The 115,343-nt window shown below is 31.1% G+C and carries 108 protein-coding genes and 9 pseudogenes (1 of these 117 cut by a window edge); 3 read left to right on the top strand and 114 right to left on the bottom strand.

Annotated elements, in window-relative coordinates; translation table 11 throughout:
- Positions 1 to 2,026 precede the first annotated feature (2,026 nt).
- The 92 genes and pseudogenes from K8P03_RS10155 to K8P03_RS10610 all read right to left on the bottom strand — a co-directional run bounded on the left by K8P03_RS10155 (position 2,027) and on the right by K8P03_RS10610 (position 85,942).
- Positions 2,027 to 2,992: a DNA cytosine methyltransferase gene (locus tag K8P03_RS10155; RefSeq protein WP_223420553.1), complete on the bottom strand. Its 966-nt coding sequence runs from the start codon at positions 2,990 to 2,992 to the stop codon at positions 2,027 to 2,029.
- A complete protein-coding gene (locus K8P03_RS10160; RefSeq protein WP_223420554.1) occupies positions 2,985 to 4,706 on the bottom strand; it encodes a DNA topoisomerase 3 in 1,722 nt (573 codons plus the stop codon). Before K8P03_RS10160 ends, K8P03_RS10155 begins: the two co-directional genes overlap by 8 nt.
- 92 nt (positions 4,707 to 4,798) lie before the next feature.
- The gene (locus K8P03_RS10165; RefSeq protein WP_044727512.1) at positions 4,799 to 5,782 is read right to left on the bottom strand and encodes a nucleotidyl transferase AbiEii/AbiGii toxin family protein; all 984 of its coding nucleotides are present in this window, start codon (positions 5,780 to 5,782) and stop codon (positions 4,799 to 4,801) included.
- Entirely contained in the window at positions 5,775 to 6,386 is a 612-nt protein-coding gene (locus tag K8P03_RS10170; protein WP_016502696.1) for a DUF6088 family protein, read from the bottom strand. Before K8P03_RS10170 ends, K8P03_RS10165 begins: the two co-directional genes overlap by 8 nt.
- Before the next feature lie 74 nt (positions 6,387 to 6,460).
- Positions 6,461 to 7,324, bottom strand: a complete 864-nt coding sequence (locus tag K8P03_RS10175; protein WP_223420555.1) for a CD1107 family mobile element protein — start codon at positions 7,322 to 7,324, stop codon at positions 6,461 to 6,463.
- A gap of 14 nt (positions 7,325 to 7,338) precedes the next feature.
- On the bottom strand, positions 7,339 to 9,690 hold the full coding sequence (locus tag K8P03_RS10180; protein WP_223420556.1) for a leucine-rich repeat protein: 2,352 nt from the start codon (positions 9,688 to 9,690) through the stop codon (positions 7,339 to 7,341).
- On the bottom strand, positions 9,677 to 9,916 hold the full coding sequence (locus K8P03_RS10185; protein ID WP_223420557.1) for a hypothetical protein: 240 nt from the start codon (positions 9,914 to 9,916) through the stop codon (positions 9,677 to 9,679). The genes K8P03_RS10180 and K8P03_RS10185 overlap by 14 nt, the downstream gene beginning before the upstream one ends.
- A 14-nt stretch (positions 9,917 to 9,930) precedes the next feature.
- Positions 9,931 to 12,510, bottom strand: a complete 2,580-nt coding sequence (locus K8P03_RS10190) for a C40 family peptidase (RefSeq protein ID WP_223420558.1) — start codon at positions 12,508 to 12,510, stop codon at positions 9,931 to 9,933.
- Positions 12,511 to 12,517: 7 nt separating this feature from the next.
- The gene (locus K8P03_RS10195; protein WP_002842305.1) at positions 12,518 to 14,941 is read right to left on the bottom strand and encodes a VirB4-like conjugal transfer ATPase, CD1110 family; all 2,424 of its coding nucleotides are present in this window, start codon (positions 14,939 to 14,941) and stop codon (positions 12,518 to 12,520) included.
- Positions 14,832 to 15,242, bottom strand: coding sequence for a PrgI family protein (locus K8P03_RS10200; protein ID WP_008902108.1), 411 nt, complete (start codon positions 15,240 to 15,242; stop codon positions 14,832 to 14,834). Before K8P03_RS10200 ends, K8P03_RS10195 begins: the two co-directional genes overlap by 110 nt.
- A gap of 1 nt (position 15,243) precedes the next feature.
- Positions 15,244 to 15,534: a hypothetical protein gene (locus tag K8P03_RS10205; protein ID WP_002838520.1), complete on the bottom strand. Its 291-nt coding sequence runs from the start codon at positions 15,532 to 15,534 to the stop codon at positions 15,244 to 15,246.
- Between the two features lie 9 nt (positions 15,535 to 15,543).
- A complete protein-coding gene (locus K8P03_RS10210; protein ID WP_000466915.1) occupies positions 15,544 to 16,407 on the bottom strand; it encodes a VirB6/TrbL-like conjugal transfer protein, CD1112 family in 864 nt (287 codons plus the stop codon).
- Positions 16,408 to 16,417: 10 nt separating this feature from the next.
- Positions 16,418 to 16,498 carry a Maff2 family mobile element protein gene (locus tag K8P03_RS10215; RefSeq protein WP_115354505.1) on the bottom strand — a complete coding sequence of 27 codons (81 nt, stop codon included), beginning with the start codon at positions 16,496 to 16,498 and terminating at the stop codon, positions 16,418 to 16,420.
- A 6-nt stretch (positions 16,499 to 16,504) separates the two neighbouring features.
- Positions 16,505 to 18,151 carry a recombinase family protein gene (locus K8P03_RS10220; RefSeq protein WP_223420559.1) on the bottom strand — a complete coding sequence of 549 codons (1,647 nt, stop codon included), beginning with the start codon at positions 18,149 to 18,151 and terminating at the stop codon, positions 16,505 to 16,507.
- 3 nt (positions 18,152 to 18,154) lie between these two features.
- Positions 18,155 to 18,379, bottom strand: a complete 225-nt coding sequence (locus K8P03_RS10225) for a hypothetical protein (RefSeq protein WP_036757784.1) — start codon at positions 18,377 to 18,379, stop codon at positions 18,155 to 18,157.
- Between the two features lie 154 nt (positions 18,380 to 18,533).
- Complete coding sequence (locus K8P03_RS10230) at positions 18,534 to 19,277, bottom strand: phage replisome organizer N-terminal domain-containing protein (protein WP_070584762.1); 744 nt, start codon at positions 19,275 to 19,277, stop codon at positions 18,534 to 18,536.
- 65 nt (positions 19,278 to 19,342) lie between these two features.
- A complete protein-coding gene (locus K8P03_RS10235; RefSeq protein ID WP_036753996.1) occupies positions 19,343 to 20,374 on the bottom strand; it encodes a PDDEXK nuclease domain-containing protein in 1,032 nt (343 codons plus the stop codon).
- 179 nt (positions 20,375 to 20,553) lie between these two features.
- A complete protein-coding gene (locus K8P03_RS10240) occupies positions 20,554 to 21,081 on the bottom strand; it encodes a PcfB family protein (RefSeq protein ID WP_070584760.1) in 528 nt (175 codons plus the stop codon).
- A gap of 250 nt (positions 21,082 to 21,331) precedes the next feature.
- The gene (locus tag K8P03_RS10245; protein ID WP_004825300.1) at positions 21,332 to 21,703 is read right to left on the bottom strand and encodes a hypothetical protein; all 372 of its coding nucleotides are present in this window, start codon (positions 21,701 to 21,703) and stop codon (positions 21,332 to 21,334) included.
- Between the two features lie 76 nt (positions 21,704 to 21,779).
- Complete coding sequence (locus K8P03_RS10250; protein WP_039861666.1) at positions 21,780 to 23,258, bottom strand: WD40/YVTN/BNR-like repeat-containing protein; 1,479 nt, start codon at positions 23,256 to 23,258, stop codon at positions 21,780 to 21,782.
- Between the two features lie 100 nt (positions 23,259 to 23,358).
- Entirely contained in the window at positions 23,359 to 24,999 is a 1,641-nt protein-coding gene (gene mobQ, locus K8P03_RS10255; RefSeq protein WP_223420560.1) for a MobQ family relaxase, read from the bottom strand.
- Positions 25,000 to 25,312: 313 nt separating this feature from the next.
- Positions 25,313 to 25,627, bottom strand: a complete 315-nt coding sequence (locus K8P03_RS10260) for a DUF3847 domain-containing protein (protein ID WP_070654291.1) — start codon at positions 25,625 to 25,627, stop codon at positions 25,313 to 25,315.
- A 60-nt stretch (positions 25,628 to 25,687) separates the two neighbouring features.
- Positions 25,688 to 26,248: a restriction endonuclease subunit S gene (locus tag K8P03_RS10265; RefSeq protein WP_004825180.1), complete on the bottom strand. Its 561-nt coding sequence runs from the start codon at positions 26,246 to 26,248 to the stop codon at positions 25,688 to 25,690.
- On the bottom strand, positions 26,199 to 26,720 hold the full coding sequence (locus tag K8P03_RS10270; protein WP_004825311.1) for a restriction endonuclease subunit S: 522 nt from the start codon (positions 26,718 to 26,720) through the stop codon (positions 26,199 to 26,201). The genes K8P03_RS10265 and K8P03_RS10270 overlap by 50 nt, the downstream gene beginning before the upstream one ends.
- The gene (locus tag K8P03_RS10275) at positions 26,701 to 27,606 is read right to left on the bottom strand and encodes an HsdM family class I SAM-dependent methyltransferase (RefSeq protein ID WP_223420561.1); all 906 of its coding nucleotides are present in this window, start codon (positions 27,604 to 27,606) and stop codon (positions 26,701 to 26,703) included. Before K8P03_RS10275 ends, K8P03_RS10270 begins: the two co-directional genes overlap by 20 nt.
- Positions 27,607 to 27,807: 201 nt before the next feature.
- Positions 27,808 to 28,197 (bottom strand): hypothetical protein, encoded by a 390-nt coding sequence (locus K8P03_RS10280; RefSeq protein WP_001041172.1) that lies wholly within the window; start codon positions 28,195 to 28,197, stop codon positions 27,808 to 27,810.
- Positions 28,198 to 28,242: 45 nt separating this feature from the next.
- Positions 28,243 to 28,767: a phosphotransferase gene (locus K8P03_RS10285; protein WP_001176020.1), complete on the bottom strand. Its 525-nt coding sequence runs from the start codon at positions 28,765 to 28,767 to the stop codon at positions 28,243 to 28,245.
- 216 nt (positions 28,768 to 28,983) lie between these two features.
- Positions 28,984 to 29,715: a 23S rRNA (adenine(2058)-N(6))-methyltransferase Erm(A) gene (gene erm(A) / locus K8P03_RS10290; RefSeq protein WP_000810833.1), complete on the bottom strand. Its 732-nt coding sequence runs from the start codon at positions 29,713 to 29,715 to the stop codon at positions 28,984 to 28,986.
- Between the two features lie 57 nt (positions 29,716 to 29,772).
- On the bottom strand, positions 29,773 to 29,898 hold the full coding sequence (locus tag K8P03_RS11315; RefSeq protein ID WP_106384406.1) for an erythromycin resistance leader peptide: 126 nt from the start codon (positions 29,896 to 29,898) through the stop codon (positions 29,773 to 29,775).
- 403 nt (positions 29,899 to 30,301) lie between these two features.
- Complete coding sequence (locus K8P03_RS10300; protein WP_000700631.1) at positions 30,302 to 30,781, bottom strand: Csac_0668 family 2Fe-2S cluster-binding (seleno)protein; 480 nt, start codon at positions 30,779 to 30,781, stop codon at positions 30,302 to 30,304.
- 398 nt (positions 30,782 to 31,179) lie between these two features.
- Positions 31,180 to 32,129 (bottom strand): annotated as a pseudogene (locus tag K8P03_RS10305) (IS3 family transposase); the annotation flags it as partial.
- Between the two features lie 12 nt (positions 32,130 to 32,141).
- Complete coding sequence (locus K8P03_RS10310) at positions 32,142 to 33,170, bottom strand: N-6 DNA methylase (protein ID WP_223420562.1); 1,029 nt, start codon at positions 33,168 to 33,170, stop codon at positions 32,142 to 32,144.
- A 3-nt stretch (positions 33,171 to 33,173) separates the two neighbouring features.
- On the bottom strand, positions 33,174 to 33,392 hold the full coding sequence (locus tag K8P03_RS10315) for a helix-turn-helix domain-containing protein (protein WP_004825248.1): 219 nt from the start codon (positions 33,390 to 33,392) through the stop codon (positions 33,174 to 33,176).
- 117 nt (positions 33,393 to 33,509) lie between these two features.
- On the bottom strand, positions 33,510 to 33,668 hold the full coding sequence (locus K8P03_RS10320; protein ID WP_004825242.1) for a Maff2 family mobile element protein: 159 nt from the start codon (positions 33,666 to 33,668) through the stop codon (positions 33,510 to 33,512).
- Position 33,669: 1 nt separating this feature from the next.
- Entirely contained in the window at positions 33,670 to 33,981 is a 312-nt protein-coding gene (locus tag K8P03_RS10325; RefSeq protein WP_223420563.1) for a single-stranded DNA-binding protein, read from the bottom strand.
- Between the two features lie 188 nt (positions 33,982 to 34,169).
- On the bottom strand, positions 34,170 to 34,445 hold the full coding sequence (locus tag K8P03_RS10330) for a hypothetical protein (RefSeq protein WP_223420564.1): 276 nt from the start codon (positions 34,443 to 34,445) through the stop codon (positions 34,170 to 34,172).
- A gap of 18 nt (positions 34,446 to 34,463) precedes the next feature.
- Positions 34,464 to 35,702: pseudogene (locus K8P03_RS10335) on the bottom strand (VirD4-like conjugal transfer protein, CD1115 family); the annotation flags it as partial.
- A gap of 41 nt (positions 35,703 to 35,743) precedes the next feature.
- Positions 35,744 to 35,908, bottom strand: coding sequence for a transposon-encoded TnpW family protein (locus K8P03_RS10340; RefSeq protein ID WP_223417560.1), 165 nt, complete (start codon positions 35,906 to 35,908; stop codon positions 35,744 to 35,746).
- Positions 35,909 to 36,013: 105 nt separating this feature from the next.
- The gene (locus K8P03_RS10345) at positions 36,014 to 36,499 is read right to left on the bottom strand and encodes a GNAT family N-acetyltransferase (RefSeq protein WP_084230741.1); all 486 of its coding nucleotides are present in this window, start codon (positions 36,497 to 36,499) and stop codon (positions 36,014 to 36,016) included.
- Positions 36,500 to 36,620: 121 nt separating this feature from the next.
- Positions 36,621 to 38,261 (bottom strand): MobQ family relaxase, encoded by a 1,641-nt coding sequence (mobQ, locus tag K8P03_RS10350; RefSeq protein ID WP_223417562.1) that lies wholly within the window; start codon positions 38,259 to 38,261, stop codon positions 36,621 to 36,623.
- A 380-nt stretch (positions 38,262 to 38,641) separates the two neighbouring features.
- Entirely contained in the window at positions 38,642 to 39,037 is a 396-nt protein-coding gene (locus K8P03_RS10355) for a hypothetical protein (protein ID WP_223417563.1), read from the bottom strand.
- Between the two features lie 82 nt (positions 39,038 to 39,119).
- Positions 39,120 to 39,533, bottom strand: a complete 414-nt coding sequence (locus tag K8P03_RS10360; protein ID WP_223417564.1) for a sigma factor-like helix-turn-helix DNA-binding protein — start codon at positions 39,531 to 39,533, stop codon at positions 39,120 to 39,122.
- A 289-nt stretch (positions 39,534 to 39,822) separates the two neighbouring features.
- Positions 39,823 to 41,175, bottom strand: coding sequence for an MATE family efflux transporter (locus K8P03_RS10365; RefSeq protein WP_223417565.1), 1,353 nt, complete (start codon positions 41,173 to 41,175; stop codon positions 39,823 to 39,825).
- Between the two features lie 500 nt (positions 41,176 to 41,675).
- Positions 41,676 to 43,334 carry a recombinase family protein gene (locus tag K8P03_RS10370; RefSeq protein WP_000069113.1) on the bottom strand — a complete coding sequence of 553 codons (1,659 nt, stop codon included), beginning with the start codon at positions 43,332 to 43,334 and terminating at the stop codon, positions 41,676 to 41,678.
- Between the two features lie 54 nt (positions 43,335 to 43,388).
- Positions 43,389 to 43,955, bottom strand: a pseudogene (locus K8P03_RS10375) (type IV secretory system conjugative DNA transfer family protein); the annotation flags it as partial.
- Positions 43,948 to 44,682, bottom strand: coding sequence for a phage antirepressor Ant (locus tag K8P03_RS10380; RefSeq protein WP_017644371.1), 735 nt, complete (start codon positions 44,680 to 44,682; stop codon positions 43,948 to 43,950). The pseudogene K8P03_RS10375 and the gene K8P03_RS10380, both read right to left, overlap by 8 nt.
- Complete coding sequence (locus tag K8P03_RS10385) at positions 44,679 to 45,164, bottom strand: PcfB family protein (protein ID WP_000606600.1); 486 nt, start codon at positions 45,162 to 45,164, stop codon at positions 44,679 to 44,681. The genes K8P03_RS10380 and K8P03_RS10385 overlap by 4 nt, the downstream gene beginning before the upstream one ends.
- Positions 45,157 to 45,984, bottom strand: coding sequence for an ATP-binding protein (locus K8P03_RS10390; protein ID WP_223417571.1), 828 nt, complete (start codon positions 45,982 to 45,984; stop codon positions 45,157 to 45,159). The genes K8P03_RS10385 and K8P03_RS10390 overlap by 8 nt, the downstream gene beginning before the upstream one ends.
- Positions 45,981 to 46,754, bottom strand: coding sequence for a replication initiator protein A (locus K8P03_RS10395; RefSeq protein ID WP_223420565.1), 774 nt, complete (start codon positions 46,752 to 46,754; stop codon positions 45,981 to 45,983). Before K8P03_RS10395 ends, K8P03_RS10390 begins: the two co-directional genes overlap by 4 nt.
- Before the next feature lie 159 nt (positions 46,755 to 46,913).
- Positions 46,914 to 48,032 (bottom strand): N-6 DNA methylase, encoded by a 1,119-nt coding sequence (locus K8P03_RS10400; RefSeq protein WP_223420566.1) that lies wholly within the window; start codon positions 48,030 to 48,032, stop codon positions 46,914 to 46,916.
- Between the two features lie 2 nt (positions 48,033 to 48,034).
- A complete protein-coding gene (locus K8P03_RS10405) occupies positions 48,035 to 48,271 on the bottom strand; it encodes a helix-turn-helix domain-containing protein (RefSeq protein WP_060802421.1) in 237 nt (78 codons plus the stop codon).
- 216 nt (positions 48,272 to 48,487) lie between these two features.
- Positions 48,488 to 48,850 (bottom strand): helix-turn-helix transcriptional regulator, encoded by a 363-nt coding sequence (locus K8P03_RS10410; RefSeq protein WP_223420567.1) that lies wholly within the window; start codon positions 48,848 to 48,850, stop codon positions 48,488 to 48,490.
- A gap of 26 nt (positions 48,851 to 48,876) precedes the next feature.
- The gene (locus K8P03_RS10415; protein ID WP_223420568.1) at positions 48,877 to 49,041 is read right to left on the bottom strand and encodes a hypothetical protein; all 165 of its coding nucleotides are present in this window, start codon (positions 49,039 to 49,041) and stop codon (positions 48,877 to 48,879) included.
- 128 nt (positions 49,042 to 49,169) lie between these two features.
- Positions 49,170 to 49,757, bottom strand: coding sequence for a type IV toxin-antitoxin system AbiEi family antitoxin domain-containing protein (locus tag K8P03_RS10420; protein WP_060802422.1), 588 nt, complete (start codon positions 49,755 to 49,757; stop codon positions 49,170 to 49,172).
- 622 nt (positions 49,758 to 50,379) lie between these two features.
- Positions 50,380 to 50,985 (bottom strand): CPBP family intramembrane glutamic endopeptidase, encoded by a 606-nt coding sequence (locus tag K8P03_RS10425; RefSeq protein ID WP_223420569.1) that lies wholly within the window; start codon positions 50,983 to 50,985, stop codon positions 50,380 to 50,382.
- A gap of 470 nt (positions 50,986 to 51,455) precedes the next feature.
- Complete coding sequence (locus tag K8P03_RS10430) at positions 51,456 to 53,147, bottom strand: recombinase family protein (RefSeq protein WP_223420570.1); 1,692 nt, start codon at positions 53,145 to 53,147, stop codon at positions 51,456 to 51,458.
- Positions 53,148 to 53,244: 97 nt separating this feature from the next.
- Positions 53,245 to 53,406 (bottom strand): hypothetical protein, encoded by a 162-nt coding sequence (locus K8P03_RS10435; RefSeq protein WP_000368174.1) that lies wholly within the window; start codon positions 53,404 to 53,406, stop codon positions 53,245 to 53,247.
- Positions 53,407 to 54,088: 682 nt separating this feature from the next.
- A pseudogene (locus tag K8P03_RS10440) lies at positions 54,089 to 54,175 on the bottom strand (phage replisome organizer N-terminal domain-containing protein); the annotation flags it as partial.
- 71 nt (positions 54,176 to 54,246) lie between these two features.
- On the bottom strand, positions 54,247 to 55,179 hold the full coding sequence (locus K8P03_RS10445; RefSeq protein ID WP_002836989.1) for a helix-turn-helix domain-containing protein: 933 nt from the start codon (positions 55,177 to 55,179) through the stop codon (positions 54,247 to 54,249).
- On the bottom strand, positions 55,176 to 56,567 hold the full coding sequence (locus tag K8P03_RS10450; protein ID WP_002836952.1) for an ATP-binding cassette domain-containing protein: 1,392 nt from the start codon (positions 56,565 to 56,567) through the stop codon (positions 55,176 to 55,178). Before K8P03_RS10450 ends, K8P03_RS10445 begins: the two co-directional genes overlap by 4 nt.
- Positions 56,561 to 57,256 carry an energy-coupling factor transporter transmembrane component T gene (locus K8P03_RS10455; RefSeq protein ID WP_002837063.1) on the bottom strand — a complete coding sequence of 232 codons (696 nt, stop codon included), beginning with the start codon at positions 57,254 to 57,256 and terminating at the stop codon, positions 56,561 to 56,563. The genes K8P03_RS10450 and K8P03_RS10455 overlap by 7 nt, the downstream gene beginning before the upstream one ends.
- On the bottom strand, positions 57,256 to 57,837 hold the full coding sequence (locus K8P03_RS10460) for an MptD family putative ECF transporter S component (RefSeq protein ID WP_002840789.1): 582 nt from the start codon (positions 57,835 to 57,837) through the stop codon (positions 57,256 to 57,258). The genes K8P03_RS10455 and K8P03_RS10460 overlap by 1 nt, the downstream gene beginning before the upstream one ends.
- A gap of 10 nt (positions 57,838 to 57,847) precedes the next feature.
- The gene (locus K8P03_RS10465; protein ID WP_223420571.1) at positions 57,848 to 59,569 is read right to left on the bottom strand and encodes an ABC transporter ATP-binding protein; all 1,722 of its coding nucleotides are present in this window, start codon (positions 59,567 to 59,569) and stop codon (positions 57,848 to 57,850) included.
- On the bottom strand, positions 59,566 to 61,314 hold the full coding sequence (locus K8P03_RS10470) for an ABC transporter ATP-binding protein (protein ID WP_223420572.1): 1,749 nt from the start codon (positions 61,312 to 61,314) through the stop codon (positions 59,566 to 59,568). Before K8P03_RS10470 ends, K8P03_RS10465 begins: the two co-directional genes overlap by 4 nt.
- 380 nt (positions 61,315 to 61,694) lie before the next feature.
- Positions 61,695 to 62,429 (bottom strand): annotated as a pseudogene (locus K8P03_RS10475) (phage replisome organizer N-terminal domain-containing protein).
- Between the two features lie 84 nt (positions 62,430 to 62,513).
- Positions 62,514 to 63,125, bottom strand: coding sequence for a class I SAM-dependent methyltransferase (locus tag K8P03_RS10480; protein ID WP_002837070.1), 612 nt, complete (start codon positions 63,123 to 63,125; stop codon positions 62,514 to 62,516).
- A gap of 203 nt (positions 63,126 to 63,328) precedes the next feature.
- A complete protein-coding gene (locus tag K8P03_RS10485) occupies positions 63,329 to 63,856 on the bottom strand; it encodes a PcfB family protein (protein ID WP_223420573.1) in 528 nt (175 codons plus the stop codon).
- A gap of 182 nt (positions 63,857 to 64,038) precedes the next feature.
- Entirely contained in the window at positions 64,039 to 64,212 is a 174-nt protein-coding gene (locus K8P03_RS10490) for a hypothetical protein (RefSeq protein WP_019035175.1), read from the bottom strand.
- 73 nt (positions 64,213 to 64,285) lie between these two features.
- Positions 64,286 to 65,920: a MobQ family relaxase gene (gene mobQ / locus K8P03_RS10495; protein WP_223420574.1), complete on the bottom strand. Its 1,635-nt coding sequence runs from the start codon at positions 65,918 to 65,920 to the stop codon at positions 64,286 to 64,288.
- 334 nt (positions 65,921 to 66,254) lie between these two features.
- Complete coding sequence (locus K8P03_RS10500) at positions 66,255 to 66,545, bottom strand: DUF3847 domain-containing protein (RefSeq protein WP_106012201.1); 291 nt, start codon at positions 66,543 to 66,545, stop codon at positions 66,255 to 66,257.
- Between the two features lie 95 nt (positions 66,546 to 66,640).
- Complete coding sequence (locus tag K8P03_RS10505) at positions 66,641 to 67,396, bottom strand: hypothetical protein (protein ID WP_223420575.1); 756 nt, start codon at positions 67,394 to 67,396, stop codon at positions 66,641 to 66,643.
- Positions 67,386 to 68,090: an ABC transporter ATP-binding protein gene (locus tag K8P03_RS10510; protein WP_223420576.1), complete on the bottom strand. Its 705-nt coding sequence runs from the start codon at positions 68,088 to 68,090 to the stop codon at positions 67,386 to 67,388. The genes K8P03_RS10505 and K8P03_RS10510 overlap by 11 nt, the downstream gene beginning before the upstream one ends.
- Before the next feature lie 113 nt (positions 68,091 to 68,203).
- Positions 68,204 to 68,533 (bottom strand): zf-HC2 domain-containing protein, encoded by a 330-nt coding sequence (locus K8P03_RS10515; protein ID WP_223420577.1) that lies wholly within the window; start codon positions 68,531 to 68,533, stop codon positions 68,204 to 68,206.
- Positions 68,517 to 69,011 (bottom strand): RNA polymerase sigma factor, encoded by a 495-nt coding sequence (locus tag K8P03_RS10520; protein ID WP_223420715.1) that lies wholly within the window; start codon positions 69,009 to 69,011, stop codon positions 68,517 to 68,519. Before K8P03_RS10520 ends, K8P03_RS10515 begins: the two co-directional genes overlap by 17 nt.
- Positions 69,012 to 69,300: 289 nt before the next feature.
- Complete coding sequence (locus K8P03_RS10525) at positions 69,301 to 69,945, bottom strand: ABC-2 transporter permease (protein WP_223420578.1); 645 nt, start codon at positions 69,943 to 69,945, stop codon at positions 69,301 to 69,303.
- A 3-nt stretch (positions 69,946 to 69,948) separates the two neighbouring features.
- Positions 69,949 to 70,827 (bottom strand): ABC transporter ATP-binding protein, encoded by an 879-nt coding sequence (locus K8P03_RS10530; RefSeq protein WP_223420579.1) that lies wholly within the window; start codon positions 70,825 to 70,827, stop codon positions 69,949 to 69,951.
- Positions 70,824 to 71,204 (bottom strand): GntR family transcriptional regulator, encoded by a 381-nt coding sequence (locus tag K8P03_RS10535; protein ID WP_311564773.1) that lies wholly within the window; start codon positions 71,202 to 71,204, stop codon positions 70,824 to 70,826. Before K8P03_RS10535 ends, K8P03_RS10530 begins: the two co-directional genes overlap by 4 nt.
- Positions 71,205 to 71,389: 185 nt before the next feature.
- Positions 71,390 to 72,007: an SAP domain-containing protein gene (locus tag K8P03_RS10540; protein WP_223420580.1), complete on the bottom strand. Its 618-nt coding sequence runs from the start codon at positions 72,005 to 72,007 to the stop codon at positions 71,390 to 71,392.
- A gap of 226 nt (positions 72,008 to 72,233) precedes the next feature.
- Positions 72,234 to 72,497, bottom strand: coding sequence for a hypothetical protein (locus tag K8P03_RS10545; protein ID WP_007894970.1), 264 nt, complete (start codon positions 72,495 to 72,497; stop codon positions 72,234 to 72,236).
- Between the two features lie 37 nt (positions 72,498 to 72,534).
- A complete protein-coding gene (locus K8P03_RS10550; RefSeq protein ID WP_106012210.1) occupies positions 72,535 to 73,053 on the bottom strand; it encodes a ClbS/DfsB family four-helix bundle protein in 519 nt (172 codons plus the stop codon).
- Positions 73,054 to 73,208: 155 nt separating this feature from the next.
- Positions 73,209 to 73,532 (bottom strand): annotated as a pseudogene (locus K8P03_RS10555) (23S rRNA (uracil(1939)-C(5))-methyltransferase RlmD); the annotation flags it as partial.
- Positions 73,489 to 75,248 (bottom strand): annotated as a pseudogene (locus K8P03_RS10560) (recombinase family protein). The pseudogenes K8P03_RS10555 and K8P03_RS10560, both read right to left, overlap by 44 nt.
- Before the next feature lie 76 nt (positions 75,249 to 75,324).
- Entirely contained in the window at positions 75,325 to 75,462 is a 138-nt protein-coding gene (locus K8P03_RS10565) for a hypothetical protein (protein WP_223420523.1), read from the bottom strand.
- Between the two features lie 300 nt (positions 75,463 to 75,762).
- Entirely contained in the window at positions 75,763 to 77,115 is a 1,353-nt protein-coding gene (locus K8P03_RS10570; protein ID WP_072537650.1) for an MATE family efflux transporter, read from the bottom strand.
- A gap of 84 nt (positions 77,116 to 77,199) precedes the next feature.
- Positions 77,200 to 78,942, bottom strand: coding sequence for an ABC transporter ATP-binding protein (locus K8P03_RS10575; RefSeq protein ID WP_072537651.1), 1,743 nt, complete (start codon positions 78,940 to 78,942; stop codon positions 77,200 to 77,202).
- Between the two features lies 1 nt (position 78,943).
- Complete coding sequence (locus K8P03_RS10580) at positions 78,944 to 80,656, bottom strand: ABC transporter ATP-binding protein (protein WP_050198508.1); 1,713 nt, start codon at positions 80,654 to 80,656, stop codon at positions 78,944 to 78,946.
- Positions 80,657 to 80,659: 3 nt separating this feature from the next.
- The gene (locus K8P03_RS10585) at positions 80,660 to 82,075 is read right to left on the bottom strand and encodes an ABC transporter ATP-binding protein (RefSeq protein ID WP_072537652.1); all 1,416 of its coding nucleotides are present in this window, start codon (positions 82,073 to 82,075) and stop codon (positions 80,660 to 80,662) included.
- Between the two features lie 12 nt (positions 82,076 to 82,087).
- Positions 82,088 to 82,774 (bottom strand): energy-coupling factor transporter transmembrane component T family protein, encoded by a 687-nt coding sequence (locus tag K8P03_RS10590; protein WP_072537653.1) that lies wholly within the window; start codon positions 82,772 to 82,774, stop codon positions 82,088 to 82,090.
- On the bottom strand, positions 82,775 to 83,368 hold the full coding sequence (locus K8P03_RS10595) for an MptD family putative ECF transporter S component (protein ID WP_001006067.1): 594 nt from the start codon (positions 83,366 to 83,368) through the stop codon (positions 82,775 to 82,777).
- Between the two features lie 170 nt (positions 83,369 to 83,538).
- Positions 83,539 to 83,937, bottom strand: a complete 399-nt coding sequence (locus tag K8P03_RS10600) for a hypothetical protein (protein ID WP_223420581.1) — start codon at positions 83,935 to 83,937, stop codon at positions 83,539 to 83,541.
- A 60-nt stretch (positions 83,938 to 83,997) separates the two neighbouring features.
- Positions 83,998 to 84,150, bottom strand: a pseudogene (locus K8P03_RS10605) (TetR/AcrR family transcriptional regulator); the annotation flags it as partial.
- Positions 84,151 to 84,664: 514 nt separating this feature from the next.
- On the bottom strand, positions 84,665 to 85,942 hold the full coding sequence (locus K8P03_RS10610) for an IS110 family RNA-guided transposase (RefSeq protein WP_223417969.1): 1,278 nt from the start codon (positions 85,940 to 85,942) through the stop codon (positions 84,665 to 84,667).
- A 413-nt stretch (positions 85,943 to 86,355) separates the two neighbouring features.
- On the opposite strand from K8P03_RS10610, the gene K8P03_RS10615 reads away from it, so the two are divergent.
- Together K8P03_RS10615 and K8P03_RS10620 are read left to right on the top strand one after the other, a co-directional pair.
- A complete protein-coding gene (locus K8P03_RS10615; protein ID WP_223420543.1) occupies positions 86,356 to 86,712 on the top strand; it encodes a plasmid mobilization protein in 357 nt (118 codons plus the stop codon).
- Between the two features lies 1 nt (position 86,713).
- Entirely contained in the window at positions 86,714 to 88,045 is a 1,332-nt protein-coding gene (locus K8P03_RS10620) for a relaxase/mobilization nuclease domain-containing protein (protein WP_223420582.1), read from the top strand.
- Positions 88,046 to 88,066: 21 nt separating this feature from the next.
- Here K8P03_RS10620 and K8P03_RS10625 read toward each other — a convergent pair whose 3' ends face one another.
- The 13 genes and pseudogenes from K8P03_RS10625 to murB form a co-directional block, all read right to left on the bottom strand.
- Positions 88,067 to 90,640, bottom strand: a complete 2,574-nt coding sequence (locus K8P03_RS10625) for a DEAD/DEAH box helicase (RefSeq protein WP_223420583.1) — start codon at positions 90,638 to 90,640, stop codon at positions 88,067 to 88,069.
- Positions 90,637 to 91,551, bottom strand: coding sequence for a HamA C-terminal domain-containing protein (locus K8P03_RS10630; protein WP_072537657.1), 915 nt, complete (start codon positions 91,549 to 91,551; stop codon positions 90,637 to 90,639). Before K8P03_RS10630 ends, K8P03_RS10625 begins: the two co-directional genes overlap by 4 nt.
- A gap of 87 nt (positions 91,552 to 91,638) precedes the next feature.
- Entirely contained in the window at positions 91,639 to 91,860 is a 222-nt protein-coding gene (locus K8P03_RS10635) for a helix-turn-helix domain-containing protein (protein ID WP_070606340.1), read from the bottom strand.
- Positions 91,861 to 92,287: 427 nt separating this feature from the next.
- Positions 92,288 to 92,590 (bottom strand): annotated as a pseudogene (locus K8P03_RS10640) (nucleotidyl transferase AbiEii/AbiGii toxin family protein); the annotation flags it as partial.
- Between the two features lie 334 nt (positions 92,591 to 92,924).
- A complete protein-coding gene (locus K8P03_RS10645; RefSeq protein ID WP_072537659.1) occupies positions 92,925 to 93,512 on the bottom strand; it encodes a type IV toxin-antitoxin system AbiEi family antitoxin domain-containing protein in 588 nt (195 codons plus the stop codon).
- A 506-nt stretch (positions 93,513 to 94,018) separates the two neighbouring features.
- A complete protein-coding gene (rlmD, locus tag K8P03_RS10650) occupies positions 94,019 to 95,266 on the bottom strand; it encodes a 23S rRNA (uracil(1939)-C(5))-methyltransferase RlmD (protein ID WP_223420584.1) in 1,248 nt (415 codons plus the stop codon).
- Entirely contained in the window at positions 95,266 to 97,038 is a 1,773-nt protein-coding gene (gene pyk, locus K8P03_RS10655) for a pyruvate kinase (protein WP_223420585.1), read from the bottom strand. The genes rlmD and pyk overlap by 1 nt, the downstream gene beginning before the upstream one ends.
- Before the next feature lie 8 nt (positions 97,039 to 97,046).
- Positions 97,047 to 98,006 (bottom strand): 6-phosphofructokinase, encoded by a 960-nt coding sequence (gene pfkA / locus K8P03_RS10660; protein ID WP_223420586.1) that lies wholly within the window; start codon positions 98,004 to 98,006, stop codon positions 97,047 to 97,049.
- Between the two features lie 9 nt (positions 98,007 to 98,015).
- Complete coding sequence (locus tag K8P03_RS10665; protein ID WP_223420587.1) at positions 98,016 to 101,462, bottom strand: DNA polymerase III subunit alpha; 3,447 nt, start codon at positions 101,460 to 101,462, stop codon at positions 98,016 to 98,018.
- Positions 101,463 to 101,490: 28 nt separating this feature from the next.
- Positions 101,491 to 102,393, bottom strand: coding sequence for a DNA-binding protein WhiA (gene whiA / locus K8P03_RS10670; RefSeq protein ID WP_223420588.1), 903 nt, complete (start codon positions 102,391 to 102,393; stop codon positions 101,491 to 101,493).
- 1 nt (position 102,394) lies between these two features.
- Positions 102,395 to 103,111 carry a tyrosine-protein phosphatase gene (locus tag K8P03_RS10675; protein WP_223420589.1) on the bottom strand — a complete coding sequence of 239 codons (717 nt, stop codon included), beginning with the start codon at positions 103,109 to 103,111 and terminating at the stop codon, positions 102,395 to 102,397.
- 1 nt (position 103,112) lies between these two features.
- The gene (rapZ, locus tag K8P03_RS10680; RefSeq protein WP_223420590.1) at positions 103,113 to 103,961 is read right to left on the bottom strand and encodes an RNase adapter RapZ; all 849 of its coding nucleotides are present in this window, start codon (positions 103,959 to 103,961) and stop codon (positions 103,113 to 103,115) included.
- The gene (gene murB / locus K8P03_RS10685) at positions 103,962 to 104,864 is read right to left on the bottom strand and encodes a UDP-N-acetylmuramate dehydrogenase (RefSeq protein ID WP_223420591.1); all 903 of its coding nucleotides are present in this window, start codon (positions 104,862 to 104,864) and stop codon (positions 103,962 to 103,964) included.
- A gap of 137 nt (positions 104,865 to 105,001) precedes the next feature.
- Between murB and rpmB the strand changes: the two genes are divergently transcribed.
- Positions 105,002 to 105,190 carry a 50S ribosomal protein L28 gene (rpmB, locus tag K8P03_RS10690; RefSeq protein ID WP_209773937.1) on the top strand — a complete coding sequence of 63 codons (189 nt, stop codon included), beginning with the start codon at positions 105,002 to 105,004 and terminating at the stop codon, positions 105,188 to 105,190.
- Between the two features lie 115 nt (positions 105,191 to 105,305).
- On the opposite strand, the gene rpe is transcribed toward rpmB, so the two are convergent.
- The 9 genes from rpe to smc all read right to left on the bottom strand — a co-directional run.
- On the bottom strand, positions 105,306 to 105,965 hold the full coding sequence (rpe, locus tag K8P03_RS10695) for a ribulose-phosphate 3-epimerase (protein WP_223420592.1): 660 nt from the start codon (positions 105,963 to 105,965) through the stop codon (positions 105,306 to 105,308).
- A complete protein-coding gene (rsgA, locus tag K8P03_RS10700; protein WP_223420593.1) occupies positions 105,959 to 106,828 on the bottom strand; it encodes a ribosome small subunit-dependent GTPase A in 870 nt (289 codons plus the stop codon). Before rsgA ends, rpe begins: the two co-directional genes overlap by 7 nt.
- Positions 106,828 to 108,759 (bottom strand): Stk1 family PASTA domain-containing Ser/Thr kinase, encoded by a 1,932-nt coding sequence (pknB, locus tag K8P03_RS10705; protein ID WP_223420594.1) that lies wholly within the window; start codon positions 108,757 to 108,759, stop codon positions 106,828 to 106,830. The genes rsgA and pknB overlap by 1 nt, the downstream gene beginning before the upstream one ends.
- Before the next feature lie 9 nt (positions 108,760 to 108,768).
- Positions 108,769 to 109,494, bottom strand: a complete 726-nt coding sequence (locus tag K8P03_RS10710; RefSeq protein ID WP_223420595.1) for a Stp1/IreP family PP2C-type Ser/Thr phosphatase — start codon at positions 109,492 to 109,494, stop codon at positions 108,769 to 108,771.
- A 2-nt stretch (positions 109,495 to 109,496) separates the two neighbouring features.
- Positions 109,497 to 110,519 (bottom strand): 23S rRNA (adenine(2503)-C(2))-methyltransferase RlmN, encoded by a 1,023-nt coding sequence (gene rlmN / locus K8P03_RS10715; RefSeq protein WP_223420596.1) that lies wholly within the window; start codon positions 110,517 to 110,519, stop codon positions 109,497 to 109,499.
- Entirely contained in the window at positions 110,512 to 111,798 is a 1,287-nt protein-coding gene (rsmB, locus tag K8P03_RS10720; protein WP_223420597.1) for a 16S rRNA (cytosine(967)-C(5))-methyltransferase RsmB, read from the bottom strand. Before rsmB ends, rlmN begins: the two co-directional genes overlap by 8 nt.
- The gene (fmt, locus tag K8P03_RS10725) at positions 111,791 to 112,726 is read right to left on the bottom strand and encodes a methionyl-tRNA formyltransferase (protein ID WP_223420598.1); all 936 of its coding nucleotides are present in this window, start codon (positions 112,724 to 112,726) and stop codon (positions 111,791 to 111,793) included. Before fmt ends, rsmB begins: the two co-directional genes overlap by 8 nt.
- Positions 112,719 to 113,204: a peptide deformylase gene (def, locus tag K8P03_RS10730; protein WP_223420599.1), complete on the bottom strand. Its 486-nt coding sequence runs from the start codon at positions 113,202 to 113,204 to the stop codon at positions 112,719 to 112,721. The genes fmt and def overlap by 8 nt, the downstream gene beginning before the upstream one ends.
- A gap of 85 nt (positions 113,205 to 113,289) precedes the next feature.
- Positions 113,290 to 115,343, bottom strand: the 3' portion of a protein-coding gene (smc, locus tag K8P03_RS10735; protein WP_223420717.1) for a chromosome segregation protein SMC. The gene runs 1,459 nt beyond the window's last position; the window shows 2,054 of its 3,513 coding nt (coding positions 1,460–3,513); its start codon lies off the right edge, out of view; the stop codon is at positions 113,290 to 113,292.

Here is a 115,343-nt window from a genome sequence, read left to right on the forward strand (position 1 = left end):
TTTGTATATCTCATAATTTCCACTATCTAAAAGGTCATCAATCTTTCTACTTTCTTCAAATGTTTCACCTTTATATAAAGGGAATTCTTCCCCATTAACTTCTACCTTAGTTCCAGCTTCAATTAAGTTAATTCCATCAAAGGTATTCTTATCTTCTAAAATAAATTCTTTTCCAACCTTTACTGCTAATTTTTCTGATGTTTGAGTTAGATTTTCAAAGATTTCTTCAAGGTATGAATCGTTTCTATATGGAATTACTTCCGAACCCCTAATCATACCTCCCATATACTCCATATTATCTCTAATGGTTACAGTTTTAAGTCCTCCACTTAGTTCATCAAAATCTGTAATGGTAAAGTCCTTATCTTTATATCTAACTTGATCGCCTATCTTAAACTTAGGCTCTATCTTTTCCTTAACTTCTTCTTGTAATGATTTTTCCTCACTTAGTGCAACTTGCTCTTCTAAATATGAAAATTCACGCTCATTTACTTCTTCACCATCACCAAGGTCAATCCTATAGTGTTCGACAACTTCGCCATCTACATAGTGGTCAAAATAGAATTTGAAATATCCGATATAATCATCAGTCATTTCTCCAAATTCATTTTCTCCATGAGTTAGATTATGGTCTTTAACATCTATATCCTTTTGTCTTAGGACATTTATTAAATCCTTAGTTACTATCTGCCCACTATAATCGGGAACTAATTCGTGGTTTTCATTAAATTCTACAATCCAGTAATCTTTTCTATTTTCAGTGTTTTTGTCATCAAAAAAAGAAGCTTCATCAGCTTCCTTTTCTTGGCTTATTTCATTTTCTAGGCTTCCACGTATTCCTTGATTGCCATCTTCTTTACTGTTGCCATCAAGTTGTTCATCTGTCCTTGGTATTCCTCTGGATTCTCTCTCATCATCTTCTCTGTCAATCCTTGTGCTTTCATCATTTTGACTTTTTCTCTCTTGATAAAGTCCACTGCCTGATTTTGAATTTCCTTCAGATGGTTCAAAAGTGTTTTCTCCTCGTACATTTTCTGAAGTTTCTTCCAGTTCTCCATCTCCTCGCTCCCTACCAGGTAAGACAGTCTTAGAACTGCGTATGTTGGATTCGGAAATCTCTCCATAAATTCCAGATCCCTCTCCATCATGTCCAAGGTTTTCTCTTCGATCTTCATTGCTATTTCCTCTGTCGCTTCCATCTGTGAAAACTCGTCCATCTCTAATTCTTGACCTATCATCTCGTCTATATAAATCATCTTGACCTCCTTTATCTTCATTTATATTTTCTATATCTCTATTATAGTCGGCAGCGACCCTTTCTGTCAGCAGCCTAGCACGATCCATTCCCTTAGATTTTTCTATTGTGCTATCTATAATATCTTCGCTAACCCTTGATATTACAAGACCTATCTGTTCTAAAGAAATAGTATTAATCCTAGAAAAATTATTTTTTAAATTTTCCGTATCCATAGGATAGACTGTATTAAACCTATTAGCTACTGCATAAGATATTGAGTCTCTCATAAACTTTTCAAAACTCAGTCTATCCTCTATATCTATTCTCAAATCAGCAAGAGCCAAGTTAATATATTCATCTCCATAAATTCGACTCAAAGAAAATATATTTTCATTGAGTGAATCACTATCTTCAAATGAAGAATCTCTTATTATTTCTTTTAAAGCCTCGTTATGATTTTCATGATCAAACTGCCATAAGCTAACCTCATTAATATTCCTATCCATTGATGTGGTCTGACTAATATCAAAAATATATGAAACTTTTTTGTTTACATCACTTCCAACTAAAATTGGAATACCCTTTTGACCTCTCATAACAACTCTGCCCAAATATTTTTTCCACATATCAAAAGTCGCACAAGCTCTAGCTTCAGGTTCTTTGTTATATATACTTAATTGGCTAGAAAAATCATATTTCTGATTATTGCCTATAACTTTTAAGAGTTTTAAATATTCTTTTTCATCTTGCAAAACTTCATACTTTATTGCTTCTTGTATATTCTTAAAATCATTTACTTGCATTTCCTACCTCCATTCTATGAATTTCTTTTATAATAGCCATTAAAACATCAACCACAATAGAATTGCCGGCCTGCTTATATAGCTTGCTTGAAGTACAATTTTTTCTTCTTGGATGTGCTTCTTCTAGTTTGTTAATATCAATGTCATCAAAACCCATGAGTCTTAAACATTCTCTTTCTGTTAAATACCTATATTTACCATTTCCAATATCTATTATTCCTGAATTAGGAACTCTCATCTGTTTTGTAGAAATAGTATAAGAAAAAGCTTTAATCACTTTTAATCGCCCTCTAAAACTGTTATCTATGCCTTTATTTAAAAATTTCAGCATATAAGGTTGGGTCATTGTATAAAGTTCACTTACATCCTTTTCAAAAAATTCACTTAGTGGTCTTGTTTCTTTCCTCTCCAATTTATTAAAAGAAAAGTTATTTGCTCCAAGACATGAAACAACAAATATCCTCTCCCTTTTTTGAGGTATCCCAAAGTCCATTGCATTTAAGATTTTATACTTGCTTTCATATCCTAGGCTCTCTAGCTCTTTTAGATAAATAAAAAAGGAGTCCCTCATATTTCTATCAAGGACTCCCTTTACATTTTCCCAAATTATCCATTTAGGTTTGTCTTTCATTTCTTTAATTATTCTAATTGTTTCAAATAGTAAGCTTGATCTAGTTCCTGAATTCTTTGCTCCTCCCTGCTTTTTTCCTATTCTTGAAAAGTCTTGGCAAGGACTTCCATGCATAACTAAGTCTATCTTCTCATTAGGAGCTTTATATCCTACTACTGATTTTGCTTTATAATCTTCTCCATAAAGTGCGTTGTATGATTTAACACAAGCCTTATCTATTTCTACATAATCAACAACTTCATAAGGTATCTTTAAATTAATAAAAGCCTTTCTAATAGCACCTATGCCGCCGAAAAGCTCTAATATTTTTACCTTATTCATTTAGATTATTCTTGTACCTATCTACAAGCTCCTTTATACTATCTTCTATTTCTCTTAAAAAGTCTTCTTTATCAACTTCGCCAGAGCTAATCTTTGCAAGTTTCATTTCCCATTCAGATGTTGTTTCTGCTGATTTAAACTTATCCTCTACAATCGATACAAGTCTATTGCCTTTTTCTGTTACAAGTAGATTTTTCTTATCTCTTCTTATAAGATCCTTATGGATAAGATTTTCGATAATTCCTGCTCTTGTAGCTGGTGTTCCTAAGCCTTTTCTTTCTACTTCTATAGCTTTATCCAAAGATTCTACTCCTGCATTCTCCATAGTCTTTAAAAGTGTATCTTCATTATAATGACTTGGGGCTTTGGTGAATTTCTCCGATATATTTTTAGAAGTTAGCTTAATTTTATCTCCAGTCTTTATATCTGGTAATTCATTTTTTTGTTTTTCTTTTCCATAGCTCTTTAGATACTTGGTATAACCTTCATCGATTATAGTCTTGCCACTTGCATTGAAGTTAAATTTATCATATTCATATCTGATTTTTCTACTAGATTCCTTTAAGTTATCCGAACATGAAGCAAGTAATTTATCCTTAATTAGATTATAGATTTTACTTTCTTTATCAGTTAAATCTTTGGCTTTTCCAATACCTGATATAGTAGGAATAATTGCATAGTGGTCTGTAACTTTAGATGAATTAAAAATAGACTTAAAGTTTGATTCATTGATTTTAAAATCTTCTTCAAGTCCTTCCAATAATTCTTTCATAGTAGTAACCATATCATCGGTTAAATACCTACTATCTGTTCTTGGGTATGTGATTAGCTTTTTTTCATACAAAGCTTGTGCCAGGTTTAAAGTGTCATTTGCTGAATATCCAAAATATTTATTTGCTTCTCTTTGTAAGGTCGTGAGATCATAAGGCTTATCTGGTTTTGTGCTTATTTCTTTATCTTCTACCTCTGTAATAACTATTTCATCTTCTAGCAGATTTAATAGTTGCTCTGCAACTTCAATTCTATCAATCCTATCCGATACAAGTTTCAATCCTTTATAAGATAGATCAACTGTATAATATTTTTTCTTCTTAAATAGGTTTATTTCACTATCCCTTTTAGCTATTAAATATAGGGTTGGGGTTTGTACTCTACCAACAGAATATGTTTCCTTGTAAATGCAAGAATAAAGCCTACTTAAATTCATTCCTACCAGCCAATCTGCAATAGCTCTTGCACTTGCCGATCTATATAAGTCTTCAAAGTTTTCCCCTTCTTTAAGATTTCTAAAGCCATCCTCAATAGCTTTGTTTTCCATTGAAGATATCCAAAGTCTTTTAATCTTCTTCTTACATTTAGCTTGATTATATACAAGTCTAAAAATAAGTTCTCCCTCTCTACCAGCATCACAAGCATTTATAACTGTGTCGATGTTCTTATCATTTAAAAGTTTTTTCAAAATTCCATATTGTTTTTTAGTGCTTTTAGATACTTCATAAATATATTCTTCTGGAATTATTGGAAGATTTTCTATTGACCATTTCTTCCATTTTTTATCGTGTCTTTCTGGACTTGCCATTTGAATTAAATGACCGACACACCATGAAACAATGTATCCACCTCCCTCATAATATCCGTTTTTTCTTGTTCTTGCTCCAATTACTTTTGCAATTGTAACTGCTACACTAGGCTTTTCTGCTATTACTAACTTCATTAATACCTCCATAAATAAAAAAAGAGCGAAAGATTTCTCTCTCGCTCAAAGTTTTTCTCCCGAATATTATATTTTTTTCGGAAGAATTCGATTTACTTATTAATTTCTTTTTCTATTTCTTGAAGAACTTTTATAATCTCTTCAAAGTTTGGATATTCTCCATATATCATTTCTGACATAGCCTTATAATCTTTTTCTATTTCAGAAAATCGGTATTTTCTTGGGACTAATTTTAATCTACCATCTAATGCTTCTTCATACCTTGCCCACTTCCTAGGATAAAACTTCATTTTGAATTCAGTTACTTTCTTTAATAACTCCTTATCCTCTAAGGCTCTGTCTTTGAAATCTGAATTTGCTATTTTATATAAGTCATAAAAGTGTCTTGCATACCTATGTGGCATAGGAGAAGATTCTGGTCTATTTGCTTCGTGGTGTAAAATTGTTGCTTTTTCCCAAAAAGTTCTCTCTGCTGATACTGTTCTTATATTAGTTTTTTCTTTAAAAACATTTGGATAGGCTTCTCCAATTATTGGCAGGATTTCCACTTCAATTGCAGGTGTCCATGCTGCAAGACTTCCTATTTCGAGTCTTATATTTTGTGTCAAATAATTAGATTCAAAGATTTTAGGATATTTACATAGAATTGTTTGTGGATCAAGAGTATCAATCATAAATTCAAAGTCCATGTCCTTGAAATCTTGTTCTAATACTTTTAATAATTCATCTCTTAAAAAGATTTCAGTCTTTTCATTGACTTCTTTGTTGAATTTATCCTGTTTAGTATTTGATCTTTCTAACCAAGGTTCTTTTTCTTCGTAACCTAATACTCGCCAATCTAAGATTAGATCTATATCTTCAGAAAATCTTTCTATAAGTCCAAAGCATTTTGAAAGTGATGTTCCTCCTTTAAAGGTAAAATATTCCCTCCATTTGTTTTCATTAAATAGATAATCTAAGATAAAAGTAACCCAATAGTCTTTTTCAATGACTGCTTCAGATATATTTTTCTTTCTGGCTGTATTTACTATTAAAACTCTTAAGTCTTCTTTGTCTTCTATATAAAACTTATTCATTTTTGCCCTCACAAATTTCCCTTATTACTTCATATACCCATGCAGGAACTGATTTTGATTCGTTCATTAAGTCTATTCTTTCTTTTTCACTTAAGTTTTCTCTTATTTTTTGTATAACTTCGCTGGTTATATTTTCTTTACCTAAAGACTTAATTGCTTGAATAACTGTTGCAGTCTTTAGGGACATATTAGCAATCTCTCCTGGATTTACTTTTTTAAATTCTAAAACCGTATCCCCAATTTTATATTCTTTATATCTTCCACTAGATATATATTTATAGTGAGTTGGAACTTGTGTTGAAAGTCCTAATAAGTTTAAGGCTGTACTATTATATGGTGCAATATTCCAATTGTATTTTCTTGCTATGGCAAGTGCTAACTCGTGAATTGATACTGCTTCGTACTCTCCGATTAATTCACTGTATATTGGATTATAATAGAATCCATTAATTACTCTTTTTATTTTATTTTCACTAACTAGTTGATTTAAAGTTCTACGAACAGTTTCATTTCCTGCTATATCTAAGAAATCATTGTTTATAAAAACTTTTCTGCTATCAAAATCATTAATTCTATTTTTTATTTGATCTAAATAGGAATTCATTTTGCACCACCTTTCTCCCGAATATTGTATCATATTCGGGAGAAATAATCAATTTAGATTAAATTTTCATATCCTTATAATAGTTCATCGTCATCATCATCTAGTGATTCTTCATTACTTTCTTCATTGTCAGATTCATCTTCTGACTCACTAATATAATCTTCATCATCTTCTTCAAAGTCTTCCAACATTTTATCTTCCTTAGCTTTAACTACCTTAAAATAATATCCTGCTCCTACTACTCCTCCAATTACAAGTGCAACAATTAGAAATGAACCTATCCCGCTTTTCTTTTCTTCTTTTACTGGAACAGTCTTAGGTTCTTCTTTTTTTACTTCTTCTTTCTTAGGCTCTTCAACCTTTATAGTATTTTTATCTTCTGATTCAATCATATTAAGTAGGTCTTGCTCCCCTACTTCTGTTAATAATCTTACATTATCTTGATTTGATGAGTGATCCACTATTAGGTGCATAGTTTTTCCACTTTTAGTTTGAAATGTTAAAAATTGTCTTACATCTACTGGATTTTCTTTATCTTTTTCTGTATCTCCACTTGGTGTAATATCTTTTCCATTCCTATCTACATTTTCAATTACTGAACCTCTTGCCTTATTTTCTTGTGTCGCAAGATTATTTACTGCCTTTGTATTACCACCTTTTACAAGTGGTGTTTTCTTAGGAGGATTATTTGAAGGCTTATTTGCTTCACTTGTATTTCCTGGTATTCTTGGAACATCTTGATAAGGAATTTCTTCTTTTGATGGTGCAAAAACATCATCTTTCAACATTTTCTCAAATTCTTCTTTTTGTGGTTCATAGATTGATTCACTTTGATTTTCTATTTGCCCTTCATTTGTCATTGCAAATGTAGTTGCTGGTACTGTAAATGTAAAAAGGAGTAACGCTATGGCTACTCCTCGTTTAATGCTCTTATTCATTTTTCTATCCTTTCTTATTTTACATTTTTAAATACATAGACTGCTTTTCTAGCATTGTCCCATTCTATTGTTTGGTTTTTACCATCTTTAATATCTCCATGACTTGCTCCAAAAGCTTTAGCAATATTTGAAATTGAAGCATGAATTCTTCCATTTATAATCACTGGCTTAACATCTGAATTGTAGACCTTTCCATCTGAATCTTTCATAACACCAGTATCAATATTTAGTCTTAATGTCTTTTTAGCTAAGATATTATTCTCTTTGTTTGAGAAAATGGCTTCACGAGTAGAGTTGTCATACTCAACATTAAAACCTAGAGTATAAGCAATATATCTTACTGGAATCATAGTTCTTCCTTGGTCTACATAAGTTTTTACATCCATATAGACTGTTGTCTTACCATCTTTGTTGATAATGTTATAAAAGTTTTTGTCTACTTGGAAAACTGCAAATTCTTTTTCATCTTTAACTTGTTTTTTACCTTGTTGTTCCTCTTGCTTTTTCATCTTGTTAAGATCAAATTGATTTAGAATGTTCTTGTCATCAGCTTTCAAAAGTTCGTCCCACTTTTTGTCTTGAGATTTCTTATCTTCTTTCTTCTCTTTGTTTTCTTTTTGGAGTTTTAGAAGTTCATCTAATTTTTTAGATAAGTCTTGATTTAGATTTTTATCTTTTTCATCTTTAGCTTGTTTCTCAAGTTTTTCTTTTGCTTTTTTATTTGCTTCCTCGATTAACTTCTTGGCTTCTTCAATTTTCTTATCTAAATCTTCTTTTAGCTTTTTAATTTCTTCTTCTGAAGCTTTTTGTTTTTCTTCTAATCCTTTAATCTTCTCTTCTAATTCTTTTTTCGTATTTTCAGAAGTTTCTTTTAAACTATCAATAACCTTTTGAAGCTCTTCAATTTTCTTACAGCATTCCGACTTAGAATTCTCTGTCTCTTTCTTTTTAGACTCAAGGTCTTTTATCTTAGCATCTTTTTCATCAAGAGCTTTTTCTAAGACCTTAATTCTATTGTCTTTATCCTCGATTTCTTTAGTTTTCTTTGCAAGTTTCTCTTCTAAAGACTCGAGCTTTTCTTGCATTTCTTTGATTTTATTTTCGTTTTTGTCGGTCTTCTCTTTCTCAGCTTCTAACTCCCATTTTGTAGATGAATAATCTTCTTTTAGTTTTGCATTTTCATCTTGTAATCTTTTTAATTCATCTTTAAGCTGAGTAATTTCTGCTATTAGTTCATCATTGTTAGAATTTTTAAGTTCCTCAATTTCTTTATTCAATTGAGTAATCTTATTATCTTTATCTCTAAGCTCTTCTTCTAGCTTAGCTTTTTCTTGTTTTAGTTTCTCTCCATTATCTTTGCAAGATTCTAACTTTTCCTTTAATTCATCTATCTTTGATTGGTCTTCTTGTTTCTTATCATTTAAGTCTTTGATCTGATTTTCTAAGTCCTTAATGTTTTTAGTTAAATCATCAATCTTATTGTCCTTTTCATCAATATCTTGCCCTGTTAAATCTGTTTGAGTATCAATGGAATATTTATTTGGATTGTATATAGTCATCTTTCCTTGATACATATCATTGTTATAATCAAATTCAAGTTCTACACTATCTACATTCTTATCAAAGACAAACTCTCCATTTTCATAACTTAATCCATTAGGAATAGATTTAAATCCTTGATTTCCGTTGAAACCAAAATGATTTTCGTAAAATGGATTTTGTTTTGGTCTATATTCAACTTCTTGATTATGGAATACTCCCTTACTGTTAATATTTGGATTGCCTAAAACTTTTATAGTGTGCAATTTATTTCTTGAAAAAGCGTATTGTTCAATTGTCTTTACAGACTTCGGTATAGTTATTTCTTGAATGTTATTTCTTTCAAAAGCATTATGTTCAATATTTGCCAAAGTATCAGGTAAAGTTACTTCTCTAAGTCCACAATTGAAAAATGCTAAACCACCAAGATAAGTTAGACTATTTGATAGTTTTACTTCATCTATACTTGCTTCATAAAAGGTAGCATAACCTAAATGCTTAACAGAATCAGGAATAATTACTTTATCCCAATGTTTGCCACGTCCAAATTCTCTTTTATATCTAAGTTCATCGTTTGAATGACTTAAAGAATAATTTCCATTTATAGATTTCGTCCCTTCAGGAAATACTAGAATATTTGCCTTCTCTTTCTTTTCTAAGCCTTTATCACTAAAGGCAATTATATTTCCCTTAGAGGAATACATAAAATCATCTTCCGTCCAAGTAACATCAGACTTTGCAAATGCACTTGTATGCACAGTTGATGTTAAAACTAATAAAAGAGCCATAAAAAAGGCTCTTAGTCTGTTCGTATTAAATTTCTTCATTATGAATGTTCTCCTTTTCTTTTAATTTTTCTTCTCTTTTTCTGTCATTGATTTTCTCCATTAATTCTTCCAAGCTAATATTGTTCCTCCTAAGAGTTACAATTATTTCTTCATTTTCAACTTGTATTTCTTCATCGCAAATTTCCTTGTATTTTGTATTTAAATCTTTTAATTTCTCTTCTATTTTTTTCTTTTTGTTCCTAATACTTACAAGCTTTCTGTTCACATAATATCTCCCTTCTATCTTGGTCTTCCAAAACCATAAAAGTGTGATTTCCAATATTTTGAATTTATTGATGTGTATTGAATCGGATCTCCTGCGTGAATCATCATTCCGTTACCTGCGTATATTCCTACGTGAGATATTGGTGTTCCACTGTTATATGTTGAGTGGAAAAATATAATATCTCCAGGTTGAGCTTCACTTGGACTAACTGGATTACAATAGTCTTTGTATATTCTCCATGCAGTTGTTCTTGGCATACTCTTTACACCAGACTTTGTAAATGACCAACATACAAATCCTGAGCAGTCAAAGTTAGATGGTCCACTTGCTCCAAACACATATCTTTTACCTATATGTTTTTCTGCTTCATTAAAAAGAGCCTTGGCAGTAGCTGAATCAAAAGCAAGACCAGGATTTCCAAAGTTTGGATTGTCTACTATTTCTCCTAAGTCCCCATTACCTGATCCAAATACATCTCCCATATTCCCCTTAGCTTCAAGAAGAGCTTCATAATGAACTACATTGTCTGGATAATCTTTAAATATTTCTCTAACAACTTCATCCATTTCTTTTTTCTTTAAAGTTACGATCAACTTTTTATATTCGTACTCTTCTTTTTCATAGGAAGTATAAGGATTGCCACGACTATCATATCTAGTTCTTGCTACTGTTCTTGTTCTGATTTCAATTTCTTCCTTAAAATCAAGCTTATACATCTTATCGAAAAGCTCTTTTAAAATTCCTTTTACTTCAGATGCTGATTTTACTTCTCCACATCTTGAAGTTATATAGGATAAAAGTTCATGGGTATTATGACCAATTTCTCCTTCTTTATTTATAATATATTCGTCATATCCAGGATGACTTGTTTTTACACTTTCGATTTGTGATTGTAGGTCATATTCCATTGATGAAAATTCTTGATTAACTTCACTTAGAACTGTGTCTTGTGATAGGTATGTTGTTGTCATTACTGAGTTTACTGAATTACTTAGTCCACTCATGCCAACACTTCCGCCACCAATTATGATTGATAGCATAAGACCTAGTCCTATTACTAAAAATAGAACCATCTTGCTTTTTCTTACTATTAGCTCTTTAGAAGCCTTACCTAAACTTAAAATAGCTTTTTTAACTCTATCTACAAGTCTTGTTTCGTGCTTTTTAGCTATCATGCTCTTCATTTGCTTTCTTTGGTAAAACTTCTTAAATCTATTTTTCTTTATATAGGCATCTGACTTTTTTAAATCTTCCAAGCCGCTTTTAAACTCCAACTTGCTTTTTCTCTTTTTTATTTTCTTATCAAGTTTAGATAGCTTTTTTAAGGACTTTTTCTTTTTATCTAGCTTATACTTCCTTATTCCATGCTGGAGTTTAGAACTTACATTAGCGGCCTTTTCTCCAGATTCTACACCAGTATTATCAGATCCTGAACTTAGATAATCTCTCACTAACTCTGAGGACTTAGCTCCAGATAATAAAACCCCAGAAGATAGACTTCCTTTAGTTTTATTCTTTAAGATATTATCCTTTAGCTTACTTTTAGACTTTTCAAGATCTCCAATCTTTTTATCTGAGATAAAGTCTTTAACATCTTGTGCCTTCTTAGAATCTTTTCTTGTAATTTTCTTAGATTCATTTTTTAAGTTATCAATTTTCTTTCGAGTGAATTTATCACTTTCATAATTTTTTCTCTTGTAGTAAGTCTTCTTTTTATTAACTTTCTTTTGTTCTGAAGGTTTAAGGCTTGTTTCTTTTTCATCTTTTATAAATTCTTGATTATTGTCTTTAAACTCAGGATTATCAAAAGTTTTATCTGTATCAACTTCGTTTAGCTTATTTTCTTTATCTTTTTCTTTAGAAATTTTCTCCTTATCTCTAAACTTCTTTTCTTGATAAAGTTTCTGTTTTCGCTTTTTATCGATATTAGCATTACTGTCGTTCTTGCTCACTTCATCTTTAACAAGCTTATCTTTTCTATATATTCTCTTGCTTTTCTCTGCTTCGATAGGTTTATCTTCACTTGTCTGGATTCGCTTAGACTCTTTCTCGTTGATTTTGTCTTGGAATTTATCCTTACTATGGATAAGTTTATCCTCATAATTTTTAAGAACTTTTCTTTTACTTGATGCCTTCTTATTGCTTATTGGTTGAGCCTTAGCTGAAATATCATCTGTTGTTAATTTATTAGAATTAATATTTCTACTATTTTCACTTTCAAAATTTACCTTTTTGAAGTCTACATCTAACTCTTCATCAAGTTTAAAGCTTTCATCTGTCCTTATTTCAAGATTAGTTTGTTTTGTTTCTTCAACCTTATCCTTATTATCTAAAACTTCTTTTCTGATTCTTTCCTTGTTTTTAGCCTTCTGAAAATCTTTTAGTTTATCCTGTTTTTGATCTTTAGCTAATACATTCTCATGGATAAGTTTAGATTCTTTTTCTGAAATTTTATCTCCGAACCTATCCTTAGTCTTAATTATCTTATTTGTATAATCATCTGAATGAACAAGTTTACTTTCAAGATTCTTTTCAGGAGCGTCCCTATTTCGTATAATTTTCTTTTGAAAATCTTTTTTTAGTTTTTTATCCATATCACACCTACTTAGCTTCTTCTGGTTTAGTTGTCATTAGCTTATATAGCATGGTGTCTTTAGGGAATTTATCTATAAATGGAACAATAGTATTTCCGAAGAATAAGAGTCCTTCACCTGCATTTGAATTAGTAATATAGTTTAACTGATAAGGCGATATTTTTAATTTCTTAGCAAGAATATCTCTATCCCCAGATGCTTGATTTAACATTAGAACAAAGTCTGTATTGTCAAAGATATTTTCAATTTCCTGACTTGTTAAAAGGTCTTTTACGTTTTGAGTTATGCCTGTTGGAATACCTCCCCATTTTCTAAATCTTTTCCAGATTTCTACTGAATATGAAGCAGTTTGTGGATCTTTTAATAAAAGGTGGAACTCATCTATATAGTATCTTGTAGACTTGCTTCCTCTATTTAGGGAAACCTTGTTCCAAACTTGGTCTTGAATTACAAGCATACCTATTTTTTTAAGTTGTGTTCCTAGCTCTTTTATATCAAAACAGAGCAGTTGTCTATTTAGGTCAACATTAGACCTATTATTAAATACATTAAGACTTCCTTTAACATAAATTTCCATTTCTGTTGCGAGTTTTCTACCAACTCCCTCTTCTTGGGATAGGAGCATATCGTATAAATCTCCTAATATAGGCATATTTTCTGGTTTTGGGTCTTCAAAATATTTTTGGTATATCTTTGGTAAACACCTATCTATAACAGATTTTTCTGCAGCAGTAAGACCAGATCCTCCTACTACAAGTTCAAGCATAGACATTATGAAGTTTGCCTTATCCTTTAAAGGTGCGTCCCCATCTCCATAGTTCATATTTATATCTAGTGGATTAAGGTAGTCCTTTGATTTTGCTGAAACTTTAATAACTTCTCCATTAAATTGTTTTACAAGGTTTGAATACTCGCCCTCAGGATCACAAATAATTACATCATCGTCTGTTACAAGAATTGCATTTGCCATCTCTCTCTTTGCCGAGAAAGATTTACCAGAACCTGGTGTTCCTAATATTAATCCGTTAGGGTTCTTGAGTTTCTTCCTATCTGCCATAATTAAGTTTTGGCTAAGGGCATTTAAGCCATAGTACAAAGAATTTGCTGAATCAATAAATAGCTCTTCTGTTGTAAAAGGCATAAATACTGCCGTTGATGATGAAGTTAAAAATCTTTTTATCTCGACTTGGTTAACTCCTAGAGGTAAGACAGAAACAAGTCCTTGCTCTTGCTGATGAGATAATCTTTTCACCTGACAATTATGTCTGTTAGCAATTGATGAGATTTGAGCAATAGTATTTTCTAATTTTTGATTAGTCCTAGCAAAATTCATCATTACTATGGTAACTACAAAGAGCCTTTCATCTCTATTTTGTAAGTCAGATAACATGGACTTAACATCCGCACCAAAAGTATTTATATCTGATGGAATAATATCCATATCATATCCTGCTCGAACTGCTTTCTTTTGTTCTTCAATTTTCATTCTATCCAGGTCTGTATTTTTTCTCTTAATGAGTTTAATGGCTTCTGCTTGTTCAACTACATCTATATGAAAAGCTACATAAATATTGTCATCAATATCTAAAAACTCAGATAACATTCTGTCTGATAACTCACTTGCAAGTATTTGAAAATGGCTTACTGCTCCAATATATTTACCAAATTTAAAATTATTTACTGGTGCAAAATTAAAGATATTGGGAGTTATATGTGACTTTGTAGACTCTTTCTTCTTCAAATCTTTATATGAAAAATAAAAGTTTTTGTCTGGATTTAACATATCGTGAACAAGTCTTAGCCTTTCTTCACCATCAAGGCTTTCTGCTCTTACTCCCATAGATTTAAAGTTAGATAAAATATCTACTTCAAGTCTATTTAACTTTGCTCTTGCTTGCTCTAGGTTATCGGCTTCTGTTGTAAAGGTTATATACTTCATCTTTTTAAGTCCGTTATTGCCCTTTGCAAGTTGAAGCTTTAACATCTCCCTAAACTCTTTTCTTACATCGTCATAGAAGTCTCCCTTATCAGCAATTTTAATTGCATCTTGTAGGTCTTTATTTCTTCCTAATTGATTTACATACGAAAGTTCAATGTGGACACTTGGATCAAAAGAATTTAAAAAGTTGGCAAATTGGTTAAAGATTAAATCTCTATCTTCTTCCAATGCCAACTGGTAATTTATATCTTGAAATGAAATTGTCCTTGAATAATTTTTTTCATCTAACTGGCAAATGCCCTCTGGTAACATTCTTATATAGGGAATTGTATCTTCAACAGTAAATCTCTTTTTCTCTTTCTTTAAAAGTACACTTAGAAGACTATTTGTTGGATCTTTCTTTGTTTTTAGCCTTCTTACTTCCTTTCGGTCTTTTTTTAATTGTTTTTCCCTTAGATTTAAGTCGCTGATTTGCTTTTTTCTTTGCTTCAATGTATGCCTCCTTTCTTATTCTCTTAGTTGGTTGATAAAACTTATGAAGATAGAAAAATTTAAAATATTTTTCAAAAGTTAAGGTATCTTTTTCATATAAGGTTATAAAAAAGATTGGCAGGGTTACTATTAGCATTACAATGATAGAAACATCATTAGGTAGATATTTCTTCATAAATAAATAGGTTGGTATACCAATTAGTCCTGCCACAGAAAAACCTATAAGTTGTCTTTTGGTTAAGTTAAAGGCAACCTTTGTTTTAATCTTGTCCAAATCTTTTGGTATTGGTACATATGCCATTTTAATCTCCCTCTACTTCTTCTTTGGAAAGTTCAAGTATATGGTCATAATTAGATGTTGTTTCCTCTTCCAGGTAGCTAATTCTTTCTTCTAATTCTTCTTGTTTTTCTTCATTTCTGTCATTGTATTCGCCTTGATACATAACAAATTCATTGTGACATCTTCCGAGTCTATTTATTCTCCTCTTTAAGTTTCTAATCTCTTCATTTCTTTTTTTCTCTTTTAAGATTTCATAAGTTCCTCCTAATAAAATTCCAAGTCCCAATAAAGCACAATTTTTCTTTTTTAACATTTATTCCTCCTAGTGCGTATTCATAATACTTTTTGCAACTGTTCCACTCTTAAACATCATAAGTCCAAGTAGTAGAGCATATCCTAATATACTAAACAAGCTTGCGTGAATATCTGTAACCTGTACCGTCCTTATTAAAACGGTGTAGATACCTAAACATACCATCAAAAACAAACCTTGTAGTCCCAAGGCAAAAAGTCCCTTGATATAATTTGTTCCAATCTGACCCCATTCTTTATTTCCCATAGTAGCAAATGGTATAGATGATACTGATGAGTAGACATATATTTCAAACATACGCCCATATACTATTAGGGTAATGGTTAAAGATATACATTGAATTGCAATCCTAACAAGGCTTGTTTCAACTAATATCATAATTAATGCACCAACATCTTTTTCTTTTAGCGTATCAACCATTGCAACTATCTGATCTCCTGAAACAGTGGCAGAAGTAGTTATTACCCCTGCCGCTTTGTTTACAAGATTTTGTGCCACATCAAAGACTGCCATTGAAAATTCAAAGGCATGGCTTGCAAGGTAGACTGCTATAAACATCTTTATAATGTATTTGAAAAACTCAAAAGTATCTGTATCGTGCATATTATTCTTTTGCATAACCATATTTATGAGTTCAATACATAAAACTGCTGTTATGATAAGACCTGCTATTGGAACGATCACATTATCATTAATGTTTTTTATGAAGTTATACACTTCTCCATTCCAACCCATTGGTGTCTTCCCAACATCAGTTGCAATAACTCCTACCTTGTCATTTATATCTAAGAACATGGACTCAAGATTTGCTTTGATACCTCCGAGTAGCATATCCTTAAAAAATTCAGTTAGCTTGTCAAAGATACCAAACATAGACTTTCTCCTAATTTAAAGCATTTGCAAGTAGTGGAATTAATTTAATACCGATTAGTACAATTCCCCCACCAGCCATAAGCTGCTTTATGCCTAATTAGAGATTGTAAAATACTTGTAGCGTGTCTGTATTTCCTATGAAATTGTAGTAAATATCAATTGTTTGGGTGATTTCTCCATTCACTACTTCTTTTTCGTGAACATAGATTTTTGAGATGAGCTCGTTTAAGGTTTCTTTGTCCAGCTTCTTTATATCCCTATGTTTTTTTATGAGTTCAATCCATTTTTTAACATTAATATCTTCAAGATCTTCTTTAACAATCAATTTTTGATTATCTTTTATTCTTTGATTTAGATAATCTTGTTCGTTTTGTGATTTTTCAAGAATTTTTTGGAAGTTGCTTTCACTTATCTTATTGTCTAGCCAGTCATCATATAGTTTTTCAATCTTTTTAGTTAAGTCTTCTACTCTTATCTGATCTTCGTAAATCTTATCCATAATAAATTTTTGTTCTTCTTCATTATCAATTTCTCGTGATTTTTCAAGTGCTTTTATAATTTCTTTTTCGTCTTTTAATGCTATTTCTGCATTTTTCCTAATATCTTTAAGCACTATCTCATAAAGAGTATCGTAATAAATTCTATGTTGACTACATAATGACTTTCCATATCTTCTATAAGTGTTACAAGTGAGTAACTTTTCTCTTTTTTTTGATTTGTTTCTTCCAAGATTTAAAGATTTTCCACAATCGGGACATTTCACAATGCCTGCAAATATGCTTTCTTCTCCATTTTTAAATGGTCTTCTTCTGCTCTTTAATTTTTCATTTGCTATATTATAAATATCTTCAGAAATAATTGGTTCATGTGTATTTTCTACTATTATCCATTCCTCTTTAGGTTTATCGGATAACCAACCTACTTTGAATTTATAATTAACTTTTTGACTAGCAATATGACCGATATAAACAGGATTTTCAATAATTTCTTTTAGGGTTGTGCAGTCCCACCAATACTCTCCACCATCTACGGTCATTTCTAACTTAGTTTTTTTATTTCTAAGTCCTTTTTTTCTATTCCACCAGGTAGGTGTAGGTATTTTTTCTTCAAAAAGTCTTCTCCTAATTGCTTGTACTCCATAACCACTAAAAGCAAGATCAAAAATTTTTTCAACAATCCATGAAGTTTCATCATCGATTACTAATTTATGTGGATTATCATTGTCTTTCCTATATCCTATTGGAGCAAGACAACCAATAAATTTTCCTTGCCTTGCCCTAGTCATATAAGCAGATTTCATCTTTTTGGAAACATCTCTTGAATAAAACTCGTTTAAAACATTTTTAAAAGGAACTATTTCGTTGTTTTCTTGAAAGGTATCTACTCCATCATTTAAAGCTATATATCTGACATTGTTCTTTGGGAAGAAATTTTCTGTATAGTATCCAGTCTGCAAATAGTTTCTTCCAAGTCTTGATAAGTCCTTAGTGATGACTATATCCACTTTTTTATTTTCAATATCATTAATTAGTCTTTGAAATGATGGTCTATTTGTATTTAATCCAGTGTATCCATCATCTATATATACATCGTAAATACTCCAACCTTTTGATTTTACATAGTTTTCTAAAAGTTCTTTTTGGTTTTGTATGCTGGCACTCTCTCCTTTCTGCTCATCATCTTTAGATAGTCTGCAATAAATTGCAGCTTTGAATGAAAAGTGATTTGAATTTGTTTGTATCATTTCCTATTCCTCCTTGTTTGAGTTTTCAGAAATAACACAACTTTCTCTAAAACTATTTTTATTATAGCACTCTTTTTTATTACTATCAATATTATATTTGTTGTACTCAATTTCATTGTCCTTACTTAATTTGCTTGATTTTTTTATTAGTCTTAGAAAAGCGTCTGTATCTGTTCTTCTATTATCATAATTTCTTTTTACAATGTATTTTGTTTGTCTTTTTGTCATAGCTTATCCTTTCATGCAATAAAAAAAAGGCGATTAGATTTTTAATTTTCTAATCGCCTTTTAAGTGTCATATTTATATTTTTATTATCTCTGGCATACTTCGATACCTTTTTATACTTAAAGTCTTTAATAGTGGCTTTCCACCTCTTTTTATCTATAAAGATTCGCCTACATCATAGTTCATTTTCTTATTTAAACCTTGATGTCTTAGTTTATCTTTATCTTTTTCATACCAATTTAGGATTGTCGCATAGTGGTTTTGATAGGTCTTTCCTCTGCTTTCCATGTACCTTGATAGTTTATTTATCATTTTGTCTGTGTGTGAGTTTAATTTTTCTTTAAGATTTTTATATTCTTCTTTGCTTAGTCTTACATTTTTGAATTCTCCATAAAAGATGGGGGTGGACTTTTTATCTTTTTCTATCTCTCCCTCTCTCTCTTTATCTATCTCTATATCTTTCTCTATCTCTATCTCTCCGTTGCACTTTTGTTGCTTATGTGTTGCATTGGTGTTGCATTGCAACATTTTTAATTCTCTAGACTTTCTTGAACGCCTTGTAGATGCTGTTTCTGATCCGATTAAGTTTGGTATTTCAGTTAGGTAGTATTCATCATTTTCTGTTACAACTTCTAGTAAACCTTGATTTATTAAATAATTAACTGTTACCATTACATCATCGTCTGTTTCATCTATGGTTAGTGCTAACTCTTTTATAAAATCACTTTCTACTCCGTCATAATAGAGTTTGCCCTCATCTTTTAGACTTAGTAATAAAAGTTTGAGGTAGATTATCGTGTAGGTATCTCCTCCCGATATTCTCCTTAATCTTTTTATCCTTTTGTCTGTGAAAAATTCTTCTTTTAGTTTTATCCAATAATATCTTTTGTTTGTTGCCATTCTAATCCTCCTTGCAATAAAAAAAGAAGTAGATTTTTTCTCTACTTCTCCTTATAATTTATATTTTATTTTTCCTTATATTTTTTAATAACTTTTTCTACTTGTTCTTCAAGCTCTTCCCTGTCTGGTATATACAAAGTATATTTTGATGCGAATATTTTATTTGATAAATTTCCTAAGGCGTATTCTGCTTGTACTCCGTCCTTATCTGTACATAAGATTATTCCTATTGGCTCATTGTCCATCTCATCATTGACTTCTGCCTTATAATAATTGAGATACATATTTATTTGACCAACTGCTTCTGGCATTAGCTTGCTTGTTTTTAGTTCGATTAAGACATAAGACCTTAATATTTTATTATAAAATACCATGTCCACATAATAGTGGGTGTTGCCTAAAGTTACCCTTTGCTGGCTGCCTACATACATAAAACCCTTACCAAGTTCAAGCAAGAATTTTTCGATATGATCTATGAGTGCTTTTTCTAAATCACTCTCCATCATTGGCTTTTCTTCTGGCAAACCTAAAAATTCAAATACATAAGGGTCTTTTACAAGGTCAGCTGCCTTATTTATTTCATTGCCCTTTAAAGCTAGGTCTAGAACTTTTTCTTTGTTTTCCTCTCCAGATGATAGGAGCAATCTTTCAAAAAGTGATGTTTTTATTTGTCTTTTAAGTTCTCTCACAGACCAATTTGCATTAATACTTTCTTTCTCATAGAAGCTTCGTTTTTTCTCATCGCTAATGGATAAGAGTTCGCAATAATGGGACCAGGTCAATATTCCAGACAGTGTCTGGAATATTGGATATGATAAATATAGGTTTCTCATATTAAATAAATTAGACTTAGAAAATCCCTTGCCATATTCCTTTGTAAGTTGTCTTGATAAGTCATTTATAAGTTCTTTTCCATACTCAGCTCGTTCTGAATGACCTTGCTCATCTTCTACGATGATACGTCCAATCTCCCAATATGTTTGAACTAAAATATTATTGACTTCTCTTGCGACTTCATTCCTTGCCTTATCCATCAATGTTTTTATGCTATTAAAAACATCATCATGAACTCTATCTATTTTATTATTCTTATTCATACAAGCACCTCTTTGACCTCTTAATTGCTTTAATTATATCATAAATATTGTGTTTATTCAATTTTATATCTTATCTGCCTTGATATTTCCCAGATTTTCGATAATCGAAATTCTTGATTTCCGATTTTCGGAAGTCTTGTTATTATGGTTATTTAAGGGTGTAACTTTTCGTTACTCCCTTAGATTTCTCTGGTCATATCTTTTTTGTTTGGTTTTACTTTTTCTTTTACTTTTCTTTTGACTTTTTCTTTTGTCTTATCCTTGTTCTTGGATAGGTCTTTGTATTTCTTTATTTGTTTTAGGATACTTTCTTTTTCTTTTTTATTTTCCTTGAATATGACTTGTTTAAAGGCATATTCCATTACTTTTATGTCTTTGGATTGGAAGAATATTTCATAGTTTTGTGTTTCTTTGTTTTTCATTACTGAAAAGCTTACCCCAAGTTTGTTTAGTTCTTTTTTTAAGTCTTTGAGGTTGCTTTGATCTATGCTTATATTTTCTAGTTGTCCTTTTTTGTAGAGGTCTTTTATTTTCATTTCATAGCCCATAAGGCTTTTTAGGTTTCCGTTTGCTTTTTCTAAAGTTTCATTCATCTTTTTTCTTATTTCTTTGTCTAAGTTGATTGATTCTTTTGCTGCCTTTATCGTGTATGATATTACGGTTTGTGCTGCTTGACCTGCTTCTTTGCTTATTTCTTCGTTTATCATGCTTTTCTCTCCTTTGTTTGAATTAAAAAAGGGAAGTATAGGCTTTAATTTTTCTATACTTCCCTTTGATTGTTTTTATTTGGTTGTTGGTGGTGGAATACTTTATTTTGATGTTTTTATAGCTTTCTTAGGTATTTGTACCTTTTATACTTTAAAATAGCTTACAATGCCTTTCCACCTTCAGTAGTTTATGTGTGTTCTTTTGTCTGATAGATAGTTTTTCATGTTGGAATATATAATCTGTATTTCTTCATTGTTCATTGATTCTATTTCTTCTAATTATTACTATTATTAGAATGATTCCAAGGATATTTTCAATAATTAAAACTTTTAAATATTTAGGTGTGTCTATATTTAATTTTTGAAAGTAAGTATCTATTTCACTATCTTCAAATCCATCATCTTCAAAAAAATGTTCTTTAACTACTCTAGAATCATATATTTCTAATCCATATCCATCTGGAAAACCTAGACTATATTGAATTTTCGTTATCTCATAGTTAATGTTAAAATGCTCTTTTACCTTTGCGACAATATCCTCACTTTGATTGATAACTTCTATTGTAGTTGTAGTGGTTATCAAATCACCTAAAACTAATAAAGCCGTGTAGCCATCTATCACAACAAAAAAATCACCATTATAATAAAAAGAATTTTTTTCATTTACTCTACCTAAATCATTCTAAAGTTCAATTTTTTTATTTTGATAAAACATTCCAACTTTCTCCAGCATCTTCAGAATAAAATTGAATTCCATTGGATTCATACTCTCCTGATGTAACAGTAATATATAATTTATTCCCCTTACTTTCAGGCATAGAAAGATACTTATAATCATCCAATTTTAGTCCGATTTCTTTTCCTTCTTTTGGTATATCTTTTACCTTATCCATAGGTAAATTAACTTGTCTAAAGGTAAGACCTCCATCTTTTGTACTATATATTTGAGAGTACTGTCCAGATGCTCCCTGAATTCCAATAAAACCAAAATCATTTGAAAAGAATATTATTCCTTCAGCTGATCCGGTTTCATCCATAAAAGGATCTTTGTTGATAACTTTCCAATTTTCCCCACTATCAATCGATTTTTCAAATGCATAGAACCTTGAACCGGCAGCAGCATCTACAACCACAAGTCTATATCCTATTTTTTTATCATCTAAAACAAAGGTATATACCGTACCATTATTTTCATCTGTAATCCATCTTTTTGAACTCTTTGCATCTTCAAGTATTTCGCTATTATGTTCATTTTCAAGTATTTCCGGTGATATATATTGTGGCTCCATTAGATACTTAAATGAAGATATATCTTCATTATTTTTTATATAAAGAGAAGCCATATACCCACTAAATTCTCCTCCGCTTGATAACTTAGAAGGCGCCAATCCTGTATTATATTTTCCATCACCATCTGCATCTCCATCTAATATAGAGAGTCCTTTTTCTGAATTAACTTTTTCTTTTCCTGAATATAAAAAAGAATATGTTTGATTTTGTTTTATATTCTCCCAATTATGAACTTGTTTTCTGTAATCGGATTGCTTAAGAATTGCGAAAAAAGGATTTAATAACTTATCCGAATTAATACTAAGACCTTCGCCTTCATTAAGCCATATATTTATTTTACTATCTTTCTTATAGTCATAGGTAATTAAAAAACCTTTCAACTGTCCTTTATCATTTTCTCCATATAACATTGTTTCTATATTCGTAATTGTTCCATCCTCTGTAAACTCAATGTAGAAATCATCTGAAACATAAATTTTTTCTGGTAAAGAATTTTTTTCTCCTATATCGTTTATCAATCCATCAATACCATTTTCATAAATATTATTATGAATGAATTTTATCTTTTTATGATTTAAGAAATCGTCAATTTTCCAAGATAAAGCCCCATTATAAGGAATTGCTGTGTGTATTATCATCCCTCCAAACACTAGGCTTATAGCAATAAATAAAACCAAACGGAATTTAAAATAACTTGCCCGATACCCTCTATGTCTTAATATTAATCTGACTAAAAGTAAGATAATTAGTAAAATCACAAAAGGCAACATAATTCTAAGCCAATAATGTGTTCCTCCTAACTTACAAAGTTTCCATAAAATATACATACAAATTGAATATAAAACTAAGATTATATAATCAACTAACGGTTTTAGTTTCTTCTTCACATCAGTCCCTCCATTTATGTGCATTATATCATTTTTTAGGTAATTTTTCTATATCAGCTTCCTACGGTGCTTGAAAGTCCCCTAATAAAGTTAAAACATCTTACCTTTCCGAATTCCTATAACTATCTTTTGTTCTCTCTTTTTTCTTTTCGTATTTTTCCCGTTGCTCTTGATATTTTTTAATCTGTGCTATTACACTTGGTTTTTCACCTTGTTTTATTAGCTTATCTATTTCTATGGATAAATCTATACCAAGTTCTTTGTTTACAAAATCTACTGAATATTTTATATGATTAATTTCCTGGTATTCATCTTTTATCTTATCTTTTTCTTTATTTATTTCTTCAAGATTTGCCATTAAAAGACTTTTTTCTTCATTCCATTTTTTAAGACTTAGTTTTTCCTTATCTGATAGGAGTTTTTTTAATTTCTCGCTTACTACCTTATATTGGTCTATATCTTTCTTATGTTTATTATAGAATATGTCTTTTGTGAATATGTTTTTCTTTTGGTATTCTTCATAAACTCCTTTTTTGGCTTTGTAGATTTCATAGTATAAAATTTTCTTTTCTACATCTTCCATTTCTTTATGGATTGTCTTTGCTTTTTTATTTAGCTTGTAACTATTGGACTTTAAACTTTCTATTTTTGTTTGTAACTGACCTATGGTTTCTATGTTGTTTTTTCTTAAATAACTATATGCACTCGTTAGCTTTTTGAAGTCATATTTTTCTTTATTAGTTTTGGCATATCCTTTTAGATATTTGCTTTTTTCTTTTTGAATTTCTGAATAAGTTAATAGATAATTTGTTAGATTGAAAAGTTTAGGGTTGTCTATTACCTTATCTCTTTCTATATCCTTAAATTTTTCATAAGCAGTAGTTAGGTTATCTAATAGATTCCCTATCCAACCCTTTAATGTTTTTATCTCTTCTTTTATTGTTTTTACAAGTTCGTTATATTTTCTTATTTCTCTATTATAGTTTCCTTTGTCAGTTTCTATTCCTTTTCTTTCCATTGCACTTGCTGCTGATCCTAAATGGATTGTCGGTAGATAATCTGAATTTTGTCTTTTAAAACTCCTATGGTCTACTCTTTTTTCTATCTTGTTTTTTGCTAGATATTCATTGCAAAGGTCCGAAAAATTTTCTCTCCATTTTTCTACATTGCCTTTATCGTTCCAGCTTGTTAGTTCTACTTTTCTTGTCTTTGGTTTTCCATTTTTGTTTAATACTTTTTCTCCTTTTTCATCTAGGATATATTCTTTTTTTGACTTTGCTAAGAACTCTCCTTTTTCGTTTATGGGTCGCATTATGGTCATTATATGACAATGAATATTTCCATTTTTGTCTTGACTCTCATCATGAATTGCATAATCTACTATCATTCCTTGTGATGTTAGATTTTCTTTTATAAATCTTTCAACTAGGTTTTTATTTTCACTTAAAGTTAATTCTTTTGGTAGTCCTATTATGAATTGTCTTGCTAGTTGTGCATTAGAATTTTTTTCTGCCATTTCTACTTTATTCCATAAGGTAGACCTATCATTAAATTCTTTTGGTATATGATCAGGCAATATTATATTTTTTACTAATACTTTTTCTTTTCTTGTATAGTCATGGGTTACTCCGTCCCATTCATTTTTTATTTTTTCTCCACTTATATATGCTGCACTTGCTACTGCACTTTTTCCTTTTCCTCTTGATATTATGTTTACTGAAAAATGAAAACTGTCTGCCATTTTTATCACTTCCTTTCTTTTTTTGTTGTTTTAGGTGGAGGCTTTGAAGATTTTCCATATCCATTTTGTGAATGAGCGTTTTGAAATGATAGAATAGAAAAAGCCGACTACTGAATTAATTTTTGTTGTTTCAGTATGTCGGCTTAATTGTTTTGTTCATTTCAAATTTTAAAAGTCAAGGGCGAGCCTTAGCGAGTTTATTTACCCTTGACTTTTAAAAAGCGAATGGTTGTTGCTCCCTGCAAGGGTTTGGCTCCGCAGGACGCAAGCACCCTTTAGGGTGTATAATTGCGCCCTTGTAACCAAGGGACAATTATGTTATTTCATCTTTAGATGATTTTTCTACACTATCATCTATTCTTTCTTCTAAAATTCCCATTATGTTTAATCTTATTTCTTCACCATTTAATGATTTCATTAATTTATAAAATTCATCTTTTGTTAAACCTATACTTTCTTCAAAAATACTTTCTAACACTGCTCCTTTTTCTATAAGTCTTTTGTTTCTTGCTTTTCTTTCTTGTTCATTAAGTTTTTTCTTCAACTGTCTTTTTTGATTTTGTAATTGCTTAATGCTTTCTTCTTTCTTTTCAATCTGTTCTTCAATACTTAATCTTTTACTTGTCATAATGTGTCCTTTCTTACAATAAAAAAAACGACTAGATTTTTATTTCTAATCGTTTTTAATTCAAACACAATGAATTTCTCTATTGCAATTTTCTTTTATTTTTTCAATATATTTCTCCATATAATCCCAATCGGGATTACCATGAACATCTACTGGTAGTTTTATCTTTTCTTTCTTTAACAAATCGGGAAATAGTCCATAACTATAAGAATATTTATCAGTCAATGTGTCTAAACACGATACTAAAAATAGACATGCTTTCTCACTCAAATGTCTTGTATCAATATAATAAATATCTCTTCCAGATACAAAGTTTTCTTTTTGATAAAAGAATGATGCATTCTCTGCACCAAATGATATAACTCCCTTAGGGCTAGGAGTCATTTTTTTAGTTTCAGTAACTCTATATTTTATACCATTATTAAATTTTGTTCTTACTACATAAGGAATACCGTTCTCATCTTCAACGACTTCTCTTGCATGAAGCACGTCAGGCTTTTTAATATTTTCAAATAAATCACCAACTATAAACTCTTTCCATTTTGAAGTATCAACCTTATTTAATTTTGCATTATTTAAATAGCTTGTAAGATTGCTTGTACTCTCTCTCTCTGGTTTCAAGCCTTTTCATTGCTTCTTCCATGAAATTCCAATCTGGTGTTTCATCGTCTAATGCTGGTAAAAGTATATTTTCTTTTTTTATACTATCACTAGATCCCATATCGTTATATTGGTACTTTATCTTTAAACTTTCTCTTATTACAGAAGCAATAAATAACCCGTTAAATTTATTTAGATTGTCATTATATAAAAGCATTATTGATGACCCTCCACCACCTCTTCCCAAAAAATCTTTTGGTTGGTAAAATGTACTACCATCAACTGGACTTACTGTTATACAATTTCCTTTATCTAAATCTTCATCATCAATAGGCTCTCTGTAACTATCGACACCATTATTATAATTTCCAGAAGATACAAAAGGTATCTCTCCCTCATTATATTTTTTTACACTTCTTGATTTAGGTCTTTTTACAGTAAATAACTTCTCTATTTCAAAAGGTTTCCAATCATCAATCTTTATTTTCTTCATTTTCTCCACCTACATCTAGCATGAGTTTACCATCTTTATATTCTGATTTATACAAAACTTGATTTAAAAGTTTTTCATTAAATTCTTTTACGTCAATTTTTTCTTCAAAGAGTATAAAGTCTATAATGGTCTTTTTAAAATCTTCTTCATATATTTCAAAAGGTTTCTGTGGTTTTTGATATGATAAATATTCTTTTGAATCTATCCATTGGTGTGTATTATATTTTGTATCTACTTTTGTTCTTGCAACTTTTAGCCAATATTTTTCTATTTCTTTCCACTTATTTTTTATATCATGCCTACCTTGATTTTTAACTCTTTCAAGTCCATCATCTTCCATATAGCAAGCAAATATTTTTTTATCTTTTTGTGGTTTTCCAGTTTCAAAAACAAATACACTTGTTGTTACTCCTGCATCAAAAAGTTTTTCTGGTAATTTTATAATCATATCAAGTGTATGTCTTTTTAATAATGACTGCATTCTATCTTTTTCCAGTTTCTTATCTGGTAAAATAAATGCACATTTAGTACCAGCAGGAACATTGTCTAATACATTTGTAACTATTTTTTTACAACCATATTTTCTTTCGTATGGAGGATTCATCAATACTTTAGTTATGTTTTTAGATTTGATCCATTTACAAGCTTCTTTTTCCCTTGTATCGTATTGTTCCAAATTTGTCTTACCGTCTTTATGAATAAGCATATTAGCACAAGCTAGGGCGAAAATTTCTCTATCAAACTCGATACCATAAAGTTTATTTTGTTTTATATCTTCTGCTTCTTTTGTATTTACTCCACCAACTTCTTTTATCATATTTGCCATTGCTTTTACTAAAAACGCTCCGCTGCCTGCACAATGATCTAAAATTTTCAATTCTAACAAGTCTTTTTCAGTATTTTTAACTTCATAAAAACCTCTTTGGCAATAATGCCTAATTCTTCTTTAGTTGTTAAAATTTTTTATTTTACCATCATCGTTCCCCTGATTTTCAATTAATCTTCTTAGGTTATATAAGAAGTACATATCTTTTTAATCTTAAAGTTTTTAAGTCTTAATTTTAAAATTTTCAATCTTAGATATTATTTAAATCATTCCAAAATGCTCTAAAGCATCTTCGATTGCTTTTTCTTTTTCTTCTGGGCAATTTGGCACTCTTTGATTTTCTTTCTTACTAAAATTATAATTTTCTCTCTCTATTAGACCATGTTTCCTTTTTATTTGTGCAATATATAGGCTTGAAACTTTTAGTACGTATTTATCTAACACATACTTTTTAATTTCTCCATAAGTTGCGTCTTTTGAAAAGTCAATTTCAGATAATTCATCTTCCCCTATTTCTATATCTAAATGATGTTCTGTATTTAGTTTGGACAACAGAGCTACCGTCTCAACATGCCCTGAAGTTCCAAAGTTCCGTAACTTTTTATGATTAATTATACTGAAAGCAATTTGATATAATTCTTGTTTATTCATTTTCTTCTCCAATATTATTTAGCTTAATAATACGTTATTCTTTTTTCAAAACACTAAGTTATTCAGTTCACCATCAAGAACTTTTATAGTTTCATTTCTTTCCTTATCCTCTTGATTGTCATATAAAAGTTGTTCAATAAACTCCCATATATCTTCTAGTTTACGTCTAATATGATAGAATAACAAAGCATCCGTATTGATTAAAAAATCTTTGTGTAATTTCAGGTATATGTTCATAAATACATCATAATATGGCTTATCAACAAAAAACATGAGATCAGCTTTTACTGGAGCCAATTTCAAGCCTTCCCAGTCAATTAGAACTAACTGCTCATCCCGTTGCATCAAGTTCCAATTATGAATATCTGTATGGCATAGGGCCATTTTAGGATTACTTCGTCTTAGAATCTCCGACAGTCCTTCAACTCTGTCAATAGATTGTTCAAGGGGTTTTATGTGTGCCCCAAGCAAGCATTTTAAGTCCATGGGAAGACTGGCGCATTCTTTACGCAATACTTGTTTTAGCTGTTTCAGAAATGGCAAGCTAAAATCTTCCCTAATTAGTTGCACATATACCTACTATATCAATAAATTTTGAGTTATCATTGACTATATTAGTTGCTATTATCAGAATAGTCGTCGATAACTATATTTTCGTGCAAATATGCAAATAAGTAAAATGATAATTATGTTATATCATAATAATTGAAAATAATAGAATGCATTTTTCAATGTAATAAGATTAAGCGTTCTCTTAAAGTTAGAGAACGCTTAATTATTTTTAATTTATTGAAATAATTTGTAACTATTGAAAACAGACAAAAATTGTTCATTGGATAATTTATCAAGATCAGTAACATTCGCATGCTTCAGCACCTGTCTTAATTGATTTTTAGTAAAAAGAACATGATATTCCCTGTTTACCCATTTATAAACGAAAAATCTATACTTTTTGTAGTCCTTCTTTAAAATAAATGGTTTATGCCTTTCAAGTACAATCAATACAGAATCTACATTAGGCTTAGGGTGAAAATATGCTCGTGGCACTTTTTTAAGAATTTTTATATCCATTTCCACCATTAACAGCAAACCTAAAGCTCGTTGGGTATTTTGCAACCTTTTAGCAAATCCCCTCTCTACAATAAGGTAGCTATATTTCGCTTGACTATCAAAAGCAATCTTTTTTACAATATCAGTACTAATATTGTAGGGAATATTACCAAATATTTTATAGTCTGTATTTTTAGGAAAGCTAAACTTCAAAATATCCTCATGAATAACTTTTATATTCTGAAAAGGTTCAACTGCTTTTTTCGTGGCATGACATAAACCTTCATCAATCTCTATAGCATTCACCCGTTGACTCATTTCCACAAGTTCCTTGGTAAAATGTCCTTTTCCTGACCCAATTTCTATTATTTTATCTTGTTTATTGATATTCGTATATTTTAATATTTCCTTTACATGCTTTTTAGATGTAATGAAATTTTGCGTATTTTTCGGGTTTTTCTGTTTCATTATAACCTTCTCCTTGCCGGTTATAATGAACTAATCTTAAGAGCTCATTATAACCAATTATTTTTGGTTTGGTTGATAATGAAATCTCTCATTAACAAATATAGAAAACATACCCATACCTTTACCTCCTTTAATTTTTTTCATTATAAATGAGATAAAGTAATATCTACTACTGCAATACATGTACACATATTTAACTCCTCCTTATGCAACTGATTATATCACTTTTAATTTCTCTATTCAATAAAGTTCTGTGCTAATCTACCTCACCCTATGGATTTTTAATCCCGAAACATCAAATGTCATCTGTCAAATGCCCTATTTAAAAGGGTCAAAAAACGGTATTTTTTAGCCTGTTTTTGACCCAATTTTCGTACTCAAACCACTACATGTTGTGGTTGACTCCTATTATTCCTTGTCCAAACCACAATACGTCATCAGAATTGCTGCTTCAACGTGTGTCGAGTTGCCTTGATAGCTATCAAAACTGCATTCTCAACCCCTAAGGTTATGGGGAACATATCCACGCTCGTAGATGGAAACATATCAAAGATTGGCTCTCGTTTGTAGAACATATCGACTGTAATTATTTCATTTTCAAGCCTTTATCGATAGCTTCCTGAATAATCTTATGACAACAAACTCCCAACGGATTGTTTTCTTTACAATTAGAATTTTTCATTGCCCCAGTGATGGCATTTACTTCTTTTACGGATTTCGCGCCATGCTTTACAACTGCTTCAATTACCTGATTTTCTGTGACTTCGCTACAATAACAAGCATACTTAGGATCTGCATCTTTCTTAAACCAGATAGGAACTCTAACTTGGTCTTTCAAGAATTTTATTTCATTATCTAAGTTATAGTAAACAACGTCGCAGTCCTCGTTCATGCAAATCTTATATTGATCTCCGTTAACAGCATTACGATAATCATCTACCACTAGATGTTCAACAGTTACTTTACTAACGGAAATCCCTTCATTATTACATACAGGACAATTGTCTTTAATTTGATCCGGCTTTTCTGTTTTGCATCCACAACAACATTCATTATTAATCTTCATATTCTTAGCCTCCATATTTTCATTATAATTTCTTTTTTAAACTAGGTAAAACCAATTTCATATACTTGTCATTTATTAATAGCGTCAAACATTTTAGCTGGTGTTAATTTACTTAGCTCCCTGTTGTCAGCCAACGCACGTGTAGCTTTTTTGTGTATAAACACATCAGCGTCATGTTACCCATTGCTCGGCATTCTTCTAATGAACCCAAATACATGGAATGGCAACCCTTTTTTAGACAATTTATAACCGAACATTATCAAGCTTGAAAGTTTCTTTAGATTATAAAATATATTCTCAGACAATCAAGGGTAAAGGCTTCGCCCAAATTTCGTTGAAATTTGCCCTTGACAGTCTGTTCATATATTTTATTTAATTTATGAAACTTCCAGAGCTTTTTATTCTGCTTTTCTATATTCTACTGGTGTTTTATATCCTAAAGATCCATGAATTCTTAGGTTATTATACCAATATACGTATTCTGCTAATTTTAGATTAAGTTCTTGGAAATTAGTAAAGTTCTCCTGATATATGAATTCTGTCTTCATTACTTTATTGACTGCTTCGCTTACTGCGTTATCATATGGGCTTCCTTTTTTACTTAGCGATCTTTTTATCCCAAATACCTTTAATATTTCTTCTATTTTTATATTTTTAAATTCTCTTCCTCTGTCTGTGTGAAATATTTTTATACGATTTAGTGGCTGCCTTATTGAGTAAAATGCTTCTGCTACTAGATTTGCATCTTTGTTTTTACCTGATGAGTATCCTATTATTTCACGGCTGTTTAAGTCTATTATTAAACATATATAATTCCATGTTTTTCCTACTCTTACATATGTTAGGTCGCTTACTATTGCTTCTAAATAGTCTCTATTGTCAAATTATCTATTTAAAAGGTTAGGGATGTCTTCTTCGTTGCATTTGGATCTTATTACTTTATATTGTGCTACTGTATAGTTTGAGATTAGGCCATTTTTCTTCATTATTCGGCCTATTTTTCTTCTCGATATTTTATATCCAATTTTCCCTAGTTCTTTTTTTATTTTGCGTGTTCCATAGTTGTTTCTACTTCTTCTGAATATTTCTTTTATTTCTTCTATTAGTTTTTCATCTTCATCTAATTTCACATCTTTTTCTTTGTTCAAATGATAATAGACTAAACTTCTTGTGACCCCAAGTAGTCTACACATTGCACTAATGTTATATTTATCTCGGTTCGAGATAATGAGGTCTATTTTTTGCCTAACAGTAGTGCAGCTTGCTTTAAAATATCATTCTCCATTTCAACCTGTTTCAATTTTTTACGAAGTCTGATTATCTCTTTTTGTTTCGCATCCACATTATCAAAATGGTTACTCTAAGCAGCACACCAACTATTTATTTTTTGAGTTTTAAACTTTTGTAGAAGTCTTGAACTCTTTATATTTACATAACTATTTGCCTCTATCACTATTATGACACGAAACCCGCAAGTAGCGTCAAGTAAACGGTCGTTATAAGTTATCTCTAGTAAATCGTACATAAATGAAGTGATATGCTCTGGGGTAAATACTTGACCACTTTCAGACTTTTTCTTGTATCTATTAAATTCATTAAAGAAAATGCCCATTACATCTTCGCCGTTCCAGTTATCTGAGTTTATGGACTCTGCGATTTCTATGATACAGTCAATAAATGTATTTATATCATCTTGATTTTCTACAATGTTCATTTTTATTTCACTGTACACCTCAAGCAAAATATCTATTTTAAGATTTTGTTTTCTATGATCTTGAAGTGATTTTGCTAAAGTATCATATATTTTATTTCTAAATGGTTCATATCCATTATCTTTTATTGCTTCAAGATTGCCGCCAAACCTTTCTACTACCAAGGCTGAAGCTGTAAATATCATTCTATGATATAAATTCTTAATTCCGAATTTAAAGTGTAGTAAATCATTTATTCTTTTTGTTAGAGTGAAAATTTTGTTTTTATCTATATAATTTTCTTTAAACAAATCAATATAGTATTGCTTGTGTTGAAGTTTATTAGCTACTCTTATGAGTTCCTTGTTTTTATATATAGCGATTTCTTTGCCATTGTACAAAATTCCAACAGTTTTTTTATATTTGCTTGAAATTATGTCTATATTTTTCATTAGCTCATCAATAAAAATTTGTTTGCTAATATCTCTTTCTTCTGATTTTGTTTCAAGGATTATTGCTACATCATTCATGTTTTTAGGTAAATACCAACCATCTGGCTTATCTGAATATCCTTTAAACCCTAATTGATTAAAAGTAGTTATTTGACCAGTCCCTTGATCAACATTTTCTTCAGCTTCATCAAAGCCTAATACTAATTTCGCATAATCCCTGACTTGATCTTCTGTCCTTAAACTCATTTTCTAATCCTCTTCACTAAAATTGTCTTCAAAACTAATAATATCATTAGGGGTGCAAGATAGAGCCTTACATATTCTTTCTAAATTCTTAAATGTAATTGGTTTATCCTTGCCCATTTGTGCCATAACATTTGTTGTAAGTCCTGCCATAGCTATTACATCAGTTTTCTTTAAACCTTTTTTTGCTAACTGTATCCATAATGGTTTATAGTTAAGTGCCATAATATCCCTCTTTTTCTGTTCATTAGATTTATTTAATTATAGCATAAATATTGACTTCATTCAATCTTACATTGATTTAGTGATTTGTTTTAGAGAATTTGTTGTGTTATTCCGTCCTTATTTTGCCATAAATTGCTTAATACCTTGAGATTTAGCACCAGGGTTATCATTACCATAACCTTCCATCAAGTTAATAACTCCCCATGCTCCTAAACCTGCACCAATTGCAGTTACAAGTGTCTTTAAAACTCCAACTCCAGCTGTAAAAAATTCCATATTATTCCTCCTCGTTTTCTTTCTTATTTTCTATTTTATTTAGTGATTTAACTATAAAATTATTGTAGACCTTATCTCCTTTTTTATTTTCTTTGAAATATCCAAAGACATGGATTAGATCTCCTTTTTCAAATTCTTTTGCAATTTCTACCTTTTCTCCATATACTGAGCAATTTGTATATTCTTTGCCCTTTCCATAATTTTTAACAAGAGCAAAATTTGCTACCTGAACACTTTCTCCATCTTTTTCAAATTCTGAGAATTCAGCTTCCTTAACTAAATTTGCATTAATATTTATCATTTCTCTATCCATTAATTTCTTCTCCTTAATCTATAAATTTCAATTAAAAAAGCGACTGAACTTATATTTCAATCGCTAAATGTCTAATATATTAAATTGTTTTGTGGGGCTTCTTATCCTTACCATTTTTACCTCCTAATTTTGAGTATAAAAATAGACGATAGAGTTTTTAATTTCTATCGCCTATCAACACTTTATTTCTAGTCTTCTAAAATCGATACTTCAAGGTCTATCGCTTTAAATGTAACAGTTATTCCTACTTCTTCTTTTACTGTTTTTTCAAATAGCTCAGCAATATCATATGGGGACATATCATATATATCTTCATACCATTCATTACTTTCATCGTACATTGTCTCACATATTGCTTCAATATAATTTTTCTTATCCATTGTGAGTTCTGTATCACTTTCCAAAATAAACTGCACACCATTTATATTTAATATAATTAAAGATGATTTTCTATTTTCACACATTTTGCTTTCTCCGTAAAATCAAATGTTTAACCTATTTATTTTATAACTTGATTTTAACTTTACCTTATCTCTGTTTTTTAAATACTCTTCAACATCAAACAAGTTTTTCTTATCATAATCTTCCAATAACTTATAATTCTTATGTTTTGTAATATCGAATTTATCAGACAAGAAAGGTCTTACTCCTCTTAGCTGGTATATACACTTACCACCATCCATTACAGTTATTTCATCTTGGCTCATAAGTTCCTTGCCAGTCTTTTGATAATTTAGTCCAAACGATTTTTGGTTGGATCTTGTTTCTGACGTGTTGTATAGGTCTATGGTTTCTTTTCCTAAGGTTTCAGATAACTCTTTTACTGTTGTTTTTTCCTTTCCTCCTAGAAAGAGTGTAGAGTCGCAGTTACCAACTATTGTATCTGCATGGTCTTTGTAAATTGCTTTTAATTGAGATTGTGCTTGCAGTATTATGCTTGCTGATATTTCTCTTGAACGAATTGTTGCTATTAGTTTTTCAAATTTAGGAATCAAACCGATATTTGCAAACTCATCAAGTAGACATCTTACATGAACTGGAAGTCTTCCACCATACACATCATCTGCCTTATCACATAGTAGATTAAATAATTGGGAATACATTATTGAAACTACAAAGTTAAAGGTATCATCTGTATCTGATATTATTACGAACAAGGCAGTTTTCCTATCTCCAATTTTATCAAGCTCTAGTTCATCTTCACTCATTAGCTCTCTAAGCTCTCTTATATCAAAAGGTGCAAGTCTTGCTCCACATGATATTAAAATTGACTTGGCAGTTTTTCCTGCTGCCAGCTTATATTTCTTATATTGCTTAACTGCAAAATGACTTGGGTCTTTCTTTTCAAGAGCTTCAAAGAGCCTATCAATTGGGTTCATATAGGTTTCGTCATCTTCTCTAACCTCACTTGCGTCAATCATATCCAAAAGTGTCTTAAAGTTCTTTTCTTCTTCTGGTGCTTCATAATAGATATAACCGATGAGAGCAGTGTAATATAGCTTCTCAGCCTTTACCCAGAAATCTTCTCCTGCCTTTTCTCCATCTCCCTTGGTATTAGCAATAATTGTTTGGACAAGCTTTAAAATATCTTTTTCACTTCTCAAATATGCAAAGGGATTGTATTTCATAGATTTTTTAAAGTTTATTGTGTTTAAAATCTTTATGTCATATCCATTTTCATAAAGCATTTTTCCACACTCTAACACAAGTGTCCCTTTTGGGAAGATTTGTCAAGGACATAAACAAAATTTCTTTGATAAATTTATATCTTTTCCGCTTCCCTATTAATTAGTTTTAGTATTTTATCTTTGTATGTTTCGCCTGTTCCTTGCTTGAAATGTAGGTTTACAGTGTATTTTGTCTTTCCAATATCCATAATTAACTGTTTATTAGGTGGTGCTTTTATTTCTCTTTTTTCTTCTTCCATAAGTCCTCCTTTCCGTTTTTTAGGCAAAGAAAAAACAGTAAACCTTTTTTGATTTACTGTTCCTGTGTTAGTTATTATTAAATTATTCAATTTACAAAATTGGATTTACCTATTTTCAATCATCAATTCTTTACATTCCCATTCTTTTCCCAAAACATTATATTTTTCTGTTTTATCAAGAATTACATCATCAAAACCAACTGCTTTATAACATAAATATGCTGGTTCATTATTTTCAAAAACGCTTAATGAAACCTTTTTTGCTCCATAGATTTCAAATGCAAACTTTAAACCTAACTGAAGCATTACCTTCCCATATCCTTTGCCACGATGTGAAGGGTCAACAACTATGAAACCAAACCTCAATTCATCAAAGTTTTCTAAAGGTCTTCTCATTGTAAAAAAACCTATTATATTATCATCTTCAATAGCTGTAAAAGCCATTAGATTATTAACAAAATCAAATTTTTCTTTTGTTATTGGATATTCTCCCAAAACACCAGCAGACCATTTGTAAAAAGACATTTCATCTTTACTCCAAGAAAGAATTGTATCTGCATCATTTATATTATAAGGTCTTAATCTCAACATTACTTACCTCCGTAACTGCAATTTATTTGTTAACATTAACTAATATTATACCATTTTTACGCCTTTTTTTCTATATTAGCTTTATATGCCACTTGACAGTTACCTATAAAGTTAAAATATCCTACCTTTCCTCATTTCTATAATAATCTTTTGTTTTTTCTTTTTTCTTTTCGTATTTTTCCTGTTGCTCTTGGTACTTTTTAATCTGTGCAATTACGCTTGGTTTCTCTCCACGCTTAATTGCCTTGTCTATCTCTATAGATGAATCTATTCCATAATCATCATTGACTATCTTTACCGCATATTTGATATGGTTAATATTTTCGTATTCTTCTTTGATAGCTTGAGAGTCTTTATTGAGCTTAGTAATTTCATCTTCAAGGCTTTTCATTTCTTTTTGCCAATCTTTGCTCTTAATCGCAGATGAGCCTGTTATTTTTTCAAGGATTGCCCTTGCTCTTTTGTATTTGTCTATTTCCTCTTTATGGGAATTGTAAAAGCTATCTTTGAATAGAGTTTTATTGTTCCATTCATCGTAGGTTGCCTTGTTGTCTTTGATAATATCTGCATAAGTAAAACACTTATTTAAGTTTTCTATTCTTTTGCTTTTAACTTTAACTTCTTGATGGATGTTCTTATTTTCTGATTGAAGAGTGCCTATTTTTTCTTGCAAGTCTGCTATGGTTTGTAGCTTATTATCTCTAAGATAATAGATTGCTTTTGAAAATCTTCTAAGGTCAGCAGCCATCTTTTTATTGCTTGCATAAGGCTTTAATTCTTTGGCTTTTTCTCCCTGTAAGTCGTGATAGATAGAAATGTATTCATAGAGATTAAAGAGTTCTGCTTTGTTCTCCAGTTCGTCTTTTTTCTCTTGCTTATATTCATCATACTTGGATTGAAGTTTTCCAACTAATGATCCTATCCAAAAAGTAAGTTTTGATAGTTCTTCTTTTAATTTCTTAAACTCCAAATTAAAAGCTATGATTTTTCGGTTGTGATTTCCTCTTTCGGTTTTAATTCCTTTTTTCTCCATCTGATAGCTTGCTGTTCCTAAATGTATTTGTGGAAGTTCTTCTCTTCCCTGTTCTTCAAAGGTGCGTGGATCTATTCTTTTGTCAATTCCGTTTTTCTCTAAATATTCATTAGCCTTTTTAGAAAAATCTTCTCTCCACTTTTTTGCCTTGTCAGGTTCATTCCAATCATTTAAATTTACTTTTCTTGATTTATAGTTTCCACTTTTTAGTTTTATCTTTTCTCCGTTTTCATCAAGGATATATTCTTTTCTGCATTTGGGTTTCCATTTTCCCTCACTATCAATTTCTCTAAGAGTAAGTAGGATATGGGCATGTGGTTGTTCTTCGTTATCGCTTGCTAAGGGATTATGGATATTACAGTCCGCTATCATTCCTTTAGAAGTAAAATTTTCTTCAATAAATTCACTGATGAGTTTTATCCTATCTTCTTGATTTAATTCTCTTGGAAGTGTAAAAAGTAAATTTCTTGCAAGCTGTGAATTTTTGCTTTTCTCTATTTTCTCTACACTGTTCCATAGATATTCCCTGTTTGAAAATTTTTTAGGGATATGTTCAGGCAGAAATATTTTTGAAAATACAAGGTCTTCTTTTTTAGAATAGTCATGAACTTTTCCATAGTGTTCATCATTCAATTTATCTCTTGCGTTATATGCAGCTTTCGCAATTACGCTTGCTCCTTTTGACCTTGTAACTATATCTACATGGGTATGCAAACTTTTTGCTTCCATTTATGGTATGCTCCTTTCTGCTTTAATATTTTTAGAATTAGCAGATAGGTTATCTTACTTTCATCTGCTCATTTGCTTTCTTTCGATATTTTATTTAACTGTTTTCTTATCTCTATATGTCGGAAGTATCTTCGCTCCCTTTTTCAAAGGGCGCAAAGATACACCGACTACATTCGGTGCTTTGCGTTCTTTCAGAAAGCTATACGCTCCGCTAAGGAAACAAAAACGCTAAAGCATTTTTATTTGTTCAATGGGGCTACTCCCCCTTAACCCCTGTGGACTTTGTTTTTTGTAGATTTTTCAAATCAACAAAAAAACAAAGTGTTAAAATGATTTCACTCTGCTATGCTCTAATTTTCTTATTTAATTTTTCCGATTGCTTATATCTCATCTTCAAATTCTTCCAAGTCCTTTTCAGTTTCTTCATCGTCTATCCCATTGTTTTCATTTTCAGTATTTGAAGTTTCTTCTAAAGATATTCCCTTTTCGCTTAAATGCTTTTCAGTTAGTTCCTTTAATTTTTCTCTATATCTGTTATCTGAAAATACATAGTCTAAAAAGGCATAGATTAAATCATTATCTGTATTTTCTTCTGCACCTGTTATTTGTCTTTCAAACTTTTCAAATACTCCACCTTTCTCTACTTTTCTTTTTGTATCTGCACTTCTTTTCAGTTTGCTTTTTTTCTGTTTTAATAACTTAATCTTATTTTCTGCTTGTTCTTTTTTCTTAGTTTCTTTTTCTAATTGGCTGATTACATTATCTAATTCTTTCATTGTCATTTCCTCCGTTCTAATGTTTTGTATTGAAAAAGGCTAAATACCTTTTTATGGGTAAATAGCCTTTCTCTTTCTACTCTTAGATTTTATCTTTTAAAATCTTTCTCAGTTTTTCTAAAATTTTATCCCTCCTTTTTCCAATTGTTTGATAGCTTACTTTTTCTTTTTTACCGATTGACCTTAGACTTTCTTCTCTGTAGAAGATGGCTTCCATTAACTCTTGTTCTTCTTTTGTTAGAGTATTTAATGCTCTATGAAGTTCTTCAATTTGCATTTTTACTTCTACAATTTTTTCTAAGTCTATTTTTTCATCTATGATGTTATCTACAAAGTGTCCGTCATAATCCAGTACCGAAAATGATATAACATTATACTTCCAATCTTTTCTTTGGAGATACTTTTCATGCTCTGTTATCTTCCAGTAGGCTTTGTAGACTTCTTCGCTTACAGGTACGGCTTTGCCTTTCACATAAAGGTAATATTCTTTAGCCACTTAGTTATCCTCCTTTTTTAAGTTCTCTGTTTTGCTTTTTGAGAATAAAAAAGGAGGACTTCTACACTTTGACGTAAAAAGTCCTCCGAAAATAACAATTAAATTAACTCTTATTGTTATTAGATTATTTAATTGTTCAAGAAAATATTCATATAAAAACGAACCAAAAAGGCATTATCAACCATAATCTATTTAAAAAATATGAATATACGCTCATTCACATTACCTCCTTAGCTATTTCTACACTTAGATGCCTCCTTATTTTTTAATCAACAGATGTAATTCCTAATTACAAATTGTTTTTTATTGCTAATCTTAATTTTTTATGAATGCTAATAGCAAAAGGAATTGTGATGATTGTTGTTATCAAATCTGAAATTGTTTGAGCATATATAACACCATTTAATCCCATAAGTTTAGGCAACAATAAAATGATAGGGATAAACACAATTCCTTGTCGCAATGAGTTTAGAAATACTCCCCCTAACGCCTTTCCTGTAGACAAATACAAGGTAGAGTAAGTAAACTGAAAACCAAATGTTATAAACATAATTACGGCTGCTCGTAATGCCAGCACTGCTATATTTAATACATTTTCATCAGTCCCAAATATAGATAATATACTTGGTGCAAATATATAAACCATCACAGTCCACACTACACAAAATACATTTGTCCATTTAACACTTGCCTTTATAGCTTCTCTCACTCTTTCATAATTCTTAGCTCCGTAATTAAATCCAGCTAACGGTTGAAGTCCTTTCATATATCCGAATACAACATTTGTTCCTAATGTTACAATCCTAAGAACAATACCCATTGCAGCTATTGCTTCTTCTCCATAAAAGGACGCTGCATAAGATATTTTGCTGATAGATATTGTTTGTAGAATTTGAAGTATTAACATGGATATACCTATCTTTAATATCTCCTTGTAAATTGCAACTGTTGGTTTAAAGTTAGGTAACTTTATCTCAATTAAATTTTTATCTCCTACAAAGTAAATGAGATACATTAGACTGGTTATCACTCTGGCTATGAGTGTCGCAATAGCTGCACCTCTCACTCCTAAATTAAGTCCGAATATGAATATCGGATCTAAAATCATATTTGATATAGAGCCTAAAATCATGGCTTTCAAAGAAATTTTAGCAGCCCCTTGTGCAACAGCTAAGTTACCAACCGTTACATTTATTGCACCCAAAATGCCACCTACTATGAATATCCCTGTATAAGACTTAGAGATTTCAATAATAGATGGTATGGCTCCCATAAATTTCAAAACGCCATCTAAATAGCAAAACAATACAATAGCTGTAACTATCCCTAAAATTGCACTTGTTAGTAGAGCAACTGTCGCTACAATACTTGCTTCTTTTTTATTATTTCCTCCAAGTAGCCTTGATATATAAGAGCCTGCTCCTGCACCAAATGTTAATCCTATCCCTAAAAAAATAAGTTGAATCGGAAAGGCAACGGAAACAGCAGCTACTGCTTCTTTACCAAGTCCGGACACAAAATATGTGTCCACAACATTGTATAAGGCAGCTACCAACAAACTGATAACCTTAGGCATACCTAATTTAAAAAGTGCTGTATTAATATTTTCTTCCTTCAAAATTTTTATTCTGCTTTCGTTCATTTAAAATTTCTCCACTTCTCAATATTTTATTTTCTGTATTTATGCAACAAAAAAAGGCATAAATACAAAATAGTATCTGCCTTTTGTTCAATAATTTATAAAACAAAAGGCTACAGACAAAACATTGCCTATAGCCTTTTACATTCTATTTATATATCGAGAAATGCACACAAAAACAAAGCCAACTAAATGACCTAATTTTTTGTATTTCCCGATGAAATCTTAAATGTAATTTATTTGCTATACTCTGTACAATGTTTCATCGGTTTCATTTGTACAGAGTTAAGTTTGTTCTTAGGATGATTTCTTAAATAAATTCTCATAACAATTCCCTTTCCATATATTATAATATTTTATCATATTCTTCAAAAATCGTCAAAAATCCATCATTACATACTACCAATTTTCGTCTTTTCTTTTACCTCTTCCAATTATATATAATTGTATTCGTGTTTCTTTTTTCGTTGCCCATCTATTTCATCAAGTTCTTCCTGTATAAGTTATTTAGGTTCTTCTTGTGACACTTCAAACTTGCCAATAAAATTAAAGTACACATCAACTTGTTGTTTTCTGTCTTTTCCTTTTCTTCCCCCTGTGGCTTCATGGACTACAACTTTTTCTATATACTCATTTATCATTGGTACTGTCAGTTCCTCAATGTCTGTATATTTCTCTATCATTTTTAGGAACTTATCTGTGTCAATTTTTCTCTGATGATAGCTTTCTATTTCTTGCTCAAAATACTGTATTTGTTTTTCTAAATCTTGTTGCTCAGTATCATAAACATTAAATAATCTATCAAAGTGTTTTACAGGAATTTTTCCAAGTGCATGGTCTTCATATAGTTTTGTAATAAGGGTTGTTAGTTCTGCATTTCTTGATGATAGTTTTTCTAATTTCTCTTTATCTCCTTGATACTTTTCTTCTCTTTTTTCATCAGATAACTTATTCATCACTTTTAGAAACTCTTGCTTATCTTCTTTTGCAAAATTGGTTATTTCTTTAATTGATTTTAAGAGAATTTCATTCACTGTTTTTAATTTGATGTAGTGGATACTGCAAGTTCCTTTTCTGTGTCTATAATGTTGACATACAAAGCAATAATCACAATCGTATTTCTTTTCTTTATGTTCTGCCGGCTCTCTGTAACTTAATTTACCACCGCAATCTGCACAGATTAAAAGTCCTGTAAGTGGATTTGATGTTGTTCCATACTTTGGACTTCTTCTCACTGTTTTTCTTAACCTTTGAGCATTATTCCATGTTTCTTCATCAATAATGGCTTCGTGAGTGTTCTTGAAGATAATTAGTTCATCTTCTTTCGCCTTTCTGCGTTTCTTGGTTTTGTAATCAAGGCATATTGTTTTACCAAGAACAGTGTGTCCCATGTATTCTCTTTTTTCCAAAATGTAGCCAACTGTTGTCGGCGTCCAAAAATATGGATCGTCTATTCCTCTTTTCTTGGAACTATGATTATTTTCAGGATAATGTATTTCTGCATAGGCTGACGGAATAAGGACTTTATCTTTGGTTAGTATCTCTGCTATCTGTGTTACTCCATATCCCTCTATAACAAGCCTGTAAATGCGTTTTACGACCTTTGAACTCTCTTTATCGACAAGTAGCTCCTGTTTGTTCTTAGGGTTTCTGTAATAGCCGTATGGAACGCTTGGTGATACTCTTTTACCCTCTTCCATTCTTGCTCTAAATATGGATTGTATTTTTCTTGAGGTATCTCTTGCATACCATTCGTTCATAATGTTTAGAAATGGTGTAAAGTCGCTTTCTGCTTGTTTCTCACTATCTATTCCGTTATTGATAGCAATAAACCTTACTCCCTTTTCTTTGAACAGTATTTCGGTATAAAAACCTACTTTGAGGTAATCTCTGCCAAACCTACTCATATCTTTTACTATCACAGTAGAAATTTTATTTTCTTCTACTGCTTTTATCATCTTTTGAAATCCATCTCTATCAAAGGTTGTTCCACTCACTCCATCATCGGTATAGTGATAGATATTTACAAAGCCATTTCTTTTAGCATAATTTTCAAGTAGCTGCTTCTGATTTGTGATGGAATTGCTTTCTCCTTGCATTTCATCATCACGACTTAAACGCTCATAAAGGGCTGTTTGTCCTGTTCTATTCATATTTGACATGAGAATTACCTCCTTTCCAAGTTTTTATTATTTTCTCTGTCCCTAAGAGGTTAATCCTTTAGGGTCTGTTACTACATAGGAAGAGTGCATTTGCATTAGATTAGGCTTTACATAAAATCTTGTCTTTCCTGATCCAGAACCTCCTATTACTAATACATTTTTATTTCTAGCATATTTAGGATTTTTAGGTCTTGAGTTCATTGTTAGTCTTTCGGTATTAGTTATTAGTACATTGTTTTCAAACTTTGGGTCAATATATGGAGCAATATCCTTACTTTCTCCCCATCTTGCAGATCCATATTCCTTACCTTGCCTATATTTCTTTTTATTTTTTCCTTTGCTATAAACAGTTAGCTTAACAAGACCAGCAACTGAAATACCTACTAACAAGTCCCTTGGATTAAGGCTTGGTATATAAGATAAAGTTCCTATATCAGAAATTCCCACCATTATTCTATCAACAATATCTCCTCCAACATAAGAATTGATGTGCTTAGAAAAGATATTTCCAATGTAAAAAAATGATAAATAAGGAATGTTTGATAATATAAATTTCTTTGGGTTGTCTATTTTAATTAAGTTTTTAATATCAGAAAGAATGGCTTCTAATATCTTATTCATCGTAGAAACCTTCACTATCTAATAAAATTAGTAGGTAGTGTCTTCCCTTTGGTGTTATAAATGTTTGTATTCCTACAAGTGTACCTAATGGATCAACCCATTCCTTTACTTCAAAATATCCCTTATTCTTATCTGCATAAGGTAAGAGTTTCTTTTTCTTATCTCTGTAAATTAATCCTTTATCCATTAAAAAACTTATAAACTGATTTTGTGGTATTCCTAATTCTTTGGCAGTATTTCTAAAGTTTGTAAGTAGGTTAAAATCAACTAATTTGTCATAATAGTCTGCCTTTGGTCTTAATTCTTCAATCTCTTCTTCTCTTTCGGCAATAATTCTATTGGCTACCAGAATTGCATCTGCAAGTAGCTCTTCATTTGTTTTCTTTTCTTGTCCTGCTATATATCCTCCATTTTTTCTAATACTTGGTAAAACTTCTCTAGTTACCCAAGCTTTGAATATTTTTGCTTGTGGTAGTTTTGATGAAAGAATAAGCGAATACAATCCTGATTCGTTAATTATTGAAATATTCTGTATTCCTCCAGGGGTGTTCCATTTCGTTACACCCTTATCTTCTTCATCTACATGGTCATAAACAGCTTTTCTTGGATTGACATATCCTAACATCGTTGCTACTTCATTAGCTATAAAGAAAAACTCACCGTCTTTTTCTATAACAGTGAGTTTCCCAAAATTCTTATTTTCAAATGTTTTTAGATTACTTATCATAAGCTTTGCTCCTTATGTTTATTTTTAACTTTATCTTTACTAATGGTGTCCTTAGCCATATCTTTAAACTTATTTATAGTCTTCGTTATTGAATCTTTTCTATCGGCCTTTCTTTCAGAAGCCTTAACTGCTTTTTTAAAGGCGTGTTCCATTACCTTTATATCCTTAGATTGAAAAAACACAGAGTGGTTGCCAGTTTCCTTATCTTTCATAACAGAAAACTTCACTCCGTGTTTATTTAAAATTTTCTTTAGTTCTTTTAACTCAGGATCTTTTAGATTAATTTCTTCTAACTGTCCCTTTTTAACCATATCTTTTAGTTTTACTTCTTCTCCGTTATTTTTTATTACATTTTTCAAGCCTCCTTGTTCTTCTATTTGCTTGTGGACTTTCTTTAAGGCATCGAGAATTGCTTTACTTGTTGCTTTTGCAAGTCTCACTTCAAGATTAAGACTTGACCTAGATACTTCTTCATTAATCATCTATTCCACCTCCATATAAAAGTAACTCTTTGTATTTTCTTAACTTCTCCTGATGTATTTTTCTTCTAAAATCTTCTCCCGTAACTTTAACTGGTATTGTCATTTCAAGTATTCTTGAATATATCCTCTGATACTCAAGTTCAATATTAGGATTTTGAATAATTTCCAATGATAAGTTTGTAGTAAAAATTGTCGGCCTGCCTTTTAAGTATCTTGAGTTTATAATGTTATATACTTGTTCTCTTGCATAAGATGTATCCCTTTCAATTCCAAGGTCATCTAATATTAACAAGGGAATATTTGATAGGTTATTTATAATTTCATTTGAATCTAGCTTAAATGCTGATTTTTGTATTTGGTTTATAACCTGAGATAAATTCATAATCTTAACTTTAACTTGTTCTCTTTCAATTAATTCATTTGCAATAGAACAAGCAAGATAAGTCTTTCCACTGCCAACATCTCCGTAAAATAAAAGTCCAACATTGTCTTCCTTCATTTGTTCAAAGCTTTTAGCATAGTTGTAAGCAACCTTATAGGCTTGACTTTTTTCATTTAAAAATCTCTCAAAAGTATATTGGTGTTGGTTTGGCGATGAAAAACAATCTTTTTTTAGCGATGATATTCTCGTTAATATTTCTCTTTCTGCATTTTCCTTATCTCTTTTTATTTCACATTCACATTTAATTCTTGGAATAAACTTTGTAAATCCAAGGTCAAGTAATTCTCCATCGACTCTTTTACCACATAATTTACAATAGATATGTCCATTTTTTTCAATATCATTTTCTCTTAATACAAAATCTTTTAAGTTTTTCATAAACTCTCTCCTATATCGTAATTCATTTTTCTTGTTGATTTGTCATTAATGCTTTTCGCCTGATCATTAAGATACCAATTGATTATCGTTGCCTTGTGATCTTGATAAACTCTGTTATTTGCTTTCATGTAAGATGACAACCTATCAATATATTCACTAATTCTACTTCCTAACTCATTTGTTAAGTCCTTGTATTCTTCATCAGTCAAAAATATATTTTTATATATTCCATAAGGCTTTTGACCTTTACTAAAATCATTATTTCTTAACTCATTATTATTAATATTGTTATAGTTACCTTCCGATTTTCGAAAATCTTGACTTTCGATATTCGAATCTCTTGAATTTCGATTATCGAACTTCTGGAATTTTGTTTTTCGAACTTCTTGATTTTTTAATTCCATATTAGTAAATATGCTCATAAAGTCTTTAACATAGATTCTATTAGGCTTTCCAAGTCCTTGTCTTTTCTTTTCAATCAGTCCTATCCCTGATTTAATATCAAGTTCAGCTATTAATTTATTTGCTTTTTCACTCGCACAATTAAATTGCTCTTTTATACTTTCAATTGTGTAGTAAATAAAGACTTTTCCATCTTCATCTATCCAGCCATTTTTATATGAAAGGCCCATTCGATTAAGCATATATGAATACAAAACTTTTGCTTCAATAGATATGTTCTCAAAAATCTCATCTTCCATTAATACCATAGGTAACCTAATGAAGTTGTACATCTCAGATTGCCTATTATAAAAATAATCAAAATTCATTCCTGCCTCCTTTCTTTGAAATAAAAAAGACGACAGAATTTTTGATTTTCTATCGTCTGAGATTTACATATTAAATTTTCATCACAAAATAAGACTCTTTAAAGAATCCTTAGTTTTATTGGTATGCTATTTACAATACCCATTGTTAAAATGGATACTCTAAGCAGCACACCAACTATTTATTTTTTGAGTTTTAAACTTTGGTAGAAGTCTTGAACTCCTTATATTTACATAACTATTTGCCTCTATCACTATTATGACACGAAACCCACATGCAGGATCTAATATAGTATATTTATTATGTTCTTTTAAGAATCCTAAAGTAGTTTTATCCAAAATGTATTCTACAAGAAAATTAGGAGTGTAAAATGCATTATCTTTTGCTCTTGCTTCTCGCCCAAGTAATATCTCATAGATATTACTTATTAACTCTACCGGAATAATATTAAAATCATACAGCGCAAATAGTGACAATTGACCATCATTCATCGAAATAGTTCCAGATAAAAAATCTGCAAGCATATTAAATACATCTTGCGTTAATTCGGGGCATTCAATTTCATTACCTAAATCGAAAAGATTTCCATTAAATTTTGATTTTAGATATTTAAATAAATTGTATATTGAACTTTTGTTCCTTAAGTATTTCATAAGTTCATTCTTTGATTGCTCAATATCAGCAGAAAAATTTTCATAAGCAAGGTCAACCCCTCGATCTATCAAAAACCTTATAAAAATGAGTCTCAACACTAACTTTGTAGCAAAGCCTATATGATAGGTGTTTTTTAACTCTTCCGTCAAATAAGTAATATTAGCTAACAAATAATTATTTAATTTATTATTTGAAAATCCTTTTGAAAACTTTTCCCAGAAAATAGGGTTTGTTATTTCTAAATAGGAAAATTCCGTTGCAACAGAACATGTGTCTAACGGGATTTCCGTTGCCATCTCAAGAAAATATGATGTTAAATTCAAAGAAAATCCATTATATATTTTAACTGTTTGATCATCACAAAGCATAGCAACAGGAATTTGTGCATTCCAAACTTGTTTACTGATAGTTTTAAAGGAAACTTCATCGAAAAGATTGTCAAAAAAAAGAATGAATGGGTTTCCATCTATAAAATAAATTGCGTACGGTTTTATCTCATGAACAATTTTAGATATATGATGATTATAGTCATAATCATTAAATTCACTATAATAAATAAGATTTTTAGAATTTTTAAAACCAAGTCTTCTAATAACGATTTCTATTGGCAATTCATATCCTTTCATTTTTAAACATCCCTCCTTTCTTTTTTTTCTGGGTCTTCAACAAATAATAAATATGTTTCTATCTCTAAAGCATCTGCTATTTTCTGTACATTATCCAAAGCAATGCTTCTTTTTTTACACTCTAATGCACTTATATATGTTCTATGCAATCCGGATTTTTCAGCAAAAGCTTCTTGTGATAAACCCATTTCATTTCGATATTTTTTAACGTTTTTAGAAAAAACTTCTATGATATCCATTATACACTACCTCTATTCTTTTAATATTTTATCACTGTTGAATACAATTAGTCAACATACAATAAGTAACACTTCATAAGAATAGTAATATAATTTCCAAACTATCTCAACTGTTTCCTTGTCATAAACATATATCTCTTTCATAACTTCATTAATCCAGTCTAAAAACAGCTAAGTATATAAATGAATCTTCTTCATCCATTATATAATCATATCCTACGACAAAGATTTTACATTACCAAACTCTTCAAATTTTTCTCTTGGTACTTTTTCAACCAGTCTATCCCAAACTTTTGGGAAATTTGAACTTTTAGTTACATCCGATTTAACACCTTCTACTTTAAGCGCTTTCTTTTTCTCAATCTTAATATCCATTTGATTTCCTCCTTGAACTGAAATTGAAAAATAGATTCTTGGGAAATATTGATACTTTTGTCCTCTTTTTACTTGTCCTGGAGTTAGCTTATGAAAATTTTTAAAAACTAAGGCAAAAGAATCAAGAGAATTATAGCCATATTTTATTGCGATATCTATAATTCGTTTATCTGAATTTTTTAAATAAATTGCAGCATTTGTCATCTTTTTAACTTTATATATTCAGATAATTAATATCCTGATGTGATTGAAAATATTCTTGAAAACATTGGAAATGAGTATCCTATTATCTGTGTTATTTCCTTTTCATCAAGTTCATCAGTCAAGTTATCTTCAATATAGTCTATTGCTAAGTTAAAAGATTTCATTATATCCATATTCCTACCACTTTTCATTTAAATTGTACAAAGATTTATTAAATTATACCCGATAATGCTAATACAAATATTATAGCATCACATGTTTATACTATTTTTCTTCTCTGTAAGACTTCTTATCTTGCCCTTTATACTCTCTATATTAATCACGATAATACCTCCATATATTTCCTAATTTCATCTTCTATTTTAAATAGTCTACTGTATTTTATGAGTCGTCTTAGATTTTTATTTGGTGATCTGAAGTATCTTTTTAAGGCTTCTGTGAAAATTTGCTTATCTATTTTTTCTCTGTCGATTATGATGTCACAAATTGTTCGATCTATATCGTAAACTGCAATAAAATTGCCTTGTGGCGATTTAATTTTTGTCTTTCCTAGTTCGTATAAATCTTTTTTTACATAGTGAACTTGTAGATCCTCATATCTTTTTTTGATATGGCTTGCATTATATCCTTGGGGTACAGATATATGAAATACATTTGGAGTCCCGTCGGATAGGTCGTGGAGGTATAGGGCTGTTTGATGGGAAAATATAATTCGATTACTATTAGATGATATTAAAACAAAATCGTCTATTACTTTTCCTTTTAATTGATATAGTCCCGGTCTTAATCTTTCTAATTGTCCGCTTTTTGTTAATTCTGATAAATTATGCCTAGTATATCCAAGTTTTTCTGCTTCTTTGTTAGTGATTACTAAATTTTCTTGTATATATTCTTTAAGTGTATCCATAGTCCACCTCCTCTCGTTTACGCTTTTATTATATGTTATAAAAGCGAATATGTAAAGTTGGCTATTAGAGTTTTGTATTTTGAAAAGGATGTAACGAATCCTTACTCCCTTTCAATAAAAAAAGAGCAGCTTTTTAAGCCACTCTTGTAGAAAGTACAAAATGAGTTTATCTTATTTTTTGTGTTTCCTCATACCAGTCTCAAAACTACTCTTACGTCCATGTAGTTTTTTTGAGTCTTTTTGACGTATCCTTCTTCATCTTTATCGAAAACAAAATGCTTATAAAACTGCTTAAAATGCAGGATTTCTAAATTTATATCTTTTGTATCACCGCTATGGTCTCCACATGGCTTAAGTGGTCAGTATGGATAAAATCTAATATGTCAATAAAAGTCGCATAAAAAAAACAACATACAAAATCTGATGTCGGTTTATTTTTAGATTATAGATTTTCATTCTATCTATAGGTGTCCTATTATATTTTCTATATTATCTTAATTTACTTGGATTCTTGTTTAAAAGTCCTTATATTTATCTTATCAGAATACATATCCATAATTAATTTATAAAAATAAAAAAGACATAGGCTATAGATAAACTCTAAGCTCATGTCTTACTAAATTTAAAGAAAAAATGCAACATATAAACCAGCTACTAAATTAGACACTGTATGTATGATAAAACTTGGAATAATTGATCCCTCTGATAACTTCTCGTTGATATATCCCATAGCATAGGCTATACACCCTGTAACAAAAATAATTAAAAGAGATTTTAATACACCTACAATAGGAAAAAACATCACTCCGTGAACCAGTCCAAACAATATTGATTGTATAAGATTTCCATTATTAAATCCTATTTTACTAACTAGCCTTTTAAGTGCAAATCCCCTAAACAAAATCTCCTCAGGTAAAGCAGTGTTAAGGGCTGCATAAATTATAATAGGCAAAATAGCCTTGAATCTAAGTCCCGCAAACTCGCTAGTTGCATTATTAACTCCACTTAGACTATTTAGAAGAATTATGCCTATTATTAGATAGATAATGGTTACTATAAATATTGATAATATCAAAGTCTTGTCTACCCTTTTAATTCTTTTAAGCCCTATCCATTCTGTAAATTTCTGATTTTTTCTAACTTTAAAATACCAATAAGCAAATGGTATAAGTGAAAATAAAACGATTTGAATTAAACTACTAATAAGTTTGTTAATTGCTAAACTCATAATTCCTCCTTGATATAATATAAAAATACATTTATATTATGCCCATATATTCATATTTAAAACTTGAGAAATGTAAAATATTTTCTTCACCTATATATAAACCTTATCTATAAATTATAATATTTGATTAAATCTCTTAAGTTAATTGCCTTTTGAATATTTTTCATAACACCCTTTTGATATCTCAGCTAACAGCTCTTTAGGCAATGGCCTATAATATGGCAGCCTTACGTAGCTTTAGTTATATCATAATCTGTTAATTTATCCCTAAAATATTCAGTTCCTTCCTCTCCTAGATATACTCCTATATGATTTTTTGACGAAGCAAATTGAATAATATTTTTACCCTTCCAATATGTGGGTATACTCGAAAACGTTTCTGTACTTTCTCATCAGGTATTTTCATGAGTATTCCACCCCTGCAGTCCTCGCTTTTTATTTCGATCAATGCAAACACATCATTAGGAGTCTTATAATTTTTTATCTTTTTTTCTTGACAACAATGCTACACACTCAACTTGTTCATTATTGTCCAAACTTATATTCAAATCATCGTCTATAATTGGGAGCTTGAAAGTAATTGATTTTAACCATTGTCCGTTAGGTTGTTTTTCTTCATAAACTTGAATTTCAGAAATCAAAGCTGTAATTAACTGCCTACGCTCTACATCATTCATAACTTTATAGATTTTATCAAAATAGATCAGAACCTTATATATGTTATCTCCTGTGAGTTTTTCAGCTTCAATAGTCTGTTTCTTTGCTTTCGCATCAATTAGTGATGATTCTAATTCATCTATTTTGTCATACATACGATATAGTCTATCATCTAAATCCTGTTTCCTTCTCTTATAATGCTTATCTTCAACATCTAAATTATCTATTTCCTCAATTAGCTTAAACTTTGTAGAATGACTCTTCCTCAATTCCTTTTGGTAATTATCTATTTCTTTTTCTATTTCAGAGGTATCCACCTTCATGTTGATTTTTTCTTGCATCATAGAAGCAAATTTCGGATTACTTACTATCTTGACAATCACCTCTGCAATAGCATCATCTAACAATTCTTCTCTAATTTGCTTACTGAATGTACACTTATGACCTCTTATCATATTCCTATGTTTACAACCATAGTAATAAAAATCTTTATATTTTGTGCCATCTTTCTTTTTCTTGGTACACTTGTTTCCAAACATTCCCACTCCACATATCGGGCATTTTACAATTCCAGAAAGCAAGTGTGTGCGTGTATCTTTTCCTTTATTCACATGCTCATATTTCTTTGCTTGAGATTTTAGCTTAACCTGAGCAGCTTGCCAAACTTCATCGGAAACTATAGCTTCATGTATCCCTTCAGATATTAGATACTCATCTTGTTCAACCTGCTTATATTCATTTCTTGTACCATGAACTTTTTCTAAAGTTCTTCTTCCAAATGCTATTTTCCCATTATATACAGGATTCTTTAATATCTTTCTTATAAGACCTGCATCAAACAAAGGATTCTTTCCATTCTGTCTTGGAATTTTTCTAATTCCATGATTCTCTAAGTATTTAGATAGCCCATTAGCTCCTATCGTAGTATTTACATACTGGTCGAAGATCGTTCTTATTGCAACTGCCTCTTCTTCATTTATAAACAGCTTGCCATCTTCAAGTTTATATCCATACGGAGCAAAGCCACCATTCCATTTTCCTTCCCTTGCTTTTTGAATGCGACCTTCCATTGTTTGAATACGGATGTTTTCTCTTTCTATTTCAGCCACAGCTGATAAAACAGAAATCATTAGTTTCCCAGCATCTTTAGATGAATCAATGCCATCTTCAACGCAGATAAGATTAACTCCATAATCCTGCATTATCTGAAGTGTAGAAAGAACATCAGCGGCATTTCTTGCAAATCTTGATAACTTAAACACAAGAACAAAAGATACTCCATCTTTTCCAGATTTTATATCTTCCATCATTCGATTGAACTGTTTTCTACCTTCAATAGACTTGCCAGACTTTCCGGCATCTTCATACTCTCCAACAATTTCATAATCGTTGTAAATAGCAAAAACTTTCATTCGTGATTTTTGTGCCTCTAACGAATCCCCCTCTATCTGTATTGACGTAGATACTCGTGTATAGAGGTATACTTTTATTTTTTCTTTTGACATAGCATTAACCTCAATATAACTTTTCTATATCATATATAAACTTTGATTTTTGAATTTAAGTTTGGACTATCATATCAAGTATATTATAACACTTTTATTAGTCCGTCTCAATTTGTGTTTTCGCCATGTCAAAACTATTTTTCATCTCTTGATTTTTTGCTGGCGTTGGATCGGGCAGATTATCTAAATCTAAAGCACCAGCATATTTTGCAATCAGATTTGCTATTAAATCAGCCAATCCATTCCAGTCATTGTCCAATATATACCTCCTCTAAAGTTTTATATCTAATAATTATTTGTTTAATTAAGTTTTACGACATTGACAAGTGCCTTGGATTAGCAACATAGGAATCTCACCTCCGCCTCTATTCCGGATGAGCCGGCTTCAACCTTAGAAGTATCATTATCCTCATTTTCTTCATAGCGGATAGGGTATCCCTCCCTATATTCAAACTCTTACTTATCGCCACTTTCTTTTTGCTTAGCAGTACTTGTTTTGCCGAATTATTCAGCAGAAAGATCTTGGCGGATAGGTTATTACGCTCCAAAAATAATTAATGTCTTGTCATGGTCTATTCAATTGTTAAGGTTCAAATTTTATCGAGAGTTATTAATCTTTTTAAAATTTAACCATCAGAAAATACTTATCTTGATGAAACAAAATTGTTTAAAATTACCCTCTTATACTTAACAGTGAAAAGAAGTATTTCTTGGTAACCAATTTTGAAATAGAATTGCTTATGTAAAAAGGTCCAATTCACACTGCATGAGTAACAGTGAAAATTGGACCCTCTTCGTATCTATCATCTAAAAGTATTCTGGCATTTCTTTAATTTTCTAATCGCCTTTTAAGTATCATATTTATATTTTTTTATCTCTGGCATACTTTTATACCTTTTTAGACTTAAAGTCTTTAATAATGCCTTTCCACCTCTTTTTACCTATAAAGATTCTCCTACATCATAGTTCATTTTTTTATTTCCTCCTTGATGTCTTAATTTATCTTTATCTTCTTTATACCATTTTATATTTAGAAATAAAAAATAGATGAGATTTTTTGGATTCTGTTATGAAAAATCTAAAACGAACCTAAATTTTATTATTCAGGTTCGTTTTGTTTTCTATATTGGCTAGGACTAAGTCCTGTGAAATCTTTGAATGCTCTGTTGAAGTTAGATGGATTCTGAAAGTTTAGATCATTGCTTATTTCTAGTATGGATTTATCTGTGTTTATAAGCAAATCTTCTGAATATATTAGTTTTAACCTTTGGATATACTTCATCGGCGTGTATTGAAAGGATCTTGTGAATTTTGTGTTTAGAGTAGATTTTGATATTTTAAATTTTTTCGCTAGATGATCTAAGTTTAGATTTTTATCCAGGTTTTCTTTCATATATTTCTCTACTTCTTCCATTAGTTTATCCCCTCCGGGCGTGAAATAATTGGTCTTACTTGGATTTATGCCAACTTTTCCTATTCTATATATGAGTTCCAAGGATTTTAATTTTATAAATAGCATATCCCTTTCTTTAAGTGCTTGAATTAATTCATTTGCAAGTTTTACCAAATCTTCGTTTTTAATGGCACATCCCATGTCTTTTACATTTTTAAATTTATATATAAATTCTCCAATGTATGGAAAGTAGGGGGAATTTTTATCCAAGATTTTATCTGCTATTACTATGTTAAATGCCGTGGTTCGATGACTTGTTGTGGAAGAAAATTTTGAATTTGGTATTGATCTTCCTACGAATATTTCATTTGTAGTTATGAGAACTTTGCTATTGTTTATGTAAGTGAAATGATTGCCTTCATAGCAGTATCCTATCCTATAGCCTCTATTTCCCTCCGTAGAAGAGTTATGGGCGTTGTATTTCTTCTTTAGACTGATGTAGAGTACAAAGACCCCCGGAAATATTTCGTAAGAGGTCATCTTATTTTCAGGGCTTTCTAAGCCTATATAATTTATAATTCTAGGATCCTCTGTGGGAAATTCTTCGAACCCCCAAGATTTAAGTCTATTCTCTTTCATACAAACTCCACTATATTTTCTTTCGAATTTTTTATAAATTCATAGTCATGGCTTATGACGATTATTGTCTTTCCTTCATCTTTCATCTCTTTTAATATTCCAATTAGTCTTTTCATATTTTCAAAACACAGTCCAGATGTAGGTTCGTCAAGCACCACGATTTCCTTTGGACTTGCCATTGCTAGTCCCAGAGCGAGTCTTTGTTTTTCTCCTCCAGATAACTTCTGTGGGTGGCTTTCTCTCCTATCCCAGAGCTCTAGTTTCTTTAATATTTCTTCAATCTTTTTTTCGTCATCTGTTACTATTTTCATCTCCGTTAAAACGGATTCTGTAAATAGCTGATAATTGATATCCTGCATCACTAGAGAAATATAGTCTCCATGGTTTTTTATTCTTCTATTTTTGTAAAATACTTCGCCCTTTTGCTTCTTATTAAGACCGCAAAGATTTCTTATAAATGAAGATTTACCAATTCCATTTGCTCCTATTATGAAATATATTCCCGGATCAAAGCTCATTGAAAAATCAAATAGCTTGGGATTTTTTTCATATTGGCAGGAAAAATCTCTACATACAAGTGATTTTTCTTCATCGAAACTGTGGTCGAATAGGTTCTTCACTTCGTAGCTTTTACTTATAAGTTCTTCTTTTTCTATGTCTTTAAGGGTTCTAAGTCTGTGCTTTTCAAGTATTTCTTCTGAGATTCTATCTTTACTATAGGATAAAATTTTCCGATTTTCAATTACAAGTAGTCTGTCCATTATTTCTTTTAAATAGTAGAGTCTATGCTCAGCGATGATTATTATCTTGCCCAAGGATTTTAAAACCTCTAGGCAGTGGGTCAATTTTTCTATGGATTCTCTGTCTAAGGATGCGGATGGTTCGTCGAAAATATATATTTCATTGTCCATAACCGCCACAGAATTTATGGCTATTAGCTGTTTCTGCCCTCCTGATAGTTTGAATAAATCATTGCCTAAAAGATCCTGACTATTTAGTAGTTTTGAAAAATATTCTATCTTTTCATAAATTTTATCCCTAGAAACATTCCTGTTTTCTAGGGCAAATGCGATTTCATCTAGGGAATTAATGGCGTAGAATTGATTTTTTGGATTTTGAAAGACTGTTGAGATGAATTTTGATCTGTCGGTTATATCCAACTTCAAAATACTTTCTCCATCAAATAAAAGATCCCCTTCCATCTTTGCCATATCAACTTCTGGTATAATTCCATTTATAGTCTTGATTAGAGATGATTTACCACATCCAGATCTGCCTGTGATGACATTTATAGATCCCTTTTCAAATTTTAAATTTATATCTTCAAGTATTCTATTTTCTCCCTCATCTTCTTTGAATGAAAGAGAAAAATTCTTAAATTCTAGCATATTTTTATCCTTATAAATAATATTATTATATAAATTCCGAAACTAAGTAGGACATAGTCCGCCGTTTTAAGCCTTGCACATGATATGGAAGACCTCTCTTTATTCATTTTCATGCCTCTTGTCATGGCAGATATCGCAACATTGTCCGCTGTTTGAGATACAATCATAAGTAATGGCACAAATCTATATTCCAGTATCTTCGCCGGATTTTTAAAGAAGTTTTTCATCGTAAGTCCATGCATGTACATAGCTTCTCCGATGATTTTGTAATCTTCTTTTATAGAATAGAAAAATCTAAACATTACAGAAATTGGTATGATTATATAGTCTGGAAATTTGATTTTCTTTAGTGAATAGACGAGATCGCTCATCTTAGTAGTTGTCACAGTGTAATAACCCATCATCACTCCTGGAAGTATTCTAAGTATTATTCCGCAGTAGAGATTAAAGACCATCCCTAAATAAGAATTTGGATACTTGGATGCTACTATCTGTCCTACTACGGCTATCCCAGTATAAAAAAGTCCCTTACCAATAAGGGACCATTTTTTATCTAGGATTGCAAGTAGGTATGGAAATATAGCTAACAAAATTCCAAGGTATTTATAACTCATACTAATGGAACCTTCTGTTGCAGATACCCCTATGATAATTGTTAAGAATAATTTTGTCCTAAAATCAATTTTCATTAAGCCATTCCCGCTTTTTTAAAATGTTTATTTAAGATTTTAATTCCAATGGTACATCCTATGTATCCACCGAGCATACCTAGTAGAACTACAGGTATAAAGGACCAGTTTGGCATAACTGAGAGTAGTTTTTCTGCATATTCAGCCCCATAGCCTTGGTCGATTAAAGACTGTAAATAGGCATCTCTAGCAAAGTAGATTGGTATTAAATTTGCAGCTGCAAAAATCATAAAGACTGTGTAGGTTAGTCTTGCAGTTTTTATTGACTTATAGCCACCCTTTTTTAATATAATTTCACAGATTAATGACAATAAAATTATGGCAGGTAGAACTATCGCTCCATGACCTGACATTGAAAATGTAAGTCCAAATACTATTCCCATGATTAAGATCATGCCAAATTTATCTATCTTTGTTGAATAAAGCATAAATACTGGTCCTGAAACTAAACCGCAAGCAAATGGAACTAGGGGCATAAGTACAGGTATAAAACCTATCATACCTCCACACCAGAGTGCCATTACAGTTAAAAGCGAAAATACTCCTGCATTTATTAAATCTCGAATTCCAAATTTATTCATTTTTTCCTCCTTAATATATAAATTCTTCAGATTTTTTAGATGATTCAATCATCTTTTGGTAAGTTTTACTTTCTTTTATAAGTTCATCGTGTTTTCCAAAATCTTCTATCTTTCCATCTTTCATAACTATGATTTGATCTACATTTCTGATTGATTTCATCCTATGGGAAACTATCATCACCGTCTTATTTTTAATTAATTTATTTAGAGATTCTTGGATATATTTTTCATTTTCCACATCAAGTGATGCCGCAATTTCATCTAGTAGGATTATTTCTGCATCCTTTAAAAATGCTCTTGCTATGGATATTCTCTGTCTTTCTCCTCCAGATAAGTTAGATCCATTTTCGCCGATCTCCGTATCGTATCCATTCTCAAGTTTCTTTACAAATTCGTCACAGTTCGCTAGCCTTGCAGCTTCTAGCACTTCTTCATCACTTGCAGTAGGTCTGCCGAGCCTTATATTTTCCATTACAGAACCGTTAAATAGAATTACATCTTGGAACACCATGGAAATATGTTTAAATAAATCTTCTGTCCTCGCCTTATTTATCTCTTTTTTATCTATTAAGATTTCTCCTCTGTCATAATCATAGAGCCTTGCCACCAATTTTATTAGAGTGGACTTCCCGCAACCAGATGGACCAACAAGAGCAGTAGTTTTTCCCTGCAAAGCCTTGAATGAAATATTATCTATGACTTTTTTGTCATCGAGATAAGAAAATTCTACATTTTTTCCTTCTATATCAAATGATTTAAATTCTGTTTCTCTTCCCGGTTGGATTTCTTCTGATCTAAGTGCCTTTATCTTTTCTATTGGAGAATCCATGTACATTAACTCTCCATAAAATTGGTTAAAGGCAGCAACTCCATCAATTAATCTTGCTGAAGCAAATAGGTAGCCTGCAAAATACAAGATATTTATTTCTCCATTTATCAAGCTATTTAATCCAACATATATTGCAAGGGCTAGGGATAAGTTTGCCACAACTGTTGCAGAAACAATGGGGATAACTTGTCCCAGTTCTGACTTAATGTGTTTCTTTTCTAAGGACCTAACAAAGTCAATGCCACTTTTTTCCTTTTCTTCAGTCAAATTGTAGGATTTGATTTCAGTGGATAGATCTATTAGTTCTTGGAACATCTTCGAAGACTTTCTCTGTTCTTTGTAGTAGGTCGCCGTCGCCTTCTTTTGGATTTTGGTGGAAGTCAAATTCAAAATAGCAGAAATATAAATTGGAGCTATAACTGCAAGACCAAGCTTTACATTTCCAATTAGCAACAAAATGGAAATAATAACTAGGTTTATTATAAAGCCATAAAAACCTGAAACTGCATGAGAAAGACCATGCTCCATTGCCTCTACATCCTTCATAATCGTTTGAGAAAAATCAGTTAAATCTCTTTTTGAATAGAAACTAAGGGGAAGATCTTTTATTATTTCAGAAAGTTCAATCCTTAAATTTGCAGATTCTTTATAGGTTTCATTATAGGTTGTAATGTAATCTTTATTTATTACGAAAATCATTATAAGGGCAATTACTATATATGCAATGACAGAAATCTTAAGATTAAACTTGCCTAGCCCCAAGAGACCTTGCATTACATACATAAGAAGAAACATAGGAAGCATGTAGGATAGACTCTTTAAGGCAGAATATTTAGTTGCAACGATGGTTCCTTCTGCACCCTTGTCTGTAAGTGCAAATCTATCTTTTAAATAGTTCTTCATAGATCAACTCTCCATTCATTTGCTTCATTGTACATTTCAATAAACTTCTTATATCTGCTATCTTCCCTCATAAGTTCATCGTGGCTTCCTCTCTCTAGAATTTTTCCATCTTCTACCAGTAGAATTTCGTCCACTCCACGAATCGAAGAAAGCCTATGAGCAATCATAATTGTCGTCCTATCTTTTATAAGCTCCTTAAATGCAATCTGTAATTCATATTCATTTTCCGGATCTGCAGCAGCAGAAGCTTCATCAAGGATAATTATCTTTGGATCCTTCAAAAATATTCTCGCAATGGAGATTCTCTGTTTCTCGCCACCAGATAGATTTATCCCTTCAGCACCTATTATCGCATCGTACTTGTCTTTGAACTTATCTATAAAGTCATCACAGCGGGCAAGCTTTAAGGCTTTGTAGACCTCTTCATCATCTGCATCTTTATTTGCGAGTTTTACATTTTCAAAAATCGAAATTCCTTGGAATAGTTTAGGATTTTGAAAAACTATACCGATATTTTTCATCAAGCTTTCTCCATCGTAGGAAGAAATATTTCTGTCGCCGATTAAAATTTCTCCAGAATCCACAGGATATAGTCCAGAGATTAACTTAGCAATGGTAGACTTACCAGATCCAGAGCTACCTACAAGAGCATATACTTTGTTCTCGTCAAGATTTAAAGAAAAATTATGTAAAATCTTATTCTTGTCATCGTATGAAAAATCAACATTTTTAAAGATTATATTCTTCTTTTGTAAATCTTTTTGTGTACCAAAAACTATTTCTTTTTCTTTCATCTCTGTGAACAGATTTTCAAGATTATCTACAGCAGAGTTAGCTTGAAAAACATACATGGAAACATACATAATCTTCATTAGATCTACGAAAAATAATCCCATAAATAAAGTGAAAAATAGAATTTTTGCTGACCAGATATTAGGATCTTGTCCTTTTGAAACCATAAATATCGCTAGAAAGACTGGCGTGATTATAAAAATATTTAAAAGCCATTGGAAAAGGACATAGGGAATCCTGCAGGACATCGAATATTTGTAGACCATGTCCTTATAGACCATGATTGAATCGTAAAGTTTTGTAAAACCGATAAGTGGCGTGTTGAAGATCTTCACCACTGGCATTCCTCTTACATATTCCACAGCCCCAGCATTCATTTCATCTAGCTTCTCCATGTACTTCTTCATAAATGATTGGTCTCCTATCATTTTGTAGAGTAAGTACATACTGAGTAGAATGATGATTACAAAAAATATTCCAAGATAGATGTCAATTGCAAAGGTCAAGGCTATCATGAGTATAGGAGTTAAAGCTGCCATAGTTTGATCTGTTATGAGGTGGGCGACAATCATGTGTGTTTGTTCCACATTGTTGTCGATTATCTTTCTTACCTCACCAGAGTTATGGGTGTCAAAAAAAGTATTTGAAGCCCTAAGTAGATGCCTAAGTCCTTTTTCACGAAGCCTAGTTTCAAGTCTAAATCCAGCTAAGTGACTCATCCATGTCCCGCCAAAGTAGAAGATACTACAGCTGGCAAAGAGAACTAGAATTTTTATAGAGAAAATCTTAAGGTTCATTAGATCTTCTCCACAAAATACATCTCTAAGCAAAATCCAAATTAAATAATAAGCATAGAACTGTAGCAAATTCCCAACTACAGCTAGCATCGCCGCAAGTATTCCATGGATTTTTCTTTCAGGCATATAGGAAAATAATTTCTTATAAAGTTTCATATTAACCTTCTTTCTATGTGCTATTTGATAATCAATATCAATATATCATCTTTTTTTTTTATCGTCTAGTCGAAAAAAATTATTCTGTCATAAATTTTAAATAAAATATGATGGTCTTTAAATTTTTGTAAGAGACTGTGTAAAATGCCTTTCCCCTAGGGGAAAGAGATATGTGATCAATTTTTTACTATATGTGGACCACTTTCCGATAATAACTGTGGACCATTTTGGGGTTGACATTTACATCTAAAAGTCTTCTGGCTTTTCTTTAATTTTCTAATCGCCTTTAAAGTGTCATATTTATATTTTTTTATCTCTGGCATACTTTGATACCTTTTAGACTTAAAGTCTTTAATAGTACCTTTCCACCTCTTTTTTATCTATAAAGATTCTCCTACATCATAGTTCATTTTTTTATTTAAACCTTTCTGTGTTAGTTTATCTTTATCTCCTTCATACCAATTTAAGATTGTTGCATAGTGGTTTTGATAGGCCTTTCCACTGCTTTTCATGTATCTTGATAGTTTATTTATCATTATTTCTGTGTGTGAGTTTAGTTTTTCTTTTAGATTTTTATATTCTTCTTTGCTTAGCCTTACATTTTTGAATTCTCCATAAAAGATGGGGGTGGACTTTTTATCTTTTTATATCTCTCCCTCTCTCTCTTTATCTATCTCTATATCTTTCTCTATCTCTATCTCTTGTCGGACATGTGTTGGACTCATTAAGGACAATGTCCTCTGTTTATTTTGTCTGTATCTTCTTTTTTTCTCTGCCCATGCTGTTTCTGATCCGATTAAGTTTGGTATTTCTGTTAAATAGTATTCATCATTTTCTGTTACAACTTCTAGTAAGCCTTGATTGATTAAATAATTAACTGTAACCATTACATCATCGTCTGTTTCATCTATGGTTAGTGCTAACTCTTTTATAAAATCACTTTCTACTCCATCATAATAGAGTTTGCCCTCATCTTTTAGACTTAGTAATAAAAGTTTTAGATAGATTATCGTGTAGGTATCTCCTCCCGATATTCTTCTTAATCTTTTTATCCTTTTGTCTGTGAAAAATTCTTCTTTTAATTTTATCCAATAATATCTTTTGTTTATTGCCATTCTAATCCTCCTTGCAATAAAAAAAGAAGCAGATTTTTTCTCTACTTCTCCTTAAAATTTATTTTTCATTATTCACAAATTTTTTTATAATTTTCTAGCTAAAAATACTAGATGATCTTCCTCGTCCAGATGGTATTCGCATTTAAATCCTATCTTATTCAATGTTTCTGTGAGATATTCGGGAGAATAAACTTCAAAATCTAGCATATCCGCCCATTTTTTTATATTTTTATGTTCTCTATATGCTCCTTCGTTGCATATTAGAAACTGACCGTCCTTAATTAGTACACGATGAATTTCCCTAAAAGATACTTCTATATTCTTCCAAAAATAAATGGTTTCAAAGGCAGTTACTATATCTATGGATTCATCTTCAAAAGGTAACTTAGCCACGTCTGCTTCAATAATTTTACACCTGCCATCTCTTATAGCTTCGCTATTTACTGAACTTGCTATATCTACACTTGTTTTAGAGTAGTCCATTCCATATACTTTTTTAGCCTTTGTTAAGAAGTATTGAACATTACGTCCACCACCACATCCTAGATCTAAAACTACATCCGAGGTTTTAATATGCAGAAAGGATCTGCCCCATTTCGCCAATTTTTCGTGGCCAACGTTCATTCCTTTCACCATGAAACGACCACCGAAATTATTTTTAGGATTTTTTACATTTTCAAAAAATTTTTTTAACATTTTCATCTCCTGTTGATAACAATTATCAGTGTCATTTTATCATAAATTTTACATTTATTCAATTTTATATCCTATCTACATTGATGTATTCAAGAATTTCGATAATCGAAATTCTTGATTTCCGATTTTCGGAATTCTGGACTTCTGCTTTTCGGAAGTCTTATTCTTTTAGTTATTTAAGGGTGTAACTTTTCGTTACTCCCTTAGATTTCTCTGGTCATATCTTTTTTGTTTGGTTTTACTTTTTCTTTTACTTTTCTTTTGACTTTCTCTTTTGTCTTATCCTTGTTCTTGGATAGGTCTTTGTATTTCTTTATTTGTTTTAGGATACTTTCTTTTTCTTTTTTATTTTCTTTTGCTATGACTTGCTTAAAGGCATATTCCATTACTTTTATGTCTTTGGCTTGGAAAAATACTTCATAGTTTTTAGTTTCTTTGTTTTTCATTACTGAAAAACTTACTCCAAGTTTGTTTAGTTCTTTTTTTAAGTCTTTGAGGTTGCTTTGATCTATACTTATGTTTTCTAGTTGTCCTTTTTTGTAGAGGTCTTTTATTTTAATTTCATTTCCCATAAGGCTTTTTAGGTTGCCATTTGCTTTTTCTAAAGTATCATTTAGCTTTTTTCTTATTTCTTTGTCTAAGTTGATTGATTCTTTTGCTGCCTTTATTGTGTATGATATTATGGTTTGTGCTGCTTGACCTGCTTCTTTGCTTATTTCTTCATTTATCATGTTTTATCTCCTTTGTTTGAATTAAAAAAGGGAAGTATAGGCTTTAATTTTTCTATACTTCCCTTTGATTGTTTTTATTTGGTTGTTCTTGGTGGTGGAATGCTTTATTTTGATGTTTTTATATATTTCTTAGGTATTTGTACCTTTTATTGTTTTTCTGCTCTTATTTTGCTTTTCCACCTTTAGTAGTTTATGTGTGTTCTTTTATCTGATAGATAGTTTTTCATGTTGGAATATATAATCTGTATTTCTTCATTGTTCATTGCTTTTATTTCTTCTGTGCTTTTATATGTTTTGTATGTTCCGTCTTGATCTGCTTTTATGAGTTCATCTATTAACTCTTGCCTTTTATTCATCTCTATTACCTCCTAGATCTGCCTTTATTTTCTTGGTCATATTATAGCTTGGATAAGATATTTTTACCAGGTCTTATCTTTCTTGATTTTTGTAATAGTCTTTAGTCATTTGTCTTTTTTTATTAAAACTATCACTGACTTGCTTATACTCTTTTATCTTTTCTATGATACTTTCTTTTTCTCCCCTCTTGATTGCCTTGTCAATTTCTATTGATAGGTCAATACCATATTCTTCATTAACTACTTCTACTGCATATTTAATATGATTTATTTCCTTGTATCTTTCCCTTATCTTTTCTGACTCTGTATTTAATTTACTGATTTCATCTTCTAAGCTTTTAATTTCTCCTAACCATTCTTTTTCTCTTAAATTTTTCTTTCCACTAATTTTTTCAATTAAGGTTCTTGCCCTTATATGTTGGTCTATTTCCTTTTGATTATTCTTGTAGAAGCTTTCTTTGAATATTTTCTTGCTTTCATATTCTTGGTAGGTTGCTTTTGTTTTTCTTACAGTCTTTGCATAGGCTAAGCATTTATTAAGGTCTTCTATCTTTTGACTGTTTTCTTTTATGGTCTTATATATCTCAGTGTTTTTACTTCTTAGGGTGTTTATATGTCCTTGCAGGTCTGATATGGTTTTTATTTTGTTTTCCCTTAGATAATTTATTCCACTTGCATATCTTTTTAGATCATAGATTGCCTTGTTTCTTTCCCCATAAAATGATAATTCAGCTCTATTGTTTTCTTGCATTTCTTGATAGAAACTTAAATATTCATAGAGGTTAAAGAGTCCTGATTCATTTTCTATTTGCTTTTTACTTTGGTCTTTATATTCCCTATATGATTCTTTTAGCTTATCTTTGAAGCCTATTAACCAAGATGTTATTTTCTTTATTTCATTGCCTATGTTTTTTAATAGTTCATTCTGTTTTTTTATTTCACGATTTATATCTCCTTTTTCTGTTCTTATTCCTTTTCTTTCCATTGCACTAGCACTTGCTCCTAGATGTATTGTTGGTATTTGTTTTATGCCTTGTCTTTTAAAACTTCTATGGTCTACTCTTTTTTCTGCTCCTGCTCTTTCTAAATATTTGTTACAAAGGTCTGAAAAATTTTCTCTCCATTTTTCTACATTGCCCTTATCATTCCAGGTTGTTAGTTCTACTTTTCTTGTCTTAGGTTTTCCATTTTTGTTTAAAATCTTTTCTCCTTTTTCATCTAGGATATATTCTTTTTTACTTTTTTGTCCCCATGTTCCATCTTCATTTATTGGTCTTACTATGGTCATTATATGAGCATGAATGTTTTGATTTCCCTCTCTACTTTCATCATGAATTGCTAGGTCTACTATCATTCCCTCTTTTACAAAATTGTTTTGTATATATTCTTCTATCATCTTTTTATTTTCTTCCATGCTTAACTCTTTTGGTAATGATATGATAAAGTTTCTTGCAAGTTGGGCATTAGAGTTTTTCTCAAATAGTTCTACCGAGTTCCACAAGGTTTTTCGGTCTTTATATTCTTTTGGTGCGCGATCTGGTAAATATATTTCTTTGCTAATTACTCCTTGCTTTTTGGTGTAGTCATGGGTTACTCCGTCCCATTCATTTTTTATTTTTTCTCCACTTATATATGCTGCACTTGCTACTGCACTTTTGCCTTTTCCTCTTGATATTATGTTTACTGAAAAATGAAAACTGTCTGCCATTTTATCACTTCCTTTCTTTTTTTTGTTGTTTTAGGTGGAGGCTTAACAGATTTTTTATATCCACTTTGTGAATGAGCGTTTTGAAATGATAGAATAGAAAAAGCCGACTACTGAATTAATTTTTGTTGTTTCAGTATGTCGGCTTAATTGTTACTTTCATTTCAAATTTTAAAAGTCAAGGGCGAGCGTTAGCGAGTTTATTTACCCTTGACTTTTAAAAAGCGAATGGTTGTTGCTCCCTGCAAGAGTTTGGCTCCGCATGACGCAAGCACCCTTTAGGGTGTATAATTGCGCCCTTAGAAAATCTAAGGGAGATTTAATTATTTTATTTTTCCTAATTTTCTCTCATTATTTTTAGTGTTTCTTTAAATTCTTTTGTCTTTGTTGCTTCTTCTAGTAGGATTTTTATTTCTTCATCTGTTAGTTCTTCTGCATTTTCTATAAGGCTTTCTAAGATTGCTCCTCTTGTTATTAGCCTATGGGTTCTTTCTTTTCTTCTTTTTTCTATGTCTTGTTTTAATATCTTCTTTTCTTGATTTTTTAGTTGCCTTAATCTTTCCTCTGTATCATCAATTTTATCTTTTATTTCTTTTGATTCTTGTCTTAGTTGCTCTAACTTTTTCATATATAACTCCTTTCTTGTATTAAAAAAAGACGATAGATTTTTTACTTTCTATCGCCTTTAATTCTATTATTTACTTTTTCATTATGACACTTATTTCATACTTCAAATTTTGAAAAGCAATAGTTTCCTAATAGTGTGGAAACTATTATAATCAAAACACAAGGAAGAAACATTTCTGTCAAAATATTTATATTATCAATCGGAGCAATGGCATTTATTTTCATTAGAGTAAATTTCCCAAATGCTTCTATATTTATATTTATTTTATTAAATATATTTATTAACATACTTATAATATCTTTTTCTAAGAATATAAAGGCTAATGATCCTAAAATTCCTGCTATATGATTTTTTAAACTCATTGAAAGAAATACCACAATGCTAGTTAAAGCCATATATACTATTACTCCCCTCCTTATGATAAAAATAAATTTGCTAAAATCTATAGATTTACCAAGGATTACAGAAACAAAATATGAACTTAGTGTATACATTAAAAATATTGTTATTGCTAACATAAGGGCAAAAATGTATCTACTAATATATATTTCTGTCCTTTTTCTTCCTGAACATATATAATGTTGCCAAGTATTAAATTGATATTCTCCAGCTATAAATAAAGCTATAGCAAAAGTTACTAAAAAACCTAATCCCTTTGTATAATCTAATCCATTTAAAAGCACTTCTGACAGATCTTTATAAGTTGTAAGATTTCCAAATACAGAAATTCCTATTTTATTTCCGTTTGCTACAAAAAATGTAAATATACCCGAAAATAATATAGTTATAATAAATACAACTTGTATGTGAAAACTTTTTAAAGCTCTCAATATATCTCTTTTAATTAACATAAGTCTTTCCTCCAGCCAAAATATCACAATAAATTTCCTCAAGACTTCCCTTTTCTAGTTTCTCTTTACTTACATTTATTATTTTTGCTTGGTGTAAAATAGCGAAACTATCACATATTTTTTCTAATTGCTCAGTATTGTGGCTTGTTATAATAATTGTTTTGCCAAGTTCTTTTGATTCTTTTATTTTTTCTTTTAATATAACAGTTGATTCAATGTCTAGCCCATTAAATGGTTCATCTAGTATCACTATATTAGAATTAGTTATAAAGCTAAGAGCCAATTTTAGTTTTTGAAGCATTCCTAGTGAAAGTTCATTAGCCTTCTTTCTTAACATTGATTCTAAGGTAAAGTCCTTGATTATTTTTTCAATCTCTTTTTCTCTTTCATCTTTATTTTTATAATAAAGCATAGAATAAATACTAAGGTTATCTTTTACGCTAAGGTTCATATAACAAGATGGATTACTAATAAGTGCTGCTATATTTTCATTGTCATCTGAGATTTTAACTTTTTGATCATACATCTTTAAAGGAATAAGCTTAGTAATTATTTTTAACAAAGTAGTTTTTCCGGCTCCGTTTTTTCCAAGTAAGCCATATACTTTGCCCTTTTCAAGGCTAAAAGATACATTATCTAAGACAAAATTATTCATGTATTTTTTTGTAATATTATTTACCGTAATACTATTCATAAGAACACCTCTTTTACATTGCTTTAATTGCAAGAAAACTAGAACATAATATAATTATTAGACACAAAGCTAATAATAAAAAATTTTTAATGTTACTTTTATTTTTCATAAGATTACTTCCAAACAATTTTTATACCAACAAAAATATAAACAATTAAAAGTACTGCACCTACTATTAACAATGTAGATATAACCCCTTTAAACATAGATTTCTTTAATTTTTTATGCCATTCTTTAGATAGGTTTCTAATAGGATCAGCCTCCGTTAAATTTAGCTCTATGTTTTCCATGGGAAGATTTTCTTTTTTCATTTGCTTTAGAGTTTCACTGCATTTGCTACATTCTGATAAATGTTCATCTACTATTCTTCTACTTTCTTCACTACATACATCATCTATATATAGGGGAAGAAGATCTTCAATAATTTTACAAGAAATTTTCATTATATTCCTCCATCAACTTATTTTTTGCCCTATAAAATACTACTCTCGCCCATCCATCGGATTTGCCAAATAATTCTCCAATTTGTTTAAAAGATAATCCTGCAAAAATTCTCAAAGAAAAAACTTCCTTGTATGGTTCTTCTAACTTGTGTAAGAGAATATGAATTTTCATCACGTCCTCTTTCTCCTCAAATCTTAAAACAAAATCTAAATCAGATGTCATGTATTCAGAGTATTCATTTATAGATACTTTTTTCTTTTCTTTTTTATAAAAATCAGATAATGCATTTTTTGCAATTTGACATAACCAAGTGTATAATTTGCAATCACCATTAAATGTTTCAATTTTTTCAAGAGCTTTAAAAAAAGTTTCTTGTGTGATTTCTTCAGCTATATATTCATCATGACTAATTGTCAAAACATATAAATATACTTTAGAAAAATATTCTTTATATATTATTTCGTAATCATAGTCTATAAAATCACACCCTTTCTTGTTTTCTAATAGTTAGACGATCAAAAAATCAAAACGTTACAAATTTCTTGTTAATATTTTTACCCGCATTTCATATAAAAAAGACGATAGAGTTTTTAATTTCTATCGCCTAAAATATCCACTTTTTAATATTTTCTAATTCAATAAGTTTTTATATCCTTACCACAAGACCATATTTTAGTTTCAGCAACTCTGAATCTTAATATAATCACTCATTACATTTATTAAGTCTATCTTTAACATATAATATATGATATATCCATCATTCATCCTAAACATCTAATTTCAAATTTTCCATTTTCTTTGAGTTCAATGCAAAAGACATTGAAAATATTACCAAGTATATTATAAAAAGTACAATATTCCCATCTGACTTAGAAAATCCAAGCCTATTTAATGCAAATATTTCTATTGATACTAGCACTATAGACCCAATCAATCCTAAAACCATCCATAAATCACCTTTCTCTAAATCAATAAAGTACATGGCTAAGTAGAAGATTGATACTAATTGTAATATAAGACCTAATAGAACATTTAACAAAGATATTAAGTCTGAATATCCATAATCAAAATAATGCTTACCAAGATAAATTGATATATAATTCAAAATAATCAACATCAATATAGAGAAGAGAATAATAACTACTTGACTTACATATTTTGATAGTATTATATTTTTACTTTTTATTGGTAGCATGAATTCATATTTATATAATTTTAAATCATAATCTTTTCTTTGAGATAAAAGAAGCAACAAACTGTTAGCGAAAATTACTACTGCAAAATACGCAAAAACAACCATTTGTATGTCAGCAAATAAATTTATTAGAATCCATACTAAAATTAAAAATGCATTCATTATAAAAATATTTTTAATATTTTTGTAATATATTTCCAACAATAAACCTTTCATATATTAGTCCTCCTTCCCTGTTAATATTAATAACATTTCATCAAAATTTGGTTTATTCACAACAAATTCTTTATACTTATTCTTTATCTTAGATATATCTTTTACTAAAATATCTACCCTTCCAAATTCCTTTCTATATGAAATGATGTCGGTTTTTTCCACCTTTTCTAGTTCTGTATCAGTACAACGAAGTATCCCATAATTATATAATAATTCATCCTTTTCTTCACTCAACACAACTTTACCATTATCAATAAAAACTATATAGTCAGCTATTTTTTCCAAATCTGTTGTAATATGTGATGATATATACACGGAGTTTTCTGGGTTTTCTATAAATTCCAACAATATACCCAGTATTTCATCTCTACTTACTGGGTCTAACCCTGAAGTAATTTCATCTAATATGAGAAGTTTTGTTTCATGAGACAATGCTATAGCCAACGATAACTTTTTTTTCATTCCAAATGAAAATTGCTTAGTTTTCTTATCTATTGGCAAATTAAATCGATTCAAATAATTTTTAAAAATATCTTCTTCCCAATTACTATAATTAAATTTCATTACCTCATTTATCTCATTAGGTGTTAATAATAATGAATAGTTTGGGTCATCTAAAACAACTCCTATGTATTTTTTAATATCTATTTGATTACAATATTCAGTACCAAATATCTCTACTTTTCCCTCATCTTTTTGAAACATTCCAAGTATACAAGAAATAGTAGTACTTTTCCCCGCTCCATTTCTTCCTATATTTCCTACAATAGATCCATAAGGTACTTCAATATTTATATTTTTCAAAGAAAAATCATTTGTTTTATTCTTTTTATTTAATCCAGATACCCTTAATGCTAATTCATTTTCATACGAATCCATCATTGCCCCTCCTCATATATCTTTTTTATTAAATCGATTAAGTCATCTATTGAAATAGAACTTGATTGTATGCTCTTGACAATTTTCTTAGCTAAATCTTCCACTTCTTTATATGTTTCTATTTTTTGTAATTCAATATTTCTTGCTGATATAAAACTGCCTTTGCCATGAATAGTTTCAATAAATCCATCTTTTTGTAAATTTTCATAAGCTTTTTGAACTGTAATTACAGCTACCTTAAGATTTCTAGCCAATACTCTCATAGATGGTATAGAATCTCCAGTTTTCAAATCTTCACTCATAATTTGTTTTTTTATCTGATTTTCGATTTGTTCATAAATCGGTTCGCTAGAATCGGTATTTATAATAATATTTATAATGCACCTCCTGCTCCAGAAGTGTACTTATGTGTACTTGTCGATTTAATAATACCACCAACAAAAAGTTTTTTCAACCCCCTTAATTTCCTAATTTTTAATATAAAAAAAGACGATAGAGTTTTTAATTTCTATCGCCTAACATCTATCTGTATTAATTTTTTTTCATTCAAAAAAATAGTTTCTGTTTACTTGTGATAGTCTTCTATTTTATCCTCATATTTTTTTATAAGTTCTCGTGAATAAACTTTTTTGTTTTTTGAATCTCTGACTTCTTTCCAAAGAATTGCAGCTACTTGTATTTTATTAGAGTAGTTACAACTATTTTCGTCTGCACAAAAATCCTTTAAAAATTGATTCCATTGACAAACCGAATTATCATACTTAGCATAATCTGATTTTCCATAATAAACTTTGAGCATATCTTGAATTGTAAAACTCAAATCATTTTGTCTTTTCACTTTTCTCCAAGCCGTTGCCATATCTGCAGTAAATTTGAAAGGCAAAACACCTGTTACAACAGAAAAATATTTTCTGAATTTTGAATTAAAGGAAAATCCACACTCAAGTAAAGGCATATCTAAAGTAATATAATCAACTTGTTTCTTTATGTTTTTTATTGATGACTTTTTAATCATATCACCCTTAAAGTACTGCTGAATAATATAAGTGAGTTCTTGTTTTGTACCTCTATATTCTAATCCTAATAACTTGCATATCTGTGAAAGTTCTTCACGATACCAATAGTATTTATTAAACTCATCAAACGATGTGATTTTATCAAATTTAGGTCTACCTTCTATCATTGTTTTATCCTTTCGAAAAGATCTAAATATATGAATAGGCTACTCCAATTTATCTATTTCATTATTTTCATAACACTTGAACATGACTTGCTTCTTCACAATTAAGTGATTCCTTCAAATCTTTAAAATACAGTTTTTGTTGGTTTCTTAAATATAGTCCTACAAAAGGTTTAAATGTAAATTTTTTAGAAATAATATTTTCTGTAAAATCTAATGTTGTTTTATCTCAATTCGAATAAAATTTTCCTATCCAAGTTCCTTTTATATTTGCGTTTTCAATTTCAAAAGACCAGCATTGATGTTTCATACATTCTATAACTTTAAAATTTGTTTCTATCCCATCTTTTGTAATCTCTACAAAATTCTTATCATCAATAATTTTGATATCTTTGATATCACTCCTCCAACCAAAATCACGAAGGTCAGTAACTTTATCCCATACTTTTTCTATCGGGCAATTTAATGTAACTTTGATATTTGCAACTGCCATAAAATCCTCCTAAGTAAACTTATTTATACTTTTCTATCTATAGAACTAATTTCTTCCATTTCCTAATCTTAGTCCTAAATGTTCCAAATGGTGCTACTGTGTTTACATGGATAAATTTATAAACTTCCCAAGTAGCAGTTTTGGTTGCTTCATCTGCCCATTTTCTCATATGTGGTTTAAATAATTCTTCATCTGTTAATTCATCTATCAAAAGATAAATATCTTCTATATTTTTTGTGAGTTTTTCTTTTAGTTCTTTTAACGATTTATTAGCATAGGTATCTGTAAACCATTGATATAATTCTCCAAGTTGATTCCACTTGAATTTATCTGATGGTGTTTTAACATCTATACCTTTTTTCTCATCTTCTTCCCATTTTAATACTAAAGTAGTCCAGCCCACTTGATAGGCAAGATTTTCTGCTGGTGTCCTATCAACTTCTTCTAGTCTTTTATCTTTTAGTTCTTCTGGTATATTATCAAACTCTGAAATATATTTTTCAAAAGTTTTCTTTATCTCATTTTTTAATTCTTCCTTACTTTCATAAGACCTCATATGCCTACCTCCATGGTTTATATATAGATATTATCCTACCATTCTTTATATTGAGCCTATTTTCTAATTGATACCTTGCAAGAAAGGAATAATAGCTGTTCCTATACCAAGTAGGAATGTAATAAATGCAGAAAGTCATATGCTGCCATTCTTTTCTATTCAATCATTTTGAAGTGTCTCAAGGCATCCATAATGGCTTCTTCTTTTTCAGGTGTACACTGTGGAATAATTTGTTTCTCCTTTTTAGACTTGTTGTAATGTTCTCGTAATTCTATTCCACATTTCCTTTTTATCTGTGCAATATATAATGTTGGAACTTTTAATTGAAATTTATTCCAAACATATTCTTTGATTTGAGCATATGTTGCCTTACTTTCAGCACTTGTCAAATCAAGCTCATCCAGCTCAATTTCAATATTTATATGCTTATCGACATCAAGTTTGGACAAAAGTGCTACCGTCTCGACATGCGTTGTCTTTTGCTTGGGAACATAATTTTTTATCCTCGTCATTCTTGTAGGAGCACAATTTATTAATGTCATTGTCTTTGGCATTTTTTCTTTTATCTTTAAAGTTATTAGAATCTTGACTATCTTTAACTCCTGTTTTGAAATAGAATGTTAAGTCATATGGATGAACTGTTCCGTCTTTGTCAATTCTACCCACCACGACTTTATCAACTATGCTTTCAAATACTGTTCTATTAAATCCCTCTATAATTTCTTTGTTTTCTAAGACCTTTTTAAATTGCTTTAGTCTTTCTTTAATAGAATTTTCATCTTTTATTGTTAGCTCTAGGGTTTTCTTTTCATCAAGTAATTCTTCTTTTTGTTTTGTAAGTTTTTTATACTTTTTAGTATAAACTTCTTCATCTATACTGTCTTCCAGATGAAGGTCAAATAACTTTCTTTCTTGACTAATGATTCTGTTTAATTGGTTTTCTATCTTCTTCAAATCTTTGACTAAAGTATTATCATTTATTTCTTCTTCTACAATTTTTAAAAAATCATCTATTACTGTTGAATCTGCATGGCATAATTGCCTATAGCTTTCAACAAATGCTTTTTCTATTGCTGCTTCTTGTATTCCTTTTGAATGAGGGCAATATTTTTTACCTTTTTTTGTTGACTTTACACATTGCCAGTTAATTTTTTTATAAATTGAACTAGTGTGCCATGTTCTTCTTGAAAGTATTTCACCACAAAATCCACATTCCAGCATACTTGAAAAAGCGTATTGTCTTGATAGTTTTTCTCTCTTCCTATCCTTGTTAGCAATGGTGTTTCTATTCTGTGCTCTCCTGAGTCTAATCTCCTGTGCCTTTTCAAAGTCTTCTCTTGATATAATTGGCTCGTGATGATTTTCAATATGATATTTATCAGATTCACCAAAGTTTGCTAGTCTTCTTTTTGTTATGGGATCAACTGTGAAGGTCTTTCCCATTAGTATATCTCCAATATACTTTTCATTTTTAATTATTCCTAACACTGTAGTATCAGACCATTTTGTTTTACCTCTCGGGGTGAGATATCCTTGCTCTTCTAGTTCCCTGCCAATGACCGAGCCACCATTGCCCTCTAAATATCTTTTAAAGATGTATCTGACAATTTTGGCTTCTTCTTCATTTATAGAGATACTTTTTGTTGTAGGGTCATAGTCGTATCCAAGACAACCTTGAAAACCAATAAGTTCCCCTTTTTCCATTTTCATTTTCAGTCCTTTTTTCACATGGGCTGAGGTATTTTCTACTTCTTGTTGAGCTACTGAACTTAATATTGTTAATAATAGCTCTCCATCCATTGTCAAAGTATCTATATTTTCTTCTTCAAATACTACACCAACATTGTTTTCCTTTAGCAGTCTTACATATTTCGAAGTATCTAATGTATTTCTTGCAAATCTTGATATAGATTTAGTAATTATCATGTCTATATCTCCATTTTGGCAATCACTTATTAGCCTCATGAAATCTGCTCTTTTAGTAGCAGTTGTTCCTGTGGTTGCTTCATCTGCATATATACCAGCCAGAGTCCAGTTCTTATTATTTTTTATTAGATTTGTATAATAATCAACTTGCGATTTATATGATTCAAGTTGGTCTTTACTATCAGTGCTAACTCGACAATATGCTGCAACTCGTTTTAAATCTAAATGTAGTGCATTTCTATTCTTGCTCCTGTATTTGAAGCTTTTATTACTTATACTTTAGTATTCATCTTACATCCTTCCCATTTTGTGTCTTTCTACAGTATTATTTTATCACAAGCTTAATTACTTTCTATTCATCTTCTTATAATCATTTTCTAACCTGTTCTTAATTTTTGTATATTCCTTATCATTAATTAATTTAAGATCATAAAGTCTACATAACATAGCAACTCTCATACTATAAATCTTTATTGCTTGCATTTTAACCTCCTATGTAAGTTTTTTTTTACCTTGATAAGTGGATTAAATTTAAAATATACTAATCTCACATAAGCAATTTCAAGAATCTTCACACTTCAAAGTATTTTGATTTTTATAAAAAGATGACAAAATACCCCTCACCTTATATAGTGAAATTTGCCCTCTTTGGTAACCTGAATTTTTATTTTTTATAGTATTTTTGAGTTTTAATGATTAATTTGAGCATAAAAAAATGAGGACTTATGCTACTAGGCATAAATCCTCTAAAATGAAAGAAACTCTTTCGATTGTTATTTGTATTTAGTTTTTCAAACCAATTTTATCCATCCTATTTAATTCCCCAAACATCATTACTACACCAGCTATTATCATAATTAAATCTACAAAGGGTTCTGCAAACCATACTGCTTTAACTCCAAATATCATTGGTAAAATAATCATGGCAGGTACGAATAAAAATAACTGTCTTAGCATTACTATTATGCCGGCTTTTTTAGCGTTTCCTATTGATTGGAAGAATGTTATAGTCATTACCATTACTCCATATAGGATAAAGATAGAATAAAATAGTCTAAAGTTTCCTATTCCCTGAGTTATAATACTTTCTTCTACTCCAAATAAAGACAGAATATTCTTTGAAAATGCTAATGCTGGTATCCAAAATATTGATGCAAGAACTAATCCTCCGATAGAAAATACTTTCATAGCTTCTTTTACTCTGTCGTATTTTTTCGCTCCAAAATTTGTACCAACTACAGGTTGTAAACCTTGACTCATTCCCCAAAGTGGAATGAATGAAAAGGCATATATTCTAAGTGTTGCTGCCATCAAGATAGCATTTGTATCTCCGCCATATTTAAATGACATTTTATATAGCATTGTTTGTTGAATCATAAATAAAATTTGCATCATCATAGCAGATGACCCTACGCCAAACATTTCTTTTTTTATTTCCTGATCAGGTTTGATTTTATTTATTTTTACTGCTTTACTTTTATATTTGAAGTAATGGAGTGTTATTATCGCTTGAACAAATTGTGCTGTAATAGTTGCAAGTGCAGCCCCTTCTATTGCGTATTTTCCCATTAATTTCATTAGAATTGGATCAAGAATTATGTTTAAAAAAGCTCCTAGCCCCATAATGAGCATTGCTTTTTTCATTAATCCTTCTCCACGCATAACCATGTTTGCTGATTGAGTAAAGTTTACAAATAAAGAACCAATAAAAATTACTCGTAAATATCTGATACCATATTCTTTAATTTCTCCACTTGCTCCAACCATATCTAAAAAATGTGGTGCAAGTAAAATTCCGCCTATTGTAATAATTGATGAGAATAGAATAACCCAAAAGATTAAATTCCCCATAATTTTATCAACTGTTTTTTTGTCGCCCTTTCCTATAGCTCTTGATAAAACCGATGCTGAACCTACACCAATAAGTGTAGATACACCACTATTGAAAAATGTAAGTGGCATAGCTACACCACAAGCTGTCATTGCTGTTTGTCCTATAATATTTCCTGCAAAAATTCCATCCATTAGTGGATAAAGACCTATTACTATCATTCCTATTACAGCAGGGACAGATAATTGAAAAAGTAAATCTATGGGTCTTTTTGTTAATAATTGTTCTTTCATATCTTGTTTCATAAAATCATCCTCCTTTTTTCATATTCTTAAAATCCAAACCACTTGTAGGTTCGTCAAAAATTAAGATTGATCTATTACTCAAATTTAAATCTTCCACTTTTCAGATTGTTTTCTGATTTCAATAAAATCCTTATATATTCCATGTTTAGATGCAAGTTCACTATGTGTTCCTACTTGTTTTATAACACCATCTTTTAAAACAACTATCTGATCTGCATTTTTTACAGTAGAAAGCTTGTGTGCAATTACAATAACAGTTTTGCCTTTTAATAAGTTTTTCAAAGCAATCAATAATTCTTTTTCATTTTCTGGATCTACGCTTGAAGTTGCCTCATCAAGAACTACAAACCTACTCGGTTTTAACATGGCTCTTGCAATAGAAATTCGTTGACGCTCACCACCCGATAGATTTGAACCCCCTTCTTGCAAAACAGTATCATAAGCTTGTGGCAATTTCATAATAAAATCATGGCACTGAGCTTTTTTGGCAATATCTATCATTTCTTCATCTGTTGCATTTGGATTACCAAACTTAATATTGTTTTTTATGGTATCATCAAAAAGATACACGTCTTGAAAAACAAAGCTAAAATTTGAAAGCAATTCATCATACTTGTACTGTTTAATATTTAGATTTCCAACTTTTACTTCGCCAGAATTTACATCCCAAAACCTCGCCATTAAATTGCAAAGTGTTGTTTTACCACTTCCTGAAAATCCAACAAGAGCAGTAGTTTTCCCATCTGGAACAAGCATACTTAGATTATTGAAAAGATTTTCTTTTCCATAAGAAAATGAAATATTGTTCATTGATATTTCTGCTTTATCTACTTCTGTCATTTCACCTTCTTCAATTACAGGCAAATTTCTTAAATTTATAACAGTATTAAGATTTCGTACAGCAACACCCTTAATACTCTGCATACTTCCTGCCAATTCAAATCCTGAAAAAACAACAAAACTCATAACAATTAATATAATAGCTTTAGTAACTTCAATATCCCCTGATAAATATCTTATGATAGAACTAAAAATTATTACACAAATACCAAGTTTAAATACTAACAAGAATAAAAACTGTGTTGGAACTAAAATTTTTTCTACAGCAAGGAAGCCTTTGCGACTTTTTGTAATACTTTCGTTTAGTTCCTTGACTGTATTTTGATCTTTTCCAAATGCTTTAGTTATTCCTATCCCATTTACATACTCAAGCATTTTTTCACTTAAATCCAATTTAAGTCCTAACAATCTCTCTGTTAGTTGATCTGTGCTTTTTTGTGTGAATAAGTTTACTAAGGTTCCAACAATCAAAGTCAACAATATAATTATAGCTGTTGCAAAATCATAAGGTAGTATGAAAATAACCATAATTAGTGTCTGTATTGTACCTACAAGCATTTGCTCAATAATAAAAACTCCTATTGTTTCAAGTTCACCTATAACAGTTGACAATGCTCCTGCTATATTCCCTAAAGAATTTGTGCTGAAATATCCCATGTTTACATTTTTTAAACGATCACCAATATATAATCTATTTTCTGCTCCTAAATTGTACGAAGCAATATATTTGTTTTTATCAGCCAGATATCCAAATATAATTTTTCCCACCACACTTATAGCTGCAATAATAAAAACAATATACACATCTTTCATTAAAATGCTTTGGTTCGTGAATATATTTTCACAAATTTTGGTCAAACATAATAGAATTGCACCTAAAGAAACTCCTTCAAATACTCCCTTAAATACATCAAAAATAAGCATTTTTGTTATTTTATTTGAATATGACCCTGACACCTCATATAAAGTTTTTATCAATTCTCTCACTTTATATCACCTCGATTTCTTTAGATTCTGTATATACATCCCACATTTTTTTGTATCTCCCATTCAACTCTAGTAATTGTTTATGAGTGCCTTCTTCAATTACTTCTCCATTATCCACCACAATTATTTTATTTGCATTTACAATTGTAGATAACCTGTGAGCTACCATAATCACTGTTTTATCTTTAATTAACTTATCAATAGACTGTTGAATAACTGATTCATTGTCAGGATCAGAATATGCTGTTGCTTCATCAAGTAGTACAATAGGACTATTCTTTAAAAAACACCTAGCTATTGCAATTCTTTGCTTTTCTCCTCCAGAAAGATTTGCTCCTCCCTTTCCTACAATAGTTTCATATCCATTTGGTAGGCTCTTTATAAAATTATAGCAACTCGCTTTTTCACAAGCCTCTTTAATTTCATCCATACTCGCATCTTCCTTCGCCATCTTTAAATTTTCTAATATTGTTTTATTAAAAAGAAAGTTTTCTTGCGACACATAGCTAACAAGCTCCATATTCTGTTTTAAAGGTAATTCGTTCAAATTTGTTTTTCCAATTAAAATTTCTCCATTAGAAACATTCCAAAATCCTGCGATTAGTTTTGTAATAGTAGACTTTCCACTACCTGAATTTCCAACGATTGCAGTTAACTCATTTTCATTTGCTTTAAACGAAATATTATTTAATACATTCTTTGACTCTTCATATGCAAATGTAACATCTTTAAACTCTACATCATAAGATTTTATATCTCTTACTTCTTCTCCTCTTTTTAAGTTAGGAATTTCCATTATTTTTTTTATTTCTTCAAATACAACTTTTATATTTGCTATTGTTTCCATATGACTCATAGCTTTTATTAATGGTTTATATGAAGCATATGATAGCAATATACACGTGATAAGAGTCCCTACTTCAACACTACCCTTCATAAAGAAATACAAGGAAGCTGGTAAAACGAATACCATAGTTGACGGGATAGTTTCCATAGTTGCTGTCATTGAAAAACAAACACTCAAATACCAATCAAGCATTGCGTTCTTATTCTCTTCAACAGTCTTTCTAAATTTCCCAAATGATGATGCTGATTTATTAAATGCTTTTATAACTTTAATACCATTTACATATTCAACCATTGTCGTATTCATAGCTTTAGCTGCTTCTTGGTATCTTTTAGATTTTTCTTCATAACCTCGCATCATTAACATTGAGAACAATAATCCCAATGGAATTGTAAGTAAATTTGCAATTCCTATTCTCCAGTCCATTATAAAAATTGTTATGATCAATACTATAGGAATGAATATATTAGCAATAACTTCTGGAATCACATGAGCAATCGGTTTTTCCATTTTATCAAGTGTTTCCACCATAAATTGAGACCACTGTCCGCTGCTTTTTCTTTCAACTTCTCCCATAGAAATTTTACTTAATTTGTCAGCTAATAACTTTCTTTTATCTTCAATAATCCTGTAGGCAAGATTATGAGAAATAATAGTAGATATTTCATGAAATAATATACTTGCCAAAAATCCCAAAAATACAGCAAAAATATATGGATAATAATTATTTAAATTTGTATTTTTTGCAACCAAGTTATTAATAATGGCTGCTACAGAAAAATAAGGTATTACACCAAATCCTACTCCTATTATCGCAATGAATACAGCTGCGAAAATCTTGCTTTTATGTCCCTTTAAGATATCCATCTTTTACCTTCTTTCATAAAATCTTTTTATTCTGCCATCGCAAATCTCCAATAATTTATTACATGTACTATCAATCAATTCATTATCATGCGTAACAATAAATATAATTTTATTATTTGAAAATTCTTTAATGACTTTGCTTATTTCGAGCATATTTGTATAATCAAGTCCACTCGTTGGTTCGTCCAAAATAATAATTTCTCTATCCATTAACATCCCCAATGCTACAGAAAGTCTCTGCATTTGACCTCCTGATAAGCACATAGGATGACGATTATCTAATTTTTTAAGATCTAATTTTTCTAGAATATTATCTATTTGCTTTTCATCTATTTTAGAATCAAATAAACTAAATTCATCTCTTACAGATTCCGAAAAAAACTGATGAATTACATCTTGCATAACCATATAACAAAGTTTTCTTCGTTTTTTATATTTTATGGGACTTCCTTTATAGCTTATTTTTCCTTCGTTTTCTTTCAACAGTCCACACAAAATTCTCATTAATGTTGTTTTTCCTTGACCATTTTTACCTGTTATTGCAATAATATCTCCCTTGTTTCCGGAAATATTTATCTTATCTAAAATTTTTTGTTTCTTATTTTCATATTCTAAATTTGAAACTACAAAGTCATCAGATTCACAAAATGTGACAGGATTTGCAAAATCATCATTTTTCTTTCTTACAAAAGTTCTAAGTCCCAGTTTCTTTCGTGATTCGTCAGTAATTGAAGAAAATTCCACATTTGAAAAAACATATTTTATTTTTCCGTCTTGTAAATAAATAGCTCTATCAATTAAATCCATTAAATAATAGAGTCTATGTTCAGAAATAATAATTGTCTTGCCCTGAGCTTTAAGATTTATAAGCATCTCTCTTATTCTTTCAATACCATACTCATCAATATTTGCAGAAGGTTCATCAAACACATATACATCTGGATTGGTAGCATAAATAGATGCAATAGCAAGTAATTGCTTTTCTCCACCTGACATCATAAAAACATTTCTGTTTTTTAATCTTTCAATTTCCAAATCACGTACCACTTTAAAAACTTGTCTTTTTATTTTATCAGGGTTTTCACCTAAATTTTCTAATCCAAATGTTAGTTCACTATCTGAATCTAAATTAAAAAACTGTGTTTTGGGGTTTTGAAAAATTGTTCCCACTTTTTCAGAAATTTCATATATCTTCATTTGTTTTGTGTTTATCCCATTTATAAAAATATTTCCTAATAAATTTCCCTCTAAAAAATGAGGAATCAATCCATTGATTAATTTTGTTATAGTTGTTTTCCCAGAACCAGATTTTCCGCATAATAAGATAACTTCTCCTTGATTAATCTTTATTGAAATTTTCTTTAACTGTTCTTCTAAGCTTCTCTTATAGGAATATGAAGCTTCATTTATATTAATCATGTTTCGTACCTCTTATAAAAATAACTTGAACTTTACATTAAAGAACATCAGAATACATAATAGAATAATTATTAGATCCCAAATGTTAAATCCTGCATCATCCATAAAAGTCTTTCTTGCAGGATTTTCTATCCCTCTTACTGTAATAGCTTGAGCTAATTCATCTGCGGTATTAGAAGCTGTAACTATTAAAGATATTAGTCCTAATTGTATCTTTTTAAATCCAGTCACGCCTCTTATTTTAATTGCATCTGAGATTAATATTTTTTCTTCTCTTAAAGATGGAAAATATCTTATGCCTATTGCTAGAGAAATAATTAGGCTTTTTGGAAAATGCATCATTTTTAAGGCATACATAATATTTCGTATAGGATTAGTTTTTACAAGAATTTGACCAACTAAAAAAATCGGTATTAACTTAGGAGCATGAATCACCAATAATCCAAAATGTGCTGATATGACATCTGGTAGAATCGGCAAAACAAAATATTTCAATCCCTGTAATAATACAAACATAGATAATGCCTTTAAAGATATTTTAACAAGTCCCATAAATAACGCTATAATAGCAACCATTAAAAGAATAAAAAAATCTAATTTTAAGCTATTATTTGCAAAGCTAATAATACTAACTGAAATCAAAAAAATGATTTCAGTTAGTGGATTTAGCTTTATAATGCCTCTTACAATACCCTCCATTTACATAATTCCAGCTTTCTCAAAACGTTTTTTGAACATTGCTTTACCTATATATGCACCAATGACTCCTCCAATAAATGCAGTAATGATCATCCCGATAAGTGTTGGAATTGAAATTAAAGTTTGTAATTTATTTACATATTCTGGACTCATTCCCATTTTAATAATAGATTTCATATAAGATTCTTGGAACAACCACATAGGCAATGGTGAGCCAATCAACCCAATGCAAATCAATCCTGAAGATACTATTACGCTTTTTTGACTTTTATATCCCAAAATTTTTCTAGTAATTTCTGCTAAAACTCCTGCAATAACGCAAGTTATGACAATTGTAAAAGTGCATTCTCCTATAGCAAAATATATAATCCCTGTAATTGCTATCAAAAGTAAAGCCGTTCCTGGTTTTGGCACCTTAGAGACCAACAACATGTAAATAAAATTACATATTATGCCTGTCATTGCTGGCCATAATAACCAAAGTATCGGTGAAAGTATTGGAATAATCATTACCGCCATGGATAGTGCCATATAAATCACTGAAAAAATGCCGATGTTAACTAAATCTTTTGTTTTTAATTTTGTTTCATTCATTTGAATACCTCCTTTTAAATTTTTATATTTATTTACCAGTTGCAATATGATTGATTCAAAATAATCTTTACTGGTAAATGTTTCTTATTTTTGTTTACTTTCCATAAAACGCAGAAAATCGGGATTAACCCGATTTCAAAATTTATTATTTTTAATTTTATATTATGTTTTCATTTAATAATCCTCCTCCAACCAAAATTCATTGCTGCCTCCATCATATCGATAAAATTTAAGGCTTCATTATATGGATACCTATGTGTGATTACCTCAAATAAAGGCGTACATGCCATTGTATAAAGAACATGAAGTTCATCATCATTCAAATCATTTACTTCTATTTTTTTTTCTTTAAGAACCTCAATTAATTTCTTAGCACCCTGCACTTCGAGATTCACTAAATCATGACGAATTGATTCAAATTCCGTACCCTGAGAACAGTTAAACAGAAGATTAACTATAGGATCGTTTTGGTAAATAAATTCCAATAATTCCCTATTACTATCATCAGATTTTTCTCCAAAAGCTTGTAAACCATTTACTTTAATTTCTTCAATCGCTTGATTTGTCAATTCTTTACTTCTTCTGTATAAGTGATTAAGTATAGGACTTACAAGTACCTTAAAAATATCTTCTTTAGATTTAAAATGCTTATATATTGCACCAGGTGTAATTCCTGCATTTTTAGCAATAGTGCGAATAGAAGCATCTTCGAATCCATACTCTGTAAACTCGCTTTTTGCACTTTTTAATATTTTCTTTATTGTAACATCTTTGTCTCTCAGTAAGTTTCACCTCCCAAATTAAGATAACACCGTTTACTTTATTTTAGCATAAAGAAACTAATGAAGTCAATAATCGCTATCAAATATATTTTTTTATGATAACATTTTATTTAATTCTCTATAAATTGTCTTGTTAGGTCTGCTACTAATCTCCTTTCTAGATCAACCATACAATCATGACACACATTGTCTAAAACAACTATTTTAGATTTATACAACTTATCTGATTCCATTACTGATTAGCAGAATAAACAATTGTCATTTTTAGAATATATTGTTAGTATTGAAATATTCCTTGAAATCTATTCTATGTTGTTTATTAGCTTCGATAAGTGCGGTATAATTAACAGAACTGAATAAACGCTTAACGCTTATAACTTTAATAGACCAACTAAGGAAGTCAATAGTTATTTTAAAAATTTTTTTGAAAAATTTTTAAGTCACAAAACTTAAAAATGTGCATAGCAAATAAGCCTCATACACTTTCATTTTTTGAGGCAACACTTTTAAAAGTTTATGCGACTAACTTACTCTTTTCTCGAATTAGTTTTTGATGTTCTTCGGGTGTTCTTAATTCAAATGATTTTTGGTTTCTGAGAACAGCAAAAATAATTTGAACCATCTTTCGCATAATTGCACACATTACAACTTTGTATGGTTTTTCAGCTATCTTCTTTTCAAAATAAGCACGCATAACAGGATTTAAATACTCTCGGTTGCGATTTGGATACACATTAGATTTAGCCAGCATATGGAGAATTGAGCGAACATGAGGTGATCCTCTTTTAGAGATTTTATTGTTTTTCCTATTGTATGTTCCACTTTGAGTTACTCCTGGATCCAATCCAAAGAAGGCAACTAATTCTTTCGGTTTCGAGAAATTGGATATATCTCCAAGCTCTGATAAAACAACATATGCTGTATACTCTCCAACTCCTGGAATACTTTGTAAAAGCACTATTTCTTTATGAAACTTTTCATCTAAAAGAGATAGTCTTTTGATTTCATCATCGATTGCTTTCAAAGCTTCCTGTAAACTGAAAATAACCCTTACAGTTGTTTGAATAAGTACTGCTGAACTAAGGCTTACTATACAAACTTCAATAGATTTTTCAGCAGCTTTCAATAGTTTTTCATATTTTACTTCGGCATAGGAGCTGCTTTTATGTGAATTTTCTTTTATCAGTTGAATAATATCTTGCTTATTTTCAGGAGATAATACTTCCTGTATAGTAGGATATTTTTCAAGCAAAGACAAAGGTGTTTTCCCTTGCAAATCCGTAAATACTTTCTTGAAATCTGGAAAGGAAATATCTAAAAAAGCGATTAATCGGTTGATGTGTTCCACAATTTCATCCGTCAATCCTTTATGCTGTCTGCAAAGCTTTTTGATACTGTTAACGGTATCTGAGTGTGTAATTGTTTCGTTGTAATTCTTAATACGATATAGCAACGCTATATTATATGCATCTGTTTTATCTGATTTAATTTTTCGGATATTGATATTTTTCAATGCTCCACTTTGAATCGGATTAATTACAATGACTTCGTAATTATGCTTACGGAAAAAATTAGCTAAAATTTGATGATAGTGTGCAGTAGCTTCCATGATAATTACTGCTGTGTCTTTGTACTCATCTTCTACCTTTTCAAGTACATAGATGAGCGACTTCATACCAGTAATATCATTAGAAATTTTAAGTCTTTTGATGATGTCATTATTAGGTGATAGAATACAGATATCACTGAAAGCTTTACTCACATCAATTCCTACAACAATTTTTTCTGACATAATATACCTCCTATAATTTGGGATGCCCTGTTAATCCAAAACCACAACAGGCTCACGAGTTATACAGGTAATCAATAAATGAACCTAACCAACCGAAAAGATGAAAGGCAATGGAATGAGGGTGGAGTCTACCAAATGAGTAATTCCTAAATTGGAAACCCAGCAAGCACATAAAACAATCCCATTTCATCCCTAATATCTATAATTTTATCATAGATGATTAGGTTCATTTTTAAGAACTATGCTTAAAGCTGTTCTTATACTATTAGTATATGAGCAAGCACAGTAAGTGAGTACCCACTTACGAAAAATTGATGAAGCAGAACCTTTATGGACTGCTTCTTTTTTTTATCAATTTTACCTTGTTAGGGAGAACCCTAAGACCCCAATAATTTATGATAAGGAGATATACTATGGATAATAGAAAAAGAAATAATCAACTAAAAATATATTTAACAGATGAAGAAAAAGAAGTTTTTGAAAAGAAAATGAAACTTGCTAATTGCAAAACTATGTCCCATTTTCTTAGAAAATGTGTATTGGAAAAAGAGATTTATGTTGTTGATTTAGAACCATTTAGAAACCTACAATGGCTACTTTCGAATGCAACAAATAATATAAATCAGATTGCAAAAGCTACTAATACAACTGGTGTGATTTACAAAAATGAAATTGAATCTATGAATAATCAGATAGAAAAATTATCAAAAGAAATATGGCAGATCTATTCCCTACTTCTTAATAAATCAAAAGAAAGTTCTGGTGATTAGTATGGCAATTACAAAAATACATCCTATAAAATCAACTTTAAATTTGGCAATAGATTATATAACTAAGAGTGAAAAAACTGATGAAAAAATCTTGGTATCTTCCTTCAAATGCCATCCATCTACTGCTCATATTCAATTTATGAAAACACGAGAAGACAATGATACTAAGGGTACAGTTTTGGCTAGACATTTGATTCAATCTTTTCTACCAGGCGAGGTTGATCCTATAAAAGCTCACGAAATAGGAATGGAATTATGTAAGAAAATTTTAAAAGAAGATTATGAATTTGTTCTTGCAACTCATATAGATAGAGGGCATATCCACAACCATGTTATTTTTAATAACGTTAATTACAAGACTGGTAAATGCTACCAATCTAATAAAAAATCTTACCATAAAATCAGGTATCAAAGTGACGAATTATGTAAAGAAAATAAGCTTTCAGTCATTGATGAATATTATGAAGCTTACAAAAGAAAATATAAAACTGCTGGTAAATCTTGGTATGAATTTGACCAAAGTAAGAAAGGAAGTTCCTGGAAATCTAAACTGCAATTTGATATAGATAGAATGATTAATAAGTCTAAATCGTGGGAAGAGTTTTTAGAAAATATGAAATCTCTTGATTATGAAATTAAATTTGGTAAACACATTGCTTTTCGTCATAAAGATAAGCAAAGATTTACAAGAGCAAAGACTATCGGAGAAGATTATACTGAGGAAAAAATCAAAGAAAGAATAGATTTAGCTATCAAAAACAAAGCTAATCCTACTAAAAAGCGTGTAGGAAATGTTATTGATATATCTACTAATAAAAAAGCTCAATCCTCAAAAGGTTATGAAGTTTGGGCAAGAAAACATAATATCAAAACAATGGCTGATTCAATAATTAAATTAAGAGAACAAGGAATTAATTCAATTACTCAACTCGATGATCTAATCAAAAAATCTGCAGATGATAGACAAGATTTGTTAGATAAAATAAAGAAAATTGAAACTGAAATGAAGTGTTTGTCTCAAGATATGGAAAATATAAATACTATAAATAAGCATCGTGAAATCTATAAATACCACAAGAAAAATCCTGATGATAAACAATTTGCAGAAGAATATTATAGTGAGCTTTCCATCTACAAAATAGCTGCTAAAGAAATCTTAGAAAACTATAAAAAACTACCAAACACAAAAGAAATACTATCAAACCTCGATAAATTGCAAGAAAAAAAGAACACCCTTATGCAAGAGTATTCTTTGAATAAAGAACAATTTTCTGACCTTGTTCTGTATAGAAAAAACTATGAAAATTATTATGGGAAAGAGGTGGAGAGGTAAAATACTCCACTTTAATTACTATCATTCCCATTCAAATAGAGTGTTAAGTTCCTTATATTCTTCTTCGTATTTATCTTGATTTATAGAGGCTCTTAATTTTTCATCATCAATTCCTATAATTTCACCTATTTCACTTTTAATAAATAGATCAGGATATTTATCTAATAAAAATATTGCCATGGTTCTTGAAAATCCTAAATTTTGTATATCGATTATTTTTGGATTAGTAGTTCCATAATCAATATACTCTTCCCAATCACACTCAAGATCTAAATCGCATGAACGTAATATTGATTGATAATTACCTACATAGGTTTTAATCTTATATTTAATATTATTCTCTAAATTTTTAATCAAGTTATTAATAAGCGTATTAATATGAAGAGAGTTATTTTTATCAAACTTTACGTTATACATATTTCCATCTTTACGTAAACTTATATATTTATTTTCTCCAGAATTGTAATAATAGCTAATCGTTTTTTGAATTAAATATTTTAAAGGTTTAGAATTTATCCAACCTTCCATTAATGTAGCATAATAAGTTAGTTGTTCTTTGCTTCTTATCAGTGGATTATTTCCCTTGTTTTCAGTTCTTAGCCAATCGTATTCTTTACATAATATTTTTAATACTTCATAGCAACCTTCATAAGTAGTTTCTATAGGTAATAATTCTTTATTTCCATTAAAAACCTTATTTTGAATCTCAATATTTATATCTATACCTTCTGCTAAAATATTTCCAGGTATAGAGTTTTCATTCCTAATTTTTTTCAAAATATCTAACGAGTTATTTCCTGAATCTATAAATCTATCTTTTAAAATAGAATCGCTATTAACTGTATCATGATATAATAAAATATTACCATACATTTCTATGATTTTTTTGTCATCTTCAGATAAACTTTTGTTAGTGTACTCATTCTTTGTATAGTAGTTGGCTATATTCTTATATAAATTCTTGTTATTTTTCATTAATATAATTGGCTCAACTTCTTTAATATTTTTATTCCTAAGAATTTGAACTTTTTTTTCATCTTTCCAATAACCTTCTTGATTATAAAGATTAACACAAAATATATTACCCGATAAATCTTTACTTAGTCTCCCTGCCCTACCCGCTAAATTCCAAAAATCAACATTGGTCATATTTGATAATCCAATTTTTTCACTTAAAATAAAGATATTTTTTGCGGGTAGATTTACTCCTTCTAAGAGTGTTGAAGTACAAAAAATAATTTTTATAAATCCTAATTTATATAGCTCTTCAACTTTTATTTTTATTTCTTCAGGAATTCCACCAAAATGATATGCAATGCCTTTTTTCAAGCAATATTTAAGATAATACTGCTCATGAACTTTTTCGTTTATTATATCAACTAGTTTATCTATATAATCATTTTTTACTTCTTCTAAAGTTTTTGCATATTCGAATGCTGTTGATATTGTCTTTTCTATAGTATTACAATAAACTATACTTTGTCTACCACTAGAAAAAGTCTTTAATATAGTGCCCAAATCTGTAATAACATTACCAGAAAAATTTAATTTAGGAAATAATATATTATCTCCATAATCACTAATTAAATAACTAGAGTCTGTATGACAATTAATAAAAAATCTATTTTGTGATACTGATTCAACTTTAACTGCATAACTTTCGTCGGGAGTATTATTTACCAATTCTAAAAATACTGATGGATTAGGAATATTTGGAGATGCAAAAAATATGTTTATACTTTTTCTTTTTGCCATAACTAATGCGTGGTACATTAATGGTGTTCTAGTATCTTTTATACTCAATAACTTGTGAGCTTCATCTACAAATAAATAATCTATTTTAGGATTAGTCCCATCTAAAAAGTAAGAAATTAACCTTTCTGGTGTAAAAACAAAAATATATTTTCCATCTTTTTTCTTTAAAATTTTAGGTATTTCTGGAGAATTGATGACCTTATAACTGTATGATTTAACTAGATTTCTAATCTTATAAGAAACTTGGTTTATGAGTGCTTTAGTCGGAACAATAAAAGCTATATTATCTGACTGATTATGTTCTTCTATTAAGTATTTAGTAAAAGCTTCAAAAATAAATGATTTTCCAAATGACGTACTTCCAGAAAAACTAAAGTGATTATTATCTTTTAATTCATTAAATATTTTAAGTTGCTCATCTGTAAAAATTTCTTGAATTGGTGATTTGTTATATAATCTTTTAATTATTAAATCCAAATCAATTTCATCAATTCCAGTATTCTCAAATTTATTCCAAATTAGATTAATAGAAGGAAAATTTCCTAATTTGGTTAGCACATTCATAATGCTTAATTTTATAAACTGATTTTGTAAAAGTTCTTTAAACTCATATACAAGGCTTACTATTTTTAATGATAAATTTTTATGTTCAGCTTCAGACGATCTACATAGTATATCGGCAAATCTCATTAAATCAAACAATTCTTTGTCTGATAACTTAATTATAAACTCTTCATCTAATAATTTATTACAATAATTTTTTTCTAAATTGTATATTAAATTGATCAAATATTCGTCTTTAAATGCTTTTTCTGAAAGTTCAGCAATAAGATTATTCATGTTAAAATATCCTCTAAAATTTTTCTTCTTGTATTATCTATATCAGTGAATGGAACAATGTAGACAAAAAAAGTATGCCCTAATAAATTGTTGTCATTAATTTTTTTATATACCTTATTTTCAAAAGAATCTAATTCCAAGAGAATTTTTTTCTTAACTTCATCAATAAAATCACTGCTAGTACATTTCTTCGTCTCTTCTGATATATCTATTTCATAACCAATAAAAATAGAAAAAGCATCGTCTATGTGCAATTTTTTCTCATTTTTAGATGGATATATTATAAATTCTAATATAGCCTTATCCTCATCACTCAACTCAAAATTATCAATATTTGATGATATTAAATCTTTTTCATAATTTATACCACTTTTATTTTCTCCACTAGTATTTATCTCATTAATAAAATCATTTATAGATTTAAATGCTTCATATAAAGCATCTGATATATTTTTATATAACTTAGATTCCCCAAATATAAGTTTATATGTTCCGTCACAATTACTCAAAAGATGCACTCCATCTGATCCATTGACATACATTTTGTTAGATGTTTTCATCTCCATTTTTGTTAAAATTTTAGGGGCATTTAAATGACCCTCTAAAAAACAATATAAAAGCAATTCACCTAATTCACCTGTATTATTCAAGTATTCTTTAAACTTTTTACGTGCAATTTGTGATAATCTTCCAGGCTTATTTTGATATTTTGTTATATTTTTCTTGGATATAGCATAATCAATTACAGAATCTACTAATACTAAGGAAATTTGATTATAATCAAATTTCCTAGCATTTATTGGACACATAAAAATATTTAAATTCCCGTCATCTAAATTTGTACTTATAGGTATATCTTTTATATTTTGAAATATCTTAATTACATCTTTTGAATTTTGACTTACTATCAAATTATCACCTCCCCTTGAAACACCTCTTGTTTATATCCATAGCAACCAACTCCTGCTGATGAAAATAAAGAAATATAGGTAAGAGTATTATTTATCATTTATCTTAACTCCATTTTTATATTCAATAATATCTCCAATATCACATTGAAAATACTCACAAATCTTTCCTAATGTTTCCAAACTTACATTTTCATCTCTTCCCATCTTGGCTATTGTCTTAGGAGTTGTTGCTATTGCACATTGTAAGTCTGTTTTTTTCATATTTTTATCTATTAATAACTTCCATAATTTATTATATGAAAATCCCATATCATTCTCCAATTCTATATTTTACCTTTCTATATGTATAGATTAACTACCTAATTATAGCATATAACACAGATTCCTTTCAATTGTACGGTTCACTGCGTTAAATCAAATAAAAAATAAAGACAGTCCGAAGGCTGCCGATATTTACCACTCTTCACCTTTGCTATGGTCTATCTTACTTGACTTAGCTTTATCATCCGTCTTAAAGCTTTTTATTTGCCCTAATATGGACTTTTTATCTTTTCTTGACTTTTTTTACTTGTTCTTTTGCTTTTAAGAGCTTAGAAGACAAAATATGAACATTCCTATGTATTTATAAGGTTCTCAATTATTGTTTTACTTTTCCCAAAATTTCACAGTATCTCCTTGTTTTAAATATTCTAAATCTTTTCTCCTATCTATAATTTGCCAGACAGTGTCTGTTAAATTACATCTCGTTAATTCTATTTGATAAAATTATAACTACATCAACAACTTTATCAAACTTCAGATCTCCAATGTACTTATTTTCACTAAGATATACTTCCCACAAGGATCTTAGGTATGAATCTTCTTTTATGTCCTCGATTATTTCCTCATAGTCTTTCATTATCTCCTGACTTCCTCTTTTCTTTTAGGCTCTTTCTATTGCTTTTTTTAAAGTTTCATAGTTTATCTCATCTTTTTTTAGTTTGTAGAGGGTGTATAGGGCGTAAAAGTCTCTCATTCGTGTCGTTGCTATATTTCTTCTACAACTTCATATTATATTAGCCAATATCCCATCATTGATTTCCTGAAATCAAAAAAGCACCTATCATTTTGTAAAATAGGTGCCAAAATTTATTTTTTAACTTTTAACTTCTTAATAACCAATAATCCAATTACAACCGTTAACCAATAACAAACCTCACATAGAAATAATATTAATAATATTTCTTTTGTATGAGTCTTATTTATATCATATTTCAAAAAATAAGAAACACCAAAAATAAAAAGCCCAAATATGTTATACAGAAAGGCTTTTAAGAACGTATTTTTCTTCTCTGCCAGACTTCTTATCTTGCCCTTTATACTCTCGATATTAATCACGATAATACCTCCATGTATTTTCTAATTTCATTTTCTATTTTAAATAATTTACTGTATTTTATGAGTCGTCTTAGATTTTTATTTTCTGATTTAAAGTATCTTTTTATGGCTTCTGTAAAAATTTGCTTATCTATTTTTTCTCTGTCGATTATGATATCGCAAATTGTTCGATCTATATCGTAAACTGGAATAAGGTTGCCTTGCGGTGATTTTATTTCTGTCTTTCCTAGTTCGTATAAGTCTTTTTTTACATAGTGAACTTGTAGATCCTCATATCTTTTTTTGATATGGCTTGCATTATAGCCTTGGGGCACAGATATATGAAATACATTTGGAGTTCTATCTGATAGGTCGTGGAGATAGAGGGCTGTTTGATGTGAAAATATAATTCGATTACTATTTGATGATATTAAAACAAAATCGTCTATTACTTTTCCTTTTAATTGATATAGACCTGGTCTTAATCTTTCTAATTGTCCGATTTTTGTTAATTCTGATAGATTATGCCTAGTATATCCAAGTTCTTCTGCTTCTTTGTTGGTGATTACTAAATTTTCTTGGATATATTCTTTAAGTGTATTCATAGTCCGCCTCCTCTCGTTTACGCTTTTATTATATGTTATAAAAGCGAATATGTAAAGTTACTTATGAGTTTTCCATTTTTTGAAAAAGGATGTAACGAATCCTTACTCCCTTTCTAAAATTATTCTTTCTTAACTCAATATTACTAATATTATTATAGTTACTCTCCGATTTTCGGATTTCTAGAAATCTGTTATTCGGAGTTCTTAAATTCCGATTTTCGGAAGTCTGGACTTCTGATTTCAGAGATCAGATTTTGTATTATTAGTTATATTTAAAATTTATATACACTCACTTCTTAGAAAAAAAGAGCAGCCTTTTAAGCTACTCTTGTAGAAAGTATAAAATGGGTTTTATCTTATTATATTTTTCTTTGTGTCTCCTCATACCAGTTGCAAAACTACTCTTACGTCCATGTAGTTTTTTTGGGTCTTTTTGACGTATCCTTCTTCATCTTTATCGAAGACAAAATGCTTATAAAACTGCTTAAAATGCAGGATTTCTAAGTTTACATCTTTTGTATCAACGCTATAGTTTCCACATGCATTGTCTGTGGGAACATATCCACACCCTTGATTTTTTCTAGTTTATAACCTAATTTTTCAAACCTATTTATATCTCGTGCTAGGGTTTGTGGGTTGCAGGAGATGTAGATTATTTCTTTTAGGCCACTCTTGCCTATAGATTTTATTAGGTCTTTGTCTAGTCCTGCCCTTGGTGGGTCTACTATTAGGCTATCGATTTTTTCTTTTTTTATAAATTTTTCGTCAATATATTTGGCGTTTTTCGCTATGAATTTAAAGTCTTTTAGGTCGTTTATTTCTGCGTTTATTTTGGCGTCTTGGATGGCGTTTCTGTTTATTTCTACACCTACAAGCCTATCGCCGTTGATGGCAATAGATGAGGTGGCAGATCCGCAGTAGAGGTCTAGGACTTTTTTGCCTGATCCTAAAAGTTTTTTTGCTTCCCCGTAAAGATTTTCTATTTGAAAGTCATTAACTTGATAAAAATCATTGGCACTTATCCTGAAGGTTTTGTCAAAAATCCTATATTCCAAATGGTCCTTGCCTGAAATGTTTATATTTTCCTTACCTACAATATTTATGAAAAATTTACTGTTTTTGTATTTTTCTCTGATATAGGATATTAGCTCTTCACTATTTTCCAGATCAAGGTTTATCATCACATTTTCGCCATTGGTTCTTATGGTGATTTCCTTAATTGTACCTGGGAATTTTTCTGAAATATCCTTTGTGATTTCTTCTATTTTGTCTAAATTTTGGCTAATTTCTTCCCTGACTAAGAGGCAATCTTTTATGTAGACTAGATCATTTGAGTAAGACTTGTTATAGGCAAGACGTCCGTCTTTTTCTACTTGAAGTCTGATTTTATTCCTATATCTTAATTCTTTTGATGGGATTATTTCAATATCTTCCAGTTTATAGGAAGTGGATTTGGCTATGGCTTGTAAAATGAGATTCTTTTTTATTTTTAGTTGTGTTTGATATTCTATATCCATAATAGTACAAGCTCCACATTCATAAAAATATGGACATGGAGCTTGTGTTTTAACTGGGCTTTCTTTAATTGTTTTTATCTTTTTTGCATTGTAGAAATTTTTCTTTTCTTCTATGACTTCAATGTCGCAGACTTCGCCGTAGACTGCGTCTTCGATAAAAGCAACCTTATCAGGAGTTTCTCCGACTCCCCTCCCATCTATTAGGATATCTCTTATATAGATATCTTGGTATTTCATTAGATTACTTTTGTTTCTCCGTTGTAGATTACTCCGCCTATTGGGTCTACTGTTATGATTTGACCATCTTGAACTAGGCTTTGAGCACTTACAGCTCCTACTACTGCAGGGATGCCAAAGTGTACAGCTGCTACTGCTGTATGGCTTGTTAGTCCGCCAGTTTCTGTAACTATAGCTGAAGCTTTTTCGATAAATTCTGTTATGTCAGAATCTGTAAATTTGGCTACGATTATGTCGCCCTCTTCAAATTTGCTTTCAAGTTCTTTTTTAGTTGAACCGATTACAACCTTACCTGAAACAGATTTTGCACCTATACCTGTACCTGATGTGATGATATCACCGATCACATGAACTTTAATTAGATTTGAAGATCCGCTTACACCTAGTGGAACACCAGCTGTTACAACTGTTAGGTCGCCTTCTTCTAGGTAGCCTTCAGATAGACCACCAACTATTGCTCTTTCGATTAGCTCATCTGTTTCGTGAGCTTCTTTTATTACTAGTGGGTAAACACCCCAAACTACTGATAGTTGTCTAGCAACTATGTCTGTTGTAGTTGCTGCAATTATATTTGTTCTTGGTCTAAATTTAGATATTACTCTTGATGTATTACCGCTTGATGTACATGAAATTATCGCTCTTGCGTCTAGTTCTCTAGCTATTTGACAAGTTGATCTTGCTATTGAGTTGGTTGTATTTCTTCTAGATTCTACCTTTGTGTTGTATACTTTTTCGATGAAGTCATCTGATAATTCTGTTGTTATACAGATGTCTCTCATTGTTTTAACAGCTTCTACTGGGTATTTACCACCTGCTGTTTCACCTGAAAGCATAACACAGTCAGTACCATCGATAATAGCGTTAGCAACGTCTGTTGTCTCTGCCCTTGTAGGTCTTGGGTTTCTAATCATAGAGTCAAGCATTTGAGTAGCAGTAATAACTGGTTTTGCAGCAGCATTACATCTTCTGATAATGTCCTTTTGAACTCCTGGGATTAGCTCAGTTTTGATTTCTATACCTAAGTCTCCCCTTGCTACCATGATTCCGTCAGATGCTTCGATGATTTCTTCGATATTATCAACACCTTCTTGAGATTCAATCTTAGATATGATTTTAATATCTTCACCACCGTGGTCTTCAAGGACTTTTCTTATATCATAAACATCTTCTTTTTTACGAACGAAAGAAGCAGCTATAAGGTCGATACCGTTTTCGATACCAAACTTAATGTCATCGACATCCTTTGGTGTGATAGATGGTAGGTTGGTTTTTGATCCTGGAAGGTTAACTCCCTTATGGTTTGAAAGTACACCATTGTTTTGAACCCTACAAACTACGTCTGTGCCGTCTTTTATCTCAATTACTTCAAGTTGAACAAGACCATCATCTATGTAGATTTCACTACCAACTTTAACGTCTTGTGGTAATCCCTTGTGGGAAACAGAAACTATATCTTGGGTTCCCATAACGTCTCTAGTTGTTAGGGTAAAGATGTCGTCTGGTTTAAGGAAGATTTCCTTTACATTATAGTTACCAGTTCTGATTTCTGGTCCCTTTGTATCTAGCATGATTGCTATTGGTTTATTGAGTTTTCTTCTTAGTCTTCTGATTGTTTTGATTTTTTCTAAGTGTTCTTCGTGAGTTCCGTGTGAAAAGTTAAGTCTTGCTACGTTCATTCCATTTTGAATGAGTTGTTCAAGAACTTCTGGTTTTTCACTTGCTGGTCCTATTGTACAAACAATTTTGGTTTTCTTTAAAATATCTGGTTGCATTTTTCCTCCTATCTTGATAAGCTATTTGCTAAATCATATAAACTCTCATCAAAGACTGATTTAACTGATGTAGCTTCATCTATACTAACTTCTATAATTTGTCCATTTACATAACCTATAGCAAGGCCTGTTTTCTCTTCTGATAATAATTCAACAGCCCTAGCGCCCATGGCTGAACCTAGAAGTCTGTCTACTGCAGAAGGTGAGCCACCTCTTTGAACGTGGCCTAAAACTGTTACCTTAGTTTCGATACCAGTTTTTTCTTCAAGTTCATTTGCAAGAGCATATGGATCGCCAACGCCTTCAGCAAGAGTAATTAGGTGGTGGAGTTTTCCTCTCTTCCTACCATGTTCCATCTTGGCAATTATTTCATTAATAGAAAACTTATGCTCAGGCACGATAATGGATTCAGCACCTCCAGCAAGACCTGAATATAAAGCAAGATCACCGCAATGACGGCCCATTACCTCTATAACAACAGCCCTACCGTGAGAGCTTGATGTATCTCTTAATTTACCTATGGCATCTGCTACAGTTTCTATAGCTGTAAAAAATCCTATAGTGTAGTCTGTATAACCCATGTCATTATCTATAGTACCAGGAATGCCGATGGTTTTGATTCCTAAATCTGAAAGAGCCTTAGCTCCCTTGAATGATCCGTCACCACCAACTACAATTAGCCCTTCTATGCCATAGTCAGCAAGGATTTCTGCCCCTCTTTTTTGACCTTCTGGTGTTTCGAATTCAAGACTTCTTGCAGTACCAAGGATAGTACCACCCTTGTGGATGATGTCTGCTACAGAAGAAATATTCATTTCATAAATATCACCCTTCATAAGACCATCGTAACCATTTCTGACGCCCTTAATTCTCATAGATTTATTTATTGCGGTTCTAACAGCACCTCTAATGGCAGAGTTCATGCCTGGTGCGTCGCCACCGCTAGTAAGTATACCTATTGTTTTCATTATCTCTCCTCATTTTGTCTTAACATTTTCTTTGCCAAGCCTATCTTCAAATAATTTTATAGTAGAATCATTGATATCAACCCATAATTTCGAATCAAGGCCAACTAACTTTTTCTTATCTTCAAAATAAATCTTTACAGGGTTTTTGCCGAAATTTGACAAAATTAACCCTTTGACATCATTATACTCTTTATATTGCATTTTTAGATATAAAGTTTTAAGATTTGACTTTTCTATGTCAATAAATTCTGACGCTAATAATTTTACGTCACTTTCATCACTTTGCAATCTTCCTTTAACAATCACAATATTATCATCATCGATTAGATTTCTATACTGGCTATAAGTCTTAGGAAAGATGACCATTTCAATATTTCCATACATATCTTCAAGGGATGCAAAAGCCATCAAATCACGTTTTTTTGTTGTGAGCTCTTTTTTATTATTAATAATCCCCGCCATGGTGACAAAATTACCGTCAAGCCTTGCAATATTTTCCTCTCCGACTTCTTCCCTAAAATTTGTGGTAAAATTCACAATATTTGATAAGGCAAGGCTTCTTTCTGATAAAGGATGTTCAGAGATATAAAAACCAAGGACTTCCTTTTCTAGTTTAAGCTTAACTTTTTTAGGATATTCGTCAATATCTGGCATATCTATATCAGTTTCTTCTTGTTTTTCTCCCATATCTAGGAGGTTCATCTGGCCGGTGACATTGATCTTATTATTATCGTGAACTGTACTTATAGCCTTTTCAAAAATCGCCATGAGTGACGACCTGGTATAGCCAAGACTGTCAAAGGCTCCGGCCTTGATTAGGGATTCTATTCCCTTTTTATTTAAGGCCCTAGAGTCAGTATCTTCAACTCTTTCTAGGAAATTTTTAAAATTCGTAAAGGCGCCGCCCTCTTGCCTTGCCTTGACAATGGCTTCAATTAGGTTAAGGCCAACATTTTTAATTCCCGATAGGCCGAAGATAATTTTTTTATCTTCTACTTCAAAAGTGCCAGTAGACTTATTTATATCTGGTGCAAGGACTTCTATGCCAAGTCTTTTAGTCTCTGATACATAGGTATAGAGCTTGCCTGTCTGATCCATTACAGAAGAAATCAGATTTGCCATATATTCTTCTGGATAATAGTGTTTTAGATATGCAGTTTGGACAGCCACAAGCGAATAAGCCGCAGAGTGGGACTTGTTGAAGGCGTATTTAGCAAAGGAAATCATTTCATCATAGATAGTATTTGCAGCTTCCCTATTTACACCATTTCTGACTGCACCTGGAATTATAACTTGGCCACTCTCATCGACCTTACCATTTATAAAAATATCCCTATTTTCTTCCATGACTGCCATTTTCTTTTTAGACATGGCACGCCTTAAATTGTCTGCTTCGCCAAGTGAATAACCAGCAAGCTGTTGAACTATTTGCATTACCTGTTCTTGGTAGACGATTATTCCATAAGTCACACCCAGGATTGGCTTTAACTTTTCATCTAAAAAAGTGACATCTTCTGGGTTGTTTTTGTTGTGGATATATTTTGGTATTTCATCCATAGGTCCAGGTCTAAAAAGTGAGTTTGCCGCAATTAGATCATCAAAAACTGTTGGTTTAAGATTTTTTAGAAAGGCCCTCATCCCCGCTGACTCAAACTGAAAGAGTCCTATTGTCTTAGCCTGGTTAAATTGTTTTATAACGTTCGCATCATTTACGTCAATTTTTCTTATATCGACATCTAGGCCGTAATTTTTCTTAATGTCCTTGATGGTATCTTTGATGACTGTGAGATTTCTTAGACCCAAAAAGTCCATCTTCAAAAGTCCCAATTCCTCAATTTCCGTCATATCAAACTGACTAACCACCTGGTCATTTGATAGGGCAAGGGGAATTATATCTGTAAGTGGGTCTTTAGAAATAACTACACCTGCAGCATGGATTGAAGTATGGCGTGGTAGGGCTTCTAGTTTTTTGGCTGTGTCAATTAACCTTTTTCCCTCAGCATCTTTTTCGTATGAGGCCCTAAAGGCATCTGATTCTGCCAAAGCCTTATCTATTGTCATACCTATTGTGGCTGGGATTTGTTTTGCAATGGTATCGACCTTGCCATAGGCAATATCGAGAACCCTACCAACATCCCTAATAGCATTTCTTGCCTGCATCCTACCAAAGGTTACTATTTGTGAAACGTGGTCCCTGCCATAGAGGTCATTGACATATTCCACAACCTTATCCCTTAGGACGTAGTCAAAGTCTATATCAATATCTGGCATGGATACCCTTTCAGGATTTAAAAACCTCTCAAAAATAAGATTGTATTTCAAAGGGTCAATCTGGGTAATATCAAGGGCATAGGAAACAAGAGAACCCGCCGCAGAACCCCTGCCTGGTCCCACCGCTATGTCGTTTTTTCTAGAATAATTTACAAAGTCCCAAACAATCAAGAAATAATCAACATAACCCATGGAATTTATTACGTCAATTTCCATTTTGGCTCTTTCCACTATCTCATCTGTGACTGTTTCATATTTCTCAGAAATGCCTTCGTTTACTAATAATTTCAAATAATCTAAATTTGTAAGGCCTTCTGGGACTTTTGTGTAGTAAGGAAGGTGGGGTTGGTGGAATTTAATCTCAACATTGCAACGCTCTGCGATTTTCCCAGTATTTTCTATTGCTCTTTCGTAATCTTTGAAAATTGTTGCCATAGTTTCAGGATCTTTTAGGTAAAATTCCCTATTTGGCATCTTCATCCTATTTTCATCTTTAATCAATGAACCAGTTTGGATGCACAAGAGGACATCCTGATAATAGGAATCTTCCTTGTTTATGTAGTGGACATCGTTAGTTGCCACCATTTCTATGCCTAGTTTCCTATGAAGATAGGCCACACCTTGGTTGACCTTTTTTTGCTCAGCCATGCCATGGTCTTGGATTTCAAGAAAATATGATCCCTTTCCAAAAGCATTTTCATATTTTAAGGCAGTTTCTTCTGCAGCCTTCATGTCCCCTTCCAAAATTCTTTGGTTAACTTCACCATTTAAGCAGGCAGAAAGAGCAATTAGGCCTTCTGTGTGATTTTTTATATAATCAAAGGACACCCTTGGCTTATAATAAAAACCATTAACATAGGCTTCAGATACAATTTTAACTAGGTTTTTATAGCCAGTATTATTTTCTGCAAGCAAAATTAGGTGGTAGTACCTCCTATTGGTTGGGTCTTTTATCTTATGGTCTCTTTCTGAAACATAGACCTCACAACCAATAATAGGCTTTATACCACGTTTTTGTGCTTGTTTATAAAATTCTATGACCCCATACATCTGGCCATGGTCTGTGATGGCAACAGAATCCATTCCGAGTTCTTGACACCTATCCAAAAGTTCATCTATCCTTGTAAAACCATCAAGGAGAGAATATTCTGTATGGAGGTGGAGGTGGGTAAATTTTGTAGTCATAGTAACTCCTTCAAAAAAAGACTTGCTCTCACAAATCTTTTGCTAATTTGATAAACTTTTGCAGTCTATAGTTAATCTTGGCTTTACTTAGAGGTGGATTTAGCATCTCGCCTAGTTCATCTAGAGATAAATATGGGTTTTCAAGACGAAGTTTTCCTATTTTTTGGCTTAATTCATCGACCTCGTCAAACCTTCCCTCGTTTATTATTTTATTAATAGCGTCTAGCTGGGCTCTTGCGGCTTTTACTGTCCTATCAATGTTGGCATTGTCAAAGTTATTTACCCTATTGACATCATTCCTGATAGACTTCATTGCCCTCACATTTTCCAACTCAAAAAGTGACTGCATGGCGCCTATAACCACCAAAAAGTCTGAAATCTTATCAGAATCCTTAAGGTAAATTATATTGTAATCAAGCCTTTGGCTGACTTTGGCATTTAGGTTAAAGGCATCCATAGAATCTTTAATTATCCTTGCCTCTTCCATATTTTTACCAACAATTTCAAGGTTGTAGCCCCTCTGAGGATCATTTACCGACCCCCTAAAAATAAAGGCAATCTTCAAAAAGCCTTTGATTTGATTTAGACTTACGTCCTCGATATTAGAATAATTTTCTAAAAAACTTTGGTTTCTTAAGCTAATTAATTTATCAGATACATCGGCATCTTCAATTATAACCACATAGTCTCTTTTATTTTTTTTATCAGGGTTGTCCTGGATTTCAAAGGTTGGAGAATAGCCATATAAATCTGAAATTAATTTATAAATGTACCTGGCTTCTTGGTTGGAGTCAGTTTTAAAAATCACATTAAAACCAGCCGCAGAAATCCTAATTGACCCTATAAAATGAGCCAGAGAAAAGAGTTCACCTTCAAGGTCTATTGGTTCTTTTTTTAAGAGTTCCTTCTTGCATCTTTGGGAAAAACTCATATTAGTCCCTAATCCTTCTCCTTAATTTTTCAATATCTTCAGCTTCAACACCCGCATGAAGAAGATATGCTTCAAAGCTGCCATATTTTTTTATAACATAGTCATAAGCTTCTTTCATGTAATATGGGTCTGTAATCCTAAATATTGAAAAAGGTTCGTCTTCACCATAATTTTCTATATAGCCAAGATGGGCTGAAGATGTCTCATAGTCAGCTATAATATCTCCCCTAGGCACATCTGCAAGACCCATTATTATCATTGAAACAATACCAGTCCTATCCTTACCTTCCTGGCAATGGTAAAGAGCAGAACCTTTTGCATTAGCAAGGACACTTACAATCTCTTTAACAGCTGGGTAGTGGTCAATTAGATTTCTATAAGACTGGCCAACTGTAATTTGCCCAGAAATAATTTTATCGATTTCTTCCTTCCTGAATTCCTTATCTGGAGCTAGGGAAATGTGGTGGTAGTCAAAATTTTCCTTGATTTTTTTGTGGGTATCAGATTCAAAGTCAATCTCATTTTCCCTTCTAAGGTCAATTATTGTTGAAACATTCAAATCTTTTAAATCATTTATATCAACATCTTCTACATCGTCAAGGCTCGCTGCCCTGAAATATTCGTGCCACTTTGTTGATCTGTTGTCCAAAGTAGGCACTCCACCCAGGTCTCTGGCATTTTTTATATTCTCTAAGTCTAATCGTTTTAAATATCTCATCTTACCACTTATCCTTTTCTCTATGTTTTTTAATTAGTATATAATCGTCATCTTTCATCTTCTCATACATTTTTTCTACCATGTAAACCGACCTGTGTTGGCCACCAGTGCATCCAAAAGCAATGGTAATGATATTCTTCCCCTCTTTAGCATAGGCGGGTAGGAGGCTCTTTATAAGGCCATATACCCTATCTTCAAATTCCTCTATAATATCAAATTGGCTAAGGTAGGCTGCTAATTTTTCGTCTGTGCCGTTTAATTTTTTAAGTTCAGGCACATAGAAGGGATTTGGAATAAATCTCATATCAAAAACAAAGTCAAAGTCAGCACTCACGCCGTACTTATAACCAAAAGATATGAGGTTTATTATCATATTATTAGTTTTATTGCTACTTGACTCTATGACTTGTCTTAGTTCAGCAATTTTGTAATTTGTAGTATCTATTAACTTATCAGAAATATCTCTGATTGGCTTAAGTAATTTCTTTTCCTTTTCAAGCCCATCTGAAACATTGCCGTATTCTCCTAATGGATGTGGCCTTCTTAGCTCGTTATATCTTTTTTGGATAATTTCATCACTAGAATAGATAAAGATTATTTCAGTATCTTCATTGGCTTTTTTTAGACTTTTTATAGATTTATAAATATCATTGTCTACTGAAAATGACCTAAAATCTATAACAACAGCCATTTTTTCTATTGGATTTTTTTGGTATTTATTTAGTTCTATGAATTTTTCCACTAAATAGGCTGGAGCATTATCCATAGCATAGTATCCTAAATCTTCATAGGCCCTTAGGGCTGTTGTCTTGCCTGAGCCAGAAAGACCTGTAATTATCTTTAATTTCATCTATAATTCTCCGACTAATTTTACCTCACGCTCTAAAACAAAGCCTGTTTTCTCCCTTACAATATCTGAAACATGGTTTATGAATTTTAGCATATCCTCACAAGTAGCAGCCTCCCTATTTATAATAAAGCCGCAGTGTTTTTCACTAACTTGACAGTCGCCTTCCCTAAAACCTCTAAGGCCGCATTCGTCAATTAATTTTGATGCATAAGATCCCGTTGGTCTTTTGAAAGTTGAGCCAGCTGACTTTTTATCAAGTGGTTGTTTGGTTTGACGCCTGTTTGTAAAATCCTCATATCTTTCTCTAATCAAATCTTTATCGCCTTTTTCTAGTTTAAACTTAGCACTAACCACTATAAGATTATCATCAAAAATTCTTGAATGTCTGTAAGAAAAATTCATTTCTTCGTTTTTAAATGTATGAAGATTTCCTTCAAAATCAAAGGCCTTAATTTCTACAGCTACGTCCTTGATCTCCCCACCATAGGCACCAGCATTCATAGCCACAGCTCCGCCAACTGAACCTGGTATACCGGAAATTTCTTCCATGCCAGCAAGACCTGCCTCTATCGCTGCAAGACTAGCCTCATTTAAAGATGTACCAGAAAGTGCTGTGAGATAGTCGCCATCAATATCTACTTTGTCAAAATTATCACTAAGGATAATAACACATCCCCTGATACCCTTATCGGATACCAAAAGATTTGATCCCTTGCCCATGACAAAAGTTTCTATCTTGTTTTTGTAATTAAATTTTAAAAGTTCTTCTAATTCTTCTATGGTAGTTGGCCTTGCAAGTACATCTGCCGGACCGCCTATACCAAAAGTTGTATATGTTTTTAAGTCTTTGTTAAAGTCTATTTGACCGAATTTTTTGTTATTATAAAGAGATTTGTAGTCCATAATTTCTCCTTTTTATCTATTTCTTATATACTATACCATTTTGGGATGAAAACTCTCTTAAAAATATTGACTAAAAATTTGTAATTTTCATAAAACTTTGGTAGAATAATAAAGATGAATAAGGAGGAGGTGTAAATATGGCAAGAGCATGCGATATATGTGGCAAAGGTACAGCTTCAGGTAAGTCTGTAACATTCTCACATAGACAAATTAACAGAACTTTTAAAGCAAACGTGCACAAAATAAAAGCTATTGTTGATGGCACTCCAAAAACTATTAACGCTTGTACAAAATGTATTAAAAGTGGAAAAGTAGAAAAAGCTTAAGCTTTTTTAGTTTAGTACTAAATTAAAAATTTTTAAACTGGCCCTGTGGTCAGTTTTTTAATTTAGAAAAAAATAAGCTGGTAGATGAGAAATCCTCATTACCAGCTTTTTCTTTTTATTCGTATTCTTTAAAAATTTCATGATAGGCTTGTATCTGACCACCTATATCTTTTCCGAAAATATCAGAGCCTGATACAATCTCATCCACACCCAGGTCTAAAACTTCCCTTACATTGGTTGTTTTAATGCCGCCATCAACTTGGATTTTAATATCTAAGCCATTTTCATCAATATATTTTCTGTATAGAGTCATTGTGGCCTTGGTCTCTGGCATAAATTTCTGCCCACCAAAACCAGGTCTTACACTCATTACCAAAATCAAATCGATTAGATCAAAATATTCTAAAAGTAATTTTGGATCTGTTTCTGGTTTGGCTGTAAGACCAACTTCCATTCCAGAGTCTTTTATAGCTTTAAGGGTCTTTCTGAGATCTTTGCAGGCTTCATAATGAACAGTAATCCTATCTGAACCCGCTTTTTTAAAGTCATCTATATACCTAATTGGCTCTTCAATCATTAGGTGGGTATCAAAGAAATAATCATTCTTACCCCTAATGTCAGAAATCACCTTAAAGGCAAAGGAAATATTTGGCACAAAAATCCCATCCATAACATCTATATGGAGCATTTCTATGCCCAAACCCTTGGTCTTATCTAAATCGTCTTGTAGGTTTGCAAAATTTGCTGAAAGTAATGATGGGGATAATTTTACCATTTGTTAAGTCTCCTTTGTTTTAATTCTTCAAATAACTGTAAATAATTTTTATAACGTGACTGGGAAATTTTTCCCTCTTCTAGATCTTCTTTGACCCTGCAAGATGGCTCGTTGATGTGGTTGCAATCCTTAAATTTGCAGGCCCTATCCCTTAATTCCACAAAGGTGTTTTTAAGGTCATTTTCATCTTCCAAAAAATCAAAGTCAAAGGAATCAAAGCCCGGAGTATCGAAAATAAAAGTATCCTCACCGAGTTTAAAAATTTCTGTGTGGCGAGTGGTATTCTTTCCCCTCTTTGATTTTTGGCTTATATCTCCAATTTCAATTTCCTTATCAATTAAGTTTGATAAAAAGGTTGATTTGCCAACACCAGACGCTCCTGAAACTGCAGAAGTTTTGCCCTTTAAGATTTCTCTGATTTTTTCTTTTGGAAAATCCTTGTAATTATCAATTAAAATTACTTCATAGCCAATATTTTTATAAATATTAGCCAGTTCTTCTATTTTTTCTTTAGAAGCCAGGTCTATTTTTGTAAGCATAATAGTCACACAAATATTTAAATATTCACACATGGCTAAGTACTTATCAAGATTATAAAGGTTAAGGGGTGGATCGTTTATAGTTACAAAAACCAAAAGCTGGTCAATATTTGCTATATTGGGTCTTTTGATTTCATTTTTCCTAGCAAGTAATCTTGTAATATAAGCCTTAGAATCTTCTAAGACCTCTATTTCAACATTGTCTCCTACCAAAGGCTTTTTGTCCTTTACCCTAAAATTCCCCCTGGCCTTGGCCATATAAACATTGTCCTTAGTGTCTACATAATATAATTCTTTTTGACTTTTAATTATTTTTCCAATCATTAATTAACCTGGTATACTCCGTAAGACTCATCATCAACTAGGACTTCAACGCTTGTTCCAGACATAGACATAAATTTAAGAACTAGGACTCCGTTCTCGTTTAAGTCACTTGCTGTATGGTAATCATTGTAAAGTAGGTCACTCCTATTGCCCTTATTATCAACCTTATAGATTTTGACATTGAAGTTTTCCTTATCAGTTGCAACATTTAACCTAATTTCAACTTCCCTATTAGGACTTGATTTCTTTTCTTCTTCCCCAAGGCTTATTACAAAATCTATTGCTGAATTTTCTGCAACCTCTGTTTCTGCACCAATTGATTGGCTAATGACATGGCCCTTGTCAATACTTGATGAATATTGATAGTCAACATTTCTTACTCTTAAGTGATTATTTCTTGCAGTTGCTATAGCATCCTTCTCAGACATACCAACATAGTTTCCAACCTTTATTATCTCTGTTGTATCTTCTTTTCCAACTGAAATCACAAGATTTATTTCAGTTCCTGATTGAACTTTGGCACCAGATGCTGGTTCCTGCCTAATTACCAAATCTTTATCAACAGTATTTGAATAATCTGTAGATGTTGTACCTATCTTAAGTCCAAGGTCTTTTAAGGTTTCTTCTGCCTGGCTTAGGTTCATATTTTTAAGCTCAGGAACACTTATTTCCCTACCCGATGATATAACAAGGTTTACAATAGTTCCCTTCTTTGCCCTTGTGGATGCATCAGGGTCTTGACTCATGACCTTGCCTTTCTCATATTCATCGCTTTCGGCATTTCTAGCTATATTTGCCCTAAAACCACGTTTTTCAAGTTGTTCAACAGCTTGTTCTTCTGTTAGGTTTACAACTGTTGGCACTTCTATTTCATCTGTAGAATTTCTTGAACTAAAGAAATACACAGCTGCAACTAAGATAAAGGCAAGAAGGGCCAGTGGCCAAATTTTTATAGAAGTTTTTTTCTTTTTCTTTTTATTCTTTTCCTCACCAGTTGATACATAAACTGCTTCCCTATCTTCTTCAATAGGCTCTTGGTAGGATTCTTTTTTTGGAACTACAATCGGAATTCTTGCTGTATCTTCAAAAGTATCCTCACCCTTAACTAGAGATTCGTCATCAAGGGCCTCAATAAGCTCGCTTGCATTTTGAAACCTCTCAGTTGGGTCTTTCTTTAAAAGCTTCATAATTATGTAGTTTAAATGCTTAGATAGATTTGGATTTATCTCCCTTGGAGGAATTGGATCATCTTGTATATGCATAACTGCAATTCCTACAGAATTATCCGCATCGAAAGGCACCCTACCTGTCGCCATTTCATACATGACAGCACCCAAGGAATAAAGGTCAGATTTTAAGTCTACAATCTTACCCTTTGCTTGTTCTGGGGAAATATAATGTACTGTTCCTAAAATTGAGCTAGTATAGGTTATAGTCGCGTTTGATGACACCCTTGCTATACCAAAATCAGTTACCTTACACAAACCATACTTATCAATCAAAATATTTTGTGGTTTGATATCCCTATGAACAATGCCCGAATCATGAGCTGACTTGAGAGCTTGGGCGATTTGGGTTGAATAATCGATAATATCGTGATTTTCAAGGACCTTTTCACGGTCAATCAAATCTTTTAAAGTCTCGCCCTCAACGTATTCCATAACTATATATTGTATTAGCTTGCCATTTAGCATATCCTTGCCTATATCATAAACATTTACAATATTAATATGGGAAAGCTTAGCAGCTGATTGGGCTTCGTTATTAAATTTCTTAGAAAATTCATCATCTTCAGCGTATTGGTCTTTTAAAATCTTGATGGCAACGTACCTATCAAGAAGTCTATCTTTGGCCTTGTAAACCTTGGCCATACCCCCTACGCCTATTTCTTTTATAATCTCATATCTACTGTCTAAAATTATTTTATCCATAATACCCTCTTATAGTAAAATCGTTGTAACAGTAATATTATCCCTGCCACCGTGGTCAATAGCTGCTTCTATCAACTTTGTTGAAATTTGATAGGGATCCTTATTAGCTTTTACTATATCTTTTATCTTATCATCTGTTAATTCGTTTGTAAGCCCATCTGTAACCATCAAAACTATGTCGCCTTCTTCCATATGAAGAGACTTGCTATCAGGATTAATTTTTTCTTCTGTGCCTACAGCCCTAGTTATGGCGGACTTATTTATGAAGTTTTCTGCCTCATCTTCTGTTAAAGAACCACTATCCAAAAGGTCATTTACTAAGGAGTGGTCCCTGGTAAGCTGGCTTAAGGAGTCATTCCTGTAAATATAAGCTCTGGAATCACCCAAGTGGGTTAGGTAATAGACCTTGTTTTTATGGTCTAGGCAAAGGCAAACTACTGTTGTCCCCATTCTTATATCGCCTTCCTCTAAGGATAGCTTATAAATTTCCTCGTTAGCATAGAAAATAGCCTCTTCTTGGAGCTTTATGTATGAGTCGTAATCACTTAAGTTTGCCTCTTTTATGTATTTTATAAAGAGTTTGGCGGCAAGTTTACTAGCAAGGTCACCCTTGCTGTGGCCACCCATTCCGTCAGCGACTATGAAAAAGTCTAAATCTCCCAGGCTAATATTTGAAAATGAGTCTTCATTCTCACTTCTAATTTTGCCAATATTTGTGATTGTGCTAAATTTCATCCTTACCTCGCGTAATTATTTCTTAGTTGGCCACATGAAGCGTCTATATCTTGGCCCATGGACCTCCTAATTGTAGCATTTAGGCCTCTTTTTGTAAGTCTTTCCTTGAAGTCTTCAAGGGCCCTTGCACCTGGTTTTTTATGGTCAAATTCCTCTATTGGATTTAGGGGAATCAAATTTATATGGACATTTTTTCCAAAAAGCAGGTCGTGGAGGTTTTCCACGTCTTCTTTTAGGTTATTAACACCATCTATTACAACATATTCAAAAGAAACCCTACGGCCTGTCTTGTCAAAATAATAATCTGTAGCCTCTATTAGGTCCTTAATTTTATATCTTTTGGCAACCGGCATATAAACAGCCCTTTTTTTATCGTCTGCATAATGAAGACTAAGGGCTAGATTTACGTCAAGGCCAGTGTCTGCCAAATCTTTTATCTTTGGAGCAAGACCTGATGTAGACAAGGTTATAGACCTGTGTGATAGGTTCCTGCCCTTAGGATCTGTAATTATTTCTATAAACTTTTTAATGTTAGAAAAATTATCTAAAGGCTCGCCAATGCCCATTATTACAATATTTGAAATTGGTCCGTTAATTCTTTCTAAAAGATAAACTTCTTCGATTAGCTCTGAAGCTGTCATATTTCTAACCAATCCATTTTTTGTTGATGCACAAAAAGTACAACCCATTCTACAGCCAACTTGGCTTGAAATGCAGATTGTAGACCTATCCTTATAATCCATGTAAACTGCTTCTACTATATTTTTATCAGCAAGTTCCAAAAGGTATTTCTTTGTTGAATCCATTTTTGATTCGAAAGTCTTAAGGACCTTTATTTTATCAAAGTAAAAGTCAGATTTAAGGTCTTCTCGCATCTTTAGTGGCAGGTCGGTCATTTGATCAAAATCATTAATTCTATTGACATGAATTGACCTATAAACCTGCTTTGCCCTAAATTTCTGGTAGGACTTCTCCTTAAATAAGTCTTCGATTTCACCTATTGTCTTATCATTTATACTAATCATTAATTTTCCTAAATTTACTGATGAAAAATCCATCAGTCTTATCTTCAAAACTTTTGTATTCTATAAAATCTTTGCCGTCAATTTGAACCAATTCTAGGTTTTCTTTTCCTAATAGAAATTTAAAATTATCCCTATTTTCAAGTGGACCTATAGTACAGGTTGAATAGACTAAATAACCGCCTTTTTTGACGTATTTTATAGCATTTTCTAGAATCTCTCTTTGAAGGCTTCCTAGCCTTACAATCGTTTCCTTAGTTCTATTATATCGTATTTCGGGCTTTCTTCCTACTACTCCGAGCCCAGAACAAGGAGCATCGATCAAACAATAGTCAAATTTGTTTGAAAAATCTTCTACAAAGCTTGAAGCATCAAAGTTTGTAAGCTTTATATTTTTTAGTCCCAATCTCTCGATATTTTCTAAAATAAGCTTATTTTTAGCCTCTGAAATATCATTCGCAACAATTTCTGCTGTATTTTTTGTATATTCACCAAGGTAGGTAGTTTTTGTACCTGGGGCTGCGCATAAATCTAAAATCCTACTATTTTCATTCGGATCTAAGACCTCAACCGCCTTCATAGATGCCTCTTGCTGGATGGTAAAAAATCCATCCTCAAAAAATCTAGACGCCGCAAGTCCAGCAGGATTTTTAACTATAAGACTATTTTCAGAAATATTTCCTTCTTCTATTTCAAATCCAGAATCTATAAGAAAATTTTTTATATCCTCTTTATTAGTCTTTAAATTATTTACCCTGATAGATAGGTCCTTGATCCTGTCAGCATCCCTCAAAAAAGCCTTGGTGTAGTCCATTCCGTAAAAATCATAGATATATCTAGTAATTTCTTCTGGGAAAGAATACCTGATTGATAGGCTCTTTATGTCGTCTTTTTCATAAATTGTCGCAACTTCCTTTTCGTCCCTAATAAAGGCCCTTAGGATAGCATTGACGAAACCTGTTGACCTCTTATTTTTAGACTTGGTTAGGTCTACAAGTTTATCAACTGTCGCATAGTCCTTAGTTCCTAAAAAGTGAATATTATAAATTCCTATTTCTAGGATTAAGAGCACATTTTTGTGGATTTTCTTAAGCCTGGTGTCAGACAATTTCCTAATCATGTAGTCGATATAGATTTTATTTTCCAAAACCCCATAGACTGTTTTTGTGATTAGAGGAAGGTTATTAGCCCTTCCCGCATAAGTATTTATCATATCTGATGACTTTTGATCTTCATAGATAACGGCTTTTAGAATATTAAAGATTATATCAAGATCAGTCATTTTCTAATACGAAACCCACTTCTATTTCATTTCCCAAAAGGAAAGAAGCTGTATCCATGGCTTTTTTACCAGGAAATTGGATTTTTTCAATCCTAATTGATCCATCTCCTGTTCCTATGACAATTTTATCCTTTTTGTTAGCTGCAAGAATTTCCCCTGGCTTGCCTTTTAAATCTCCTAAACTTGCCTTGTGAACCTTGGCGTTTTGTCCCTTATAGTCAAAAAAGGCCACAGGAAAACCAACCAAAGCTCTAATTTGATCTAAGATTTGGCGGCTTGTTCTATTCCAGTCAATCCTTCCCATTTCCTTATCAATTTTTGTGCAATATGTTGCTTTATCATCATCTTGAACAATCCTATTTTCATAAACTTGGTCAAAATTTAAAAGGGCATCCCTAATAGCTTCTGCACCGATTTTGCCGAGTTTATCTTCTAGGTCAAAATAATCATCACTTGGGTCAATATCCATTTCTCTTTGGATAAGGATATCCCCAGAGTCCATGGCTTTTTCAATTAACATGGCGGTTGCAGCTGTCTTTTCGTCCCCATTTAGGAGGGTAAACTGCATTGGACTTGCTCCCCTGTATAGTGGAAGAAGGGATGGGTGTAAGTTTATTATCCTATCCTTAAAATTATCTAGAAGTATATTTTTTATTAGCTGACCAAAAGCAACTACAACAATGTAGTCGATTTCAAGGTCTTTTAGCATCTTTACAAAGTCTTCAGTATTTACAGAATCTGGTGTTTCTACCCTAATGCCATTGTCTTCTGCGTATTTTTTAACAGGAGTTGGACTAAATTTATTTCTAGACCTCTTCTTGTCTTTTCCTGAAACGACTAACTTTAAATTTATATTTTCATCCTTATAAAGAATATCCAAAGTCTGCAAAGCAAACTTTGGATTACCCATAAAACATATATTAATCATTGATTTCTACCAATTCTTCTGGCTTGTACTCTTCGATATACTTATCCTTAAATAAAATACCGTCGAGATGGTCAATTTCATGGCAAAGAATTACTGCTGGAAAGCCGTGGGCGTCCCAGATCTTTTCCTCTCCATTTTCATCTAAATATTTAACTTTAACATGCTCTGGTCTTTTTACAGTCGCATTAAATTCAGGTATAGAAAGACAACCTTCTACCCCAATTTGTTCTCCGTCTTTTTCAATTATTTCTGGATTTACAAGTTTTACTAGGCTATCTTCCCCATCTCTTGGGTCCACAACAATAACCCTTCTAAGGATACCTACTTGTGGAGCTGCAAGGCCAACCCCATCTGCGTCATACATGGTCTCTGCCATGTCATCTAAAAGGACTCTAATCCTGTCTGTAACTTGATCTACCGGTCTTGAGATCTTTCTTAAAATCGGATCTCCGTCTATTCTTATATTTCTAATTGCCATACTTCCTCCTTTGGAATAATTCCTAGAATTTATCTGCAATTTAATCTTTCTTATCCTTACTATTTTACTAGTTTTAGGCTTTTATTCAATTTTCTCCAAAGCCTATGGAATAAAGCTTTGAGATACCCTCATCATCTATGGTTACGCCGTGGATTTTCTCTGCAAGCTGCATGGTTGTCTGCCTGTGGGTAATCATGATAAATTGGGTCTTGTCTGATAGGCCCTTTAGGTATTCTATATATCTTTTGATATTAGCTTCGTCAAGGGCAGCGTCAATCTCATCAAGGATTGAAAATGGAGCTGGATTTTGCTCAAAAATAGCAAATAAAAGGGCTACTGCTGTGAGGGCCTTTTCTCCACCTGATAATAACGAGATTGACTTTAGGGACTTGCTTGGTGGTTTTGCCTCAATTTCAACCCCTGCTGTCAGGAAGTCTTCGCTATCTAATATTAGCCTTGCATCTCCACCCATGAAAAGAATTTTGAAAATTTTAGTAAAATTCTCATTTATGATAGCAAAGTTTTTTGAAAACTCATCCTTCATTTCCTTTTCAAGTCTTACAATCATCTTTTCAATATCAGATTTTGAATTTTTCAAATCCTCGACCTGAGCTTTTATAAAATTAACTTCCTTATCGATATTATCGAAATCTTCAAGGGCAGTTTCTGTGAAAAATCCTACTTCATTTATCCTTTTTTGGATATCTATTAATTCAGATTTTGTTGGACTTATTTTCTCATCTGCCTTAAATTTCTCAGCCAAATCATCAAGGCTCATTGTTATATAAGGGCTAACCTCATCTTCCAGATTCTTATAATTTTCATTGGCAGAATCAAGTTTATAAGAAATTTTAACCCTCTCTAGATCAAGTTTTTTTATTTCTTCCTCAAACTTTTGATTTTCTTCAATTAATTTGCTATTTTCTCCCTCTCTTTTTGATAGGCTATTCTTTAGGTCAGAAATTGTTTGTCTTAGTTTTTCAGCTTCCTCTTGATAAAGCTTGATTGATTTTTCTAGAGTTTCTGCCTTTTTCTTTGACTCTTCTAGGTCATTTTCTAGATTAGCAAATAGTTTTTCCTGGATTTTTTTGTTTTCCCTAATATCTTCCAATGAATTTTTGATATTGGCCAAGGAATTTTCCAAAAGGCTCTTATCCCTCTTATTTATTTCAAGCTTGTTTGTAAGACTAATGATTTCTTCTTTTAAAATATCAAAAGCCTTAGACTTTTCAGCAAGTTTAGTATTTTGACCTTCAAGGTCTTCCTTAAGGCTAATTTCTTCTGCCTTAAGTCTTTCAATATCAATATCAGATTCCCTTTCTTCATAGTCAGGACCTGATCCATCAAGGTCTGTCCTCTGCTGGCTAAGAGATTCTATCTTTAACCTCAATCTTTCAATGTCGCTTGTAAGGTCTTTTCTCTTATTTTCTTTATCTTCAAAATCTTGTTTTAGACCTAATAAGTCATTTTTCTTAGAGCCTAAATCTTGGTTTATTTCAGAAATTCTTTTTTCAAAATCTTTTTGTTTTACATTTAAGTTATTTATCGAATTTTCTAAATCACTTAGTTTTTTCTTCCTATTTAAAAGATTGGTTGATGAACGTTTATTTTTATTTGTTCCTGCAACCATTGATCCCCAAGTGTTGATTATATCAAGGTTTAAACTTATTATCCTGTAACCTTTTATCTTTTTAGATAAAGAAATAGCATCATCTATATCTTTTACAACCACAGTTGATCCCAAAAAGTGACCAATAATACTTGTTAATTTGGGATCATAGGCTACAAGCTCATAGGCCATGGCTATAACTTCAGGCTCTCTAGGTCTTTCTTTCAAGAATGAATTTATAGAATCAATTGGTAAAAAGGTTAGCCTGCCTAGCCTTTCCCTATTTACAAAATTAATTAATTCTCTGGTGTCTTCCTTTGTCCTTGTTACTATATTTTGAAGGCCTGAGCCAATCAGAGTGTCAATTATTTCCTCATAAGAATTTTTTACCGAAATCAAATTGGCAAGAGTATCTAAATAAAAACCTCCAAGCCCATTTATCTTTGTCTTCTTAAGAAAATCTTGGACTGGGTAAAAATATCCCTGGTTATTATCCAAGAGGTTCTTTTCGATTTTGTAATCAGAAAGGA

Origin of the sequence: Anaerococcus murdochii (genome assembly GCF_019957155.1) — a bacterium.
GTDB lineage: Bacteria > Bacillota > Clostridia > Tissierellales > Peptoniphilaceae > Anaerococcus > Anaerococcus murdochii.

What these genes read in the sequence shown, in the direction of transcription:
- K8P03_RS10155 (WP_223420553.1), bottom strand. Translation starts at nt 2,992, where the DNA reads ATGAATAAGGTAAAAATATTAGAGCTTTTCGGCGGCATAGGTGCTATT.
- K8P03_RS10160 (WP_223420554.1), bottom strand. Translation starts at nt 4,706, where the DNA reads ATGAAGTTAGTAATAGCAGAAAAGCCTAGTGTAGCAGTTACAATTGCA.
- K8P03_RS10165 (WP_044727512.1), bottom strand. Translation starts at nt 5,782, where the DNA reads ATGAATAAGTTTTATATAGAAGACAAAGAAGACTTAAGAGTTTTAATA.
- K8P03_RS10170 (WP_016502696.1), bottom strand. Translation starts at nt 6,386, where the DNA reads ATGAATTCCTATTTAGATCAAATAAAAAATAGAATTAATGATTTTGAT.
- K8P03_RS10175 (WP_223420555.1), bottom strand. Translation starts at nt 7,324, where the DNA reads ATGAATAAGAGCATTAAACGAGGAGTAGCCATAGCGTTACTCCTTTTT.
- K8P03_RS10180 (WP_223420556.1), bottom strand. Translation starts at nt 9,690, where the DNA reads ATGAAGAAATTTAATACGAACAGACTAAGAGCCTTTTTTATGGCTCTT.
- K8P03_RS10190 (WP_223420558.1), bottom strand. Translation starts at nt 12,510, where the DNA reads ATGGATAAAAAACTAAAAAAAGATTTTCAAAAGAAAATTATACGAAAT.
- K8P03_RS10200 (WP_008902108.1), bottom strand. Translation starts at nt 15,242, where the DNA reads ATGGCATATGTACCAATACCAAAAGATTTGGACAAGATTAAAACAAAG.
- K8P03_RS10205 (WP_002838520.1), bottom strand. Translation starts at nt 15,534, where the DNA reads ATGTTAAAAAAGAAAAATTGTGCTTTATTGGGACTTGGAATTTTATTA.
- K8P03_RS10210 (WP_000466915.1), bottom strand. Translation starts at nt 16,407, where the DNA reads ATGTTTGGTATCTTTGACAAGCTAACTGAATTTTTTAAGGATATGCTA.
- K8P03_RS10220 (WP_223420559.1), bottom strand. Translation starts at nt 18,151, where the DNA reads ATGATACAAACAAATTCAAATCACTTTTCATTCAAAGCTGCAATTTAT.
- K8P03_RS10225 (WP_036757784.1), bottom strand. Translation starts at nt 18,379, where the DNA reads ATGACAAAAAGACAAACAAAATACATTGTAAAAAGAAATTATGATAAT.
- K8P03_RS10230 (WP_070584762.1), bottom strand. Translation starts at nt 19,277, where the DNA reads ATGGCAACAAACAAAAGATATTATTGGATAAAACTAAAAGAAGAATTT.
- K8P03_RS10235 (WP_036753996.1), bottom strand. Translation starts at nt 20,374, where the DNA reads ATGAATAAGAATAATAAAATAGATAGAGTTCATGATGATGTTTTTAAT.
- K8P03_RS10240 (WP_070584760.1), bottom strand. Translation starts at nt 21,081, where the DNA reads ATGATAAACGAAGAAATAAGCAAAGAAGCAGGTCAAGCAGCACAAACC.
- mobQ (WP_223420560.1), bottom strand. Translation starts at nt 24,999, where the DNA reads ATGGCAGACAGTTTTCATTTTTCAGTAAACATAATATCAAGAGGAAAA.
- K8P03_RS10260 (WP_070654291.1), bottom strand. Translation starts at nt 25,627, where the DNA reads ATGACAAGTAAAAGATTAAGTATTGAAGAACAGATTGAAAAGAAAGAA.
- K8P03_RS10270 (WP_004825311.1), bottom strand. Translation starts at nt 26,720, where the DNA reads ATGAAGAAAATAAAGATTGATGATTGGAAACCTTTTGAAATAGAGAAG.
- K8P03_RS10280 (WP_001041172.1), bottom strand. Translation starts at nt 28,197, where the DNA reads ATGAATAAACAAGAATTATATCAAATTGCTTTCAGTATAATTAATCAT.
- K8P03_RS11315 (WP_106384406.1), bottom strand. Translation starts at nt 29,898, where the DNA reads ATGTATTGCAGTAGTAGATATTACTTTATCTCATTTATAATGAAAAAA.
- K8P03_RS10300 (WP_000700631.1), bottom strand. Translation starts at nt 30,781, where the DNA reads ATGAAGATTAATAATGAATGTTGTTGTGGATGCAAAACAGAAAAGCCG.
- K8P03_RS10310 (WP_223420562.1), bottom strand. Translation starts at nt 33,170, where the DNA reads ATGAGTTTAAGGACAGAAGATCAAGTCAGGGATTATGCGAAATTAGTA.
- K8P03_RS10315 (WP_004825248.1), bottom strand. Translation starts at nt 33,392, where the DNA reads ATGGCACTTAACTATAAACCATTATGGATACAGTTAGCAAAAAAAGGT.
- K8P03_RS10320 (WP_004825242.1), bottom strand. Translation starts at nt 33,668, where the DNA reads ATGGAATTTTTTACAGCTGGAGTTGGAGTTTTAAAGACACTTGTAACT.
- K8P03_RS10325 (WP_223420563.1), bottom strand. Translation starts at nt 33,981, where the DNA reads ATGGATAGAGAAATGATAAATATTAATGCAAATTTAGTTAAGGAAGCT.
- K8P03_RS10330 (WP_223420564.1), bottom strand. Translation starts at nt 34,445, where the DNA reads ATGTGTGAAAATAGAAAATCATCTTTAATTATATTAAATATAAATGGT.
- K8P03_RS10340 (WP_223417560.1), bottom strand. Translation starts at nt 35,908, where the DNA reads ATGGAAGAAGAAAAAAGAGAAATAAAAGCACCACCTAATAAACAGTTA.
- K8P03_RS10345 (WP_084230741.1), bottom strand. Translation starts at nt 36,499, where the DNA reads ATGTTGAGATTAAGACCTTATAATATAAATGATGCAGATACAATTCTT.
- mobQ (WP_223417562.1), bottom strand. Translation starts at nt 38,261, where the DNA reads ATGGAAGCAAAAAGTTTGCATACCCATGTAGATATAGTTACAAGGTCA.
- K8P03_RS10355 (WP_223417563.1), bottom strand. Translation starts at nt 39,037, where the DNA reads ATGAAAGAATTAGATAATGTAATCAGCCAATTAGAAAAAGAAACTAAG.
- K8P03_RS10365 (WP_223417565.1), bottom strand. Translation starts at nt 41,175, where the DNA reads ATGAACGAAAGCAGAATAAAAATTTTGAAGGAAGAAAATATTAATACA.
- K8P03_RS10370 (WP_000069113.1), bottom strand. Translation starts at nt 43,334, where the DNA reads ATGTCAAATATGAATAGAACAGGACAAACAGCCCTTTATGAGCGTTTA.
- K8P03_RS10380 (WP_017644371.1), bottom strand. Translation starts at nt 44,682, where the DNA reads ATGATAAGTAATCTAAAAACATTTGAAAATAAGAATTTTGGGAAACTC.
- K8P03_RS10385 (WP_000606600.1), bottom strand. Translation starts at nt 45,164, where the DNA reads ATGATTAATGAAGAAGTATCTAGGTCAAGTCTTAATCTTGAAGTGAGA.
- K8P03_RS10390 (WP_223417571.1), bottom strand. Translation starts at nt 45,984, where the DNA reads ATGAAAAACTTAAAAGATTTTGTATTAAGAGAAAATGATATTGAAAAA.
- K8P03_RS10395 (WP_223420565.1), bottom strand. Translation starts at nt 46,754, where the DNA reads ATGAATTTTGATTATTTTTATAATAGGCAATCTGAGATGTACAACTTC.
- K8P03_RS10400 (WP_223420566.1), bottom strand. Translation starts at nt 48,032, where the DNA reads ATGAAAGGATATGAATTGCCAATAGAAATCGTTATTAGAAGACTTGGT.
- K8P03_RS10405 (WP_060802421.1), bottom strand. Translation starts at nt 48,271, where the DNA reads ATGGATATCATAGAAGTTTTTTCTAAAAACGTTAAAAAATATCGAAAT.
- K8P03_RS10410 (WP_223420567.1), bottom strand. Translation starts at nt 48,850, where the DNA reads ATGACAAATGCTGCAATTTATTTAAAAAATTCAGATAAACGAATTATA.
- K8P03_RS10415 (WP_223420568.1), bottom strand. Translation starts at nt 49,041, where the DNA reads ATGAAAAGTGGTAGGAATATGGATATAATGAAATCTTTTAACTTAGCA.
- K8P03_RS10420 (WP_060802422.1), bottom strand. Translation starts at nt 49,757, where the DNA reads ATGGATACACTTAAAGAATATATACAAGAAAATTTAGTAATCACTAAC.
- K8P03_RS10425 (WP_223420569.1), bottom strand. Translation starts at nt 50,985, where the DNA reads ATGAGTTTAGCAATTAACAAACTTATTAGTAGTTTAATTCAAATCGTT.
- K8P03_RS10430 (WP_223420570.1), bottom strand. Translation starts at nt 53,147, where the DNA reads ATGTCAAAAGAAAAAATAAAAGTATACCTCTATACACGAGTATCTACG.
- K8P03_RS10445 (WP_002836989.1), bottom strand. Translation starts at nt 55,179, where the DNA reads ATGAAAGAGAATAGACTTAAATCTTGGGGGTTCGAAGAATTTCCCACA.
- K8P03_RS10450 (WP_002836952.1), bottom strand. Translation starts at nt 56,567, where the DNA reads ATGCTAGAATTTAAGAATTTTTCTCTTTCATTCAAAGAAGATGAGGGA.
- K8P03_RS10455 (WP_002837063.1), bottom strand. Translation starts at nt 57,256, where the DNA reads ATGAAAATTGATTTTAGGACAAAATTATTCTTAACAATTATCATAGGG.
- K8P03_RS10460 (WP_002840789.1), bottom strand. Translation starts at nt 57,837, where the DNA reads ATGAATAAATTTGGAATTCGAGATTTAATAAATGCAGGAGTATTTTCG.
- K8P03_RS10465 (WP_223420571.1), bottom strand. Translation starts at nt 59,569, where the DNA reads ATGAAGAACTATTTAAAAGATAGATTTGCACTTACAGACAAGGGTGCA.
- K8P03_RS10470 (WP_223420572.1), bottom strand. Translation starts at nt 61,314, where the DNA reads ATGAAACTTTATAAGAAATTATTTTCCTATATGCCTGAAAGAAAAATC.
- K8P03_RS10480 (WP_002837070.1), bottom strand. Translation starts at nt 63,125, where the DNA reads ATGTTAAAAAAATTTTTTGAAAATGTAAAAAATCCTAAAAATAATTTC.
- K8P03_RS10485 (WP_223420573.1), bottom strand. Translation starts at nt 63,856, where the DNA reads ATGATAAATGAAGAAATAAGCAAAGAAGCAGGTCAAGCAGCACAAACC.
- K8P03_RS10490 (WP_019035175.1), bottom strand. Translation starts at nt 64,212, where the DNA reads ATGAATAAAAGGCAAGAGTTAATAGATGAACTCATAAAAGCAGATCAA.
- mobQ (WP_223420574.1), bottom strand. Translation starts at nt 65,920, where the DNA reads ATGGCAGACAGTTTTCATTTTTCAGTAAACATAATATCAAGAGGAAAA.
- K8P03_RS10500 (WP_106012201.1), bottom strand. Translation starts at nt 66,545, where the DNA reads ATGAAAAAGTTAGAGCAACTAAGACAAGAATCAAAAGAAATAAAAGAT.
- K8P03_RS10505 (WP_223420575.1), bottom strand. Translation starts at nt 67,396, where the DNA reads ATGTTAATTAAAAGAGATATATTGAGAGCTTTAAAAAGTTTTCACATA.
- K8P03_RS10510 (WP_223420576.1), bottom strand. Translation starts at nt 68,090, where the DNA reads ATGAATAGTATTACGGTAAATAATATTACAAAAAAATACATGAATAAT.
- K8P03_RS10515 (WP_223420577.1), bottom strand. Translation starts at nt 68,533, where the DNA reads ATGAAAATTTCTTGTAAAATTATTGAAGATCTTCTTCCCCTATATATA.
- K8P03_RS10525 (WP_223420578.1), bottom strand. Translation starts at nt 69,945, where the DNA reads ATGAAAGGTTTATTGTTGGAAATATATTACAAAAATATTAAAAATATT.
- K8P03_RS10530 (WP_223420579.1), bottom strand. Translation starts at nt 70,827, where the DNA reads ATGATGGATTCGTATGAAAATGAATTAGCATTAAGGGTATCTGGATTA.
- K8P03_RS10540 (WP_223420580.1), bottom strand. Translation starts at nt 72,007, where the DNA reads ATGATAGAAGGTAGACCTAAATTTGATAAAATCACATCGTTTGATGAG.
- K8P03_RS10545 (WP_007894970.1), bottom strand. Translation starts at nt 72,497, where the DNA reads ATGGCAGTTGCAAATATCAAAGTTACATTAAATTGCCCGATAGAAAAA.
- K8P03_RS10550 (WP_106012210.1), bottom strand. Translation starts at nt 73,053, where the DNA reads ATGAGGTCTTATGAAAGTAAGGAAGAATTAAAAAATGAGATAAAGAAA.
- K8P03_RS10565 (WP_223420523.1), bottom strand. Translation starts at nt 75,462, where the DNA reads ATGCAAGCAATAAAGATTTATAGTATGAGAGTTGCTATGTTATGTAGA.
- K8P03_RS10570 (WP_072537650.1), bottom strand. Translation starts at nt 77,115, where the DNA reads ATGAAACAAGATATGAAAGAACAATTATTAACAAAAAGACCCATAGAT.
- K8P03_RS10580 (WP_050198508.1), bottom strand. Translation starts at nt 80,656, where the DNA reads ATGGATATCTTAAAGGGACATAAAAGCAAGATTTTCGCAGCTGTATTC.
- K8P03_RS10585 (WP_072537652.1), bottom strand. Translation starts at nt 82,075, where the DNA reads ATGATTAATATAAATGAAGCTTCATATTCCTATAAGAGAAGCTTAGAA.
- K8P03_RS10590 (WP_072537653.1), bottom strand. Translation starts at nt 82,774, where the DNA reads ATGGAGGGTATTGTAAGAGGCATTATAAAGCTAAATCCACTAACTGAA.
- K8P03_RS10595 (WP_001006067.1), bottom strand. Translation starts at nt 83,368, where the DNA reads ATGAATGAAACAAAATTAAAAACAAAAGATTTAGTTAACATCGGCATT.
- K8P03_RS10610 (WP_223417969.1), bottom strand. Translation starts at nt 85,942, where the DNA reads ATGTCAGAAAAAATTGTTGTAGGAATTGATGTGAGTAAAGCTTTCAGT.
- K8P03_RS10615 (WP_223420543.1), top strand. Translation starts at nt 86,356, where the DNA reads ATGGATAATAGAAAAAGAAATAATCAACTAAAAATATATTTAACAGAT.
- K8P03_RS10620 (WP_223420582.1), top strand. Translation starts at nt 86,714, where the DNA reads ATGGCAATTACAAAAATACATCCTATAAAATCAACTTTAAATTTGGCA.
- K8P03_RS10625 (WP_223420583.1), bottom strand. Translation starts at nt 90,640, where the DNA reads ATGAATAATCTTATTGCTGAACTTTCAGAAAAAGCATTTAAAGACGAA.
- K8P03_RS10635 (WP_070606340.1), bottom strand. Translation starts at nt 91,860, where the DNA reads ATGGGATTTTCATATAATAAATTATGGAAGTTATTAATAGATAAAAAT.
- K8P03_RS10645 (WP_072537659.1), bottom strand. Translation starts at nt 93,512, where the DNA reads ATGAATACACTTAAAGAATATATCCAAGAAAATTTAGTAATCACCAAC.
- rlmD (WP_223420584.1), bottom strand. Translation starts at nt 95,266, where the DNA reads ATGAAATACCAAGATATCTATATAAGAGATATCCTAATAGATGGGAGG.
- pyk (WP_223420585.1), bottom strand. Translation starts at nt 97,038, where the DNA reads ATGCAACCAGATATTTTAAAGAAAACCAAAATTGTTTGTACAATAGGA.
- pfkA (WP_223420586.1), bottom strand. Translation starts at nt 98,006, where the DNA reads ATGAAAACAATAGGTATACTTACTAGCGGTGGCGACGCACCAGGCATG.
- K8P03_RS10665 (WP_223420587.1), bottom strand. Translation starts at nt 101,462, where the DNA reads ATGACTACAAAATTTACCCACCTCCACCTCCATACAGAATATTCTCTC.
- whiA (WP_223420588.1), bottom strand. Translation starts at nt 102,393, where the DNA reads ATGAGTTTTTCCCAAAGATGCAAGAAGGAACTCTTAAAAAAAGAACCA.
- K8P03_RS10675 (WP_223420589.1), bottom strand. Translation starts at nt 103,111, where the DNA reads ATGAGATATTTAAAACGATTAGACTTAGAGAATATAAAAAATGCCAGA.
- rapZ (WP_223420590.1), bottom strand. Translation starts at nt 103,961, where the DNA reads ATGAAATTAAAGATAATTACAGGTCTTTCTGGCTCAGGCAAGACAACA.
- murB (WP_223420591.1), bottom strand. Translation starts at nt 104,864, where the DNA reads ATGGACTACAAATCTCTTTATAATAACAAAAAATTCGGTCAAATAGAC.
- rpmB (WP_209773937.1), top strand. Translation starts at nt 105,002, where the DNA reads ATGGCAAGAGCATGCGATATATGTGGCAAAGGTACAGCTTCAGGTAAG.
- rpe (WP_223420592.1), bottom strand. Translation starts at nt 105,965, where the DNA reads ATGGTAAAATTATCCCCATCATTACTTTCAGCAAATTTTGCAAACCTA.
- rsgA (WP_223420593.1), bottom strand. Translation starts at nt 106,828, where the DNA reads ATGATTGGAAAAATAATTAAAAGTCAAAAAGAATTATATTATGTAGAC.
- pknB (WP_223420594.1), bottom strand. Translation starts at nt 108,759, where the DNA reads ATGGATAAAATAATTTTAGACAGTAGATATGAGATTATAAAAGAAATA.
- K8P03_RS10710 (WP_223420595.1), bottom strand. Translation starts at nt 109,494, where the DNA reads ATGAAATTTAGCACAATCACAAATATTGGCAAAATTAGAAGTGAGAAT.
- rlmN (WP_223420596.1), bottom strand. Translation starts at nt 110,519, where the DNA reads ATGATTAGTATAAATGATAAGACAATAGGTGAAATCGAAGACTTATTT.
- rsmB (WP_223420597.1), bottom strand. Translation starts at nt 111,798, where the DNA reads ATGACTGATCTTGATATAATCTTTAATATTCTAAAAGCCGTTATCTAT.
- fmt (WP_223420598.1), bottom strand. Translation starts at nt 112,726, where the DNA reads ATGATTAATATATGTTTTATGGGTAATCCAAAGTTTGCTTTGCAGACT.
- def (WP_223420599.1), bottom strand. Translation starts at nt 113,204, where the DNA reads ATGGCAATTAGAAATATAAGAATAGACGGAGATCCGATTTTAAGAAAG.